The sequence below is a fragment of the Comamonas odontotermitis genome, from assembly GCF_014207855.1.
GTDB classification, from domain to species: Bacteria; Pseudomonadota; Gammaproteobacteria; order Burkholderiales; family Burkholderiaceae_C; genus Comamonas; species Comamonas odontotermitis_A.
Map to the genome: position 1 here is coordinate 56,919 of NZ_JACHKZ010000005.1, position 115,343 is coordinate 172,261.

Genomic DNA, 115,343 nt, shown 5'->3' on the forward strand with positions numbered 1-115,343 from the left:
CCGATGGCTGCTTTGACCATAGCCTCGCTCGCCGGGGCCGTGGCGCTATGGATTTGCACCATGTCTAAAAAAGTCTTCATCAAAACCTTTGGCTGCCAGATGAACGAGTACGACTCGGACAAGATGGCCGATGTGCTGGGCGCCGCCCAGGGGTACGAGCCCACCGACGACCCGGAGCAGGCCGACCTGATCCTGTTCAACACCTGCTCGGTGCGCGAGAAGGCGCAGGAGAAGGTGTTCAGCGACCTCGGCCGCGTCAAGCACCTCAAGGAAAAGGGCGTGCTCATTGGCGTGGGCGGCTGCGTGGCCAGCCAGGAAGGCAATGAGATCATCAAGCGCGCGCCCTATGTGGACGTGGTGTTCGGCCCGCAGACCCTGCACCGCCTGCCTGAGCTTTTGAACGCCCGCCAGGCCAAGGCCAAGCCGCAGGTCGACATCTCCTTCCCCGAGATCGAGAAGTTCGACCACCTGCCGCCCGCCCGGGTTGAAGGCGCCTCGGCCTTTGTCTCGATCATGGAAGGCTGCTCCAAGTACTGCAGCTATTGTGTCGTGCCCTACACGCGGGGCGAGGAAGTCAGCCGCCCCTTCGAGGACGTGCTGGTCGAGGTGGCTGGCCTGGCCGACCAGGGCGTCAAGGAAATCACGCTGCTGGGCCAGAACGTGAACGCCTACCTGGGCAAGATGGGCGACACGGCCGAGATCGCAGACTTTGCGCTGCTGCTCGAATACGTAGCCGAAATCCCCGGTATCGAGCGCATTCGCTACACCACGAGCCACCCCAATGAGTTCACGCCGCGCCTGATCGAAGCCTATGCCAAGCTGCCCAAGCTGGTCAGCCACCTGCATCTGCCCGTGCAGCACGGCTCGGACAAGATCCTGATGGCGATGAAGCGCGGCTATACCGCTATGGAATACAAGAGCACCATCCGCAAGCTGCGGGCCATCCGGCCCGATCTGGCCATGAGCAGCGACTTCATCGTGGGCTTCCCCGGCGAGACGGACGAAGACTTTCAGAAGATGATGAAGCTCATCCACGACGTGCGCTTTGACAACAGCTTCAGCTTCATCTTCAGCCCACGCCCGGGCACCCCTGCGGCCAACCTGCCCGACGAGACCCCGTACGACGTGAAGCTGCGCCGCCTGCAAGAGCTGCAGGCCGTCATCAACAACAACATCAAGGAAATCAGCGAAGAGCGCCTGGGTACGGTGCAGCGCCTCCTGGTGGAAGGCAAGTCCAAACGCGACAACGGCGAGCTGATGGGCCGCACCGAATGCAACCGCGTGGTCAACTTCCCCGGCCAGGAACGCCTGATCGGCCAGATGGTCGATGTGAAGATCACCGAAGCCATGGCCTACACCTTGCGCGGCGAAGTGGTGATTGCGCAGTAAGACACTTGCCACAATCCCGCCCAAGCCGCCTGCACAGGCGGCTTTTTCATTGCTGCGCTGCTTCGGATGGGCGCGTTTGCAGCGGGCTGGTGGCTCCGCGGCGCCACCGCCATATCCTCGCGCGCCGAAACATCAACAATTTATTACAAATAATGGAGGTAGAAGAACTCATCTTTTGATAGCTACAAGCACCCAACAGACAATCGCCATGACCGTCTTTCGCCTCAAATCCAGCAGGCGCCTGGCGGTTACCCTGCCGGAAGCCCGGCCAGGGTCGGTAGCATGTGGGCTTCGCACAGAGAGACACACCACAGAAAGCGAGCTTGCACCATGGCTTCCGTTGCCGATCCTTCCACCGCATTGCACGGCGATGCGCTCGATGCCTATCTCGACCATGTGGAAACCATTTTCGACAGCGACGACGAAGAAGCCCAGCCGCTCGACTGGCCCGCGCGCCAGTCGGCCGCGAGCGAACGCATGGACCAGCAGGCCATGCAGCCCGATGACCTCGACCAGCTGCGACGCATCTACCGCCTGTGGTCCATGAGCGGCCAGCCTGCACGCGCCCTGGCCGCCGTGCAGCAGCACCAGGAGCGCCTGCTCGGCGACCTGAGCCACACCGCCCAGCGTGACGCCGCCGTCACCATGGCCATGATGCAGGCCGATGCGGCCGAGGACATCCGCGAACTGCCACGCGAGCAATACCACAGCGTGGTGCACCATGCCATGCAAGCCGTGGACCAATGGGGCGCACAAGGCGATCCCGACCGCGCCTGGGGCTTCCTCGCCCGCCATGCGCAGCAGGCCCAGGCTTTCGATCTGCAAGAGCAAATCTTGCGCAAACAGCACCAATACAAAAGCCAGCAGGCCGAGCGCGCCAGCTACCGCGCCTGGGACGACGCAGTCCTTGCCACCCGCCTGGGCGCCATCGAAGCGGCCAAAGGCAACCCCACATCGGCGCGCGATTTTGGCCACTACGCCTTTGCCAAACTGCAACAACCCGGCGCAGGGCAGGACATTGACACCAACGACTGGCTGCGCCTGGCCGACGACATCGTCACCCTCGCGCCCGATACCGTGGCCTCCTACAGCGAATGGACCCTGGCAAGCCTGCCTGCCGACGCCTCGCCCGGCACCCGGCGCGACACCCTGGCCCAGCTGGCACGCTTGCATGCGCACAGCCTCCACCGCCAGGGCCAGCTCGATGCCGCCATCGCCAAGGGCCTCGAAGGCCGCTTTGCGCTGGTGCAGGATGCCGACGATGCCATGAGCGCCACCTTGATCGAATGGCTGCTGCAGGCCGGGCGCCTGCCCGAGGCCGCGCACATGGCCTTTGAAAGCGCCTTGCACAGCCGCGGCACATCGCGCGAGGCGGCCTGCCGCCATGCCCTGGCCCACCTGGGCGAATCGGCGGGCGCCCCCTACTGGGCACTGACCCTGATGGCCGCCAGCGGCGAGGCCGAGCTGGCAGAGTTCCTGCCCGAAGGCATGGAGCCCGAGCAGGCCTTTGCCCACTATGGCGCCATCGTGCAGCAGCAAACGCCCAACCATCCGCTGTGGCGCCTGCTGCAAGGCAACCACCTGTTCGAAGCCGATCGCCACGCCGAGGCACTGCCGCTGCTGGAGGCGCTGAGCGAGCTGCCCCAGTACGCCAATGGCGAGCTCACATACCGGCTGTTCGTCGCACGCGCGCGCAGCATGGGCCTGCAGGCGGCGCTGAAAACGCCCTACATCCGCACCGACGCAGGCAGCTGGAACTATGCGATGGGCGTGCGCATGGACGACGACTGGCCCCTGAAGGAAGCACTGAACATTGCTGGCGACGCACTACCGGATGACTGGCCCTATGACGAGCTGCTGCGCTGGACCAAGCACTACTACGAAGCCGGCCAGGCGCGCTTTGAGCACTGGTTTGCCACCGGCCAGGGCAGCTACAAGGATGGCGACATCCACGACTACTCGATGCTGTGCAACAACCTGGCCATCAAATACCGCTACAACGACGAGAACTACGACGCCGCGCTTGCCCTGCACGCCAAAGGCATCGCCACCAGCCCGTTTGCCGAGCATTACAACGGCATCCTCTCTACCTACATCGATACCGACAACTACCCCCAGATCATCGCAGCGGGTGAACAGCTGTGGCACTACAGCCGGGAGAACGGCTACAGCCGGCACAGCCCGTCTGACTACTTTCCCAAGGTCGCCTATGCGCTCTACCAGCAAGGCCGCAACGTGGAAAACAGCATCTGGCTGGAGCGCCTGGACGAATGGTGGAACGCGCTGGACGGTGACGACCAGCGCGAATCCCGCCACGACTACTTGAGCAGCCTGCTCAACCAGCTCGATTACTACTCGGACACCCATGGCGCCGAAGTGCTGCCGCGCCTGCAGGCCCTGCTGCCCGAGTTGCGCGAGCGCAAGAACGCCTACCTGCTGCGCCGGGCGGGCGATGCCATGCAGACATCTGGAACACGGCAGCAAGCCATGCAGCTCTACCAGGACGCGCAGCGTTTTTCCGCTGACAGCCACCCCGACGAGCGCAAGCGTCTGGAAGACAGCATTGCCGAGCTGGCGCCCAAGCTGGGTAAAGGCACGAGCAGCAACGCCGCAGACAGCAGCAAACCTTGGTGGAAGTTCTGGTAAAGCCATGAGCCATCAGGCAACGTACCTGGCGCGCAACGTCGTCAACGCGCCCGAGATCAAGACTCGCATTACCGAACGCAGCCAGCAACGGGGCGACAGCCAAGAGATCGCCACCTGGCTGCACAACCACTTCTACCGCTACGTGGTGGGCAACCTGCTGGCCCCGCCGCCTGCCGTGCAGCCCATCTACACCACCGACGACCTGCAGCAGCGCTACCGCAACGGCCCGCCCGCCTGGGCCATGGCCGTGGTGGCACGCGCTGCCTCCGCCCACCGGGATGGCGCCGAGCCCGCACTGTGGTGGATCAACCCCGAAAGCGATGCCGTCCTGGCGCTGGAGACGCGGCTGCTGGAATTTCTGCAGTCGCGCGTGGGCACATCGCTGGAAGGCAAGCTCATGCGCATCAACTGCCCCCAGGCCCTGGAGCGCTGGGAGCAGGAACACCGTGCGTTCGAAACCCGGCAACTGGCCGGCTGGCGCAGCCACAACCCGCAAGCGGTGGCGCCGCTATGGCAAGGCAGCAATGGAGAGTTTGTCGAACTGCTGCCAACCGCAGCCTTGCGCGAAGAAATGGCCTATGAGAGCCAGATGATGCGCCATTGCCTGGGCCAGTTTGCCAACCGCCGCCACCTGACAGGCGGCTATGGTGAACACTACGCCGAAAGCTGCGAGCAAGGTCGCATGCGCATCTTCAGCTACCGCACAGGGCAGCAGCAGCCGCGCATCACCATAAGCGCCTGGGTGCAGGACGATGGCCGCCTGCGCATCGACCAAATCAAGGGCAAGCAGAACCGCCCGCCCATCGACCGCTACCGCACCGATGTGCTCGGCTTTCTGAACCAACTGCCGACCAGCGAAGATACGCCCGATGACGCATTGGGCATGCGCCTGGTACGGGTGGCATCCCGCTGGCACGAGGTCGAAGCGCTGACGCAGGAATCCGACCAGCTGCACCTGTGGCAGCGCCAGCCCGGCCTGCTGCAGCATCTGCGCCAGCCCACGCCTTTGGTGCAATGGCTGGCCGCTGCGCGCGACAGCAGCGTTCTGGCAGGCCATGCCATCAGCCCCGCGCTGGCCTATGCCTTGCAGCAGGCGGGCAAACCGGTACCCGCAACGAAAGTGACAACACCATGATCCAGATCACCTTTCTGGTCGTGGCGCTGTGGCTGGTGTGGAAGTGCATCCAGGCCTTCAGCCGCCAGTTTGGCAGCAGCGCGCCACGCAGCAGCAGCCTGCAAAAAGCCTACCAGTTGGCGCCAGAGTACAACTGGGCTTTGGCGCTGGCGCACCCCATGGCCTTTCATGCCATCAAGGGCGGCTTTGCCGACAGCGACATGCCCGAGCCCACCGATGGCCTGGCCGCTTCGCTGCGCCCCATGGCGCTGCACGAATTTGGCCTGCGCACCGACCTGGACAACGCCAGCGTGCGCCAGCAACTGCCCGATCTGCTGCGCACGCGCTGGTGGTGCTTCGACCTTGACAAACTGCAGCCCGGCGACGACCCGCGCGCTGCCATGGCCTTTGCCTGCGCGCGCATCAGCTTTTTTGTGCGCACTGCCGCCATGCTGGGCTGGCTGCCTGCTGATCAGCAGTGGCAGCTTTTGCAATTGAACGCCGCACGCGCCCGCGACTGCTTTGCCAGCTGGCAGGACTTTGGCCAGGCCTATGTGCAAGGCCGGGCGCAATGGGTGGCCAAGGGCCGGGCCGATGCCATGGGCCGGGCCATCAGCAGCGACGAACTGCACCAGTGGCTGCTGGACCCGTCCCACCCATGGTGCGCCTATGCCTGGCGCTGAAGGTATCCAGGTGACCGCTCCACGCTTGCCGGATGCCGCGGCAGACCTGCAGGCAGCGCTCTTACGCTATTTCAGCGGCCCATGGCGCTTCACACGCACCATGCGGGGCGCCGACGAACTCGCCATTGGGGAGGCCGTGGGCGAGGCCCTGTTTCAGCCGGGCGATGCCAACCAGTTGCGCTACCAGGAGAGTGGACAGCTGCAGCTGGCAAATGGGGAGCGGCCGCTTTCCTTCTCGCGGCGCTTCAACTACCGCATGGAAGGCGACACCGTGCGCGTTGATTTTGCAGACGGCCTGCAGGCCGGACAGCCCTACCAGCATTACCGCTACAACCCGCAGCAAAAGGCGCTGCTGCCGGTGCAAACCCACCTGTGCAATCTGGATCGCTACGACAGCCGCTACGAGTTGTTGGACGATACGCATTTCGACCTGCACACCCGCATTGAAGGGCCGCACAAGCACTACCTGCTGCATACACGCTATTGCCGATTGCACAAGATGGCAATCCCCTCGCCCGGCGAAGGCGTATTAGGGATAGTTTGCGGCCCGCCCCATTTGCCCTGACGCAGCATTCAGTTCGTTATCGAATCGGCGGATTATCTGGGTGATCTACGCGGGTCCAAACATGGCCATCAAAATACGCCAAATCTTTAAAACCAAAGCTCCAAAGAATTCCGTCCTTCGCTTCCAGAATATGGGTATCCTGCAGTTCAGGCTGCAAGCTGGTAGGGCAAGGCTCTATTTTCTTGATCTGCGGATCGTAAACAAACAAACCCAGGTTTGACGCGAGATACAGCTTGCCTTCAAATACTTCGGCGCTGGTGAGATTCTGGTTGTCATCAATACTGGATAGATCGGTAAAGCCCGCCTGGGCATTGCCATAGAGCAGCGTTCCGTTGTGCCCTAACAGAAATACTTCGCTGGCACTGATGACTTTGATGGCGTTGATGAACTCATCTGTCGGCAACTGCAACTGCCTCCAGCGGCCATTGTGGTAATGCCAGCATTCATCGCCTACGGCATAAATGTCGTTTTCGCTACTGCCGTCGATATCCACAAAATCAATGGCATCGTTTGCATCCAGCCAGCGATCAAACTCTTCGCCATCGCCTTCCGGTGGATCGCTGATGGGGGCCTGCCGCATGGGACCAGCAAAGTCGAACCAGCTTCCGTCCAACACCTGCTGTGCCCCGGGCTCAAACCGATAGACTTGCCTGGATTGACCGCAGACATACAAGGCATTGCCAATGGCGCGAATGCGATTGACATAGCCCAGGCCAAGCGCATCTTCGCGTATTACTCCAGCGCCGGGGAGCTGGTAGATTTTATCGGGACTACCTCCTGGTGCATATAGACGAATTTGCCCTTCTCGGGAAAGTACACAGCGTAATTGGTGGATAGGCCAATAGGCCACACAAATAGTGACCCAATCGTAGTCCTTAACTAGCCATTTACGTGTCAGCGGATCTTTACCGCTATAAGCGCCGACAAAGGAAAAATCATAATCATTGATATTAATGGCATCAAGGGTTTCAGCAAGAAGACCAACGAATGCATTGATGAGCGCTCCAAACTGAAATGTTTTGGTCTTATCAATTGCCATAATTAAATATCTCCAGCAGAGCGATCAACAGCATTTTTAATATCTTCTGTTACGTTACGAGCATCTTTAACTGCCCGCAGAACCGCATCATTGTGAGCCTTGAACTGCTCATCCAGCTGATTTTTATAAATAGACTGATACAACACTCAGTTTGCTATCGAATCGGCGGATTATCTGGGTGATCTACGCGGGTCCAAACATGGCCATCAAAATACGCCAGATCTTTAAAACCAAAGCTCCAAAGAGTTCCGTCCTTCGCTTCCAGAATATGGGTATCCTGCAGTTCAGGCTGCAAGCTGGTAGGGCAAGGCTCTATTTTCTTGATCTGCGGATCGTAAACAAACAAACCCAGGTTTGACGCGAGATACAGCTTGCCTTCAAATACTTCGGCGCTGGTGAGATTCTGGTTGTCATCAATACTGGATAGATCGGTAAAGCCCGCCCGGGCATTGCCATAGAGCAGCGTTCCGTTGTGCCCTACCAGAAATACTTCGCTGGCACTGATGACCTTGATGGCGTTGATGAACTCATCTGTCGGCAGCTGCAACTGCCTCCAGCGGCCATTGTGGTAATGCCAACATTCATCGCCTACGGCATAGATATCGTTCTCGCTGCTGCCGTCGATATCCACAAAATCAATGGCATCATTTGCATCCAGCCATCGGTCAAACTCTTCGCCATCGCCTTCCGGTGGATCGCTGATGGGTGCCTGCCGCATGGGGCCTGCAAAGTCGAGCCAGTTTCCGTCCAATACCTCAGGCGTGCCAGGCTCAAACCGATAAACTTGCCTGGATTGACCGCAGACATACAAGGCATTGCCAATGGCGCGAATGCGATTGACATAGCCTAGACCCAGTGCATCTTCGCGCATTACTCCAGCGTCGGAAATTTGAAATAATTTATCTAGCTTCTGAGGACCGCCATATATATTGACTTTTCCCTCGCTATCTAATATGCAGCGAAAAATAATCCCGTGAGTCATCCATGTGCATACACTCACAATTACCCAATCTTCCACTAACTGTTTCCGCCATGGATCAGTAGGTCGCAGGTTGGGAGCATAAGTAGTTATTACCGAATTGCCTTCAAATTCATCTAGTGACTCACCGAATAAAGGCATTACTCCTTCAATCAAGCAGCCAGCCTGATAAGATCGAAATAAATCTTTGGATTTCATCAGTAGTCCTTTCCACCGTTTGTTGCATTCTTTATTTCATCAGTCACCCTGCGCGCATCTTTAACTGCCCGCAGAACCGCATCATTGTGCGCCTTGAATTGCTCATCGAGTTGCTTTTGAATATCTGCCCTGGAGCAGCCCCCTTTTTTTGGGCCTCCAGTTGATTTTTCAATGGCGCGCGCCGAGATTTTCTTGGCCTGGCCCAGCGTGATCGTGCCGGGTGTGCCCGTCGCCTTGCCTTCACGCCCTACGCGCGCTGCGGGCCGATCCGTATGCTTGTGGGCCGTGTCGTGTTCTTTGCCGCTGCCGTTTTCCAGGCAGATGGCAGGTCCTTCGTCGAGCGAGGGCATATCAGGAATGCGCTCCAGCCCGCCCCGCTTGCCCTGGCGCAGCATCCAATCGGGCACGACATGGTGCCGGTCATTGCCGGGAGGGCATTCAAGTTCGTTGTAAGGTACCAGTTCGCAACGACGACGAGGTCGGCGCTTTGTTTTGCCTTTTACATAAGCGCCGCCACTCCCCCCTGCTGCTTTTACCTCGGCGGCTGCTGGTGGGGGTGCAGGTGGAGGCGAGGACGGAGCCTTTGGAGCAGGAGCCGGAGCAGGTGTTTTAGTAGGAGGCGCAGGCTCTTCTGTCGGCTTTGCTGCTGGCTTTGCCCCGCGTCTTCTTCTACCTCGGCCTCCGCCCAAGACTGTGCCCACCACATCCAAAATGCCTGGGGCATGCTCAGCCGCAGTCTTGGTTCTTTCCATCTCCTTGGCTATTTCCAACTCCCGATCGTGGAAATCAGGCGGATAGTCCTTCTTTGGATTGCTTGGTGCGCTCTTGGGTGCTGGCTCGGTTTTGTTGACAACCTTACCGCGAGCATTTTCACCATGCGGTGGGTTGCCCTTTGGTGGATGTTTCTCTGCTTTACTCGGGGGCTTGGGCGCTGGTGTGAGCGGCTTGGTGACCATTGATCATCCTCAAGGCTTCCTGGTGTTCATGTGCATCTGGTCGCCAGTGCGCACCACGGGGTGCCCATTGACAAAAACGCCGGTGCTGTGCTGATTGCTGTGGCTGACCTTCATGTTCACCTCGGTGATCACTCCTCCGCCCATGCCGGGCTCATCTCCACGCACGTTGTCCACGTAGCTCATTTGGTGCAGGAACACCGGTTTCCCATTGGCAAAGACATCGGCAGAACACTGCTCGGACTGGCTCATTTCATGGGCAATCGGATATGGCACGGGGTGGCCGCTTTTGCCGGGAGTCAGGCAAACATCGGGCACCATTCCGATCACAAGAAAGCGCGCGTCTTTGGCGGTGAGTTGTTCGTCAGCCATGTTGTTTTCCTCTTTTTGATACCAGTCAACCCAGAGGGCCAAGCTCCACGGACGGAACCGAATCGTCCATGTGTCCTACTGGAGCCATACGTGTCTCAAGCACAAGGGTGGTGTTTTGGGGCAGTTGCTTGGGAACCGGCACAACCAATCGATAGGTGGCGTATAGCTGCAAAGTGGCAAGATCAACCACCAGGGTGTCTAGATCTACCAGGATGTCGCCCGGCCAACCCAGGGCTGGGGAGAGCCGCGCAAAGACAAACAGTTGGTGCAGTGGCAGCCGTGCACTAAAGCGCTCCGGCCAGGCGTGGCTCAAGTTCGGCGGATAGAGGGCGATCAGGCTCAGCTTCGCGCCAGGCGTGGGATAGTCGATTTGCTGATCGGCTGGGGCGCAGTTCCAGTACGCGTAATCAAAATCCATGGGTGGCAGTGGCCACTGCTTTTCACGCCATGCCTTGTCGTAGGTTCCTGCCAAAGCCCTGCGCGGCAACCAGGCGCGACCTAATGCTGTGAGACTGATCGGCGAATAGTTTTTCTGACCACGGTACGTCTGGGAGGCAGGCTCCAATTGGGGCGCCCGGGCCCCTCTTGCCTTGTTGAGACCATGCCCGATAGGATTACGTTCATCAACGTTATGGCCTGCACCACTTGAACGATCTTTGTGACCACCATAAGCGTTTTGCCAATGGATGCGTGTTTGCGTCGTTGGTTGAGGCGTTCCTGGTAAGCCCAGCATGTTATGGACTCGGGGGCCTGTAACTAGCAGCTCTTTATGCCAATGTTGGTCTTGTCCGTTTTCATCACACCAATCAATTGCAATGCCACATCGCCAGCGTGAGCCGAACTTGCCGTTTGGTGGACGGCTGACAGCATTGGCAACCAGCACGTCGCATTTGGGCTTATAGGGGGCGAAGTCACTTTCCCACAGCGGAGAACTCACATTGGGTTCCCCATCCCATACATCAGACATAGCCAGGGGGGATTGTTCTGCCGCATAGCTGAGATAACCGTTGCCCCACAGGCCTTGCATGTCATAAGTGATGCGCGTAGCAATCACATGGAACGCTCGCCCATACTGGTCTACCGTCTGGAAATACTGGCTAGGAAACGGTGTGTGGTTGATGTGCTTGACAGGTGCAACTTCTGGGATGCTGCGACCCGCGCTTGAGGGCTTTTCCATGCGGCAGCCCTTAATTCAAGTCAATGGTGACGTTCTCCATGACGCCGACGCTCTTGGTACGGTTTTTGCCGATCTTGACCTTTTCGTTTTTACCCAACATCTGTGGTGCGGTTGGCCTTGGGCTTTTCAAAGCCGTAGTCGTTGGCGGCAAAGCTGCCGCTGGCAACGTATTCGGCATAGACCCAGCCGTCGATGAGATCTTCACTGTGGATGAGCGATATTCCAGTTCGCCCAGCGAGCTGTAGGCGACAAGGATGCGGCTTGACATGTTTGCCCCTGGTTTTTGGGTGGATGTGCGCTGGTATGGGGCTCGATAATAGGGAGGGGCAGCCAAAAATCATTGCCCGATTGTCGGAAGACGCTGATTAGACACACCGCATTCAAGCGATTGAGATTTCTCAATATAAAGAAGTAAAAAGCATGCTGAACGCCTACCAGCATTGGCACAGAAGGGACACAAGTTCACCAAGCTGTACCGACCACAGATGAGGGCAAAGCAAAGCGCTTCCAATCGGCGCTTCGCGAGTGGACATAGGGCTGGACATTCCAAAGCCCAATCGAGTAAGCCGATGCCTTGGCCAGTTGGCGGCGTCACTACAACTGGCATCGCCCGCACAGTGCCATTGGTCATATCACACCAATGTGCCTACTCCAATTTAAAAACAACCTGTTGATAGTTCACAGCTAGACACTAAACACCGTCCGCGCCTCAGTAAAGCGCTTGGCAAAGTAGGGATTGGCCAAGCTGACGGTCCGGACTACGCCGCCGCTCGATGGTGCATGCACGAACTGGTTGTTGCCAGCATAAATGCCCATGTGCGAATAGCGCCCACCCAGGGTGTTGAAGAACACGAAATCGCCGCGTTGCAGATCACTGCGCTCAATAGGCGCACTCACCCCCGCCCACTGCGATGTGGTGCGGGGCAGCTTGCGGGTGGTGATTCCGGCCATCGCGTACTGGATCAGGCCGCTGCAGTCGAAACCGCCTTCCGGGGTGTTGCCGCCATAGGTATAGGGCGTGTTGACCACCATCATCACGCGCGCATACAGGGTATCGCGCAGCTCGCCGCTCAAACCCAGGTTGATGGGCACCACACCGCCATCCGCAGAACCCGCCGGCCTGCGCCGCGTTGGATCGGCCGATGCGTGCGAGCCATTGGATGTTGGCTTGGAGGCGCACCCTGCCAGCAGCGCTGCCGCAGGCACCCCAAGCAGCAGCATGCGCCTGCGCATGGCCGCAGGCTCACGGGAGGGTTCGTCCTTCGGTTTCAAACCGTGGTATGCAGTGACGAGGTGCATCTTGATCATGAAGCACATTATTCACTTTTTTTTGCAAGCTTGTGAATCATATTGATTTTTAACCAATTGACATGCCTCAATATGAATTTTTCGGGAGCCATCAAATGTCTGAAAATGTCCAAATTGCCGACTATTGAGGTTTTTTAAGAGTAGAGGTCTACAATTTGATCGGCAATCTCAGTAAAACAAGCATCCTTCATTGAAAGGACAACCCATGGTGCAATTCTCCAGGCGCCAGTTCATGAAAGTGACTGGCTCTACCCTGGCAGGATCAAGCTTGGCGGTGATGGGCTTCTCGCCCGCCACTGCCCTGGCCGAAGTCCGCCAGTACAAACTGGTCGGCAGCACGGTGACACGCCAGACGTGTACCTACTGTTCTGTCGGCTGCGGCATATTGATGTACTCCCTTGGCGATGGTGGCAAGAACGCCAAGCTGTCGATCATGCACGTCGAAGGTGATCCGGACCATCCGGTCAACCGCGGCACGCTGTGCCCCAAGGGCGCATCGCTGCTCGACATCGTCAAGAGCCCCAATCGCCTGCTCTACCCCGAATACCGTGCGCCCGGCTCCAACGAGTGGAAGCGCCTGTCGTGGGACGAGGCGCTGACCCGCATCACCAAGCTGATCAAGGAAGACCGCGACGCGAACTTCCTGGAGAAGACCGACGACGGTCTGACGGTGAACCGCTGGACAACGACCGGCATGCTGGCTGCATCGGCCGCCAGCAATGAAGCCGGATACATCACCTATAAAGTGGCCCGCTCATGGGGCCTGTTGGCGTTCGATAACCAAGCCCGTGTCTGACACGGCCCGACGGTGGCAGGTCTTGCCCCGACGTTTGGCCGTGGAGCGATGACGAACCATTGGGTCGACATCAAGAACGCGGACGTTATTTTGATCATGGGCGGCAATGCCGCTGAAGCCCACCCTTGCGGCTTCAAATGGGTGACCGAGGCGAAGGAGCACAACAAGGCTCACTTCATGGTGGTTGACCCGCGCTTCAACCGTTCGGCTTCGGTGGCAGATTTCTACGCCCCTATCCGTTCGGGTTCGGACATTGTTTTCCTCGGCGGCGTGATCAACTATCTGCTGACGAACGACAAGATCCACCACGAGTACGTGCGCAATTACACGGACTTCACCTTCATCGTGCGTGAGGATTTCGCGTTCGACGAAGGCATCTTCTCGGGCTACAACCCCGAAAAGCGCACCTACGACAAGGCCAGCTGGGATTACGAGCTGGGCGAGGACGGTTACGTCAAGACCGACCCGACCCTGCAGCATCCGCGCTGTGTCTACCAATGGCTCAAACGCCATTACGCCAGCTACACGCCAGAGAAGGTAGAGAGTGCCTGCGGCACGCCCAAGGACAAGTTCCTGCACGTGTGCGAAAAGCTTGCCTCCACCGCACAGGCCGGCCGCGCTGCGACCATCCTGTATGCCCTTGGCTGGACGCAGCACTCGATCGGCGCGCAGATTCTGCGCACCGGCGCCATGGTGCAGCTGCTGCTGGGCAATATTGGTGTTGCGGGCGGCGGCATGAACGCGCTGCGCGGCCACTCCAATATCCAGGGTCTGACCGACCTGGGTCTGCTGTCCAACGCACTGCCCGGCTACCTGACCTTGGCCAACCAGGGTGAGCAGGATTACCAGAAGTACATCGAGGCACGCACGCAAAAGCCTTTGCGCGCCAACCAGATGAGCTACTGGCAGAACTATCCCAAGTTCCATGTCAGCCTGATGAAGGCCTTGTGGGGCCCCGCGGCCACCAAGGACAACAACTGGGCCTACGACTACCTGCCCAAGCTCGACAAGCAGTACGACATGCTGCAGATCTTCGAGCTGATGAACGAAGGCAAGGTCAACGGCTACATCGCCCAGGGCTTCAACCCGCTGGCGGCGCTGTCCAACAAGAACCGCACCCGTGCGGGCCTGGCCAAGCTGAAGTTCCTGGTCATCATGGACCCGCTGGCCACCGAGACCTCCGAGTTCTGGAAGAACTACGGCGAGTACAACGACATCGACACGGCATCGGTGCAGACCGAAGTGTTCCGCCTGCCCACCACCTGCTTCGCAGAAGAGGATGGCGCGGTCGTGAGCTCGTCGCGTGTGCTGCAGTGGCACTGGAAGGCGTCGGAGCCTCCTGGAGAAGCGAAGACCGACGTTGCCATCATGTCGGCCCTGCACCTGCGCATGAAGGCGGCCTACCAGAAGGACGGCGGCAAGTTCCCCGACCCGATCGTCAACCTGTGGTGGCCCTACGCCCAACCAGCGCATCCGTCTTCGGAAGAGCTGGCCAAGGAGTACAACGGCCGTGCACTGGCCGACCTGACCGATGCCGATGGCAAGGTGCTGCGCCCCGCAGGCCAGCAGCTGTCTGGCTTTGGCGAGCTGCGTGACGATGGCACCACCATGAGCGGCTGCTGGATCTACACCGGCTGCTGGACGGAAGCGGGCAACCAGATGGGCCGCCGCGACAACAGCGACCCCACTGGCATCGGCAACACGCTGAACTGGGCCTGGGCCTGGCCGGCCAACCGCCGGGTGCTGTACAACCGTGCGTCTGCCGACCTGGAAGGCAAGCCTTTCAACCCCAACCGCATGCTGGTCAAGTGGAACGGCAAGGCCTGGGGCGGCGCGGATGTGCCCGACTACGGCGTGGCGATCAAGCCTGAAACGGGCACCGGCCCATTCATCATGAACCCCGAAGGGGTGGCGCGCTTCTTTGCGCGCAAGGGCATGAACGAAGGGCCGTTCCCAACGCACTACGAGGCGTTCGACAATCCGCTGGGCTACAACCCGATGTACCCGAAGAACGACAAGGCTGTCAGCAACCCTGCAGCCCGCGTCTTCCCTGCCATCTGGGAGACCTTCGGCAAGGCATCGGAGTTCCCGCACGTGGGCACCACGTACCGCCTGACCGAGCACTTCCACTACTGGACCAAGCATGCGCTGCTGAACTCCATCATCCAGCCAGAGCAATTCGTCGAGATCGGCGAGGCGCTGGCCAAGGAGATCGGCATCACCACCGGCTCCATGGTGAAGGTCAGCTCCAAGCGCGGCTACATCAAGGCAGCGGCGGTGGTTACCAAGCGCATCAAGCCCATGCAGATCGAAGGCAAGACGGTGCACCATGTGGGTATCCCTATCCACTGGGGCTTCAAGGGCCTGACCAAGCCGGGCTTCCTGGCCAATACCCTCACCCCGTTCGTGGGCGACGGTAACAGCAACACGCCCGAGTTCAAGACCTTCCTGGTGAAGGTCGAGAAGGTCTAAGGAGCAGCGATGTCATCTCTACAATCATTGGATATCAAGCGCCGCTCCGCCACCACCACCCCATCGCCAAGCGTGCGCGACGCGCATGGCGGCGAGGTGGCCAAGCTGATCGATGTCTCCAAATGCATCGGCTGCAAGGCCTGCCAGACCGCCTGCATGGAGTGGAATGATCTGCGCGACGACGTGGGCACCGCTGCGGCAGGGGTGTATGACAACCCGACCGACCTGAGTGCCAACTCGTGGACCGTGATGCGGTTCTCCGAATACGAGAACGAGGCTACCGGCAATCTGGAATGGCTGATCCGCAAGGACGGTTGCATGCACTGCGAAGACCCCGGTTGCCTCAAGGCCTGCCCCTCACCTGGTGCGATCGTGCAGTACGCCAACGGCATCGTGGATTTCCAGGAGGAAAACTGCGTCGGCTGCGGCTACTGCGTCACCGGCTGCCCGTTCAACATCCCACGCATCTCGCAAAAGGACCACAAGGCCTACAAGTGCACACTGTGCTCTGACCGGGTTGCAGTGGGCCAGGAGCCTGCCTGCGTCAAGACCTGCCCCACGGGTGCCATCATGTTTGGCACCAAGCAAGGCATGCAGGAGCGTGCCGACGAGCGGATCGCCGACCTCAAGGAACGCGGTTTTGCCAAGGCCGGCCTGTACGATCCGCAAGGCGTGGGCGGCACGCACGTGATGTATGTGCTGCACCATGCAGACCAGCCATCGCTCTACCACGGCCTGCCCGATGATCCCAAGATCAGCCCCATGGTCAGCCTGTGGAAAGGCGTGGCCAAGCCGCTGGCATTGGCGGCACTGGGAGCCGCCGCAGTCGGCAGCTTCTTCCACTACATCACCAAGGGTCCGCTCGAAGTGCCCGAGGAGCTGGAGGACGAAGAAGCCCGCAAGGCCGACGCCGACAACCACAAGGAGGCAGGACGATGAACCGCAGCAACCGAGACATCCAGCGCTACAGCGCTGCGGAGCGTGCCAACCACTGGGTTGTTGCCATCAGCTTTGTGCTGCTGGCACTGTCCGGCCTGGCGTTCTTCCACCCGTCGTTCTTCTTCATGACGAACCTGTTCGGTGGCGGGCCCTGGACGCGGATTCTGCATCCCTACATCGGCCTCGTCATGGCCTTTGGTTTCCTGCTGATGTTCTTCCGCTTCTGGCAGTTGAACATCATCAAAGACCGCGATGTGGAGTGGCTGAAAAACGTGCCAGCCCTCGTCAGCGGTGAGCATGACAAGATTCCGCCCGCTGAAAAGTACAACGGCGGCCAGAAAGTGCTGTTCTGGATGCTGGTGCTGTGCATGCTCGGCCTCGTCATCACCGGCGTGCTGATGTGGCGCGCCTGGTGGAATCTGCCTGTCAACGTGGTGCGCGCCGCCAGCCTGATCCATGCCATCTCGGCATTTGGCTTGATTGGCCTCATCATCGCGCACGTCTATGCTGCCATCTGGACCAAAGGCACCATCCGTGCCATGACCCGTGGCACCGTGACCCGTGCCTGGGCCCGGTTCCACCATCCGCTGTGGTATCGCCGCATGACGGGCGAAAAGGACTGAACCCTTGCTTGCCCGCGGGGGCTTGCACCCCGCTGCACCCATCAAAGACGCCGATAGCCCTATCAGGACTATCGGCGTTGATACTTGAGAAAATCCCCGTATGCAACGCATTCTTCAACCTGGCGAAATCGAGTCGCTGGACCACACCAGCTTTCCGCGCGTGCTGCTGCCCGATACCAGCAGCCTGTTCCTGGACCGCGCCAATCGCATCCGCCAGCTGGCCGAAGGCAACCCGATTGCCGACTACCTGAACTTCATCGCCAGTCTGGTGCAGGCCCAACACCGCGCCGTACAAGACTTGCGTGTGGCGGAGCCCGAGGCGGCCGCCATCGCGCAGGCGCAGGAATTTTCGTCGCCGCTGCTGCCCGCAGCCGACCATCTCGATCCCGTCTGGCACCAGGTGCTGGATGGCATGCTGGCCGATCTCTCCGGCACGGGCGGATTGCCCGCGCCGCTGCAGCCACTGATTGCAGAGCTGCAGGCAACAAGCACCGAAGAGCGCAACGCCCTGGCAAAGCGCCTGCTGACCAAGGAGCTGGCCGCACGCGACGTAGGTATGGCCCCCTTTGCCATGGCTGCACTGCAGGTCGTGTTTGCCCGCCGCGCAAGCCAGTTGCGGGCCGCCGATGTGCCCTATACCGATCCCGCCACCATCTGCCCCGTATGCGCTGCCGAGCCGGTAGCCAGTGTGGTGCGCATTGGCGGCAAGATGGCGGGCCACCGCTATCTGCATTGCGGCTGCTGTGCCACTGAATGGCATATGGTGCGCGTCAAGTGCTCACATTGCGAATCGACCAAAGGCATTCACTACCAGGGCCTGGAAGGCGGCAAGGACGTGGTGCTTGCGGAAACCTGCGACGCTTGCGGCAGCTACCGCAAGATCGTCAACCAGGAAAAAGACCCGTTGGCTGAGCCGCTGGCCGATGATCTGGCCAGCCTGATGCTCGATTTGCTGATGAGCGAGAACACCCGGCTCCAGCGCGCCAGCGGCAACCCCTTGCTGTTTGTTGCAGTGGCGGAGCCGCAGGCGGACGACAGCGCGGCTGTGCCTGATCTGCACTGACCGGTCGGCCACAGGCCGCAGGCAGCGGGGGTAAGGCCCGAACGCCGCGCTCCCTGCCGTGCCATACTAGAACGATGACTGCGCCCTGCAGCCATCGTTTTGTTTTTTTGATGTTTCACCCATGCGCACTGCCTCTCCCCTGCCCTCCGTCGACAAGTTGCTGCAGCATCCGCGCACTGCCGGACTGCTTGCGCACTATGGCAAAACGCAGTGCACCGATGCCATTCGCGCCGCACTTGCGGATGCACGCAACCAGTGGTTGGCAGCCAAGGACAGCCAGACCGCGCCGGGTGCCGATATCCTGCTGGATGCTGCCGAGCAATCGCTGCAACAACTGTTTGCCCCCCGCCTCAAGGCCGTCTACAACCTGACGGGGACTGTGCTGCACACCAACCTGGGCCGCGCATTGCTGCCACAAGAAGCCATCGATGCCGTGGTGCAGGCGCTGGCCGCACCCAGCAACCTGGAGTATGACCTGGCCGATGGGGGCCGTGGCGACCGGGACGATCTGGTTGAGGACCTGATCTGCCGCCTGACCGGCGCGGAAGCGGCCACCATCGTCAACAACAATGCGGCTGCCGTGCTGCTGGTGCTGTCCACCATGGCGCTGCACAAGGAAGTCATCGTCTCTCGCGGCGAGCTAGTGGAGATCGGCGGCGCCTTCCGCATTCCCGACGTGATGACGCGCGCCGGTGCCACTCTGGTCGAAGTCGGCACCACCAACCGCACGCATGAGCGGGACTATGCCGAAGCCATCTCCGCCCAGACGGCGGCACTGATGAAAGTGCATTGCAGCAACTACGCCATCTCGGGCTTTACCAAATCTGTACCGGATGCCGATGTGGCAAATATTGCCCACAGCCACCAGCTACCGATGATCGTGGACCTGGGCAGCGGCACCTTGATCGATATGCGGACCTGGGGCCTGCCATACGAGGTGACGGTGCGCGAAACCGTCGAAGCCGGTGCCGACATCGTCACCTTCAGCGGCGACAAATTGCTGGGCGGCCCGCAGGCGGGCATCATCGTCGGCAAGAAGTCACTGATCGCACAGATCAAGAAGAACCCTCTCAAACGCGCATTGCGCGTCGGCAAGCTGACACTGGCTGCGCTGGAACCAACCCTGCGCCTGTACCTGCACCCGGAGCAATTGGCCGATCGCCTGACCACTTTGCGCCTGTTCACCCGCAGCGCAGCCGATATGCAGCAGCAGGCCGAAGTTCTGCAAGCCCCTCTGCAAAACGCTCTAGGCACCGCATATGTGGTGGAGCCGACTGCCATGTCCAGCCAGATCGGCAGCGGCGCGCTGCCTGTGGAGAGCCTGCCCAGCCATGGCCTGGTGATCCGCTCTGCAGACCCCAGACGAGCCGGTCAACTGCTGCAGCGGCTTGAAGCCGCGCTTCGCCAATTGCCGCGCCCAGTCATCGGCCGCCTACGCCAGGACGCGCTGTGGCTGGATCTGCGCTGCCTTGAAGCCGCTAACCAGTCCGTATTCGTTGAAAATTGGGAAAAACTCGTTCTAGCATCAGATTGACGAGGGCATCAAGCTATAAAAAGCAGAGCATTTCGCATGATCATTGGAACCGCAGGCCATATCGACCATGGCAAAACCACCCTGGTACGCGCCCTGACTGGCGTGGAGACCGATCGCCTGAAAGAAGAAAAGGCGCGCGGCATCTCCATCGAACTGGGTTATGCCTACGCGCCCCTGGCCAACGGCGATGTGCTGGGCATCATCGATGTGCCTGGCCACGAAAAATTCATCCACACCATGGCCGCAGGTGCCGTGGGCATCGACCATGCACTCCTGGTGGTGGCGGCCGATGACGGAGTGATGCCGCAGACACGTGAGCATCTGGAAATTCTGCAATTGCTGGGTGTCCGCCAAGGCACTGTCGCGCTCACTAAGGTGGATCGCGTAGAGCCCGAACGCATGGCGGTCGTGGAAAATGAGATACGCGCGCTTCTCGCGGGCGGCCCTCTTGCCGATGCCCCTGTTTTCCAGACTGCAGCCGCGCTGCCTGACGACCGGGGCGTGCAAGCGCTGCGCCAGCACCTGCACACCGTTGCACAGGCGATGCCTTTGCGCGCACAGCAAGGCCTGTTCCGTCTTGCGATTGACCGCGTGTTCAGCCTGGCAGGACAGGGGACCGTGGTGACGGGTACGGTTTTCAATGGCAGCGTTGCCGTGGGCGACAGCCTGCTACATTCGGCCACTGGAAAACCGACACGGGTGCGCAGCATCCACGCGCAGAACCGGGCAAGCAGCCAGGGCGTGGCCGGACAGCGCTGCGCACTCAACCTTGCAGGTATTGCCAAAGAAGAAATTACGCGTGGCGACTGGTTGTTGGACGCACGCCTGCTGCACACCACGCAACGCATCGACGTACGGCTGCAACTGCTGGCCGGTGCTCCCGCGCTCAAGCCCTGGGCGCCTGTGCATGTGCACCTGGGCACCATGCACTGCACAGGCCATGTGGCCCTGCTGCAAGATGGCGAACTGCCATCTGGAGCCCAGAGCCTGGCCCAACTGGTGCTGGATGCGCCAGCCGTTGTGCAGCCAGGTGACCGCGTCATCATCCGCAATGCCCAGGCCAGCCGAACCATTGCCGGAGCGACGGTGCTGGATCCCTGTGCGCCTGCACGCAAACGCCGTAGTGAGGCGCGGCTGGCGTTCCTTGCAGCGCTGGAGCATTGGGTCTCCACCCATGACACTGCACCACTGCTGGCCGAAGCCCCACACGGCCTCGCACAATCACAGCTGGTACGGCTGACAGGCCTGGCGCAACCGCCGGTACCGCCCCATGCCATAGTGCTGCCCACCACCGATGGCGATGCGCTGTTGCTGAGCAATGAGGCCTGGCAGGCGTTGCAGGGCCAGGTACTTGAGGCCCTGGGGCGTTTTCACAGCGTGGCGCCCGATGAGCCCGGCATCAACGCTGCGCGCCTGCGGCGCATGGCATTGCCCAGCCTGCAGCATGGCGTGCACGATGCGCTCTACACCAGTCTCATCGAGGCTTTGCTGCAGGCACAGCACATCAGCACCACGGGTGCATGGCTGCATCTTCCGGGCCATAGCGTTCAACTGAGCGATGCAGAGCAGGCTTTGGCCCAGCGCCTGCTGCCCGCCATTGGCGCTGGCCGTTTCGATCCGCCATGGGTTCGTGATCTGGCGCGGGACCAAGGCAGTGGCGAAGAAATGGTGCGCCAACTGCTCAAGAAACTGGCTCGGCAAGGGCTGGTGTTTCAGGTCGTCAAGGATCTCTTTTATGCAGCCGGGCAAACCGATGCCCTGGCCGCACTGGTTGCCGATCTGGCCTTGCAGGCCGAGCGTGGCGCGGTAGAGGCGGCGGCCTTCCGAGATGCAACAGGCCTCGGGCGCAAGCGTGCCATCCAGATCCTGGAGTTCTTCGACCGCGTGGGCTACACCCGCCGAGTGCGCGATGCGCATATGCTGCGGCCCGGTGTGCGCTGGCAGGTCAGCCAGCAGTGACGAACTCGGGCACGCCCCAGCAGCACAACGGCGCTTGGCACGCACCCGCATCAGACTTCATTATTTATAGGGGCATGCGCCACTCCGCCTCGATACATGGCGGGAGTGGCTACAATCGGCTCACTTTCTGATGGAAGGCAATCGTGCCCGGTGGTGCGGCCGGGCTTCAAACCCGGTGAGGGGTGTCAGCCACTCCTGGGTTGGTTCGACTCCAGCTGCCCTCCGCCACTGCCCACCCACTCCTGTCGCCAAGCAGGCGGGGCGCAATGTCTTCTTGCCTTTGCAACCGATGTGAGCCGATACGCGTTGCTTATAACAATGGCACCACGATGGCTACACGGCGGTTTTCCGCGGCATTGCCCGACACCACTGGCAAAGCATTGCCAAGCCCTTTGACTTCGATGTTCTGCCGGGGCATGCCAGCTTCCACGAGAACATTGGTCACAGCCTGGGCTCTGCGCATTGACAGTTTCAGGTTGTAGGCTGCGCTGCCACGGTCATCCGTATAGCCTTCTACGCGCAGGCGGTCGATACCCTCTTTCATCAGTACCTGCGCCAACTGCACGACCTTGGCGCGCGCGGCCTCTCCCACTTCGGCGGAATCAAACTCGAAAAGCAGCTTGCCCGACATCTGCAGCTCCCACCCCTGGTCTCCCTGCATAAACCCCTGGTCACGCAGCACCTGCTGTTGCTGGGCCGTCAACCCCGCAGGGGGCGGTGGTGGCGTGGGTGCAGATGGTGTCTGGCATGCAGCCATCAGCAAGACCAAAGCCATGGCCATGGCCCAACGCGCTCCACGGGCAAAGCGCTGCGTACCGCTGAATCCTTGGCTCCATTCCATATTCACTCCTTGATCACGACACGCTCAGCATGGCGTGTCATTTTCGTTTCATACATGGCCTGATCTGCATGGTCCATCAATGTTTCCATGTCCTGCCCGTGCTGCGGAAAAACGGCAATGCCAACACTCACAGACGGGTTCAACACCACACCACTGCTGGTGACCACAGGGCACTGCATGGCTTCCTGAATCTTGGCCTCCACCAGTTGTGCATCTGCCATGCCTCCCACAGGATAGAGGAGGATAGCAAACTCGTCGCCGCCCAGCCTGGCGACCAGATCTGCCTCACGAACCACCGAGTGCAGTCTGAGGCCCACGGCTCTGAGCAAGGCGTCTCCCGCGGCATGTCCATGAATATCGTTGACCTGCTTGAAATGGTCATTATCGAGAAAAAGCACGGCGAGCTTGCGCCCCACGGATTCGGCATCCAGAAGTGCCTGCTGCAGGCGTTGCTCGAAGTGAGAGCGATTCGCCAAGCCCGTCAAGCCATCGCGCGACGCCTGGAGCTCCAGTTGCGAGTTCTGCTGCCGCAGTTTTTCCTGGCGCATCTGCAGCTCGGAGAGCAATGCATTGAAGTCATCGCCCAACTCGTGCAGTTCTGCAATCCGTGCCGGGGGCACGCGCTGGCCCATCGACCGGTCATGCCGCACCGCACGAGCCACCCGCGCCAGCTGCTGCAGCGGCTCGGCAATATCGGCCAGCATACGGCGCGATTGCCGCATGCCAAGATAACCGCTAACTCCCACACAGAGGATCAATACGGCCAGACCGGAGCTGAGAAATCGGACAATCCCCGCACCATCGCTATAGAGCACCACGCGCCCAATCTGCCTGCCATCCTGGTTCACCGGCGCGTCGGCAGGGCGCATTCCTATGGCTGCAGCGAGCAGTTCACCCGCACCGCCGGGGCCCGTTTTGGCCGATACCCAACGCACAAAGACCTCGCCTTGTGCGTCAAACACCTGGCCGCGGGCGACATCCTCGTTTCGCAGCAACTGGTCCAGCAACCGGGTGGCCTCGTCGTGGTCGTTGAAGACCAAAGAGGCCTCAACCGTGTAGGCCAGCGAACGGGCCATCAGTTGCAGGTTGTTGAGCAGATAGAAACGCAGCACCGCCACCCCGACAACAAGCAGCAGGACACCGGCCAACGATATGGCCATGGCAGCCATCCGCAAATGGGCGCGGCGGATGACTGCATGCAGCGACGCATGGCTGTCCATGAACAGACTCATGGCACCGCCTTGGACCGAGCCAGTTGCAGCACCTTGGGGCTGATGCGCAGGCCGCTGCGGGCAATCGAGTCCAGATTGACTTCAAAACCGGGGCCTTCGCCTTGGTGATTGAGGCAGAACATGGCGCCGATGCGGCACAGCGCACTGCGCTCACTGATCGTCAGCAAGGGCCGGCCGCTTTCCTGCTGCATCAGCTTGCGCCATTGCTGCTCACTCATGTCCCCCACATAAATGCCATCGCATTCGGAGGTCTTCAGCTGGTCGAGCTCCACCTGCTTGACACTGAGTCTTCGGCCTGCAATCACCTGCCCGGTGCTTTGCAGCAGGCCCGCTGCATATTCCGTGTGGCCTATCGTGCACAGGCGCAGCTCTTCGCTTTCAACAGGCCAGCGTGTATAGCCCAGAATCCCGAAGACGGTGCGTGTCACGGCCTGCGCATTGGCATCGGCGGAGGCTTCTGCATCGGTAGCTGCCATGGATGAGCAGCTCAAACAGGCCGCAAAAAGCCACGCCCAGCCGCTGAAGCGGCGGGACAATGCTCCATTGCCTCGACCTGGCCTCCAAAATGACACAACAGCTCCGTGACACCAGTGACAACTGTCTGGAGACACATTGCGCCATGCATCTCCCCCCGTCAATCCCTCGATATTCTTCCATATCTTTACAATCAGCAATGTAAATCTTGCTGTACTGCAGATACCGTACTCACGGCTGGTTGCACATGCATCCCATCCGGGGTGCAAGGAATGTGCAAACTACCAATAATAGGGTTTGCATCCTCTGCGCGCTTCCCCTGTCCGTCAGACACTCCCTTCCATGACTATCGATACCACTCAGGCTCCTCGACTTACCTCTCTGTCTCATGGCGGCGGCTGCGGCTGCAAGATCGCCCCCGGCGTGCTGGCCGACCTCATGAGCCGCAGTGCCCTGCCCAAGCAGTTTTACGCCCAGCTGCTGGTGGGCACCGAGACTGCGGACGATGCAGCCGTCTACCAGATCAACGACGAGCAGGCCATTGTCGCGACGACAGACTTCTTCATGCCCATCGTCGATGACCCATACGATTTCGGCCGGATTGCTGCCACCAATGCGCTGTCCGACATCTATGCGATGGGTGGCACGCCGGTGATGGCGCTGGCCATCGTCGGCATGCCCATCAATGTGTTGCCACATGATGTGATTGCCAAAATTCTGGAAGGCGGTGAATCGGTCTGCCGTGATGCTGGAATCCCGCTGGCTGGCGGCCACTCCATTGATTCGGTCGAGCCCATATACGGCCTCGTCGGCATTGGCGTGGTCCATCCCAAGAACCTCAAGCGCAACAGCGATGCACAATCGGGTGATGTATTGATTCTGGGTAAACCACTAGGGGTCGGCATCCAGTCGGCAGCGCTGAAAAAGGGCCTCCTGGACAACGCGGGTTATGCGGCCATGGTGCAAACCACCACCCAGCTCAACCGGCCCGGAACGGTGCTGGCGCAGATCGAGGGGGTGCATGCCCTCACCGATGTCACCGGATTTGGCCTGCTGGGCCACACGCTGGAGCTGGCGCGCGGAGCCGGGCTGACGGCCAGTATCGATAGCGATCTGGTGCCCCTGCTGCCAGGCGTGCGCGAACTGGCCGAACAAGGCATTGCGACGGGGGCCTCGGCCCGCAACTGGGCCTCGTACGGCACACAGGTAGATCTGGGTGAAAACGTGTCTGACGCGATGCGCAGCCTGCTGACGGACCCTCAAACCTCAGGCGGCCTGTTGGTGTCATGCCAGCCAAGTGCTATTCAGCAGGTGCTGGAAACCTTCAAGGGCCATGGATTTTCCGAGGCCAGCGTCATTGGACGCATGCAACCCGGTAATGCCAAGGTGGCGGTGAAATAGGCCCGCACTGACGCAAGTTCGCGCGGGCAAAAGGCATTGCGCCTGGCGGAAGATCCGTTACTCCCCGGCCCGTTGCTGCTTGCACACGCTCGGGCAGCATTGCTCCAGGCGACCTGTCTGGGGCATCGCACTTGTGCTTTATCCCAAAAAAACTTCAAAAATCAGAGCAATCTGCGTGTTGTATTGGAACACTCACGCAAAGGCCATCAATAACCAATGCCAGCAGGCGCATTCCGCACCTTGCCTTGATGATCGAAAAGAAAAACGCCTGCTCACGCAGGCGTTTTGCACAGGGGCAATTCGAACGTCAGAACGGCAGCTTGGGCATGCCTCCGCCCCCCATCAAGCCTTTCATACCCCCCATTTTCTTCATCATCTTCATCAGGCCGCCGCCCTTCATCTTCTTCATCATCTGCTGCATCTGGCCAAACTCGTTCAGCAGGCGGTTGACCTCTTGCACCTGCACACCAGCCCCAGCAGCAATGCGCTTCTTGCGTGTGGCCTTGATCTGCTCGGGCTTGGCCCGTTCATACGGTGTCATTGAGCAGATGATGCCTTCCTTGCGACGGATCTCGCGCTCCGCCTTGTCCATGTCAACCTGACCGGCTTTGCCCGCCAGTTCGGTCGGCAGCTTGTCCATCAGCGTGGAGAGGCCGCCCATCTGCTTCATCTGCTGCAACTGGCCCAGAAAATCGTTCAAATCAAAGCCGTCGCCGGATTTGATCTTTTCAGCCATCTTCTGCGCGGCCTCCATGTCCACGCCCTTGGTGACCTGTTCGACCAGGGCCACGATGTCGCCCATGCCCAGCACGCGCTGCGCATGGCGCTCGGCATCGAACACCTCCAGGCCATCGATCTTTTCAGAGACACCGGCAAACTTGATGGGCGCACCGGTAATCTGGCGCACCGACAGCGCGGCACCGCCGCGTGAATCGCCATCGAGCTTGGTGAGCACGATACCGGTCAGCGGCAGTGCTTCCTTGAACGCCTTGGCGGTATTGATGGCATCCTGCCCCTGCATCGCGTCGACGACGAACAAGGTCTCGACAGGCTTGAGCGCACCATGCAATTGCTGGATTTCCTGCATCAGCACTTCGTCGATCGCAAGGCGCCCGGCCGTATCCACCAGCAGCACATCAAAATAATGCTTCTTGGCGTAATCCAGCGCAGCATTGGCAATATCCAGCGGCTTCTGATCGGGGGTGCTGGGAAACCATTCCGCACCGGCCTGCTTGGTGACCGTTTTGAGCTGTTCGATGGCTGCTGGGCGGTATACGTCACCCGACACTGTCAGCACCTTTTTCTTGCGCTTTTCAATCAAGTGCTTGGCCAGCTTGGCGGTCGTGGTGGTCTTGCCCGCACCTTGCAGGCCGGCCATCAGGATGACTGCTGGCGGCTGGGCGTTGAGGTTGATGTCTGCCACACCCTCGCCCATGGTGGCGGCGAGTTCCTTGTTAACAATCGACACCAGCGTCTGGCCAGGCTTCAGACTGCCAAGCACCTCCTGGCCCAAGGCCTTTTCTTTGACGCGGGCAATGAAATCTCGCACCACGGGCAAGGCAACGTCAGCTTCCAGCAGGGCCATGCGCACTTCGCGCAGCATATCCTGCACGTTTGATTCGGTAATGCGGGCCTGGCCGCGCATCTCCTTGACGAGGCGCGACAGTTTATCGGTCAATGCGGAAGCCATGGGCAGTGATAGGTAGTTGGTGTGGCAGGCGGCGCTACAGCGCCAGGCCGCGTGGCGGCATGCTGCAGGCAAAAGGCCATTTTAACCCTTGCGCATCTCTGTGCCTGCCGTGCGTTATCTGGCAGGCGGCCGAGCCTTCCTCGCGTGGCCGTGCGGGCAGCGCCCCAAAGTAAAGCAGCACCAGGCTGGCGGCAGCTATCATAGGCACATGCCCTTTTCTTCTTCCTCAGCGGTCAGTTCCGGTCTTGTCAGCTGGATACTGGCCCTGGCCGCAGCGCTTGCCTATGCCCTGCCCGCGCTCGCCACCCAACGCCTGCAAGAGCGCGGTGCCAAGCGCTCGCTCCTCGTCGCCTGGGCTTTGCATGCCGCCAGCCTGGTCTGGGGCCTGGCAGGGCATACGCCTCAATTCGGATTCGCACCTGCGCTGTCCGTCACCGCTTGGCTGGTATTGACCGTATATGTGGTCGAGCAGCAGTTGTACCCGCAGTTGCGTTCGCGCTGGCCTCTGGCAGCACTGGGCAGCCTGGCGGTACTGCTGGCCGTGATTTTCCCCGGCACGCCATTGCATGTCGATGCATCCCCCTGGTTGCCCTTGCACCTGGCACTCGGCATTGCCTCCTACGGATTGTTCGCCGCCGCAGTGGTGCATGCGGCGTTGATGACGCGCGCCGAGCGCCAGATGCGCCAGCGCGGCGATCATGATGGTGGCCTGCCATTGCTGACACTCGAGCGGCTGACATTCCGCTTTGTTGGCGCAGGGTTCGCCCTGTTGACCGCCACCTTGGCAGCGGGCTGGTTTTTTGGCGAAGCGCTGTACGGCAAAGCCTGGATATGGAACCACAAGTCGGTCTTCAGTGTGCTTTCGTGGCTGACATTTGCCATATTGCTCTTTGGCCGCAGGCGCTTTGGCTGGCGAGGCAAGCAGGCGGTGAATATTCTCTACGCGGGCGCCCTGCTGCTGCTGCTGGCCTATGTGGGCTCGCGCTTTGTACTGGAAGTGATTTTGGGACGCTGAGTGACCATGAAGTATTTGCTGGTTCTTCTGCTGGTGGTGATCGCCTGGCACATCTGGCGCGGCAAGCGCGTGGAAAACGCGCGGCCTTCGGCTAAAAAGACATTGGCGCAGCCCGAACCCATGGTGCATTGCGCCCACTGCGGCGTGCATTTCCCACAATCGGACGCCATCAGCCACCGCGGCAAGCACTACTGCTCGCAAGCGCATCTGGCAGCAGCCAGCACTACCACGCCCTCGCCATGATCAACGCTGCCGCGCCGCTGGACACGCCATTCCGGCGCCTATGGCGGGTGTATCTGGCTGCCCGTGCGGTGGTAGCCCTGCTGCTGGCTGCCGGCGCTGTTCTGCTGGCCCCCGTCCATACGCAGAGATTGCTCCCCCAATTGGCCATATTGGCCGTTTATGGGGCGCTTGCTGTCTTGTACGCCGTCATCAGCCAGCACCCTCCCGCGCAACGCAAGGTGTATGCATGGCTGCCCACCATCGGGCTGGACCTGCTCCTGATATCACTGCTGGAGGTGACAAAAACCGGCAGCTACACGCTCACGCCGCTATTCGGGCTGACCGTGTTGTTTGCCGGCACATTGGGCGGCTGGCTGGTAGTGCTTGGCACCTGCGCCTACATCACGATTTTTCTTCTGATGGAGACCATCTCTACAACAGCATCGGTGATGGATCTCGATGTCACGCAAAACACCGTGCAGGCAGGCCTGGCAGGTGCTGCCTATTTCCTGGTGGGCATCTTGGTGCGTCTGCTGGCAGCACGGGTAGAGCGCGAAACACTCAAAGGCCTGCGTGCGGCCGCTGCAGCGAACCAGCAGGAACAGGTCAATGCGCTGATCCTGCAGAACCTGCCAGACGGCGTTCTGGTGGTCGACCAACAACTGCGGGTCCACAGTGCCAATCCGGCGGCCATGGCCCTGTTGCAGCAAATCATCGCCCCTGTGCAATTGCAGCAGCTGGGACAACTGCCCGCTTGGCAAGGCGTAGTGCAGCAGATCAACGGCACCTTCCGCAGCGGAGAAGCTGTCTCCAGCGATCAGGCTTTGATCGCCCCCGGTGCCGCTCCTGTGGGCCTGCATGTTCGTACCTGGCTGACGCATCCGCTGCCGGGGATGGGGCCCATTGGCAGCGCGGACAATGATCCGCTCTGCGTGGTGTTTCTGCATGACTTGCGCGAAATGGAAGCGCGCCTGCGCACTGAAAAGCTCGCCGCCATGGGGCGCATGTCCGCCGCCGTAGCACACGAAATCCGCAATCCGCTCGCTGCCATCACGCAGGCCAATGCGTTGCTGGACGAGGATCTCAGCGACCCTGGCCTCAAGCGCCTGACCTACATGGTCGAGCAGAACGCCCAGCGCCTTGGCAGAATCGCGGAAGATATTCTGGATATCGCACGCGTCCATAACCAGATACAGCCGGGCGAAGGCGAAGCCGTGTTGCTGGACGACACCGTTCGTGAAATCTGCAATGACTGGATAGCGCTTGCGCCAGCTGCGCACCAGGTGGCGCTGACCCTGAGCGCTGAAGGCAGCCTGATTGCGTTTGACACAGGCCATCTGCGCCAGCTTCTGTATAACCTGCTCAACAACGCGCAGCGCTATCGCAGCGACCATGCCGACGCGTTGCGGGTGATGACATCCAGCAATCTGGCCGGCACAGCCACCATGACGGTCTGGAGCGATGGACAGCCCATCGAGCCCACCATCGAGAAACACCTGTTCGAGCCCTTCTTCTCTTCGGAGAGCCGCTCAAGCGGGCTTGGCCTGTACATCTGCCGGGAGCTGTGCACTCGCCACGGCGCTATGATCCGCTATGAAAGACAAAGCGCTCGCCAGTCGGATACACGCGATGGAAATGCTTTCATCGTGCAGTTCCGCAGAGCGGCCCACCCTGTCGCATAACCATCTCTTGAGCGCCTGCTGCTGATATGAGTATCGAAAATACCTCCGTTCTGGTTGTGGATGACGAACCTGACCTGCGCACCCTGTATGAGCTGACGCTGCTGCGAGAGGGTTATCGCGTGCATACGGCAGGCTCGGTGCAGGATGCGCAGGCCCAGCTGCAACAACAGCAGTTCGATATCCTGATCACCGACATGCGCCTGCCCGACGGCATGGGCATGGAGTTGCTGCAGACTCTGCGCAGCCAAGGCCGCAGCGAGCGCGCCATTGTCATGACTGCTTATGGCTCGGCTGAAAACGCCATTGCCGCTCTGCGCGAAGGAGCCTTTGACTACCTGACCAAACCGGTCGATCTCAAGCAATTTCGCCAGGTCGTCGCATCCGCACGCCAAGGCCTGGCCAGCCCCTCGCCCTTGCAGCAGGCAACAACGGCCAACGACAGCCCCAGTGCCCCACCGGCAGCCACCACGCATTCACCTACAAAAGAGCTGGTCGGCCAATCACGCGCCATGCAGCAGGTCAGAGAGCGCATTGCCAAAGTGGCCAGCAGCATGGCACCCATTCTGGTACGCGGCGAATCCGGCACCGGCAAGGAGCTGGTTGCCCAAGCCCTGCATTCCCACAGCCAGCGTTCTGGGGGGCCAATGATTGCAGTCAACTGCGGCGCAATCCCCGAGGCCCTTTTGGAAGCTGAGTTTTTTGGCGCCAGAAAGGGATCCTATACCGGGGCCGCCCAGGACCGTGAAGGCTTTTTTCAGGCCGCGCATGGCGGCACCCTCTTCCTGGACGAAATCGGTGAGTTGCCCCTGGCCATGCAGGCCAAGCTGCTGCGTGCGATTCAGGAGCGAAAAATCCGCCCCCTGGGCAGCCAGCAGGAAGAAGCCGTCGATGTCCGCATCGTCAGTGCAACACACCGCGATCTGGCTGCGGACGTGGCCCAGGGCCGCTTTCGCCAGGACTTGTATTACCGGCTCAATGTCATTGAAATCGTCATACCGCCTTTGCGCGAGCGGCGCGAGGATCTGCCGCAGCTGTGCGCCGTATTGCTGCAACGCATTGCGCAAGACCATGGCCAGCCCGCATACCAGCTGACAGCAGAAGCCCTGGACACCATTGCCTCCTACCCCCTCGCAGGCAATGTGCGGGAGCTGGAAAACCTGCTGCTGCGATCGGTCGCCTTGAGCGATGGGACGCTGCTGAAAATTGAAAGCCCAGCAAAGACATCGCAGTCAGAAGCAGCCAACGCAACCCCAACGCCGCCTGTGCAGGCTGCCGCCCTTGCACCTCCCCCCTCTAGCACGACCCGCTCGCACCCAATGCCCTTGCCGGTAGCCGGTGGTTCTACCGTATCAACTCCTATCCAAGGGAACATCTACCCTTGTGATCAGGAGTTGCCGCACGATCTGCAGGCCTGGATGGACGAGCTGGAGAGAGACATTCTTATCCGGGCGCTTCGCGAATTTGGCTTCAACCGCACGGCTGCGGCAGCGCGCCTGGGCATCAGCCTGCGGCAAATCCGCTATCGGATGGAGCGGTTGCATATTGCCGATACACATGATGGAGCGACCCTTCAGTGACCGCCAAGCAGCACGGCTACCCATCGCAGGCGACCACCTGGGACGCAGGCTGGCTGCAAATAGCCACCCATTGCCCGTCGCCCAACTATGGGCCGCGGCCCGACAATACAGAAATCGATCTGTTAGTGCTGCATTCGATCAGCCTGCCGCCAGGGATCTACGGTACCGGAGACGTACAACGCCTGTTCGTCAATCAGTTGGACTGGGACGCTCATCCCTACTTTCAAGGCATTCGCGGATTGAAAGTGTCGTCGCACTTCTTTATCACCCGCTCCGGTGCCATCTGGCAGTTCGTCAGCTGCGATGATCGTGCGTGGCATGCGGGTGCTTCCAGCTGGCAGGGGCGCGAACGCTGCAACGACTACTCTATCGGAATCGAACTAGAAGGCCTGGAAGGCCTGCCTTTCGAGGCCGCGCAATACACCTCGCTCGCCCAGGTCTGTCAGTGCATCCGAAACCATTACCCGATCCGCCAGATGGCGGGACATGAGCACATTGCTCCCGGGCGCAAGCAGGATCCAGGCAGTGGCTTTGTTTGGCACCAACTGCAGCAGATGCTGAATTGGCCCCCTGCCATGTTCCCTCCCAGCACGATTCAGACGCCCTGATACCTCTCTTTGAGCAGATCTTAAAAAGACCAATGCACTGTTGAGAGAAGCAGAAGCGCCCCTTCTTACCGCATGTTCGTGCTGCGTGCGGCCCCCTTGCTACGGCTCGGCACCTCACGCCCATCGCAATCTACGCATTGCCGCACCATGGAAGCGCCTCTTGGTTCGCCCCCTGGCGCTCGCGCGCGCCCACGCGCCGTACCCATCCCAACAAGCATGACAAAACAGCCTGCCTGATGAGGATGTCAATCCTCGATCTCACAACATTTTTTTCAATTGCATGCAAGCCATGCGGGACTTACGCTGGCGCCCATTTTCCCTTGCAAGCGCGCGCCAGCATTGCCTTTTTTCGTGCAAAACATGCAACAGCGTGCGCTATCGCGAGTGATGCAATGCAGCGCAAGCAATCCACTCACAATTAGTAACATCCATTTTCCACCTATTGCGAAGTACACTATAGGTAGTGTCCAGCAGCATCCCAGACACTATATGTAGTGTTTTTCGTATTTCCTGCTCGTACCTCTGCGAGCTCTCTGCTGGCGTCTCTTTTTCCGATTTCTTTCCAGTTTTTCAAGAATCTCAGAGAGGACAACATGAACGCCGACTCGCTTTCCGCCGAACTGACACAACAGGGCTCCAGCAAGCGCACGATTGACGGTTTCACCGTTCTTCCCGACTACCAGATCATTCGCCGTAACGGCGCAGTCGTTCCATTCGAGCCGCCCAAGATCACCACCGCCATGATGAAAGCCTTTTTGGCGGTGCATGGCACCCAAGGCTCCGCATCTGCCAGCGTGCGCGAAGTGGTAGAGAGCCTGACCCACACCGTAGTTCGCGCCCTGATGCGCTCGCGCCCGGGCGGCGGCACATTCCACATTGAAGACGTGCAAGACCAGGTAGAACTGGGCTTGATGCGCAGTGGCAACCATGAAGTGGCACGCGCCTATGTGCTGTACCGTGAACGCCGTAACCAGGAGCGCGCGCAGCTGCACGCCGAGCATGCGCCTGCACAGCCCGAGCTGCATGTAATGGACAATGGCCAGCGCGTAGTGCTGGATGTGAAAAAGCTGCATGACCGCATCACCGCCGCCTGCCATGGCCTGGGCCAGGATGTGGACCCTGCACCGGTACTGAGCGAAACCCTGCGCAATCTGTACGACGGCATGAATATGGATGAGGTTTTCAAGGCCTCAATCCTGGCAGCCCGCACGCTGATCGAGAAAGAGCCGGACTACACCTTTGTGACCGCCCGGTTGTTGCTGCATACCATCACGCGCGAAATCCTCGGCCAGGACGTGGCCGCGGCCGACATGGGTGCAGCCTATGCCAGCTACTTCCCCGGCTACATCGCCAAGGGCGTGGAGCATGACCTGCTTAACCCCGACATGCTGAATTTCGACCTGCCTCGCCTCGCCTCGGCCCTGAACGCCGAGCGCGACCAGCAGTTCGACTACCTGGGCCTGCAGACGTTGTATGACCGTTATTTCCTGCACGTCAAAAAGCAGCGCATCGAATTGCCCCAGGCCTTCTTCATGCGCGTGGCCATGGGCTTGGCGCTGAACGAAAAAGACCGCAATGCGCGCGCCATCGAGTTCTATGAACTGCTGTCGTCGTTCGACTTCATGTCGTCCACGCCAACCCTGTTCAACAGCGGCACGCAACGCTCGCAGCTGTCTTCCTGCTACCTGACCACGGTACCTGATGACCTGGGCGGCATCTATGACGCCATCCGCGAGAACGCACTGCTGTCCAAGTTTGCCGGCGGCCTGGGCAACGACTGGACGCGCGTGCGCGCCTTGGGCGCTCGCATCAAGGGCACCAATGGTGAATCGCAGGGCGTGGTGCCTTTCCTCAAGGTGGTCAATGACACGGCTGTGGCCGTGAACCAGGGCGGCAAGCGCAAGGGTGCGGTCTGCACCTACCTGGAAACCTGGCACCTGGACATCGAAGAATTCCTGGAGCTGCGCAAGAACACCGGAGACGACCGCCGCCGCACCCATGACATGAACACGGCCAACTGGATTCCCGACCTGTTCATGAAGCGCGTGATGGAAAAGGGCAACTGGACCCTGTTCTCGCCCTCTGATGTGCCAGATCTGCATGACCTGTTCGGCGCAGCATTCGAAAAGGCCTACACCGCCTACGAAGCCAAGGCTGCGACGGGCGAAATTGCCCTTTCCAAGACACTGCCTGCTGTCGATCTGTGGCGCAAGATGCTGTCGATGCTGTTCGAAACCGGCCACCCCTGGATCACCTTCAAGGACGCCTGCAACGTGCGCTCTCCCCAGCAGCACGCCGGCGTGGTGCATTCCTCCAACCTGTGCACCGAGATCACGCTCAACACCAGCGACACCGAAACCGCGGTCTGCAACCTGGGCTCGGTCAACCTGGCCCGCCATATCAAGGATGATGGCAACGGAGGCAAGCAGCTGGACCAGGACAAGCTGAAAAAGACGGTCAATACCGCCATGCGCATGCTCGACAACGTCATCGACATCAACTACTACGCCGTGGACAAGGCGCGTGACTCGAACATGCGCCACCGTCCGGTTGGCCTTGGCATCATGGCTTTTCAGGACAGCCTGTACCAACTGCACATTCCCTATGCCAGTGACGCCGCCGTGCAATTTGCCGACGAATCGATGGAAGCCGTTTGCTACTACGCCTACTGGGCATCGACCGAGCTGGCCAAGGAACGCGGCGTGTATTCCAGCTACCAGGGCTCGCTCTGGAGCCAGGGCATTCTGCCGCCCGATACGCTGGACATGCTGGCCCAGACCCGTGGCAATGCAGACTATGTACAGGTGGATCGCAGCGCGCGCCTGGACTGGGAAGCTCTGCGTAAAAAGATTGCCAAGGACGGCATGCGCAACTCCAACTGCGTTGCCATCGCCCCCACCGCCACCATCTCCAACATCGTTGGTGTCGACGCGTCGATCGAACCATCCTTCGGCAACCTGTCCGTCAAGTCCAACCTGTCGGGCGAATTCACCGTCATCAACCAGTACCTCGTCCGCGACTTGAAGCGCCTGGGCCTCTGGGATGAGGTGATGGTGATGGATCTGAAACACTTCGACGGATCACTGCGCCCAATCGACCGCGTTCCGCACGAGCTCAAGGCCTTGTACGCCACGGCTTTCGAAGTCGAGCCTGTCTGGCTGGTGGAAGCCGCATCGCGCCGCCAGAAATGGATCGACCAGGCCCAAAGCCTCAATATCTATATTGCAGGCGCCTCCGGCAAGAAACTGGACGACACCTACAAGCTTGCCTGGGTACGGGGCCTCAAGACCACCTACTACCTGCGCACCACCAGCGCCACGCATGTCGAGAAGTCCACCGTGCAAAGCCGCGTACTCAATGCAGTGCCTAGCGCCGGTGCCGCACCTGCTGCCACGGTGAGCGCACTGGATGCCGCCGCCGCAGCGGCCCGTTCGCAGGCCCCGGCCACTGACGTCAAGTTCTGCGCGATTGACGACCCCGGCTGCGAAGCCTGCCAGTAAACCCTTTAGCCATCCACGCACGCGCCGCCCCCCAACAGTCCGCGGCCCGTGCGTCAGCCAGCAATGCAGATGGAGAGAACAAAATGCTGAGTTTTGAAGAAGAATCACAAGCCACCGCAGCCATGCCCCAGGCAGGCAACGGTACTGCCAGTACCCACAAGCGTGTCAATGCCGCCGACAAGCGCATCATCAACGCCAAGACGGACGTGAACCAGCTCGTTCCGTTCAAATACAAATGGGCTTGGGAAAAGTACCTGGCCACCTGCGCCAACCATTGGATGCCGCAGGAAGTGAACATGACGCGCGACATCGCGCTGTGGAAGTCACCCGACGGCCTGACCGAAGACGAGCGCCGCATCGTCAAGCGCAACCTCGGCTTCTTTGTTACCGCCGACTCGCTGGCGGCCAACAACATCGTGCTGGGCACCTACCGCCACATCACCGCTCCCGAATGCCGCCAGTTCCTGCTGCGCCAGGCCTTCGAAGAAGCGATCCACACGCACGCCTACCAGTACATCGTCGAATCCCTGGGTCTGGATGAAGGCGAGATCTTCAACGCCTACAACGAAGTCAAATCAATCCGCGACAAGGACGAGTTCCTGATCCCGTTCATCGAAGCGATCATGGACCCGGACTTCCATACCGGCACGCCCGAGACCGACCAGACCCTGCTCAAGAGCCTGATCGTCTTCGCCTGCCTGATGGAGGGCCTCTTCTTCTACGTGGGCTTCACGCAAATCCTGGCGCTGGGCCGTCAAAACAAGATGACCGGCGCGGCCGAGCAATACCAGTACATCCTGCGCGATGAATCGATGCACTGCAACTTCGGCATCGACCTTATCAACCAGCTCAAGCTCGAGAACCCGCACCTGTGGACGCCCGCATTCAAGGACGAGATCAAAGCACTGTTTCTCAAGGCTGTCGATCTTGAATATGCATACGCTGAAGACACCATGCCGCGCGGCGTGCTGGGCATGAACGCCTCGATGTTCAAAGGCTACTTGCGCTACATTGCCAACCGCCGAGCCACACAGATCGGACTGGAAGCATTGTTCCCCAACGAAGAGAATCCGTTCCCATGGATGAGCGAGATGATCGATCTGAAAAAGGAAAGAAATTTCTTCGAAACACGCGTCATCGAATACCAGTCTGGTGGTGCGTTGTCGTGGGATTGAAGAGCGTTGAAAGTGCGAACCCAAGAAAAATGTGGTTTTCCTGATAGAAAACTGTGAAATTTGGCGTCTTTATTGAGGTTTGCACTATGACAGTTGCTAGCAGCTGATGCACAATTCAGTTTGCTATCAAAACTTCGTGTCGAATTCAATCAGGCATGAAGTCTGCTTTCTAAATTGACCGAAGGAGAAGAGCATGGCAACGTCCAAAGCAAGCAAGAAGTCTGCAGACACCAAGGCAACTGCTAAGAAGGCTGCAACCACCAAGGCTGCTGCCCCCAAGGCTGCAGCTAAGCCCAAGGCCGTCAAGGCCGCCGCTGCCAAGCCAGCGGCCAAAAAGACTGCAACCAAGGCAGCCGCCAAACCTGCAGCCAAAGCAGCAAGCACCAAAAAAGCTGCTGCCAAGCCAGCAGCCAAGAAGGCAGCCGCAAAGCCTGTAGCCAAGAAGGCTGCAGCCCCTGCGAAGAAGGCTTCTGCAACCAAGGCCGCTGCCAAGCCAGCAGCCAAGAAGACAGCAACCAAGGCCGTAGCGAAGAAAGCTGCAGCTCCTGCCAAGAAGGCAGCGGCTCCTGCAAAGAAGGCCGCGCCAGTAGCCAAGAAAGCCGCAGCCAAGCCAGCAGCCAAGAAGACTGCCGCGAAAGCTGCAGTGAAGAAGGCCGCTCCTGCCAAGAAGGCTGCTGCCGCCAAGGCTCCTGCCAAGAAGGCAGCCGTCAAGGCTGTGGCGAAAAAGGCCGCCGTAAAGGCAGCCCCTGCCAAAAAGGCTGCTGCGCCAAAGCCTGCCGCCAAGGCAGCTGCAAAACCCGCCGCGAAGCCTGCTGCAAAGAAGGCCGCTCCTGCCAAGAAAGCAGTCGCCGCGAAGCCTGCCGCAAAAGCTCCAGCCAAGCCCGCTGCTGCCAAGAAGGCCGCTCCTGCCAAGAAGGCTGCTGCAAAACCTGCCCCTGCTGCAGCGCCTGCCGCCGCATCCGCAGAGCCAGTGAAGACCGTGCTGAGCACCAACGCAGCCTGGCCTTTCCCAACCAGCAACCGCCCTCAATAAGAGCCTGCGGCCTATCAAAAACAAAACCGGCTTCAAGCCGGTTTTGTTTTTTCAGGTATCGACCCGGGTGCCAGAGTCACTTGCCTGCAGCCATCGCCATCAGCATGGTGCAATGTGAAGCTGCCTCAGTAATACAAGGCCTGCGCCCCGGCTAAGCACTTCTGGCGCTGGGCTTTGCAACACAGCGCCCCCAATGTGGATGAGCCTCTTTTGAACGTATTTACGATCTCTACGCAGCCGTTTTGAAGTTCAATCGGGATGGATTCACTCCATCCCTTTGGGGCAACGGGTTTGTGGAGGCTCGGCCAAGGACATCCGCGCTGAATGTATTACACCTCTGCCGGATTGAAATCCAACGTGTAATTTTGCGGACCGCGCGATGCAATCTTGAGCGCTCCCATCCGATTGCCGAGGGCAACGCAAGCCTGCAGCGAGCGCCCGTTTTCCAGACCCCACAGCAAGCCGCCTCGCCAGGCATCACCACATCCAGTAGGATCGACCACCGCTTTGGCCTGGACGCCAGGCACATGGGTCTGCACGCCGTTCTCCCAGAGCGCACAACCCTCGGCAGCCAAGGTCACCATGAGGCCCTTCACCTGTTTCGAGATTTCTTCAAACGACAAGCCCGTCCGGTCGCTCAGCATCTTGCCCTCGTAATCATTCACCGTCACCCAAGTCGCCAGGTTGATGAAATGGCGCAGCTCTTCGCCATTGAACATGGGCAGGCCCTGGCCGGGATCGAATACAAAAGGAATGCCTGCGGCATGCAATTGCTCAGCATGCTGCAGCATGGCATCGCGCCCATCAGGTGCCACGATGCCAATTGCAGCACCGCAGTCCTTGGTAATCTGGTTCTGATGTGCCTGCATCATCGCGCCCGGATGAAAAGCGGTGATCTGGTTATTGTCCAGATCAGTGGTGATCATGCATTGGGCCGTATAGGTGTCGTCCAGCTTCTTTACAAAGCGGGTATCGATACCCAGGTGCTGCATATGCGCCAGATAGCCGTCACCGTCATCGCCCAGCATGGCCATGGGCAAGGGCTTTCCGCCCAACAGTTGCAGCGCGTAGGCGATATTGCCAGCACAGCCTCCAAAATCGCGCCGCAATGTCGGCACCAGGAACGACACATTCAGGATATGGATCTGCTCGGGCATGATCTGGTCGGCAAAGCGGCCATCGAAAGTCATGATGTTGTCGAACGCAAGTGAACCGCAAATCAGCGAAGCCATGGAAATCCAATCTTTTTCAATCAAACAAATAGATGCGCGGGCAGTACGTGCCTACGGCGTATTCAGGGATAGAAGGCCTGCACGCGGTAACCCACCACTTCCTGGCCACGGTCTGCCACCGTAAGTGCAATCACCCCCGTCCATTCCCCATGGGCAGGCAACTGTGCCGGAGCCTGCAGATCACTCGCACCAAGCACGCGGCGCAGCACCAACTTTTCCGCAGCATCATTCAGGCTCAGCTCCAGCGCAGGCATGGCAACGGCATAGTCTGCGGCGTTGCGCAGCACCACGGTCAGCTTGAACTGGCCAGGCCCCATAGGGTTGAAAGTGGTGCTGTCAATGGAGATGCTTTGCAACTGGCGCGGCAATGCGATCTGGCACCTCGCAACCTGACAGATTTTTTCCAGCGCAGGACGCCACTGCGGGTGCAGCACAGCCAATCGGTCACGCTGCACTACTGCGATCTGGATCAGCAGCGCCGCCAAAAGCAGTGCGGCACACAAGCCAGATATGACCAGCACCTTGGGTTGGTTCCAGAAAGCTTTTCGTTTGGCATCACGGACAAAGCCCGGCTCCTGCTGCGGAGCCAGTCCAGGTTCTGCTGGTACAGCAGACGCATCAATTTCGGCCACAAAATTGGGCGCCGCAGCCAAAGAAGACTCCACCTTCGCAGATTTTCCCGGGCGGTCTGCCACCTCTGGGGCCATGGGCGGCGGCGCTTCACCACCGCGCTCAACACCAGACGGAAGATCGGGCCTCTTCGCTTTGCTTTCAGGAGCAGTTGGCGCTTTATCTTCAATATGCGATGCCGAACCCTCTTGCGATAGGGCTGTTGGGGCTGGCACGTCCATCCTGGGCGCAGGGGCCGGGCGGGCGATGGCCTTGCCAGGGTCGATGCCCGCTTCTTCCAAAGCGAGCACCTTGGTTTCGGTCCGCGACTTCTGTTCGGCAATGGCCTCCATCAGCCGACTTTCCCGCGCCTGCAGCTCGGCCAGGTCGTCCTGCGCAGAAAAGCCCACAGCACCTTGACGCAGGGCATCGGGGCGGTGACCGGCAGGATTCCACTCACTCTCCAGCGCCGGTGCGAGCTCAACGACGGAGGATGCAATCACGGCCGCCTTGGCGGCACCTGCAGACGATGCGGCCATGGCTTTGGCAGCCTCCGCAGAACCGCCGTCTTCATATGCGGACATCCACGAGGAATCGACATAACCCGATTCGCCAAAATTACCGCGGCGCGGAAACACCAATACGGAAAGCTCAGGCGCGTTGGCATGCGGATCGATCGCCATCGAGTTGCCCGTTACCAGCACGGCCGCATCCTGGGCAGCTATGGAATCCGCAGGCTGGGATGGTACAGGTGAGTGCGCTTGTGAAACAGCCGATGCAGATAGCGCCTGAGCATCGGAATTGAACGCATCTGCCACAGGCTGTGCAACAGCGCCCGAAGCACCCGTTGCCTCAGCAGGCGAGGCAGTCGCCGCACCCTGCCGCTGCACCAGATGGGTAAGCGCATCGAACACCGATTTGCATTTGCCACAGCGCACCCATCCGTCAGAGATGCGCAATTGGTCATCCACGACCTTGAATCGTGTCTGGCATTGGGGGCAACGCGTAATCTGGCTCATCGCTGTCGATTGTAGAAGCAGAAGCTCAGGCGTTTGCCGCCGGTGTTGCACGTTCGCTATGCAGAGGCACCTTGCGGTGCGCTGTCATCAGCACCCATCCGTCTTCAGTGTCTGCCACCTCCAGTTGCAGATAAGGTGCGTAGGCGTCCTTCAATTCGTCCGTCTGGCGCTCCAGGATGCCAGCCAGCACCAGATCACCGCCTTCTGCCACATGGCCACACAGCAATGGCGCCAGCACCTTGAGGGGTGTGGCCAGGATGTTGGCGAGCACCGTGCGGTATTCTCCCTGCGCGGCATCGGGCAGGCCCGCACGCAGTTTGACGTTGTTCGCCTGGGCGTTGTATTCGGTCGACTCCACGGCGGCGGTATCGATGTCCACAGCGTCGATATCGGTTGCCCCGAACTTGGCAGCGCCAATGGCCAGGATGCCGGAGCCGCAACCGTAATCCAACACACGGCCAAAATCGTGGCCCGCATCGCCACGGCTGGCAATCCAGCGCAGGCACATGCGGGTGGTGGGGTGGGTGCCTGTTCCAAAAGCCAGGCCCGGATCGAGGCGGATGCTGCGCGTGGCCGCAGCGGGCAGTTCATGCCAGGTCGGCACAATCCAGAACTGGGGGGTGATATCGACCGGCGCAAATTGCGACTGGGTCAGCCGCACCCAGTCCTGCTGCGCGACTTCGCGGATACCCAGCACAGAGCAACCGTCAAAGAAATCCTGCAGCTGCAGCAGCTTTTGCGCTTCGTCTGCAGCCGCGCGTTCCTGGAACAGCGCCACGATGCGGCTGCGCTGCCAGCCCTCTTTGGGCGGCGGCATACCGGGCTCACCAAACAATGCCTGCTCGGCATCGGTCTGCGCATCGGCATCTTCCACCGATACGCTGAGTGCGTCGAGCGCGTCCAGCGCATCGCTCACGCTCTCCACCCGGTCTTCCGGGCACATCAGGCACAGTTCGTACATGGCAAGATTCCTTAAAGCAAAAAGCTGGCATTCCCTAGGAAATGCCAGCATGCATGACTATCGATTTCAGAGCTGCTTGCGCACACCTTATCAAGCATTCAAGTTGTTTTCAACTGTCAGTGCTTCAAGAGTGCACGCCAACAGCTACGCTTTTTAGCGCTTACGCGCCGCAAGCCACTCTTCCAGGTAATGGATATTGGTACCACCGGCGTTGAACTTGGCGTCCACCATCAGCTCCGAATGCAGTGGAATATTGGTGGAGATGCCCTCCACCGCCGTCTCCAGCAGTGCGGTGCGCATGCGGGCAATGGCTTGTTCGCGGGTATCGCCATAGACGATCAGCTTGCCGATCATCGAGTCGTAATTTGGCGGAACAAAGTAGTTGGCATACACATGCGAATCCACGCGCACACCCGGGCCACCGGGCATGTGCCAGGTGGTGACACGGCCGGGCGAAGGGATGAACTTGTAGGGGTCTTCCGCGTTGATGCGGCATTCGATCGCATGACCACGCAGCTGGCTGTTGATCTGGCGCTGCGTGAATGGCAGCTTCTCGCCAGCCGCCACCATGATCTGCGTCTTCACGATATCCACGCCCGTGATCCACTCGGTGACCGGGTGTTCCACCTGTACGCGGGTGTTCATCTCGATGAAGTAGAACTCGCCGTTCTCGTACAGGAACTCGAAGGTACCCGCACCGCGGTAGCCGATCTTTTTGCAAGCGGCAACGCAGCGCTCGCCGATCTTCTCGATCAGGCGGCGTGGAATACCCGGCGCAGGCGCTTCTTCGATCACCTTCTGGTGGCGGCGCTGCATGGAGCAGTCGCGCTCGCCCAGATACACGGCATTCTTGAACTTGTCAGCCAGGATCTGGATTTCGATGTGGCGCGGGTTCTGCAGGTACTTTTCCATGTACACGGCAGGATTGCCAAAGGCTGCACCGGCTTCGGCCTTGGTCATCTGCACGGCATTGACCAGCGCTGCCTCCGTGTGAACCACACGCATGCCACGGCCACCGCCGCCGCCTGCCGCCTTGATGATGACTGGATAGCCAATCGCCTTGGCAATGCGGCGGATCAACGCAGGGTCATCCGGCAGCTCGCCGTCCGATCCTGGCACGCAAGGCACACCGGCCTTGATCATGGCTTGCTTGGCCGACACCTTGTCGCCCATGATGCGGATCGACTCAGGCGTGGGGCCGATGAACTGGAAGCCGCTTTTTTCCACGCGCTCGGCAAAGTCGGCATTCTCGGAAAGAAAGCCATAGCCGGGATGGATCGCTTCAGCATCCGTCACTTCCGCCGCAGAGATGATGGCGGGCATGTTCAGATAGCTTTGAGGCGACGGCGCAGGGCCGATACAGACAGCCTCATCAGCCAGCTTCACGTATTTGGCATCACGGTCCGCTTCGGAGTAGACCATCACCGCCTTGATGCCCAGCTCGCGGCATGCACGCTGCACACGCAACGCAATCTCTCCGCGGTTGGCAACCAGGATCTTTTTAAACATGCGGGGCCTTATCCAATAATGAACAGGGGCTGACCAAACTCTACGGCCTGGCCGTTTTCACCCAGAATCTGCGTGACCGTGCCGGACTTGTCGGCCTCGATCTCATTGAGGATCTTCATGGCCTCGATGATGCACAGCGTATCGCCTTCCTTGACCTGGCTGCCGATCTCAACAAACGCCTTGGCGCCAGGGGCAGACGAGCGGTAGAACGTGCCAACCATCGGTGACTTGACCGTGTGGCCCTGTGCGACGGCAGGTGCCGCAGCCGCTTCAGCTGCGGGAGCTGCAGGCACGGCAGCGGCTGGCGCAGCGACAGCAGGCATCACAGGGGCAGCCATCACTTGCTGCACCACGGCACCACCACCCTTCACAATGCGGACCTTGCCTTCTGCTTCGGTGATTTCCAACTCCGACACATTCGACTCAGACACGAGATCGATCAGGGTTTTCAGTTTGCGTAAATCCATGGGAGCTCCAACGGCTAAAAATTCAAACAGGGCGCAAATTTACTCGAAATTCGCCCTATTCATTTCAAAATCTCTGATTTTCGAACTGTGATTGCACTGTGGCACACAGCAGGCATCACTTACAGACTTACCCAATTTTGTAAGTCAGATGCCAGAAGTTGCCCCATTTTACGATGTTGAACGCGACCGTGCTTGTCATATATCACTGAAAACGGCAGCCCCCCTGCAGAATTGCCCAGATCACGGCTGAGAGCGGTACCCTGCATCCCTGCAATGGCAATAGGGAAAGAAAGCGGCATACGCTGCAGAAAACGGGCAACGGCCTCTTCCTTGTCAACTGCCAAGCCCAGCACCGTCCAGCCCTGGGCGCGCTGCGCCTGGTAAAACTGGTTCAGCATGGGCAGCTCTTCCACACAGGGCGGACACCAAGTCGCCCAAAAATTCAGCAGAAGCGGTTTTCCCTTGAATGCCGCCATCTCGATGGCGGGCTGCCCTGGCATGCCAGGAAAAGTCTGGGTCCAGATGGCCTCGTTCGTCCCGGGGGCTGCATCGCCCACGCGATGGCGCCACCATGCCCAACCTGCGCCAGCGGCCACGGCACCGACTGCCACCGCACCTGTCAGCCAGCGGCGTCGCGCCAGGGATGGCGAAATCGAAGGAGGGGAATCTGTCTCTGTACGCATGGCACTCTTTCAGTCTTTTGCGGGCACAGGCTCGGTCAGCAGGCGGCGCACCGCGTCCACCGAGCCGCGAAGTATGCGGCCACTGGCATCGGGCTTCAAGGCACCCCGCAGATCGTCGGCATCGTAAATCAGATAATGCACGCCCACGGATTCACCCAGGGGCTTGCACAGGCTGTTGATGGAGAGCGCATCCACCTGCTCGCCATGAAAACCATTCACCGACGAGACGTCATAGCGCACATCACGATCAATCAACGCAATCTCCGCTGATTTAGGGTCGTCGCAGAACAGTTGTATATAAATGTCTGAAAGGCGCGTGGCGGTGCCGTTCCAGACCGCGCCAGTCAGATGGGGGCGAAATGTCTCCATGCGCTCCATCCACAGCAGCGCCCATTCGCGCAGCGCGCGCAGCTCGGCAGGCTGCGTATCTGCACAAAAAAGCGCGATGTATTCACGCACCGCCGCTTCCAGCACATCATTGTCGGGCAAGGCGGTGCGGGCAGGCAGGCCCAGTTGCTTGACGGCCCGCTTCTTGGCCGGGCCCCATTCCAGGCCCTCCTCCACCACCATGCGCGCGGCGGTGTTGGCGATTTCCCAGGTCACTTCACTATTCATAGCGCCCCATTGTGACGGATTTGCCGCGACGGGCGATTTTTGCTTGTTTTGCTTGCAATTGCAGGGCGGGGATTAGCCCGTTGGGTAGCCGCACAACCTTAGAATCGGTTTCCATGCACATTCATATCTTGGGTATTTGCGGCACCTTCATGGGTGGTGTGGCGGCTTTGGCGCGTGAAGCGGGCCACAAAGTCACGGGTTGCGACGCGGGCGTGTATCCGCCCATGAGCGATCAGCTACGCGCCCTGGGCATTGAACTGATCGAAGGCTACAGCCCCGACCAGATGGCGCTGAAGCCCGACATGTATGTGATCGGCAATGTGGTCAGCCGTGTGCGCCTGCCTGACGGCACGCCCAAGTATCCCCTGATGGAAGCGATTCTGGATGCAGGCGCGCCCTACATCAGCGGCCCGCAGTGGCTGGCCGAAAACGTATTGCAGGGCCGCCATGTGCTGGCGGTGGCGGGCACGCATGGCAAAACCACCACGACCTCGATGCTCACCTGGATTCTGGAGGCAGCCGGCCTGCAGCCCGGGTTTCTGGTGGGCGGCGTGCCACTGGATTTTGGCGTTTCCGCCCGTCTGGGCGCGGCAGAGCGTCCCGGCACAGGGGACAAGCGCCCGCTGTTCGTCATCGAAGCCGATGAGTACGACACCGCTTTTTTCGACAAGCGCAGCAAGTTCGTGCACTACCGCCCGCGCACGGCCGTGCTCAACAACCTGGAGTTCGACCACGCCGACATCTTTGACGACCTGGCGGCGATTGAGCGCCAGTTTCACCACCTGGTACGCACAGTGCCGGCATCCGGCCGCATCGTGGCCAATGGTGTTGAAGAGAGCCTGTCCCGCGTATTGCACCAGGGATGCTGGAGCGAGGTAGTACGTTTTGGCGCTGCCGTGGATGACTTTCGCGCCGAAGGTGATCCGTCGGCTTTTGATGTCCTCTGCAAAGATCAGCGCGTGGCTCGCGTGGAATGGGCATTGTCAGGCATCCATAACCAGATGAATGCGCTGGCCGCCATTGCTGCGGCCCAGCATGTGGGTGTGGTGCCAGCAGTGGCTGGGCAGGCCCTGTCCCGGTTTCAGAACGTCAAGCGCCGCATGGAGCTGCGCGGCACGGTACAGGATATCGCCGTCTACGACGATTTTGCCCACCACCCTACCGCCATTCGCACTACGCTCGATGGCTTGCGAAAGCAAGTGGGTGCTGGCAAACGCATCCTGGCGGTGTTCGAGCCGCGCAGCAACACCATGAAGCTCGGGGCCATGAAGGCTCAACTGCCCTGGTCGCTGGAATCGGCCGATCTGGCGTTCTGCCATACCGCGGGCCTGGATTGGGACGCCGCCCAGGCGCTGGCATCCATGGGCGCCCGCGCGCAAACTGCCAGCAATGTGGAAGACCTTGTCTCCCAGGTGGTGCGTGCAGCGCGCTCTGGTGACGTGGTGGTGTGCATGAGCAATGGAGGCTTTGGCGGCATCCATGACAAGCTGCTGAAGGCCTTGGCACAGCCACACTGAACTACAAAAAGCATAGTTACTAGCGCCCTCCTGCTGGGCGCTATCGGCAGTTTTCATGAAAAAACAAAAGCGAGACCGAAGTCTCGCTTTTGTTTTTGGGCGGCCGCTTGCCCGGTCAAAAGCTCACGGTCATGGCTTTCGTATTGACCAACACGGTGGGCCGTCCAACTGCACCGACACTGGCCTTGGCAAACTGGGCCAGCCAGTCTGGATCGCCCAGCAGCGCAGCACCGGCAGCTTGCGCTACGACAACGATCTTGTCCGCAATCAACACCTTGCCACTGGCTCGCAGCGGCTCGCAATCCATGCGGATGAACTCCTGATCCAGCCAGCGGCGTCCCTCCTCGTTGGACATGGCTTCAGCACTGTCAAAATCGTGCAAAAACTCCGCGCCGCCATCCAGCAGCACCCGTACTTCATTGCGCATGAAAAATCCCTGCTTGGTGATTGGAGAAGGCTGCGCGCCTGCGGCAGCACAGCCCTAAGAACATGTTTTGCGATCTCTATCTACGCAGCCACGCTGGAGATCGCAGACACGTTCTGAAGCCGCCAGCTTACACGGTTGCTGCGCTGGTTTCCTCGGTGTTTGCGCGCACGCGGCGCGCCTTGACGGCACTGGACAGTTCCGCCAGGCTGGCCAGCGAATCTTCCCAGCCCAGGCAGGCGTCGGTGATGCTCTTGCCGTATTCCAGGGCGGCTGGATCGTTCTTGCCGGGGGTGAACTTCTGCGCGCCAGCCTGCAGATGGCTCTCGATCATCACGCCAAACACGCTGCGCGAGCCGCTTTCGATCTGCTGGGCAATATCGTGTGCCACATCCTTTTGCTTTTCGTGCTGCTTGCTGCTGTTGGCATGGCTGCAGTCAATCATCAAGGTGGCGGGCAGGTGTGCGGCCTCCAGATCCTTACACGCTGCAGCAACGTGGGCTGCATCGTAGTTCGGCGTCTTGCCACCGCGCAGGATGACGTGGCAGTTGGCATTGCCCTTGGTGTGCACAATGGCCACCTGGCCGTTTTTGTGCACCGACAGGAAATGGTGCGGGCGGCTGGCCGACTGGATGGCGTCAGTCGCAATGCGGATATTTCCGTCGGTGCCGTTCTTGAAGCCTACTGGCGCCGAGATGCCCGAAGCCAGCTCGCGGTGCACCTGGCTCTCAGTGGTGCGCGCGCCAATCGCACCCCAGCTGATCAGGTCGCCAATGTACTGGGGCGAGATCATGTCGAGGAACTCGCTGCCCGCAGGCACCCCCTGGCGATTGATTTCAATGAGCAACTGGCGTGCGATGCGCAGGCCTTCGTCAATACGGTAGCTTTCGTCGAGGTAGGGATCGTTGATCAGGCCCTTCCAACCTACTGTGGTGCGCGGCTTTTCGAAGTAGACGCGCATCACGATCTCCAGCGTGTCTTCGTATTCCTTGCGCACGGCTTTGAGGCGGCGGGCGTATTCCAGCGCAGCCTGCGGATCATGAATGGAGCAAGGCCCGATGATGACCAGCAGGCGGTCATCGTCGCCAGACATGATGTTGTGGATGTTCTGGCGGGTATTGTTGATCAATGCTTCCACGGGCGTTCCGTGGATCGGGAAGAAGCGGATCAGATGCTCTGGAGGCGGCAGCACGGTGATGTCCTTGATACGTTGGTCGTCGGTTTGGCTGGTTTTCTCGACACCGCGATACCAAGCATCGCTTGCGGGGTGGGCTTGCTGAGTCATCTGACGTTCCTAAAGTTGTGGGTGGGTGTATGCAACAAAAAACCGCCGGGCTTTGCAGCTTCGGCGGTTGTCTGGGAGGTTTGGGTGCTCGCGCGCTTATGCCTCTCGTCCGCCTGGGACCGAGAACCAAAAGTAAAAATAAAAAGCGCTACGTGCTTGCATGTTTTTCAATGTACCACATTCGCTTGCTCACAGGGCAAGCGAATTGTTGCAAACGCACAAAAATTGCATAAACACGATAAATTATCTGCAATTTGCATTTTTATACCTTCAATTTATCGAATCACACAATAAAACATCAATTTCAAATGCTGCAGTGCCGCATTTTTGCTGCAAAAAACAAACGCCCGCATGACGGCTGCCATGCGGGCGTTGCGCGAAATTGCCTCTTTAGATTCGCTTGAGGTGGATCAGGCCGTGCCTCCAACGGTCAGGCCGTCAATCCGCATGGTGGGTTGCCCCACGCCCACCGGCACGCTCTGGCCTTCCTTGCCACAGGTGCCCACGCCACTGTCCAGGCGCATGTCATTGCCGATCATGCTGACGTGCTTGAGGCATTCCGGGCCGCTACCCACAATGGTGGCGCCCTTCACGGGGTACTGGATCTTGCCGTTTTCCACCCAGTAGGCTTCACTGGCTGAGAAGACGAACTTGCCGCTGGTGATATCAACCTGCCCACCACCGAAATTGGTGGCATACAAGCCCTTCTTGATCGACGCGATGATTTCCTGCGGATCCTTGTCGCCGCCGAGCATGTAGGTGTTGGTCATGCGCGGCATGGGGATGTGCGCATAGCTTTCGCGGCGGCCATTGCCTGTAGGCTTGACTTTCATCAAGCGCGCATTCATCGCATCCTGGATGTAGCCCTTGAGGATGCCATCCTCGATCAGCACATTGCGCTGGGTGGGCTGGCCTTCGTCATCCACATTCAGCGAACCGCGGCGGTCGGCAATGGTGCCGTCGTCCAGCACCGTCACGCCCTTGGCCGCTACGCGCTGGCCAATCATGCCGCTGAATGCACTGGAGCCCTTGCGGTTGAAATCGCCTTCCAGGCCATGGCCCACAGCCTCGTGCAGCAGCACGCCAGGCCAGCCTGGGCCCAAGACCACAGTCATCTCGCCAGCTGGCGCGGGGCGCGAATCCAGGTTGACCAGCGCAGCCTTCACTGCTTCATCCACATATTGCTGAATGAGCGTGTCGTCAAAATAGGCCAGACCAAATCGGCCACCGCCGCCGGCCGACCCGACTTCGCGGCGGTTCTTGCTCTCGGCAATCACCGTGACGGACAGGCGCACCAGCGGGCGTACATCGGCGGCCAGTGTGCCGTCGGCACGGGCAATCAGCACCACATCGTGCTCGGCGGCCAGACCGGCCATCACCTGCTTGACGCGCGGGTCCTTCGCTCGGGCCAGGGCTTCCACCTTTTCCAGCAGTTTCACCTTGGCGGTGCTGTCCAGTGTGGCGATTGGGTCCAGATCGGGGTAGAGCGAGCGGCTGGGCGCGATCTTCTTGGCAGGCACTCGCACTTGGCCGGACTGGTTGTGGGCGCCGATTGCGCGCACGGTATGGGCCGCGTCGAGCAGTGAATCCAGCGAAATGTCATCCGAATAGGCAAATGCGGTTTTCTCGCCCGCCACGGCACGCACGCCCACTCCCTGGTCGATGGCGAACGATCCGGTTTTGACAATGCCCTCTTCCAGGCTCCAACCTTCGGCACGGGTGTACTGAAAGTACAGGTCCGCATCGTCAACCTTGTGGGCACGGATATCGGCCAGCGCACGCGCCAGATGGCTGTCGTCCAGACCAAACGGCGCAAGCAGCAGGCTGCGCGCAATGTCCAAACGTTGTTCGGTAGAAGCCGTCAGCGGCTTGGCCATGGCAAGATCAAAAGGTGCATTCATGGGATTGATTTTAGAGGCAGCGCAATGGCCACCGCAGTCTGGTGTCATGCAGATGCGGCCGGATCGCCCGGATGCAAGCAATAAAAAACCGCAGTGCTCGTCAAAACACTGCGGTGCAGCCTGTCAGGCATGGCCTGAAGCAGCTCCTGATTGCTATCAAAAACAAAGTTCAGATTGAATCAGGAAGCACGCCTAAAGCTCATTTTGCCTTCAGATCGCCTGGTCATCAACCACGGCAACCGGGCCATTGGCCTTGACCGAGTCGATACCGCCATCACGCGCCTTCTCGCTGGAGTACATCTGGCTTTGCCCGATGACCTGCCCATTGCCCGCCTTGAGCGTGAAGTAAGGCGAGTTGTCCTTGCCCGCCAGGCGCTCATAGCGGCCATCGTCAGGGGCATTCTTTTTCACCGACTCGATGCCATTGATCGCGCTGGCTTTGGCTTCGTACATTTCGCTTGTCAGGATGATCTGCCCATTGGTGGCGAGCAGGTTGAAAAAGAACTTTCTGTTCTTGGACTTCTTCAGTTCAAACTTGGCGGCCATGCAAACTCCTTGTGAAGTGGAATACCGCCGTTGTACCAAGAAAAGACCCAGAAATCACAGCCTTGGCGGCTGATCTTGCACTAGTTGACGTTGTGAGCGCGCCACCGACATCAGGATGCCCAGCGCCAGCCCCAGCGTCACCATGGCGGTTCCGCCATAGCTGACAAATGGCAACGGCACCCCCACCACCGGCAGAATGCCGCTCACCATGCCCATGTTGACAAAGGCGTAGGTGAAAAAGATCATCGCCACCGCGCCAGCCATCAGGCGGCCAAACAAGGTGGGCGCTCGCATGGCGATCACCAACCCGCGCCACACCAGCATCAGGAAGAAGAAAATCAGAAGCAGATTGCCCGCAAGGCCAAACTCCTCGGAGAAGGCGGCGAAGATGAAGTCTGTGGTGCGCTCAGGAATGAACTCCAGGTGGGTCTGCGTGCCCGCCATGAATCCCTTGCCCATAAAACCGCCCGAGCCAATGGCAATCATGCCCTGGATGATGTGAAAGCCCTTGCCCAGCGGATCGCGCGTCGGATCCAGCAAGGTACAAATGCGCTGGCGCTGGTATTCGTGCAGCACCACCAGGTCCATGCCATCCTCGCACAGATGGTGACCGTATATTGCTATCAAAATAAGACCTACCGCCCCAATCAGCACCGGCGGTAGGATCAGTTTCCACGACAGACCTGCGAAATAGATCACAGCCAGGCCAGACGCCATCACCAGCAGCGAAGTCCCCAGATCAGGCTGCTTCATGATCAGCCCCACAGGCACCGCCAAAATGGCAAATGCCATCACAAAATCGGTCGCCCGCAATGCGCCTTCGCGGCGCTGGAACCACCAGGCCAGCATCAGTGGCATGGCGATCTTGAGCAACTCACTCGGCTGGATGACAATACCGATATTGACCCAGCGCTGGGCCCCTTTTTTGGTAACGCCAAACAGCGCCACCGCGACGAGCAGCGCCACCCCCAGCCCATACAGCGGCAACGCAAAACTGGCCAGCCGGTGCGGCGGAATCTGCGACACCACCAGCAAAATGCCCAATGCCAGCATCATGTTGCGGCCGTGGTCGACAAATCGCGTGCCATGGTCGAACCCGGCGGAGTACATCGCCGTCAAACCGATGGCAGCCAGCGCCCCGATGATGAAAATCAGCGGCCAATCGTAGCCGCGCACCATTGGCAGCAGACGCTGCAGCACATTCGGTTTGTCTAGAACTTCGGACATGGCCGCCATTATCGGCGTTGTCTGACATTTGCCGCCGCAGGCCATCGATCAGTTCACTATCATTTTCTGTATGACCACCCATTTGCTCTACCTGCACGGCTTTCGCTCTTCGCCCCAGTCTGCAAAATCCCGGCGCATGCAGCGCCATGTCGAAGGCTTGCGCCAGCACGTCGTCTGGGCTTCGCCACAACTGCCCCCCTCTCCCAGGGAAGCGGCAGATGTCATGCTGCAGGCCACGCGCAACTGGACTGGCCTGCCCGCGCAGAGTCTGGCAGTCATCGGCTCGTCGCTGGGCGGCTTCTACGCCAGCTGGATCGCCCAGCAACTGGGTTGCAAGAGCGTGATGATCAACCCGTCGACCACGCCCTGGGTCACCCTGGAAAAGCACCTGGGCGAGCAAACCGCTTGGCACAACCCGCAAGAGCACTTCTTCTTTCGCCCCGAATACCTGAATGAACTCAAGGCGCTGGATGTAACGAGCCAGCCACCTGCTGCCCCACAGCTGCTGATTGCCGCCAAGGGCGACGAGGTGCTGGATTGGCGCGACATGGTGGCACGCTACCCGGCCGCAGAAGTATTGCTGCAGGAAGGTGGCGACCACGCCCTTAGCAACTTTGACGACTATCTGCCCGAGATCGACCGCTTTTTGGGGTGGTAGCGCTTTTTTTCATTTTTCTGCGCCTGTGAACCAGGGTTTGCTCCCGGTCATTGCATCAAAACTACAAATTTCATAGCTGCTTGCGCTTACCAATCAAAAGCAAACAGCCAATTTGATACAAAAAATCCAAAAAACCCTGCAGTGGCGGCCCATGGGCGCATGCCATGGGAAAATGCTTGCCTATGTATGCACTCTTTGACGACGCTGGCAAATTTCTGGCCGGCCGTATCCTCTCCGAAGCTGAAAGTTCTGCCCAGATTGAATTGGACTCCGGGAAACGGGTCAAGGTCAAAGCCGCGAATGTGCTTCTCAAGTTCGACAAGCCCACGCCGGCCGAGCTGATTGCGCAGGCACAAACCCTGTCGGTGGACATTGACCCGCAACTGGCCTGGGAGTTTGCGCCCGAAGACGAGTTTGGCTTTGCCGATCTGGCGCGAGACTATTTTTCCGAGAGCGCATCGACCATCGAACAGGTTGCAGCGCTCTTCACACTGTTCGAGACGCCGCATTACTTCCGCCGCGCGGGCAAAGGCCGTTTCAAGAAAGCGCCAGCCGAGATCGTGCAGCAGGCGCTGGCCGCCATCGAGAAGAAAAAGCAGATCCAGGCCCAGATCGACGCCTGGGCCGATGAGCTGGTCGCCGGTGTAACGCCTGCGCCGGTGCAGCAGCAGCTCTACAAGATTCTGTTCAGGCCGGACAAGAACGCGCCAGAGTACAAGGCCGTGGTGGAAGCCAGCCGCAAGGCGCAATTGGCCCCGCTGGCGCTGCTGCAGAAAGCGGGAGCCATCAATTCCTCCTACCAGTTCCACTGGCAGCGCTTTCTGTTTGACAACTTCCCCAAGGGTACGGGTTTTCCGGCGGTCACGGCGCCCCAGCCTCCATCCGATCTGCCGCGGGCCGACGTACAAGCCTACTCCATCGACGATTCGCAGACCACTGAAATCGACGATGCGCTGTCGGTGCGTGGCCTGGGAACGGGGCAAGTGACGGTGGGCGTACACATTGCTGCGCCCGGCCTCGCAATCGAACCCGGCTCGGCGCTCGATCACCTGGGCCGCAACCGCTATTCCACGGTCTACATGCCTGGCTACAAGATCACCATGCTGCCCGACGAGGTGGTGCAGATCTACACGCTGGACGAAGGCCGCGCCAATCCGGCCGTGTCGCTGTATGTCACCTACAACGAAGAGACGCTCGAAGTCATCGCCAAGGAAACCAAGCTGGAGCGCGTGCCGGTGGTGGTCAACTTCCGCTACGACAAGCTCGACCACATTGCCACCGAAGAGTGGCTGATGGACAGCAGCCTGCAGGTTGAAAATACGCCCCAACCCTTACTGGACAAGCGCGAAGAGCTCACATTTTTATACCGCCTCTCGCGCCATCTGAAGGCAGGACGGGAAGTGGTGCGCGGCAAGCCCGAGAACTTCAACCGCCCCGACTACAACTTCCGCCTCGTCGGCAATGATGGTGCGGTGCCCAACGGCTCCGAGACGGTGGAGATCAGCGTGCGCAAGCGTGGCGCGCCACTCGACCTGATCGTGGCCGAGGCCGCCATCGTGGCCAACAGCAGCTGGGGCCAGTTGCTGGCCGACTACGGCGTGCCCGGCATCTACCGCAGCCAGGCAAGCCTGGCTCCCGGCGTCAAGGTACGCATGTCCACCAAGGCACTGCCGCATGCTGGCATCGGTGTCAAAAGCTATGTCTGGGCCACCTCGCCGCTGCGCCGTTATACCGATCTGGTCAACCAGTGGCAGATCATTGCCTGCGCGCGCAACGGCGCAACGGCAGCGCTGGTGGCACCGTTCAAGCCCAAGGATGCAGAGATGTTCTCCATCATCAGCGGGTTTGACGCGGCCTACAGTGCCTACAACAGCTACCAGGCAGGGATGGAGCGCTTCTGGACCCTGAAATACCTGGAACAGCACCAGATCAGTGAACTAACTGCAACAGTCATGAAGGAAGGCGCGGCCGGCAGCATGATGGTGCGCGCAGATACACTACCATTGGTGTTTCCGGTGCTGGGCGCGCAGAATTTGCCGCGTGGTGCCCAGGTCCGGGTCAAACTGGGGGAGATCGACGAGATCACGCTCGATGTGACTGGAACCGTGCTGGAGAGACTGGACGATACCGGGGCCGAGCAGGCCAGCGAGGACTCGCCAGAAGATGAGGAGGAGGCCGTGGCTGGGCCCATCGCGATTGCGGTGGACATGAGCGACGGCGAGGACGCGGCGACAACAAAAACCGATTAACCGGAACCGTGAAGTTTCTGCAATTTCTTCGTTCGCTTTCCACACTGCAGCTGGCGCTGCTGATCTCTGTTCTGGTGCATGCCGTAGTGCTGAGCATCCGCTTTGTCGACCCTGAAGCCTTCGACCGCGTGTTCGAGGACACGCCGCTGGAGGTGATCCTGGTCAATGCCAAGTCGGACGACACCAAGCCCGACAAAGCCCAGGCCGTGGCCCAAGCCAGCCTGGCGGGCGGCGGCGAGTCTGCCAATACCGCAGAGCGCGCCACCAGCCCCATGCCCTACTCGGCCATCACCAACATGGGCGATGACTTCGAGGAACGCCAGCGCCAGATCGACGCCATGCAGGCACAGCAGATGCAATTGCTCGCCGACCTGCGCAACCAGCTGGCGCAATACCGCCCGCCCGACACGCGCAAGGCCAGCGCCTCGCAGTCCGACATGGAGCAGGAAGAAAAGCACAAGCAGCTCCTGAAGATGCTGGCCGAGATTGAAAAGCGCATCCACGAGGAAAACGCCCGCCCCAAAAAGCGCTACATCAGCCCCGCCACCCGTGAAGAAGTGTTTGCGCTGTACTACGACGAACTGCGCCGCAAGGTGGAAGACCGCGGCACCGCCAACTTCCCCGAAGCCGGTGGCAAGAAGCTGTATGGCGAATTGATCATGATCATGACGGTGAACCACGACGGCCGCGTGCTGGGCACCGAGGTGTACAAGAGCTCGGGCAACCAGCAACTCGATCGCCGCGCCGAAGCCATCGCCGTCAGCAGCGGCCCGTTTGGCCACTTTGGCCCCGCGCTGCGCGCCAAGGCCGACCAGATTGCCGTGGTCTCCAAATTCCGTTTCACCCGCGAGCAAACGCTGGAAACCGCCAATTTGCAGTAAAGTGGTGCAGATTTTCATGCAGCGGGCACCTTGGTGCCCGTTTTTCCACGCGCACCTCCATGTCTACCGCCGACCGCTACTGCGTCATGGGCAACCCCATCGCCCACAGCCGCTCACCCCGCATCCACAGCCTGTTTGCCAAACTGACAGGCCAATCCCTGGTGTACGAGCGCGAGCTGGTGCCGCTGGATGCATTTGAAACACACCTGCGCCAGCTTGTACAAAGTGGCACCAGGGGCATGAACGTCACCGTCCCGTTCAAACTCGATGCAGCACGCCTGGCCGATACGCGCAGCGACCGCGTGGCGCTCTGTGGCGCTGCCAACACCTTGGTGGTGAACGTGGATGGCCGCATCCACGCCGACAACACCGATGGCCTGGGCCTTGTCGCCGACATCACCCGCAACGCCGGTGTGGCCCTGCGCGGCCAGCGTGTGCTGCTGCTGGGCGCTGGCGGTGCAGCGGCTGGCGCACTCGCGCCGCTGCTGGAACAATCCCCGGCCCAACTGGTGGTGTGCAACCGCACGCACAGCAAGGCGCAAGACCTGGCGGAGCAGCATGCACACATTGCAACGCTATACAAAACAGAGCTATTGGCGCTTGACAGCAGCACGCTGACCGGTGTTTTTGATGTCATCATCAACGCCACCGCCAGCAGCATGCAGGGCGCGGCCATCCCGGTGCCGCCCCATGTGCTGCGTGCCGGCACGCTGGTGTACGACATGATGTACGGCCCTGCTGCCGAGCCGTTTCTGCAATGGGCGGCACAGCACGGAGCAACCGGGCGAGACGGCCTGGGCATGCTGGTGGAGCAGGCTGCAGAAGCTTTCTGGCTGTGGCGGGGCGTGCGCCCGCCCTCGCAGCCCGTGCTGGCGCAGGTTCGGGCCGAGTTGGCGGCGCATTGAGGCGTAGTGGCCAGGCAATGTCATGAAAAGCATCGCACGCTGGTTAGGTTGGGCACTGCTGCTGGCACTGGGCCTGCAGCTATTCTTTGTGGGCCGCATTGCGTTGATGGCATCCATCGACCCCGCCTCCACCGCTTTCGAGCGTAGCGAGGCCTGGCGTCAGGTGCGCCACGAGGGCCATCTGCGGTGGAGCCAGCAGTGGATGCCCTACAGCCGCATTTCCGACCATTTGAAACGTGCCGTGATTGCCGCTGAAGACGATGATTTTGCGAACCACGACGGCGTACAGTGGGATGCGATTGAAAAGGCCCGTGCACGCAACGCCAGGGCCATGGAGCGCGCAGAGCAGCAGCAGGAGCAGGCCCTTGCCCGGGCGCAGGCCCAGGCCAAAAAGCGCGGCGAAACCTTTGACCCGAGCACGGTGCCCACGCGGCCCGTCAAGCTCATGGGCGGCTCCACCATCACCCAGCAGTTGGCCAAGAACCTGCTGCTCTCATCTGAGCGCAGCCTGCTGCGCAAAGGCCAGGAGCTGGCCCTCACCTACATGCTGGAGTACCTGCTGTCCAAGGAGCGCATCCTGGAGCTGTATCTGAACCACGCCGAATGGGGCAACGGCATCTTTGGCGCCGAGGCTGCTGCACAGCATTACTTTGGCAAACCAGCAGCGCAGCTGGCGCCACTCGAGGCAGCGCGCCTGGCCATCATGCTGCCCAATCCCAAGGGAGCCGAAAAAAATCCGCAAACTGCTTATCTGAACCGCCGCACCGCCACGATCGCGGCACGCATGCGCTATGCTGAGCTGCCATGAAGGCCCGTTGCCATTTTGAGCAGAACAGACCTCTGGCGCAGAACCGACAGGCACAAGTAGCTATCATTTCCATTGCATGAGAATTCTTGGTATTGACCCCGGCCTGCAGACCACCGGCTTTGGCGTGATCGACGTCAATGGCCAGCGTCTGTCCTATGTGGCCAGCGGCACCATCCGCACCACTACCCTGGATCTGGGAGATCTCCCCGGCCGGTTGAAAATGATTTTTGATGGCATCTCCGAAGTCTGTCAGCGCTACGAACCCCATATGGCCTCGGTCGAAATCGTCTTTGTCAACGTCAATCCGCAATCGACCTTGCTGCTGGGCCAGGCGCGTGGCTGTGCGCTGACGGCGTTGGTGTCGCAAAACCTGCCGGTTGCCGAGTACACCGCACTGCAAATGAAGAAGGCCGTGGTGGGCCATGGCCGCGCCGCCAAGAACCAGATCCAGGAAATGGTCAAGCGCCTGTTGCACCTTCCCGGCCTGCCCGGCACCGACGCCGCCGATGCCCTGGGCCTGGCGATCACCCATGCGCATGCGGGCCTCGCCATGGCGCGCATGTCCGAGGCAAGCCCGCTGCAACGCAAACAGCACGCCATGTACAAGGCTGGCCGCAGTTACTGAGAATCCAAGCCGAAGCAGGCTCTCGTAGCACCACGAGCCTCCATCCGGCTGCACGGGCTCCATCGATTCATTGGCTTGCCCTGCAAGCGATGGCGTGCATTACCAAGCTTGCGGACTGGCTGGACAAAAAAAAACCTGTGCACTTCGTAGGCGCACAGGTCTGGCCGGCTGCAGGACTCCTCATGCGTGGATCCGGGCACCCCGTGAAGCAGTGCTCGGCATCAGGTGCAGCCACCAAAGTAAGCTTTGGATGGGGTCAGCGCCCAAAGGTTCAACCCAGAGCGCGGACAAACCCCGAATTATGGCCGCATACAGACGGTATCAGTTCGCATTGAAGACAATATTGGCGATCAATCCGGTCCCAACGGCGATGAGCAGATAGTCACCTCCGTATTGGATCCACTGGTAGCCTCTTGGCGGCGGCGCCAGGCGGTGCATTCGCCAGTCTCCCACGACATAGCTGTATCCACGATATGGCGCAGGCACATAGCCGCCTCGGTACCAGTCGTTGCGTGGCCCGACGCCACGGCCCCGATCAGGCACGACCACGACGCGAGGGGGAGGACGGTGGTCATGCCGGTAATCACGGCGCCGCTCGTCATAGCGCCTGTCAGGGCCACGATCACGGTCCCAATGGCGCTGCTGGCCAGGGGGGCCATAGCCATCAGGGCCACGGCCATTGGGCTGGGCTTGTGCGGGCGTACTCACGGCCATGGCGCAAGCCAGGGCAAGGCCCAGGCCGCCCACAACGGTGGAGATCGTGCTGCTCAGTTTTTTCATGACCTGTTTCCTTTCGAAAAACGCGGCGGTACCGGGCTCAGCCGTTACTGCTATGCATGACCATTTAACGTGAGGCGAAGACCAGCGGTTTACCCCGCAGACCCGGTTTTACCCTGTGTATGCTTTTGGTAAAGCACTATACCGAAGACGCAATCGGTCGCAAACGCCCGGTGCACGCCATTTTTTCGTACAGGCCAGCGCCTGCAGCACAGTTCTGTTTACGGGATTTTTACCTTCAGACCATGCGGCCCACAAACAATACGGCAAAGAAGGCCAGCGCCGCAATCACTGTCCACTTGATCAGCAGCACAGCCCACTGGCGATAACGGCGCTGCCCGGTGCCCAGGTAGACACAAAAGCTGATGGCCGACATCAGCACCAGCAGCATGAAAATCCAGCGGAACATCAGCATGCAACAAGCCTACCAGGCAAGCGCAGCCTGCGCAAAGCCTTGAGGCGCCTCACGCACATGCTCGAAGGTGACGATGTCCCAGGCATCGCGCTGCTGCATCAACTCGCGCAGCAGCAAGTTGTTGAGCCCGTGACCGGATCGGAAGGCGCTGTAGGCCGCCAGCAATGGGTAACCCACGATGTACAGGTCACCCATGGCATCCAGAATCTTGTGCTTGACGAACTCATCGTCATAGCGCAGCCCATCGCTGTTGAGGACCTTGTAGTCGTCCATCACGATGGCGTTGTCCAGGCCACCGCCCAGTGCCAGTCCATTGGAGCGCAGCATTTCCACATCTTTGGTGAAGCCGAAAGTGCGCGCACGGGCGATGTCGCGTGTGTAGTTGCCAGCGCCCAGATCAAACTCGAACATCTGGCCGGTCGAATCCACGGCCGGATGCGCAAAATCGATCTCAAAGCGCAGCTTGTAGCCATGGTAGGGATCCAGCCGCGCCCATTTGAGATTGCTGCCCTCTCCCTGCCGGATCTCCACCGGCTTGAGCAGACGCAGAAAGCGCTTGGGCGCGTTCTGCAGCTCGATGCCAGCGCTTTGCAGCAGAAAAACGAACGAGGCGGACGAGCCATCAAGGATCGGGATTTCCTCAGCCGTCACATCGATGTACAGATTGTCGATGCCCAGACCAGCGCAGGCAGACATCACATGCTCCACCGTGTGGATGCGCACATCGCCCTTGCCCAGAGTGGATGCCATGCGGGTGTCCACCACCGCTTCCGCGTTCACCGGAATATCCACCGGCTCCGGAAGATCGACACGCCGAAACACAATGCCGGTATTGGCCTGCGCGGGACGCAAGGTCAACTCGACACGTTGGCCACTGTGCAATCCAACGCCTACGGCGCGGGTCAGAGATTTGATGGTACGTTGCTGAAGCATAACCCGTTGATTTTACGCCGTGCCAGTCTGTGAGACTGCACAAAATACCAATCGCCCGGATAGCGAAGGCCTGTTGCCTGATTGCTTGCAGATTTTGCCAATCTGTGTACAAGGCGGATGCGTGAAGATCGCAAACACGTTCTAATAACAACGCGCTGACAACCCGAAAGGTTGCAGCGCGTTGCAGTTTGATTCATCCATGTGCCCAGGGCAGTGGATGGGTCTTCACATCACTCAGTCAGCTTGTTTGCGCAGAAAGGCTGGGATCTCCAGATCTTCCATGCCGCTCGACGACATGGCGTCAACACGCGCCGAAGCCGCGTTGCGCCCGGTGCGCCAGACCGATGGAGTCTTCTTGTCGGCAAAATCATTCGCAAAACCGGTGCCCATGGGCATGGCAGTTTGCGCAGCCAGGCCAGTCACTGGTGCGTTCACCGACTGCGGCGTATAAGCGATGTCGTCCGTGCCGGTACGCAGGCCAGCGCTGCCCTGAATCACCGAGATAGGTTGGCGCTTGGCCACAGGGCGCGACAAGCCGGTGGCCAGCACGGTCACACGGATCTCGTCACCCAGCGTTTCGTCGTAGGCGGCACCGAAGATCACATGCGACTCAGGCGAAGCGTAGGCATTGATGGTGCTCATGGCCTGACGCGATTCGGCCAGCTTCAGGCTGCCCTTGGTTGCCGTCACCAGCACCAGAATGCCCTTGGCGCCCGACAGGTCGATACCTTCCAGCAGCGGACATGCCACCGCTTGCTCTGCAGCGATGCGCGCACGGTCTGGGCCGCTGGCCGTGGCCGTTCCCATCATGGCCTTGCCAGGCTCGCTCATCACGGTCTTCACGTCGGCAAAGTCGACGTTGATGTAGCCGTGGTCGTTGATGATTTCGGAGATGCCGCCAACAGCGTTCTTCAGCACGTCGTTAGCGTGCGCAAACGCCTGGTCCTGGGTGATGTCGTCGCCCAGCACGTCCAGCAGCTTCTCGTTGAGCACCACGATCAGCGAATCCACGTTGGCTTCCAGCTCAGTGAGGCCACCGTCGGCGTTGGACATGCGGCGCTTGCCTTCCCACTCGAACGGCTTGGTCACCACGCCCACGGTCAGGATACCCATCTCCTTGGCAACGCGTGCGATCACTGGTGCAGCGCCCGTGCCCGTGCCACCACCCATGCCGGCGGTGATGAAGAGCATGTGCGAGCCAGCGATAGCGGAGCGGATATCTTCGATGGCGGATTCAGCAGCCTCACGGCCGTTTTCAGGCTTGCTGCCAGCACCCAGGCCGGTTTCACCCAGCTGGATCACGCGGTGGGCATGGCAGCGCTCCAATGCCTGCGCATCGGTGTTGGCCGAAATGAACTCGACACCCTGAACACTGTTGGCGATCATGTGCTCGACAGCGTTGCCGCCGCCGCCGCCCACGCCGATCACCTTGATCTGGGTGCCCTGGTTGAATGTGTTGCCTTCATACATTTCGATGGTCATTGCCTGCTCCTCTCGCTCGCGCGTCAACATAAAAAAATTGGGTTACGGATAATTCACTCTTTAATGAACAAATAGTTGCTGGTGGCCCTATCGGTCGCCAAGGGTCGTGAACCTTGGGCACTGAAGGGCTGCTTTGCGCCAGCCAACAAGTGCTGTCATGCATGGTTAAAAGTTCCCCACAATAAAGTCCTTCAAACGCCCAAAAGCCGATTTCACCGAACCGGTTTTCTGGGCCACCTTGTAGCCACGCATGCGTGCCATGCGGGCTTCTTCCAGCAGGCCCATGACGGTCGCAGCGCGGGGCTGGGCCACCATTTCGGCCAGGGTGCCGGAATACTTGGGAATGCCGCGGCGCACCGGCTTGAGGAAGATGTCCTCCCCCAGCTCGACCATGCCCGGCATCACAGCGCTGCCGCCCGTCAGCACAATGCCCGACGACAGCACCTCCTCATAACCAGACTCGCGGATGACTTGCTGCACCAGCGAGAAAATCTCTTCCACACGCGGCTCAATCACGCCAGCCAGCGCCTGCTTGGACAACAGACGCGGGCCGCGATCGCCCAGACCCGGCACATCGACCTGGGTGTCCGGATCGGCCAGCAATTGCTTGGCGCAGCCGCTCTCGACCTTGATGTCTTCCGCATCCTTGGTGGGGGTGCGCAATGCCATGGCAATGTCGCTGGTGATCAGATCACCCGCAATCGGAATCACCGCCGTATGACGAATGGCGCCGCCAGTGAAGATCGATACATCGGTGGTGCCTGCGCCGATATCCACCACCGCAACGCCCAGTTCACGCTCGTCGTCGGTCAACACAGCCTGACTCGAAGCCAGTGGGTTCAGCAACAACTGCTCTACTTCCAGGCCGCAGCGGCGCACGCACTTGATGATGTTTTCGGCCGCACTTTGCGCGCCGGTCACGATATGAATCTTCGACTCCAGACGCAGGCCACTCATGCCGATGGGCTCACGCACATCCTGGCCGTCAATCGCAAACTCCTGCGGCTCCACCAGCAGCAGACGCTGGTCGGACGGGATATTGATGGCCTTGGCCGTATCGAGCACACGCGCCACATCGGCAGCCGATACTTCCTTGTCCTTGACTGCCACCATGCCGCTGGAATTGATGCCCCGGATGTGGCTGCCCGTGATGCCGGTGTAAACACGCTGGATATTCAGATCGGCCATCAGCTCGGCTTCCTTCAAAGCCTGCTGAATGCTCTGCACCGTGGCGTCGATATTCACCACCACACCGCGTTTCAAACCGTTGCTGGGCGCCACACCCAGTCCGGCCAGCTTCAGCTCACCATTGCCCAGCACTTCAGCCACGACCACCATGACTTTGGCCGTGCCGATATCCAGGCCTACCACTACATCTTTGCTGTCTCGTGCCATGGTCAGTTGCCCTCGCTGATTGGGTGATTGGTATGGTTCATGTTTTGCATCTCTGAATGTTCTACTTCTTGGGTGCAGGTTTGGTCGCAGAGGCAGAGCCCGTGCTCACGCCCTGCATGCGTACGGCATAGCCACCAGCGTGGCGCAGATCGGCAGATGTCAGCGAAGCAACGCTTCGCTTGTACATGCCCGTCACCTCCGGCAGAGACTCTGCGAACTTGCTCACACGCTGGCGAACTTCTGTTTCTGTGCCTTGGCCCATCTCTATCACCGCGCCAGATTGCAGGGTGGCCTTCCAACTGCCGCTGTTGCTTTCGTCCAGCGCCACCAGGGGGTTATCGAGCTTGGCGTAGATGGGGGCGAGCGCCCGGAACATGCCCAGCACCTCCATCGACCGTCCAGCACGGCCAGACAGGTGCGGCAGGCTGTGCAGATCCGGGTCTGCGGAATCTCCTTCAAACATCTGTCCATCACTATTGAGCAGGCGCGATTCGCCTTCTGCTCCCCAGACGGCCGCCGCATCCTGCTCGGTGATCGTGACCGACAGGGTGTGCGGGAATTCGCGCCGCACCTGTGCCTGGCGCACCCACGGCGCCTGCTCAAAAATCTTGCGCGTTTCGTCCAGATCCATGGTGAAGAAGTTGCCCTTGAGCGCTGGCATCACATTGGCCTGCAGCGAAACGGCGCTGTTGTGCTCCATCTCGCCTTGCACCACGATGCGGGCAATGCTGAGCGCCGGGTGGTGAATGGCCCAGCGCGCACCGGCTGCCAGCACCATGGCGCCGCAACCCACGAACAATGCCGTTGCCAGCATGTTCATGAGCCTGACGTCAAACGGGACTGGCATGGTCTGTTCCATGGTGTGTCGGTCCTTCGTTCAAACCTCGGCGCCTTGCGCCGCGTCGGTGGATGCCGATGCCAGCAGGTGCAGGCACAGGTCTTCATAGCTCATGCCGGTGGCACGTGCGGCCATGGGCACCAGCGAATGGCCGGTCATGCCGGGAGAGGTATTGATCTCCAGCAGGAATGGCTTGTTGTCAGAGGCCCGCACCATCACATCGGCACGCGACCAGCCGCGACACCCGAGGGTACGGAAGGCTTTTTCCGCCAGATCGCCAATGGCAGCTTCCATGTCGGCAGGCAGGCCGCTGGGGCAGAAGTACTGGGTGGTGTCGGTAAAGTACTTGTTCTGGTAGTCGTAATTGCCTTCGGGCGCCACGATCTTGATCACGGGCAGCGCCGTGGCATTGCGCCCCTGGCCCAACACCGCGCAGGTGGTCTCCACACCTTCGATGAACTGCTCGCACAGCACTTCCGGGTCATAGCGCGATGCCAGTTCGTAGGCCTTGGCGCACTCTTCGGGCGTGCTGATCTTGGACAGGCCGATGGTCGAGCCTTCGCGCGCCGGTTTCACGATCATTGGCGAGCCCAGCGCTGCCAGTGCATCGCGCGTATCCTGCTCGCTGGCGGCCATGCGCCACTCTGGGGTGGAAAGCCCTTCAAAGCGCCAGATGCGCTTGGTCATGATCTTGTCCATCGCAATGCTTGACGCCATGACGCCCGGGCCGGTGTAGGGAATGCCCAGCAACTCCAGCGCGCCCTGCACCGTGCCATCTTCCCCATGGCGGCCATGAAGCGCGATAAAGCAGCGTACGAAGCCTTGTTTGCGCAGCTCACCCAGGTCTTGCATGGAAGGGTCGAACGCATGCGCATCCACACCCTTGGACTGCAGCGCAGCCAGAACGCCCTTGCCAGACATCAGCGAGACCTCGCGCTCGGCAGAACTGCCACCCATCAGCACGGCGACCTTGCCCAACGCCTTCACATCGATATTCATCATCTTTTCGCTCATACCGCGCTCTCTTTCTGCGCAATACACTCATTATTTGATAGCAATTCCATCACCTTACCGGCCACAGATCCGATTGAGCCGGCGCCCATGCACAGCAGCACATCGCCATCCTTGGCATGGTCCACAATCGCTTGGGGCAGCTCGGCAATCTGTTCGACAAAGATGGGTTCTACCTTGCCAGCCACACGCACCGCACGCGCCAGCGCACGGCCATCGGCCGCCACTATCGGTGCTTCGCCAGCGGCATATACCTCGGCCAGCAACACAGCGTCGGCGCCACCGATCACCTTGACGAAATCCTCAAAGCAATCGCGTGTGCGGGTGTAGCGGTGGGGCTGGAAGGCCAGCACAAGACGACGCCCCGGGAACGCGCCGCGCGCGGCCGCAATGGTGGCAGCCATTTCGACGGGGTGATGGCCGTAATCGTCAATAACCGTGAACTTTCCGCCGTTGGCCAGGCTTGCTTCGCCATAGCGCTGAAAACGGCGCCCCACGCCCTTGAATCCGGCCAGCGCGCGCAACAAGGCTGCGTCATCCAACCCCAGTGCCATGGCCACGCCAATGGCTGACAGTGCATTGAGCACGTTGTGTTCGCCAGGCAGGTTGAGCACCACGTCCAGATCCGGCAGGCCTTCGGCCGTGCGGCGCTGCACGGTAAAGCGCATCTGGCCGTTGTCGGCGCGTACATCAACCGCGCGAATCTGCGCTGCTTCGTTCAAGCCGTAGGTCGTGACCGTGCAGGCCACGCGGTCCACAATCTCAGCCACAGCAGGGCTGTCGGTGCAGACGATGGCATTGCCATAGAACGGCATGCGGTTGAGGAAATCGACGAACGCCGACTTGAGACGGCCAAAATCGTGGCCGTAGGTGTCCATGTGATCGGCATCGATGTTGGTGACCACCGCCATCACGGGCAGCAGGTTCAGGAACGATGCATCCGACTCATCGGCCTCGACCACGATGTACTCGCCGCTGCCCAGTCGTGCATTGGCGCCCGCGCTGTTGAGCTTGCCACCGATCACAAAGGTCGGGTCCCAGCCCGCTTCGGCCAGCACGCTGGTGACAAGGCTGGTGGTAGTGGTTTTGCCGTGGGTGCCGGCAATGGCGATACCTTTGCGCAGGCGCATCAACTCGGCCAGCATCTGCGCGCGGGGCACCACAGGAATGTTGCGGGCGCGGGCGGCCAGTACTTCGGGGTTGTCGGCCTGCACCGCAGTCGAGGTAACCACGGCCTGCGCATTGGCGATATGCGCCGCATCGTGGCCAACAAAGGTGGTGATGCCAGCATCGCGCAGATGCTGCAAGGTGGCGCCGTCAGACAGATCCGAACCCGACACCACGTAACCCAGGTTGTGCAGCACTTCGGCAATGCCGCTCATGCCCGCACCGCCAATACCCACGAAATGAATGCGCTGGATGGCGTGTTTCATCGTGCCACCTCCTCGCAAGCTTGAGCCACACGTTGTGCGGCTTCCAATTTCTGCATTGTTTTTGCCTTTTGCGCTTTCTCCACCAATGTGGAGCGCTCCGTATTTTCTAGCATTTCAGCCAGATTCTGTGCGCTTAAAACGCTTTGTTGCACCAACCAGCCCGCGCCTGCATCCACCAGGAAACGCGCATTGGCCGTCTGGTGGTCGTCCACCGCAGCAGGGAAAGGAACGAACACGGCAGCAGCGCCCACTGCGGCCAGTTCCGTCACCGTGCTGGCACCTGCGCGGCAGACGATGATGTCCGCGTCGGCATAGGCCTTGGCTGCATCGTCGATGAAAGGAGTCAAGGTCGCCTGGACGCCTGCCGCCGCATAGTTGGCCTGCAGCGCGTCAATCTGCTTGGCACCGCTTTGGTGGGTGACCTGGGGACGCGACGCCTCAGGCATCAGTGCCAGCGCCTGAGGAACAACCTCATTCAGCGCCTTGGCACCCAGGCTGCCTCCCACCACCAGCAAGCGCAGAGGGCCCGTGCGGCCTGCAAAGCGTGCTGCAGGCTCGGGTTGCTGCGTGAACTCTGCACGCAAAGGGTTGCCTACCCATTCGGCACCTGCAATCGCCTCAGGGAAGGCACTGAACACGCGCTTGGCAAAACGCGCCAGCAACTTGTTGGCCATGCCTGCAACCGAGTTCTGTTCATGCAGCACCATGGGGATCCCGCTCAACACCGCAGCAAGCCCGCCAGGCACCGTGATGTATCCACCCATGCCAACCACAACATCAGGCTTGACACGGCGCAGCACCGCACGCGCCTGCGTCAGTGCCTTGGCCATGCGCAGGGGCAGGCCCAGCAGGGATGCAGCCCCCTTGCCGCGCACACCGGAGAACTCCACCGTCTCCAGCGCAAAACCTCGTGGTGGAACGAGACGCTCTTCCATGCTGCCGGGAGCGCCCAGCCAGTGCACCGTCCAGCCGCGTTCGCGCAACTCCTGCGCCACCGCCAGACCCGGGAAGATGTGCCCACCGGTACCACCGGCCATGATGAGTGCGGTCTTGCTCATGTGCGCGCACCTCCCGCACTCATCGCCTTGTTTTCGCAATCAATGCGCAACACGATGGCTATGGCCACCAGGTTCATCAAGATGGCTGAGCCGCCGAAGCTCATCAACGGCAGCGTCAAGCCCTTGGTGGGCAAGGCCCCCAGATTCACCCCCACGTTGATGAAGGTTTGAAACCCGAGCCAGATCGCTACGCCCTGGGCCACCAGGCCCGAGAAAACCCGATCCATGCGAATGGCCTGGCGACCGATCTCGACAATGCGGCGAATCATGAAGAAGAACAGGCCCAGCAGGATCACAATGCCCACAAGCCCCAGTTCCTCGCCAATCACAGCCAGCAGGAAGTCGGTATGCGCTTCTGGCAGCCAGTGGAGCTTTTCCACGCTGCCGCCCAGGCCCACACCAAAAATCTCACCCCGTCCGATTGCAATCAGCGAGTGCGACAACTGGTAGCCTTTACCCAGAGCATGCTTTTCGCTCCATGGATCCAGGTAGGCAAAGATACGCTCGCGGCGCCATTCAGATGTCATCACGATCATGGCAAAGGCGGCCACCAGAATGAGCGCGATGATGAAGAACATGCGTGCGTTGACGCCGCCCAGGAACAGGATGCCCATGGCGATCACGGCAATCACCATGAATGCGCCCATGTCGGGCTCGGCGAGCAGCAGCGCACCCACAATCCCTACGGCAAGCCCCATGGGCAGCACGGCGCGGAAGAAACGCTCCTTCACCTCCATCTTGCGGACCATGTAATCGGCCGCGTACATGATGACGGCGATCTTGGCCAGCTCGGACGGCTGGAAGTTCATGATACCCAGCGACAGCCAGCGGCGCGCGCCGTTCACCACCGTGCCCACATGTGGAATCAGCACCGCAATCAGCATGAGGATGGAGCCAATGAAGAGCCAGGGCGCCCATCGCTCCCAGACCTTCATGGGGATCTGGAATGCCAGCACCGCAGCCACAAAGCCCAGGCCCACACTCAGCAGGTGGCGCTGGAAGAAATAGTAATGCGCGATCTTGCCGAAACGGGGGTTGTCCGGCATGGCGATCGAGGCAGAGAACACCATGACGATGCCCCACGACAGGATCGCCACCACCAGCCAGATCAATACCTGATCGGCACCAAAGAAACTGGCCGTGTTGGTGGGTGTCTGACGGTATTCATTGCCGCCGACACGCACCGGCAGGATGTCGACGGGCTTTTCTCCCGCCGGCTTGAACCAGCCGCCGAACTTTTCACGCAGTGCTGTGGTTGCGCTCATGGCTGCACCTCCAGGCTGCTACCCTTTTCTTCGGCCAGCGCGGCAACCGCATGGCAGAAGACCTCGGCACGGTGGGCATAGTTTTTGAACATATCCAGACTGGCACAGGCGGGAGACATCAGCACGGCATCACCCGCATGCGCCTTCTGGCTGCACAGCTGCACCGCTTCTTCCATGGTCTGCGCACGTTGCATCGGCACATGCGTGTCGGCCAGTGCTTCTTCAATCAGCGGCGCATCGCGGCCGATCAATACCACCGCCCGTGCATAACGCAGCACGGGCGCTGCCAGTGGCGAGAAATCCTGGCCTTTACCGTCGCCACCCAGGATCAGAACGATCTTGCGATCGGCACCCAAGCCCATCAGGGCAGCAACCGTTGCTCCGACATTGGTGCCCTTGCTGTCGTCAAAGTACTCGACGTCATCCACCACGCCAATGGGCTCGACGCGATGGCGCTCACCCCGGTACTCGCGCAGGCCGAACAACATCGGGCCAAAAGCCGCTCCGGCAGCATGGCCGAGCGCCAGCGCGGCCAGCGCATTCATGGCGTTGTGACGGCCGCGAATGCGCAATGCGTCGGCGGGCATCAGGCGCTGCACAAAAATTTCGTCACCCGCGGTCTGGTTGCGCTTGTTGCTCGCACTGTTGCCATCGTCCTGCGCCCGCACCAGCCACGCCATGCCATTGACCACTTCCAGCCCAAAATCACCAGGCTGGCTGGGCATGTCCAGCCCAAAGCTGATGTGCGCGCGCAGTTGGGGACGCTGCAGCTTGATGCGCACAGGTGGTGGCAGCATTTCCATCACCATCGAATCATCTCGGTTGAGCACCATCAATGCACTCTTGCCAAAGATGCGGGCCTTGGCGGCGGCATACGCCTGCATGCTGCCATGCCAATCCAGATGATCCTGCGTGATGTTGAGCACCGTGGCAGCCGTGGGCTCGAAGGCATGCGCGTCTTCCAGCTGAAAACTGGACAGCTCCAGCACCCAGGCCTGCGGCAGGTCTTCTGCGTCGATGCGCGAAGACAAGGTGTCGAGCAAGGTCGGGCCAATGTTGCCTGCGACCGCAGTGCGGATACCGGCATGCTCGAGCAACTGCCCCGTGAGCGAGGTGACGGTGGTCTTGCCATTGGTGCCGGTAATGGCCAGCACCTTGGGTTGGTAGCCATGCGCCTGCGCGAGTCCGCCCAGCGCCATCGAGAAAAGATCCAGCTCGCCGCTGACCGGCAAGCCGATGGCTCGTGCAGCGTCCACGACCGGAGCCACGGCAGCGGGGCTCAGGCCTGGAGAGCGGTATACCGCGCCAATGCCCTGTCCATCGATCAAGGCTGCGGAAAACTCGCCCGCCACAAAGCGCACCGCAGGCAACTCAGCCTGCAGCTGGGCAAGCTGGGGCGGTTCTTCGCGCGTGTCTGCCACGGTCACTTCCGCGCCTGCTCGTGCGCACCAGCGTGCCATGGCGAGGCCAGACGCGCCCAGGCCCAGCACCAACACCCGCTGCCCTTGCAGGTGCTGCGCCTGCCCTTGCGGCCACAGCGCTGGCACCGGTGCATAGTCCACCACCTGCTCGGCGGGCTGCGCAGCCACCGCAGTCACTTCGCCACTGGCGGCATCAGAAATACTGGGGTCTGCAAAAATCTGCGCCACAAAGGCAGCAGCATCCTTGGCTGCTGTCAGTGTGGAAACGTCAGGAATGGGCTCTGCAACAGGTGCCGCAGGCTCAGCAGCGGGTGCATCAACTGCTACAGGCGCGGTGGCGTCTCCGTCATTGGCACTGTTTTCTGCAACTGCATCCTCTTGCGCCACATCCTCTTGCGCCACATCACCTTGTTGAGTAGACAGCGCATGCGTCACGGCCTCTTCTTCAGCAGCAATAACCGCTACAGATTCAGAAGCGGCTGGTGCCTGCAAATCCTGCGCAAGGGCCGCATTTTCTTCCGTTACGGGCGGCACAGCGTCCATTGCCGCCGCCGGCACGGCGCTGTCCTGCGCCATCGCGGGGTCGTCGGTGAGGGGCTTGAAGGATTCGGTAGACATGGTGTTTACCTCAGCTTCAGGGTGGACAGGCCAATCAGGCACAGCAGCATGGTGATGATCCAGAAGCGCACCACGACCTGCGTCTCTTTCCAGCCGCTCTTTTCAAAATGGTGGTGGAGCGGCGCCATCTTCAGCAACCGGCGGCCTTCGCCGTAGCGCTTTTTGGTGTACTTGAACCACATCACCTGCATCATCACCGACACGGCCTCGGCCACGAACACCCCACCCATGATCGCCAGCACAATTTCCTGGCGCACGATGACGGCAATGGTGCCCAGCGCTCCGCCCAGCGCCAATGCGCCTACGTCGCCCATGAAGACCTGCGCCGGATGGGTGTTGAACCACAGGAAGGCCAGGCCCGCGCCAAGCATTGCACAGCAGAAAATGAGCAACTCACCCGCACCGCCGATATGCGGAAAGAGCAGGTAGCGCGAAAAATTGACAGAACCGGTGACGTAGGCAAACACACCCAGGGCCGAACCCACCATCACCACGGGCATGATGGCCAGGCCATCGAGGCCATCAGTCAGATTGACTGCATTGCTGGAGCCGACAATCACCAGATACGTCAGGATCACAAAGCCAAGCACACCCAGCGGATAGCTCACCTCCTTGAAGAAAGGCACCATCAGACCTGCTTTGGGTGGAAGGTCGAGCGAGAATCCGGATTTGATCCAGCTGACGAACAGGCTCCACACCTCCGTATTGGTGTTCTCGGAGATGCAGAACACCAGATACAAGGCAGCGCCCAGGCCGATGATCGACTGCCACATGTACTTCTCGCGCGAGCGCATGCCTTCGGGGTCTTTGTTGACCACCTTGCGCCAATCATCCACCCAGCCAATCGCGCCAAAGCCAAAAGTCACCGCAAGAACGACCCAGACGAAGCGGTTGGAGAGATCGAACCACAGCAGAGTCGAGATCAGGATCGACAACAGGATCAGCACGCCACCCATGGTGGGTGTACCGCTCTTGCTCAAATGGGTCTGCATGGCATAGCCCCGGATCGGCTGGCCGATCTTCAGGGCGCTCAAGGTGCGAATCACCTTGGGGCCAGCCGCAAGGCCGATGATCAACGCGGTCAGCGCCGCCATCACCGCACGGAACGTGAGGTACTGAAAAATCCGCAGAAAGCCGAATTCCGGCGACAGGCTTTGCAACCAGCTGGCGAGCAGTATCAGCATGCTGCCTCCTTGCAGGCGCCCTGCTCATTGTCTGCCTTGCCTGCACAGGCCTGCATGGCCTGCACCACTTGCTCCATCTTCATGAACCGCGAACCCTTGACCAACACACTGCCTACCTGAGGCATCACTGCGCATACCGCCTCTTGCAAGGCTTGCATGCTCTCAAAATGCCGAGCGCCTGCACCAAAGGCCTTGGCGGCAAATGCACTCTGCTCACCCAGCACAAACAACTGCGAAATGCCTTTTTGCTGCGCCAGTGCGCCCGCTTCCGCATGGAACTGCGGTCCGTTGTCACCCACCTCACCCATATCGCCCAACACCAGCAATTGCGGTGCAGGCAGCTCGCGCAGCACCTCAATGGCGGCTTCAACCGAATCGGGATTGGCGTTGTACGTGTCGTCCACCACGGTGACCTTGCCCGCAGGCGTTACCACAGACAGCGCACGCGACCGGCCCTTGACAGGCTCGAACGCCGTCAATCCTTGCGCAATGGCAGCGACCGGTACACCCGCGGCATGCGCACAGGCGGCAGCAGCCAGTGCATTGCGTACGTTGTGCCTGCCTGCTATTTGCAGCGCTACGGCTGCGCGGCCTGAAGGTGTGAACAGCTCCAGCGTCCAGGCTCCGTCACCCCAGGCCACATTGCGGGCAAACACCTGGGCACCTTCTGCCTCTTCGCCAAACAGCAAGCTTGTGCGCGCGCCAGCCAAGCCTTGCCACAGCGACGTATACAGATCGCCTGCCGGGAAGACCGCCACGCCGTTGGCTGGCAATGCAGACAGCACACTTCCGTTTTCACACGCCACCGCCTCAACGGTGTGCATGAATTCCTGGTGTTCACGCTGTGCGTTGTTGACCAGGGCTACCGTTGGCTGCGCCATGGCTGCCAACAGGGCAATTTCACCAGGGTGGTTCATGCCCAACTCCACCACACCGATGCGGTGGTCGGCGGCGAGGCCCAGCAAGGTCAGCGGTACGCCGATTTCATTGTTCAAATTGCCGCGCGTGGCAAACGCGGCGTCACCTGCATGCGCCCGCATGATGGATGCGATCATTTGCGTGACCGTGGTCTTGCCGTTGCTGCCCGTGACCGCCACCATGGGCAAGGCAAACTGCGCGCGCCATGCGGCGGCCAGCGCCCCCAGAGCCTTGAGCGTATCCGGTACCACGATGCCGGGCAGGCCTGCGCTGCCGGGATCGGCGCTGCACAATGCAGCAACCGCACCCGCCGACTTGGCTTGCGACAGAAACGCATTTCCGTCAAAGCGCTCACCCTTGAGCGCCACAAACAAATCACCAACCTGCAGGCTGCGCGAATCGGAGTGCACACGCAACAGCGGCACTGCACCATCACCCACAAGCTTTGCCTGTGGGATGTGCTGCTGGATGAACCCCAGCGCCTGGTGCAGGGTCATCATCGTCATAGTTGTTCTTTCCGCTTGGCCAGCGCCGCCTTCGCCTGCGCCGTGTCGAGAAACGGGTGCTTCACACCCGCAATCTCTTGATAGTCTTCATGTCCCTTGCCAGCCAGCAGGATCACGTCCTCGCTGGCGGCGCGGCATACCGCCTCGTCAATCGCTGCGGCACGATCGGCCTGCACATGCCAGTGCGCACTGTTGAACATGCCTTGCACGATGTCGTCAATAATGGCCAATGGCGCTTCACCGCGGGGGTTGTCGCTGGTCACGATCACTTCGTCAGCCTGGGTTTGCGCAATGCGGCCCATTTGCGGGCGCTTGGTGGCATCGCGGTTGCCGCCACAGCCGAACACGCACCACAGCCGTCCCGCGCGCTGCGCCGCGAGCGGGCGCAAGGCCTGCAAGGCCTTCTCCAATGCGTCAGGCGTGTGCGAATAATCAATGGCGACCAGGGGCGCACCGGCCTCGGTCACCTGTTCCATGCGGCCGGGCACGGCAGCCATTCCGGCGCATGCGTCCACGGCCTGCTGAAGGCCAACGCCCAGCGCCCGCACACAGGCGATCACTTCCAGCAGGTTGAGCACGTTGTACTGGCCGATCACCTGGCTGTGGAGCGTGACGGCCTCGTCGCCTTCCACCACTTCAAACACCAGGCCGCGATCACCGGCGCGGATATCTCGCGCCGACAGACGTGCTGCCGTGTTGTTGGCGATCGAGACAGTCCACAAGTCCAGAGGCTGAGCCGCTAACTCGCTGGCCAGCTGCGCTCCCTTGGGATCATCGACATTCACCACCGCCGTCTGCAAGCCAGGCCAAGCGAAAAGCGCACGCTTGGCAGCCCAGTAGGACTCCATGCTGCCGTGGTAGTCCAGGTGATCCTGGGTGAAGTTGGTGAAGATCGCAGTCTTGATGCGCGTACCAGCGAGCCGATGCTCCTCTATGCCGATGGACGAGGCTTCGATAGCGCATGCGCCGTACCCTGCATCCACAAAAGTGCGGAATGCACGTTGCAGCAGCACGGGGTCAGGGGTAGTCATCCCCGTCACATCCAGCTGATGCGGCGGAATGCCGACGCCCAGGGTACCCACCAGCGCACTGCCGCGATGCGGCAACACGCCTGCTTTGGCCAGATGCGCCACTACTTGGGCCAGCCACCAGCTGATGCTGGTCTTGCCGTTGGTGCCAGTGATTGCCAGCACATCCAGCGCCCGGCTGGGTTCGCCAAACCATGCGTTGGCAATTTCTCCTGTGGCAGCCTTGAGCTCTGGCATGGCGGCCACAGGCATGCCCGCGAAATCGAATGGCTCCATGCCGGCCTGCTCTACCAGACACGCAACTCCGCCACGCTGCACGGCTTGCGCCACATAGGCGCGGCCATCGGTGACACCGCCGGGCCAGGCGATAAATGCATCGCCGGGTTGCACCTTGCGGCTGTCGGTCTGCAAGGTGCCGTCCGTGACACGTGCCTTGAGCCAATCCATGGCTTCGCCGACACTGTGAAGCAGTTGGGGAGTAGCGTTCATAGCGACTCCTCCACTTCGTTGGCAACGATTTGTGGCTTGACCGTCATGTCAGGCTGCACGCCCATCAGGCGCAAGGTTTGCTGCACGACCTCGCTGAACACCGGGCCTGCCACCGTGCCACCATAGAAGCTGCCTTGCGACGGCTCATCGATCATCACCGCAACAATGATGCGCGGGTTCTCGATCGGTGCGATGCCGGTGAACCAGGAGCGGTATTTGCCCGCGGCATAGCCCTTGCCCTGCTGCTTGCGCGCCGTACCGGATTTGCCGCCGATCGAGTAGCCCACGGTCTGTGCCTTCTGGCCGGTACCCCCAGGCCCCGCAGCCAGCCATAGCATGTGCCGCACCAGTTCTGCCGTTTTCTTGGAGAACACGGGCGTGCCTGCTGGGCGGCCAGGGCTTTTGAGCATGGTGGCCGGAATCACATTGCCGTCATTCGAAAAAACCGTGTACGAACGCGCCATCTGGAACAGCGAAGCCGACAGGCCGTAGCCATAGGCGATGGTGGCCTGCTCCACAGGCTTCCAGCTTTTCCAGGGGCGCAGACGACCACTGGCTGCACCAGGGAAGGAAATCTGCGGCTTCTGTCCGTACCCCAGGGCAGAGTGCACATTCCACATTTCCTGCGCCGACATTTTTTGCGCCACCTTGAGCGCGCCCACGTTGCTCGACTTCTGGATCACGCCGTCCACGGTCAGCGCGCCATAGTTGTGCGTGTCGGTGATCGTGAAGCCGCCAATGGCATAGCGGCCCGGCGTGGTGTCAATGACGGTCGTGTTCTTGACACGGCCCAGCTCCAACGCCGTGCCGATGGTGATCGGCTTCATGGTCGAGCCGGGCTCAAAGGTGTCGGTGATGGCGCGATTGCGCAACTGCTCCCCCGTCAGGCGAGAGCGGTTGTTCGGGTCATAGCTGGGGTAGTTGGCCAGCGCCAGCACTTCACCAGTGTGCGCATCCATCACCACCACGCTGCCGGCCTTGGCCTTGAAGGCGGCCACCTGATCACGCAGCTTCTGGTAGGCAAAGAATTGCACCTTGCTGTCGATCGACAGTTGTATGTCCTGCCCTTCCTGGGGTGGGGTTTCAACGCCCACGCCCTCCACCACGCGGCCCAGGCGATCCTTGATGACGCGGCGCGAACCTGCCTTGCCGCCCAGCTCCTTGTCGAAGGCCAGCTCCATGCCTTCCTGGCCATGGTCTTCCACATTGGTGAAGCCCACGACGTGGGCTGCGGATTCACCTTCCGGATATTGGCGCTTGTATTCCTTGCGCAGATAGATGCCCTTGACATCCAGCGCCTTGATCTTCTGGCCGATATCCCAGTCCAGCTGTCGCTTGATCCATACAAAGCTCTTGTCTTCATCGGCCAGCTTGGCATTGAGCTGGGCGTAAGGCATCCCCATCAGCTTGGCGATTTCGCGCAGCTTGGATTGGGTGGCCGTATCGTCCTGGTCCACATCCTCGGGAATCGCCCAAATACTGGCAGCCGGTACGCTGGAAGCCAGGATCAGGCCATTGCGATCCAGCAACCTGCCCCGGTTGGCCGGCAATTCAATGGTGCGTGCAAAGCGCACCTCGCCCTGGCGCAGGAAGAAATCATTGCCGATCACCTGCACATAGGCTGCGCGCCCGATCAGGCAGAAAAAGCCCAGCGCGAGCGCCAGCATGACAAAGCGGCTGCGCCACATGGGCGTGCGCTCGGCAAGCAAGGGGCTGGTGGAGTAGCGCATGTCCCGGCTCATGGCGCAGCTCCCGCGCCAGGCTCTTGCACATAGACCGTCACGGCAGGTGTTGCCGTCTGCATTCCTATCTTGTCGCGCGCCAGTTGCTCCAGGCGCAGGGGCGTGGCCTGGGCACGTTTTTCCACCTGCAGCCGCTGGTGATCGGTTTCCAGCTGACGCGATTGAGCCACTGTGCGATCCAGTTCAGTAAACAGTTTGCGCGCTTCATACTGCGATTGCACCAGCGCCATGGCGCTGAGGATCGACAGAATCAGCAAAAGGATATTCAGGCGCAGCAGCACAGATATCCTTTCTTGCTGAATGTGGGCGGGTACAGCGCGCTCATGCGGGCACCTCCGTGCGTTCTGCCACACGCATCACGGCACTGCGGGCACGCGCGTTGGCGGCGACCTCCGCTTCGCTGGGTTTGATGCGATCCAAGGCCTTGAGGCGCATGGGCTGGGGCACCGCAAAGGGCGCGCGGCGGTCATATACCTCTTTGGAGTGCTTGGCAATGAACTGCTTGACGATGCGATCTTCCAACGAATGGAAGCTGATCACCACCAGCCGCCCACCCGGCGCCAGCACCCGCAGGCTGGCTTCTAGCGCCTGCTCGAGCTCCTCAAGCTCGGCATTGATGAAAATCCGAAGAGCCTGGAATGTGCGCGTGGCAGGGTTTTGCCCAGCCTCGCGGGTCTTGACTGCGCCAGCCACGAGCTCGGCCAGATCGGCAGTGGTGGCGACTGGCGAGCCAGCCTCCCGCCGCGCAACAATCGCCTTTGCAATGGGGCCAGCAAACCGTTCTTCACCGAAGTCACGTATCACCTCCGCAATCTGCTGTGTTTCCGCCTCTTGCAACCACTCAGCCACACTTTGGCCGCGGGTGGTATCCATGCGCATGTCGAGCGGGCCGTCGAAGCGGAAACTGAACCCGCGCTCAGGACTGTCGATCTGGGGCGAACTCACCCCCAGATCCAACAACACCCCGGCAACCGAAGCTGCGGGGAGTTCCGCCATATGGCTGAAGCCTTCATGGCGAATGGAAAACCGGGCGTCACTGATGCGCGCCGCCTCGGCAATGGCCTCCACATCCTTGTCAAAAGCAATCAACCGCCCGTTGGGCGGCAATTGGGACAGCACCAGGCGCGAATGTCCGCCGCGCCCGAAGGTGCCATCGACAAAAATGGGGTCTTGATCCACAGAGGCCTGCAGCAAGGCGTCAACCGCCTCGGTCAGCAGGACGGTGGTGTGTTGATAGTTCTTGTTTTCCACACGCACCTCAGAATGCAAAATCTTTCAACGCCTCAGGCGTCATCTTCTCCAGGGCTTCAGCCTCCTTCTCTTCGTAGGTGGCCTTGTCCCATAGCTCGAAATGGCTACCCATCCCCATCAGGATCGCTTCCTTAGTGATGCCGACAGCCGCCCGCAATTCGGGCGACACCAGCACACGTCCGGTCGCGTCCATTTCCACTTCCATCGCATTGCCCAGAAACATGCGCTTGTACCACTGGGCATCAAGTGGCAGTTTGGCAATCTTGGAGCTGAAGGCTTCCCATTCATCGCGTGGAAACACCATCAAGCAGCCATGCGGATGGCGCGTGATGGTGATCGAGGCCCCAGCCTGCACCAGCGCGTCGCGGTGCCGGGTCGGTATGGACAACCGACCCTTGGCATCGAGGCTGAGTGAAGAGGCTCCCTGAAACACGGTGTGGTCTTTGTTGATGGGTTCCGATGAATCGAAAGTGCACTTTTTCCCACAAAATTGCACTTTTCCCCACTGTATCAGGATTTACCCAGCACACCAAAACTTCACACAATCATTTGCAATGAAAACACAAATAAATCAATAACTTATATCCGCATTATCGCCAAAACGCCGAAAAAAATTTCGTTAATTCATAAGTACTTAGGATCGCCTCTAGATCCAGACTCTGAGCACTTTTCGACGAAAATAGGCACCGTCTCAGATTCTTTTAGTTACAAATAAACAATCTGCATGACAGACTGCAAAGCGATGCACACCACAAAAGCAAGCGCCCGCCAACTTGTGGCGAGCGCGCAGTGCATCATACGGGGTTTAAGAAGCAGTCCGGCTTACAGGATATAGCGCGACAGGTCTTCGTTCTGGCTCAGTGAGCCCAGCTTGCCATCCACGTAGGCGGCGTCGATGGTGACGGTCTGCCCTCCCAGGCGGGTGGCATCAAAGCTGATTTCCTCCAGCAGGCGCTCCATCACCGTGGCCAGGCGGCGGGCACCAATGTTTTCGGTGCGCTCGTTCACATCGAAGGCAATGTAGGCAAGGCGGGTGATGCCATCGGGGCGAAAATCAAGCGTCACCCCTTCTGTTGCGAGCAATGCCTGGTACTGCTTGACCAGCGAGGCGTGGGTCTGCGTCAGGATGGCTTCGAAATCCTGCACCGAGAGAGATTCCAGCTCCACACGGATTGGAAAGCGGCCCTGTAGCTCGGGAATCAGATCGCTGGGCTTGGCCAGATGGAAAGCGCCCGAGGCAATGAACAGGATATGGTCGGTCTTGACCATGCCGTACTTGGTGGAGACCGTAGTGCCCTCGACCAGCGGCAGCAGGTCGCGCTGCACGCCCTGGCGCGATACGTCGGCGCCGCTGCTCTCCTGGCGCGCGGCAACCTTGTCGATTTCATCGATGAAGACGATGCCGTTTTGCTCCAGGTTGTCGATCGCCCGGGTCTTCACGTCGTCCTCGTTGACCAGCTTGGCGGCCTCTTCGTCGGCAATCAGCTGCAGTGCCTCACCAATCTTGAGCTTGCGGGTCTTGCGCTTTTCCTGCCCCATCTGGCTGAACATGCCGCGCAATTGCTCGGCCATTTCTTCCATGCCCTGCGGGCCCATGATCTCGATCTGCGGCTTAGCCTCGGCCAGATCGATTTCGATTTCCTTGTCGTTCAACTCCCCCTGGCGCAGCTTTTTGCGGAACACCTGGCGCGTACCCGTATCAGGTACGGCTTCGCCCGTGCGCGCCGGTGGCAGCAACACATCCAGAATCCGCTCTTCGGCCGCATCTTCAGCACGCACTCGCACCTTCTTCATGTCCGTGGCGCGCGTCTGCTTGATGGCCACTTCCGCCAGGTCACGGATGATGGCATCCACGTCCTTGCCCACATAACCCACTTCGGTGAACTTGGTCGCCTCCACCTTGATGAACGGCGCGTCGGCCAGCTTGGCCAGCCGGCGGGCAATTTCGGTCTTGCCCACGCCGGTGGGGCCGATCATCAGAATGTTCTTGGGCGTGATCTCCTGGCGCAACCCATCTGCCACCTGCTGGCGGCGCCAGCGGTTGCGCAGCGCAATTGCCACGGCACGCTTGGCCTTGGCCTGGCCGACGATGTGGTTGTCGAGTTCGGAAACGATTTCCTGGGGCGTCATCGATGACATATAGCAAAAATCCCGTTTTGCACTCAAATTTCAAGCGCTGATAGCTATCAATTCAGTAGTTTTGGCGTGCATCCGCTTCTTGCATCCGGCCCACGCGCTCCGAAAGCGGCCGGGCAGAGCAATTGCCGGATAAAGAGGCTGTCACAGCGTCTCAATGGTGTGGTGCATATTGGTATAGATGCACAGCTCACCCGCAATGCCAAGCGACTTCCGCACCACATCTTCTGCCGACAAATCGGTATTGTTCAGCAAGGCCTTCGCAGCGGAGTGTGCGTACGCTCCACCAGAGCCGATGGCCACGAGGCCTTGCTCGGGCTCCAGCACATCCCCGTTGCCGGTGATGATAAGAGAGGCGGTATGGTCGGCCACCGCCAGCATGGCCTCCAGGCGGCGCAGCACACGGTCGGTACGCCAGTCCTTGGTCAGCTCGATGGCGGCACGGGTCAACTGGCCCTGGTGTTTGTCCAGCTTGGCCTCGAAGCGCTCAAACAGCGTAAATGCATCAGCGGTTGCACCGGCAAACCCTGCCAGAACCTTGCCGCCGTAGAGCTTGCGCACCTTGCGTGCCGTGCCCTTGACAACGATGTTGCCCAGGGTGACCTGGCCATCGCCGCCGATAGCGACCTGAATACCTTGCGGCGTTTCGCGCCGCACGCTGAGAATGGTTGTGCCGTGATACTGTTCCATAGTTCCCGGTATATGGAGCCCTCGCTCTGCATTCCAAGCCCCCCAGGGTTGAATTTCAGGCTTGCCAGCCCCCCCCCGAAAAAAGATTGCACGCACAAAAAAAGAGAGCTTGCTGCACATAGTCTGTTTGAATTTCAGCTTATTTCACCCCTGAAATTCAACAAAGACAAGCGCAGACCGCTCTCCTTTTGATATCGATAGCCGCCAGCCCGATCAGTTTTCACGCTGGTTGACGATGGAATGTTCGTTGATCCCAATCAAGTTGAAAAACACCGCATTGAGCCGATGCAGATTGCCAAAGCGAATCAGCGCATTCTTTTGCTGGCATTCGGCCACCCAGTTCAGGACCGAGCCAGCAGCCACAAAGTCAATGCGCATCAGACGATCGCAACGCACAGTGAAGGGCTGGCCGGGCTCAACCATCGGAGTGAATGCATCCAGCATCTGCGACGCATCGCCCTCGATAATTCCCTCCAACACAGCCTGCGGGCCATCCGTGGCAGCCTGCTTCTTGCCATCGTTCTGCAGTTCCGAAATCAGCAGCGAATCTACTACCGGCTTGGCGCTGCTGCGACTGCTGTCGCTCGCAAAATCCAGCTTGGGCGCCACCCAGGATGGTGGTGAGACCTCATAGGTGACGCAGTAATCCAGCGCCGCCGCTTCAAAATCCTGCTCCAGACCCATCAGCCGCAACAAGGCCATGCGCAGCAACCAGCGGTCTTCTGTCACCGCCTTGTCGCCCACTGGCGTTTCCTGCTCCAGCACCGCCAACAGTTTGTCGGCACCGGCAAACACCACACGCGCATCGCGCTGATCGGCCCAGAAGCGGAACAGTGTCAGCAGCGGAGTGATCACCTCGTCACGCACCTCACCTACACGCGACCAATTAAGAGTCCACGGTGGTGGAAAACGCTTGAGATTGCCCTGCAAGCCCGACAGCGCCGCCGCACTGAGCGACGGAGGCGCCTGCCAATTGAGCAAGCGCACTTGTTCTTCGTCAGCATCGGCAGATTGGGCCTTGGCACCCAACTCATCGGGCATGGAGAACCACACTGGTGCCGAGCGGCCATATTTGCTGGCGAACTCAATGGCATGAAAATCGAACTTGGTCTGGTCGCCAGTCGCCCGGTACAGGTCAAACAGCGTGAGCCACACCACCAACTGGCCCATCAAGTCACCATTGCGCTGCTGCACGAGCGCAAGCAGAGACGACTCTGCACCAGCACTGTCGCCATTGGCATACAGCACTGCGGCTTCTTCCAGATCCACATCGTGGATGAAACGGCCTGACTCCACCTGCTCGTCAAATGCACCCGGGGCCAGCGGTGTAGCCACCACGGGTTGGGCCTGTGGCGCAAGGGGCGAAGGCGCAGATATCGCGGATTCAGGGGGCACGGGGGCTGTGCCAGGCTCAGGCGCAGGCATGGCGCCAGTGATGCTGGCCGGAGCGGAAGCTGCGGGAGCACCGTCGCCCGACCACCACTGCTTGGACATCTGCTGCTCGATTTCGTTGATCTTTTCGAGCGTATTGGCAGGCCGGGTCAGCTTGGTGCCCTTAGATGCTGCGCCTTCGGCCATGGCCGCTTCCAGCATGGCTGCGGAATTGCGCGGCCCCATGCTGTCTGCAGCAGGTGCGGTGGATTTGTTCGCTTCACGCCGGATCTTGCGCAACTGGTCAAACTCGAGCTTGCGCACGAAATCGTTGCGGCGCTTGCGCTCCATGATTTCTTTGAGCGCCTGCTTGGAGTACTGCTCTTCCGGATTTTCAGGTTCAGGCACCTTGTCCAGCTCCGACCACTGGGTGGTCGGCTTGGTTACAAAGCGCACAACCTTGGACAACAAACCCTTGGACGGCTTATTGGCCTCACTCATGGCTACTCCCTCTCTTTGGCATGTCCGGCTTCGGCCCTCCAGCCTCAATCGCCAAACATTTTTTGTTTCAGCTCACGGCGCTGCTGCGCTTCCAGCGACAGCGTGGCTGTCGGGCGCGCCAGCAGACGACCCACACCGATCGGCTCGCCGGTTTCGTCGCAATAGCCATAATCGCCCGCATCAATGCGTGCAATCGACTGGTCGATCTTTTTGAGAAGCTTACGCTCCCGATCACGAGTGCGCAAGACCAAAGCGTGCTCTTCTTCGATGGTGGCACGGTCGGCCGGGTCAGGCACCACGACGGTATCTTCGCGCAGATTCTCGGTGGTTGCATCCGCATTGAGGTGGATGCCCTTCTTCAGCTCCACCAGCTTGTTGCGGAAGAACGCGAGCTGCACATCATTCATGTACTCGCTCTCTGGCATGGCCAGCACCTCATCGTCCGTGAGCGCATCTGCCGGCTTCGACTTCCAGGCGTTGGCCAGCTTGGTGTCGCGTTTGGGGGTGGTTTGCGTTGTGGTTGGCATAGTTCTCTCGACTGGCTAGTGCAGTTTATCCATGCCGGCGGACGTCCGCCGGGGTTACAAAAGGCGCCGCATGACACAGGTTCAGCGCCCTACTCTCTCTGGCCGATCCGGGAACCGGGCCGCTTTGCTTTGAAGACGCGCCGCGAGGCCACGACTTCGCCTTGTGCAAGTTCTCGCCCCCGGGCTCTCTCCGGCAGCGCAGGCCTTGCATGCACAAGCCTCCTTCTCTGTCGTCACTACGGCTGCAGCCCCTCTTCAGACCACCGCCATGTCACCGATCCAGTCCCGCCCTTGCAAGCCGCGGATTCCGCGTCTTCCGCTTTGCTGCATTTCGGGCCGCGATTGTATATGCCATTAGCGCCTGCCAACAAGGGATTGCGGCCCTCGTACAACGCCGGGTTTGCCCTGAGGCGCGCCCGTTCACAGACGTTTACGAACTCAGGCCGCCACCACGCACTGATCCAGGCCTTGCTTGAAGATATCCTGCGGCAGATCAATGCCGATGAACACCATCTTGCTCTGGCGCGCCTCATCCGCAGCCCACTCCGGCCCCAGGTCACTGCCCATCAGCTGGTGCACACCCTGAAAGATCACTTTGCGGTTGGTACCCTTCATCGCCAATACGCCTTTATAGCGCAGCATGCGAGGGCCATAAATGTTCACAATGGCCCCCAGAAAATCTTCGAGCTTGGCCGGGTCAAAGGCCTTGTCGGTTCTGTAGACAAAGCTCTTCACATCATCGTCGTGGTGATGGTGGTGCGGGTGACTGCAGTGCTCGCCATGTTCATGGTCGTGATCGTGATCGCAATCTTTGCCGTGCGCATGGTGGTCATGGTCATGTTCGCACTTGCCATGGTCATGGTCGCAGTGGCTGTGGTCATGACTGTCTTCCTTGAGGAAATCGGGATCAATGTCCAGTTTCGCGTTCAGATTGAAGCCAAACAGGTCAAACACTTCCTTGAGCGGCACATCACCAAAGTGCACGGCACGAATGGGCGCGCGCGGGTTCATGTGTTTCAGGCGATGGACCAGCGCATCTTTCTCGGCCTCGGTCACGAGGTCGGTCTTGGACAGAAAAATCTGGTCGGCAAAACCCACCTGGCGGCGCGCTTCCTGGCGCGTGTCCAACTGCTGGTTCGCATGCTTGGCGTCCACCAGCGTGATGATGGAATCGATCAGGCAGGTTTCTGCGATCTCTTCGTCCATGAAGAAAGTCTGCGCCACAGGCCCTGGATCTGCAAGGCCCGTGGTTTCGATCACGATGCGATCAAAGTCGAGCAAACCCTTGCGGCGCTTGGCAGCCAGCAATTGCAAGGCTTCACGCAGATCTTCACGAATGGTGCAGCAGATGCATCCATTGCTCATCTGCAGGATCTGCTCTTTCGACTCCGTCTTGAGAATGTCAGTGTCGATGTTTTCTTCGCCGAACTCGTTCTCGATCACGGCAATCTTCATGCCGTGTGATTCATGCAGCACGCGCTTGAGCAGCGTAGTTTTGCCCGAGCCGAGAAAGCCCGTGAGGATGGTGACTGGAATGAGAGGCATAAAACACCCGAAAGTTACACACTGGGCGGCGGTGGGGGTACCGCGTCTGCCCGCCGTCCCGGACGGACAATCGCGGACCGGCCGATAGAGCCGTCGCTCTAAACACATCTATATGGAATCACTTCGCGCCATATCAAGCCGGGCGACGAAGGGAGCGGGCTATTGTGGCATGGTTTGCACCAAGGGGTGATAAGGGGAGCTTCAGGCTGCCTGTGTCTATCGACAGAGAGGGCAACGACCCAGTGAGGGTTGCACGTCACCCCATCGGAGATCCTTATGTCTGCATCTGCTCACCAGGCACCCACCGGAGACCGGTCCGCAGCCTGCCTGCGCCGGTGAAACGAACCACCCAAACCTCAAAACGCTATCAAATAAATAGCTACCAATCCTTAATTGATGAACGCCAGCGGCCGAAAAATCAAAAATTCAATCCTTTTTGCGCGCCCGGGGGTGTGCCTTATCGTAAACCTGCGCCAGATGCTGAAAATCCAGCCGGGTATAAACCTGCGTCGTGGTGATGCTCGCGTGGCCCAGCAGTTCCTGCACGGCTCGCAGATCCTGGCTGGACTGCAGGACATGGCTGGCAAAGGAATGGCGAAGCATGTGCGGATGCACGGGCGTGGTCATGCCCGCCGTCACGCTGCGCTCCCGCAGGCGCTGCCAGACGCTGGCAGCCGACAGGCGGGCGCCACGCACACCAATGAAGAGCGCGGGATCGCACTGCCCAGCCGCGGGCAAGCTCTGGGCTCGCACCTGCAACCATGCGTGCAAGGCGGCCAGCGCCTCCTTGCCCACCGGCACAGTGCGCCGCTTGCTGCCTTTGCCCAACACATGGGCTTCGGCGGCCTGCAAATCCACCCAGCCACGCGCATGTTCACTGGCCAAGACATCCAGCCCGACCAACTCACCCACACGCAGGCCACTGCCGTACATCAGCTCCACCATGGCCGTATCGCGCGCCTGCACCCACGGGTCGCCCTGGGCATGGGCGCTTTCGGCAAAACGCACCGCATCGTCCACCGACAGCGCCTTGGGCAACGGCTTGGGCGACTTGGGGGCGCGCACATCCTGAACGGGGTTGTGAGCGATCAGCCCCTCGCGCCCAGCCCAGGTGTAAAAACCGCGCCAACCCGAGAGAATCAACGCGATGCCGCGTCCACTGCGGCCCGCGCCGTGCATCTGCGCCACAAAACGGCGTATGTGGTTGGGGGTGAGTTGCAGCGCAGGCATGGCGGCATCGGCTGCCATGGCCTGCAGGCGTTGCAGATCGAGCAGGTACAAAGTCTGCGTGCGTGCAGCCAGGCGCTTTTGCACGCGCACATGTTCCAGATAGCGCAGCATCTCAGGCGACAGCGTCTGCTGTGCCTGCTCTGACTCGTCGCTACCGGATGCCATGCAAGCCTTCAGCGCAGGCGCGAGAGCACGCTCGCAGCCACCTCGCCAATGCGTTCGAGCAGATCGGTGCTCATGTCGGCATCAAAGCGCATCGGATCGGGTGAGCCCAGCACCAGCAGACCCCATGCTGGCTCATCGCCATTGATGGCGCCATCGCGCAGGGGCAGCAGCACCACCGACTGCACCTGGGCGCTGTCTGGCAGCCAGCCAGCGGGCTCCACACCCACATTAGGGCCGCAATACGGGGTCGAGAGCGAACCCGCAAAGCTGCGCGCATCGGCGCTGATGCCCTGCGCAAAGGGCTCGTTCAGGTAGGTCTCGGCCACATCCCACAGCCGGATGGCCACCTGGGGGACATCAAAATGGCGCGCAAGGCCCTCGGCAATGGCCTCGGGCAGTTGCACAGGATTGCGGGTCTTGACCACGTCGCAGGTCCAATGGTGAATGCGATCGATGGTGTGGTGGTTCTGGCTGCCATTGCGCATCATGTCCATGATGCGGTGCTCCAGGCCCTTGATCTTGTCGCGCAGCATCTCGGCCTGGCGCTCCTGCAGGCTCACAGTGCGGTTGCCATACGGGCTGATGATCTGCACGCCCGCCAGCACCTGGGCCTGGCGCTCAAAGAAATCAGGCGTCTGGATCAGAAATTCCGCAATGTCTTCTTCGGTGATCGGGGGAACCTGGTTATCCGTCGTCATGGTGTCTCTCGTCTCTCTTGGAACGTGTTTGCTGCATCTGCAGGCGCCGCCGTACCGCCTATGGCTTGCGGGTTCAGCGGCGGCCACTCAATCCGGAATGGTGATGCGGCCTTCAAATACCGTCGTGGCCGGGCCGGTCATCATGACCGGGTCGTTGGCATCGCCCGTCCAGGCAATTGTCAGCAAGCCGCCACGGGTCTGTACATCGACCGGGCTTTGCAGCAGGCCCTGCTCAATGCCAGCCACCACGGCAGCGCAGGCACCAGTGCCGCATGCCAGGGTCTCGCCCACGCCGCGCTCGTATACACGCAGGCGCACATGCTGCGCGTCCTGCACCTGCAAAAATCCCACGTTCACCCGCTCCGGAAAACGCGGGTGCAACTCCAACAGTGGCCCCAGCGCCAGCACAGGTGCCGTGTCCACATCATCCACCAGCAGTACGCCATGCGGATTGCCCATGGATACAGGGACTACTAAAACTGTAGCAGTCTGCGCCTGATCATCTACCGCCACGGGCCATTTCTTCGCATGGTGCTGCACCACCGGTGTCAGACCGCTGGTGTCGAAAGGTACTTCGGCGGGATCGAGGCGCGGCTGCCCCATGTTGACGGTGACACGGCCGTCGGGCATCAGCTCGGGAGCGATCACGCCTTTTTTCGTCTTTACGCGAATCGCCTTTTTGCCGGTGAGCCCCTTGTCATAGACAAAACGAGCAAAACAGCGCGCGCCATTGCCGCACTGCTCCACCTCACCCCCATCGGCGTTGTGGATGATGTATTCAAAATCGATCCCTGCTGCAGGCGCCGGGCGCACGGTCAGGATCTGGTCTGCCCCCACGCCGAAGTGACGATCGGCCAGGAAACGGTACTGGTCAGCGCGCAGGCCCAGCGGGCCCGCAGTCTCGTCCAGCACGACAAAGTCGTTGCCGGCGCCTTGCATCTTGGTGAAGCGGATTTCCATGCAGTCATTATCGCTGTCTGGCGCACTTCGGTACCGAAGCGGCGCATTTGCGCAATGCGTGTGACACCCAGGGAGCCAGCCAGGTTTGATAATGCCCCTATGACCCGCACCAGCCAGCTTCTCCACGCACAGCGCGAACCCGTGCCTGCGCGTGCCGCCGCAACCGTCCTGTTTTTGCGCGATGCGCCAGACCCACAAGGCGCGCCGGGCACCACGCGGCTGGAAGTGCTGATGTCGCGCCGATCCGACAAAGCCCGCTTTGCGGCCAACCACTATGTCTTTCCCGGTGGCTCGCTGGACGCCGAAGACCGGCTCCACCACGAGCAACTCGCCCGCCGCTCCACGCAGACTGCCGATGCGCTCACCTACGCCCAGGCTGCCATCCGCGAAAGCATGGAGGAGATGGGGGTGCTGCTGGCCCGCAACACGGATGGCCGCTGGGCAACGCAGGCGGAGGTAGCGCAGATCGACCGCAACCAGCCGCTCTTGCCGCAATGCGCCCGGCTGGGGCTGACCCTGGCGGCTGACGCGCTGTGGCCGCTGGCACGCTGGACGGCGGCACTGGAAATTCCCATCCGCTTTGACGTCCCCTTTCTCGTCGCCCGCATGCCCGAAGGCCAGACGCCTGTCACCGACGACGCCGAGCAGTTTGAACCACTGTGGTGCCACCCGGCAGACGCCCTGCTGCGCGCAGCCCAGGGCGAGATGACCTTGATGTTCCCCACCCAGACCACGCTGGAGCATCTGACCCGATACCCCAAGGTGCAGGCGCTGCTGGACGTGCTGCAGGCCTTGCCGGCCGGGCAGATGTTGTGGGAGACGCTGCCGCGCGGGGGGCTGGTGAATGGCAAGGTACAACGCTTCATGGAGCACCAGACCGTATACGGTGAGCTGGCCCTGGTCTGCCCCGATGGCCAATTGCACCATGCCGTAGGCTGGCAAAGCGAGCGGCCCGTGCCGCTTTTGAAGAATGTGATGCGCCTCACCGCCGACAACGGCGGCACCATGACCGGCCCCGGCACCAATACCTACCTCATCGGAGATCCGGCCACCGGTTACATCGTCGTCGACCCCGGCCCCAAACCCCAGGGCCAGGGCGACCCGCATCTGGCGCGCATCATGGCTGCCACGGGCGGCGACATTCGCGCCATCGTCTGCACCCATTCACACCCGGACCATTCCCCCGGCGCTGCCCCGCTGCAGGCGCTGGTGGCCCAGGCGGGTTTCGCCACCCCAGTGATCTGGGGCCTGCCGTCGGCCCCCACGGCGCGCGCTGGCAGCCAGTTCACGCCAGATCGGGAGCTGCCCGACGGCGCTACGCTGGCGCTGCGCCATCCCGATGGTGCCGCCCACAGCCACACTCTACGCGCCATCCACACCCCAGGCCATGCGGCCAACCACGTGTGCCTGGTGCTGGAAGAAGACGGCCTGCTGCTGAGCGGCGACCACATCCTCAACGGCAGCACCACCGTGGTCGATCCACCCGACGGCAACATGCGCCTGTACCTGGCGTCCCTGCAAAAACTGGCGAACGCCTGCGAGACGAGCCAGGTGGGCTTTATCCTGCCCGCCCATGGCTATGCGCTAGCGCGCCCGCTGCAGGTGATTCAAAAGCTGCACGCCCACCGCATGGCACGCGAAGCGAAAGTGAAGGCGGCCATGGCGCACAGCCCCGATGGCACACCGGAAGACTGGGTGGCCATCGCCTATGCCGATACACCGCAGGCACTGTGGCCCGTGGCCAAGCGTTCGCTGCTGGCGCACGTGGAGCATATCCGAGGGCTGTAACTGCCATCGCTAAAAAGCAAGGCTGCCAACGCCTTTCTGCATTGGATTCTGGATAGAAAACAGCTCAGTATCCAATACAGGCAAGCGCCGACAGCGCTCTTTTGACAGCCCACGACGCAAAGGCCATGCCTGCAGAAGCTACAGCTTCGGAATCCTGATCCGGCTGATCATCAGCGAGCCCGACAGCGCAAACAACAGCACCAGCGGGTGCAGCGTAAAGCCAGCAATCTTGACCGCCCCCAGCCAAAGATCGGCGCGCACGGCGCTCGTGGCGGCCGCCACTGCCAGCATCGCCACCAGCACGATCGAGGTCGGAATGGGCGTGCCCTCGAAATACTTCACCTTGCCCGACGGCCCCTCGGCCAGCTCCTCGGCAGTCACGTTGTAACGCGCAAGGCGTGAGACACCGCAGGCCACAAAAAAGCCCAGCACCACGCGGTCCCACAGGCCCTGCATGCCGCAGGCGTAGGCAATGATGGCTGGCGCTACGCCGAATGAGATCACATCAGCCAGCGAATCGAGCTCGCGCCCCATGGCCGATGATTTCTGGCGCCAGCGGGCGATCCGCCCATCCAGCACATCAAAGATCAATGCCGCCAGTACCAGCGCCGCAGCAAAGTAGATGTGACGCCGGTCTCCGGTCTCCAGATAGCTCATGGCCGAAAACAGCGCGCCCACGCCGCAGACCGCATTGCCCAGGGTGAACCAGTCCGCCAGATGGAACTCGCGGATCATCGAAAAACGTTTTACAGGACTCGTCATCACTGCATTATGAAAGCACTGCGGTGCGCTGCGACCACAATCAGGCTTCGTCGCCGTCGGTCATCTCTGCCACCGCCGTGATTGCATAGCCCTTCTCCTTGAGTTGGCGACCCGGCTCCTCGATACCGTACTGCGGCCAGCTGGCGACCGATTCATCAAGCTCCACATCACGGGCTTCGTCGTGCCAGTCGTAATTGGTGACTTCGCCAGGCAGCACGCGGCCGTGCGGCACGGCGAGATGAGAGAACTTGCCATCGGCTTCGCTGCGGCGAAAAACATCCATGCGCATAAACATTTCCTTGCTAAGGTTGAACTCCAGTTTTGAATCTAAAGCCCTGCGAAGACGCAGCTCGTAGGAAAAACCCCCACAAGGCCAGCATGCATCATCCGCCAATGCCCGAGCCCGTTCCTTTCGCATTGCATAGCCCTTAAAATAACCGGTTGTGCTTATCCGTCAAGCACAGATAGCTCCTTTTTGTATAGCAACCGGCTTTCATATGCCGTCTTGCTCACCCGCTGCACCATGCCCCTCCACGACCAGGACCCCGATCCGCACTCCATCCGCCTGTCCAAACGCCTGGCGACCGAGACCGGCTGCTCACGCGCTGAGGCCGAGCACTACATCGACGCCGGTTTTGTCACCGTGGATGGACAGGTGCAGGACACGCCGGGCGCCCGCGTGCGGCCCGACCAAGCAGTGGCTCTGCAGCCAGGCGCCAACCTCAAGCCCATCCAGCCGGTCACGCTGCTGCTACACAAGCCAGCAGGCTACAGCCTGCGCCTGCCGCAACCCGGGCGCGATACGCCCAGCGCCGCCAGTCTGCTCACTCCGGGTAACCTGGCAGATGTGGATACGCCGCAGCCCGTGCACCCACTACCGCGCCACTTTCGCCACCAGCAGTTTCTGCTGCCGCTGCCGCGCGCAGCCAGCGGCTTGGTCGTGTACAGCCAGGATCCGCGCATCATCCGCCGCCTGACGGAAGACGCCGATCTGGTGGAACAGGAATGCCTGGCCGAAGTGCGCGGCCAGATGGTGGAAGACGGAATCGCTTTGCTGGCCAAAGGCCTGTATGTAGAAGACGACCGGCTGCCACCCATCAAGGCCAGTTGGCAAAACGAAACCCATCTGCGCTTTGCCTTGAAGCGCGTGGCGCCAGAGTGGATTGCACCAGCCTGCACCGCACTGGGGCTGGAGCTGGTAGCCCTCAAGCGCTTGCGCATCGGTCGGATATCGCTGGGTAAGCTCCCGGAAGGACAGTGGCGGTATCTGCAGGGATTTGAACGGTTTTAGTGCGGTTTCATGCACCAGTCTGCTCAAGGCTGCTGCTTAGAATTGCGGGCATCTTCTTCCATAACCACCGGCCTCTTCATGTCTTCTGCCCTACCTCCCTGCCCCCAGTGCCAGTCCGAGTTCGTCTACGCCGACGGTCCCTTGCTGATCTGCCCGGAATGTGCCCACGAATGGCCAGCCAACGCCAGCCCGGAACCTGAAGAGGAAACCCAGGTCGTCATCAAGGATTCGGTAGGCAATGTGCTGCAGGACGGCGACAGCGTCACCGTCATCAAGGACCTCAAGCTCAAGGGATCGTCGCTGGTAGTGAAGGTGGGGACCAAGGTGCGCAACATCAAACTGGTAGATGGCGACCACGATATCGACTGCCGCATTGACGGTATCGGCAACATGCAGCTCAAATCGGCTTACGTGAAAAAGGCGTGACCGGCTTTTGGGCAAGCGCTGCACCCCGCGCGACAGCTCTGCCTGACTCATGACGCCTCTTGCACTTGCTGCGCAGGAGCGAAGATGCAAAGGCTCCCAGCCCTGACGCATGATGGATTGCGAAGCAAATCGCGCATCTCCATTCAGCGCCATCTGCCGTTTTCATCGCAAGAAAAGAAAAGCGGCCCTGGTACACACCAGGGCCGCTCTCTTTTGCAAGAAGTGTGAAGTCTGCCGATAAGCCGGATTCTGTGCACCCGGGTTACCCCAGGCGTGACCGCCATTACTCTGGGCCGGGTGTCACCACCACGGCTCGACGCTACCTACCCGCCAACTCTGCGGAACCACATCAACGCTGGCCTACTTGGTATTGCTGCGCGTAGAGATTGCCCGTTTCACCCCGGGTGGTTTACCTTGCGGTACGCCCCCCGGACTCGTCTCTGTTGCTCTGATCCTCACCTCACGGTGGGCAGCCGTTAGCTGCTACGCTGTCCTGTGCAGTCCGGACGTTCCTCCAGTGCGGCCTTTCGGCACTTGCACCAGCGGCGGTCTGGCAGGCTTCACAGGGTGCATTATCCCACGCGCGGGCACTGTTTCAGATGCATTGCATGTTCGTTATTGAAGCACGGCAGCCTGCAAGCCAGCCTTCATGCAAACTGCCTGGGCGCTATAGAGCCATAGAAATAGCCAGCAAAACCGCCCTTCCGGAAGACGATGTGCCAGGTTTGCACCTTGCCTTCGCACCCGCTCATCGCCCGTCTTCCATCGCAGCACAAGCTTGGTCGGTGTCTGGCGATGAGGCATCACTGTTTTTAACGCTGGCAGGCAGATCCAGAGTGAAGACGAGGCCGCCGCCTTCGGACAGAGAGGCATTCAGATTGCCACCGTGCAGCCGGGCGATCGCACGGGCCAGGTACAGGCCCAGGCCCGAGCCTTCGCTGGCGCCGCTGCGAGCGCTGCGGTAGAAGCGTTCAAACAGCAACGGTAGCTCTTCTGCGGCGACACCTGCGCCGTAATCACGCACGGAGCAATGCAACTGGTCTCCATCGCGCGCCAGCAGCAGATCAAGAGGGCTACCTGCGGGAGTGTATTTGCAGGCGTTGGCCAGCAAGTTGTGCAGCAGATGGATCAAAAGCTGTTCATCACCCGCACAGACAAAATCCGCAGACGGTCCGCTGCATTCAATATTGATCTCGCGCCCATCCAGCATGGGCTTGTTGCTATCCACAACATAGTGAACAAGCGCTGCCAGGTTGAGCGGCCGGGCCTGCAGCTGGATACCGCCCCCTTCCAGCTTGACGCTGGTGAGCACACTGTCGAGCAGCCGTGTCAGCCCTTCGACCGTATGCCGGGTCTGGCCCATGCGCTCCAGCACCTGTTCAGCCTGCTCCCCGCCGCTGCGGCGAGCCTGGCGCATCAGCCGCTGTGCGGTGGAATCGATCACCGCCAAAGGCGTTCGGAACTGGTGCGACACCAGCGAGACGAAGTTGCGGTAGGTTTCGGTTGCGCTCTGGGCTCGGTGCAGATCATGGATGGTCTGCTGCAGAGCATCGCGCTGGGCTGCAATGGTGCGGGCATTGGTACGCTGGCGCTGCAGAGCCGCCACCACTTGCCACATCAGCCAGCTGCCACACAAAGCCACCATGCCGATGGCGGCAAAGGCCGCCTTGATCCAGTGCTCCAGTTGGTCCAGGCGCCGGCTTTTCTCTTCCCTCTCGCGCAGCATGACCTGGTTTCCCGCCGTCGTGAGCACCGCAATCAGCGTGCGCAGCTCTTGCTGGGCAACAGGATTGTCCGTGCCAATCAATAGCTGCAGCAAATCCACCTGCTCGAACGCCGCCATGGCAGGCAACAGTGCATCCAGCTGCCCATAGTGCCGCAGAATGCGGCGCTGCGGGCCGTCGGTCAGCAGCGACAGGCGACTGTGCAGCAAGTCAGCCTGCAAATGGATGTCTTCCGCATCGGTCTGCTGCAGACGCAAACGCGCCAGATCGCGCTCCAGCACCGTTGCCTGGTGCTGAGCCTGCGCCAGCGCCCAGACCATGTTTTCACCTTCGCGCTGGCTCAACTCCCGGTGCAACACCAGCAGTTGCCAGACCACCACCAGGCTGCCCGCGAAAAACAGCACCGTTGCAGCCAAAGTCAACCGGTACTGAAGGCCACGGCGCATGGACAGATCAGGCATGGCAGGCTCCGTCTCAGTTCAACGCCGGCGGGGATGCACCCAGCGCAGCCGTCAGCAATACGGCCACCAGCTCTGCCTGGCGACCCGTCTGGGTTTTGGCAAACATGTTGCGCAGATGAAAGGCCATGGTGCTGGCACTGACTTGCAGCTGCGCACACATCTGCTGCTTGCTCATGCCGTCCACCAACAGACGGGCCACCTGCGTTTCAGCAGGGGTCAGCGCAAAACGGCGCGCCAGTGCCTCGGCACTGGGCTTGACGGATTGCTGCAGGCCGTTGATGAAGAGCGCAAAGCGTTGGTCGCGCGAGTCCGGAGCTCCTTCGCTGCACTCCCCTTCACCGCTATCTTCCCTGGCCGAGAGGGATTGGATGGACAGGCACCAGTAGGGAGGGCCGCCAGGAATGGCAGGCACATCGAAGCTGGCCGATTCCTGCCGACCGCGCAGAAACTGGCGCAACCCAGGGTGCTGCGCCAGCACCTGGCGCAGCACTACCTGCCCTGCTGCATCGATCACCAGTGGACTGCTGTGTTGTGCATCGCCATGGCACAGCGCATAGGCCTGCCGGTTGGCAAACTGAATCGCCAGATGGCCATCGCAGACCACGGCGCAATGGCCCAGGCTGTCAAGCACACCGTGCCAGTGCCTGTGCGCCTCGTCCAGGCTGCGCTGCAAGGCATCACGTTGCAGGCGCTGGAGGCGTTGCACCTTGGCGAGCCGGGCTGCCACGGTGGCAAGCAGCAGGTCGTAATCCACTGGTTTGACGAGGTAGTCATCCGCGCCCGCACGCGCGCCACGCAGCACATGCTCACGATCGCTGAGCGCCGTCAGCAGCAGAAATGGAACGCTGGAATGCGCGTCCGTCTCGCGCAGCTCGGCCAGCAGGTCCAGGCCACTCTGGCCGGGAAGGCCGACATCGCACAGGATGAGCGAAGGCTTCATCCGCGAGAGAACAAGCAGCGCGGCAGGCACATCGGGAACGCCGATGGCCTGGTAGCCCGCTTCTTCCAGTTCATCGCACAGATCGCGCAGCAGCAACGGCTCATCCTCCACACACAGGATCAGCGGACGGCGAATGGCTTTGAGCATGCTGGGCTCTTGCGGGTAACGCTTACGGGGCATCACTGACGATCAGTTGGCTCAGCTGCCAGGCCCAGCGATGGTCATATCTGGCATCCTGCAGCACGGTGTCGCTGTCTCGTGGATAGATGATCCACAGCGGCCCTTTGTCTCGTCGCGTCAATGCCTTGCCGTCCATGCTGAAAGCCAGCACCACGGGCCAGCGCTGAAAATCCTGGGCAGGAATACGCACGGTATAGCCATTGAGCGCCTGGGCTTGCACCACCATTGCCGGAGTGATGCGCACCCCGGCAGCTTCCAGCACATCGCGCGCCAATGGCCCGGTAAAGCGCGACACGCCATCGGTCCAGGGGGTTGCAGTGGCGGTGGTTCGCTGGGGTAGCGCAGCGAGCTGCTCCGCACTCAGGCGCATGACAGCGCCACGGAATTGCACACTGAGCGCGCCTTGCGGCTGCAAGCCACCAGAACCCGCAGCCATATCGGCACCCACAGTGCCTTGTGCCCATACCGGCTGCACGCATACCAGCAAAAAACCGCGAAGCAGACAGCTGCGCAGCGCGGGCCGGAACGTGGGAAAGCGGGGGATTTCTGCAGGGGCTGGCATGCTCTGTCTCTCCTTGCCAGCGCCGGAGTGCTTGGCGCATGGTCTGAGGCTCAGATACTGCCGTGTCAGAAACATTTGGTAAATAGTCCAAATGTACTAACGGGCCCCACTCGAAACGAGCGTTTTCACCAAAAAGTCTTTATTTGATCTTGGTATTTAAAAATGTAAGCGCATACAAACAAATCAAGAAAATTCAGACATCCGAGACCAGTTCGCGCCGGAACTGCTCGGGAGTCATACCGGTTTCCCGGTGGAACATGGCGATGAAAGCGGAAGCCGTGCTGTAGCCCAGATCAAAAGCGATTTCCTGCACCGTACGCCCCTGGCCCAATGCCTCCACCGCGCACAGATGACGCAGGCGCTGGCGCCATTCGCCCAAAGCCATGCCCAGTTCGCGCTGGCAGTGGCGCGCCAGGGTGCGCTCGGTCATGTGAGCCTGCCGCGCCCATTCGGCCACCGAACGGCGGCTTCCCGGATCCGCGCGCAGGGCATCCAGCACGCCCGCCAGCGCCGCGCTGCTGGGCGAGGGCAGAAAGCTGCCTTCAAAGCGCGCCTGGCACAGCTGATCGACCAGCGCCTGTGCGAGCCGCAGGTCTTGCGGTGAGCCAGGCACCTGCACCTGGCGCTCGGCAAAATCCGCCAGAATGCTGCGCCCTATGGGGCTGATGCGCAGAATGCAGGCCTGTTGGGGCAACACATCGCACAGCGCAGGCTGCACGTAGAAGGAGCGGTACACCGCAGCGTGCTGTACATAGCAGCAATGCTCCTGGGCAGGCGGAATCCACACCCCATACTGCGGCGGCGCCACCAGATGCTGACCAGCGGTGTCGATGGACATGGTGCCGCAAGCGGTGTAGTTGAGATGGCCCAGGCGGTGGCTGTGCGGCGCTGCAAAACTGCCTGCTGCAAATTCGTCATAGCGCACCAGATAGGGGCTGGTGACGCTTTCCACATCAAAAATCGGCAAGGAGTGTGCGGCGTTGGCAGAGGGCATGGTCAAAAAAAGAGAGCGACACGATAGCTTGTCCGAAGCATGGCATGGTTTGTCCGAATTCAGCTATACCTCTCAAATCAGCCACAGCGATGATAGGGGCAGTGGAAAGCAAACAATGAACTATCTCTACCCTCTTTTTGCCGTGCTGATCTGGTCAGCCAATACCGTCGTCAGCAAACAATCGGCCGGCGCGATTGCGCCTACGGAAATCGGCTTCCTGCGCTGGGTGCTGGCGGTGCTGATCGTCACCCCGTTACTGCTTCCGGCTGTGTGGCGCAACCGCGCCGCCGTTCGCCAGCACGCCTGGCAGATTCTGGTGCTGGGCCTTTTGGGCATGGTCGTCTACCAAAGCTGCGCCTACTTTGCCGCGGGCTACACGACAGCCACGCACATGGGCATCATCCTCACCCTCTCCCCCATGCTGGTACTGGCCATCTGCGTGGGCCTGCTCGGCCAGCCGCTGACCATGGGCGGTGCGCTGGGCGCCGTGCTGGCCTTCGGCGGTGTGCTGCTGGTCGTGAGCGAAGGACACCCCGGGCAGCTGCTGGAGCAAGGCCTCAACCGTGGCGACCTGCTGATGCTGCTGGCCTGCGCAGCGTACGCGGTCTACAACGTACTACTCAAGCGCTGGCACATGCCTGCCATCAGCAGCTGGCAACTGCTGTACCTGCAGATGGTGGTGGCCATGGTTGCGCAGTTGCCAATCTACCTTGCATCGCCCAAGATCGGCATCAACGCGCACAACTGGTACATGGTGGCCTATGCGGGCACCATGGCGTCCATCGTGGCGTCGTGGATGTGGATGACGGCTGTGGTGCGCCTGGGGCCCAGCCGGTCGATCATGTTCTTCAACCTGACGCCACTGTTCACCGCCTTGATTGCAGCCGCCTGGGCCAAGGAACAGCTGCAGACCTATCTTTGGATTGGCGGCGCGCTCACCATCCTGGGCGTGGTGCTGGCAGAGCGCTGGAAAACACCCGTGCGGCTGGCCCGATCCGCCGCTGCAAGCACTACATCAGGTTGAGGATGCTGTAGCTCATCAACATGAGCAGGCAGACCACCGCCACCAGCATCAGCCACGGCGCCCAGCGCCGGGACCGCCACGAAAACCCCACCAGCAGCGCCACACAGCAGACAAAAAGCGCCACCATGGTTTGTTGAAATGTGAGCATGTCGTCCCCCCTCTTTCAGCGTTCAGATCGTTGCATGGTAATCGGCAGCGCGCCAGCTGGCCCCGGTACAGCCCAACAGCGCATCTCGGAATATTGATATTCCATCCAGGAACATGAACTCGTTCACAATGGTCTTCGGTTTTTCGTCTCATCGACTTGCGCAGGAGGTTCCATGAAGTTCGACAACATTTTGCAAACCATCGGCAATACGCCTTCGATTCACATCAACCGCCTGTTTGGCGCCAATGCGAATGTCTGGATCAAATCCGAGCGCAGCAACCCCGGCGGCTCGATCAAGGACCGCATTGCGCTGGCCATGGTGGAGGATGCGGAGAAATCCGGAGCGCTCAAGCCCGGCGGCACCATCATCGAGCCCACTAGCGGCAATACAGGCGTGGGCCTGGCCCTGGTAGCCGCTGTCAAAGGCTACAAGCTGATCCTGGTGATGCCGGAGAGCATGTCGATCGAGCGCCGCCGCCTGATGCTGGCCTACGGCGCGACCTTTGACCTGACACCCAAGGAAAAAGGCATGAAAGGGGCCATCGCCCGCGCCGAAGAGCTGGCCGCCAGCACCCCCGGCGCATGGATTCCCCAGCAGTTCGAGAACCCTGCCAACGTCGCCGTGCACGAGCGCACCACCGCGCAGGAGATTCTGGCGGACTTTCCCGATGGCCTCGACGCCATCATCACCGGCGTGGGCACCGGCGGCCATCTGTCGGGCGTCGCTCACGTGCTCAAGGCCAAGTTTCCCCAGCTGAAAGTATTTGCCGTAGAGCCGACTGCCTCACCCGTCATCTCGGGCGGCGCGCCGGCCCCACACCCGATCCAGGGCATCGGCGCCGGCTTCATTCCGCGCAACCTCGATACCAGCGTGCTGGATGGCGTGATCCAGGTCGATGCCGAACCCGCACGTGAATACGCCCGCCGCGCCGCGCGCGAAGAAGGCCTGTTCGTGGGCATCTCGTCCGGAGCCACGCTGGCGGCCATTGCGCAAAAGCTGCCAGAGTTGCCACCCGGAGCCAAGGTGCTGGGCTTTGCCTACGACACCGGCGAGCGCTACCTGTCCGTCGAAGGCTTTTTGCCCGCCTGACAGGGCGCCCTGGCCGCGCATGAAAAAAGCCGCTCTTGTGAGCGGCTTTTGGTTTTATGGAGCAGGACAAGGCTTACTTCGCAATTGCAACACCGCCAGCGGCCGTTTCTTCCTCTACCGCCGCCTCTACCTGGCGTACACGCGACTTCTTGCGCCACGCAGACCAGGTCACGGCCAACAACAGCAATGCGCTGATACAGACGAAGGTGGCGCTGATGGGGCGCTGTATGAAAATCATCATATCGCCCCGCGACAGCAAAAGCGCGCGGCGGAAGTTCTCTTCCATCATCGGCCCCAGCACGAAGCCCAGCATGATGGGTGCCACCGAGAAATCGAGCACCATCAAAATAGCGCCGATGATGCCGAACGCCAGCACTTCCCAGATATGGAACAAGCTGTTCTGCGTGGTGAACACCCCCACCGCGATGAAGAACATGGCCGACGGGAACAGGTACTTGTACGGAACAGCCAGCATCTTCACCCACACGCCGATCAACGGCACATTCAGGATCATCAGAATCACATTGCCAATCCAGAAGCTGGCAATCAGACCCCAGAAGATATCCGGATGCTCGGTGATCAGTTGCGGGCCGGGCTGGATACCCTGGATCAGCAGCGCACCCAGCAGCAGTGCCATCACAGCGTCGCCCGGAATGCCCAGGCTCATGGTGGGGATGAAATCAACCTGCGTCTTGGAATGCGCAGACGCCTCGGGAGCCGCCACGCCCGCAATCATGCCGGTGCCGAACTTGCTCGGGTCCTTGGCCACTTTCTGCTCCAGCGCATAGGCGATGAAGGTGGTGATCGTAGGGCCCGTACCAGGCATCGCGCCAAACAACGTGCCCACTGCCGTGCCGCGCACCATGGGCCAGAAAGCCTCCTTCAGCTCTGCCATTGAAGGCCGCATGTCGCGGATGCGCATCTTGGTGTTGCTGGTGATCGCCTTCATCTTGTTCACGTTCAGCAGGAAGTCTGCAATGCCGAACAGGCCCATGGCCACGGCCACCATCTCCAGACCATCACTGAGATCCGGAATATCGAACGCAAAGCGGAAGGTGCCGCTATTCACGTCCGTACCGACCACACCGCACAACAGACCGAACAAGGTCATCGCCACGCCCTTGAGCGGAGAGCCGCGCGACATGGTCGAGCCCGCCAGCAGGCCCAGCAGCATGATCGAGAACAGCTCTGCGGGGCCAAACTTGAAGGCAATCGTCGTCAGCAGCGGTGAGGCGAAGATCATCACGATGATGCCGACCGATGCCGCAAAGAACGAACAGATCATCGTGATGCCCAGCGCCGTTCCACCCCTGCCCTTCTTGGTCATCGGGTAGCCGTCCAGGCAGGTCACCGCATGCGGCGGATGCGAGGGCAGGTTCAGCAAAATGGCGCCAATGGCTCCACCGTACTGCGAACCATAGAAAATCCCCGCCAGCATCAGAATGGCAGGCACGGGATGCATGGTGTAGGTGAGTGGCAACAGGATCGAGATGGCCGACAGCGCGCCCATGCCCGGCAACACGCCGATCAGGTTGCCCACCAGCACACCAAAGAACGACCACATCAGGTTGTGGCCCTGAAAGGCAATGCCAAAGCCGTACCAGAGGTCTTGCAGTGATTGTCCCATGGCTCACATCCCCCACTTGAAGAGCGGCATCTGCACCTGCAGCGCCCACCAGAAGATCACCACCGCCACGATCATCATCGACATCGCCAGCACAAAGCTCGCAATCACACTGTTGTTGCGGTCGCCCAGTGCACTGATGAAGACAATGGCGAAGGTCGCGGGCAACAGGCCCAGGTACTCGCCACAGAAGTAGAACGCCACCGTCCCCAAAATGATGCAGACCGCGCCGCGAAAATCCGGAATGTCGTGGTTATGGCCTACCAGGGCGGCCTCGCCTCCGCTCGGCTTCTTCTTGGCAGTGAGTGCGATCAGCACGCCCGTCAGCGCCAGCAGTACACCGACCGCAAAGGGGAAGTAACCGGGCCCCATATGGTCCAGCGAGCCGATGTTGTAATTGCGCGCAGCGTAGGCAGCGCTGCCCCCGACCAGCACCATCAAGGCGCCGCCGTAGTAATCCTTGTTGTAGCTTTTTTTGCCGGAGCTCATGACAGCTCCCTGGCGGGTAACCCCCGCAATTGCGCCGCGTGCGGCGCCGACCATGCATGCAGCATCTTCGTCTCCTTTTTGTTGCAGTTTCGTTGGAAAGTCTAGAAAACGAAGCTTCCAAACTGCTGCCAAAAACGGAGCCGATCCTCAAAATACGTGTATCTACGTAGAAATTGTCAGTTTCATGAAAGCTTTTCTGGCACTGACTGGGCCAGTGGCAAACGTATGTAGACGCTCAACCCGCGGCCGCCTTCGCCATCTGCCAACAGCACCTCACCATGCATGCGTCGCGCATAGGCGCGCGCAATGGCCAGCCCAAGACCAGAGCCGGTAGTCTGCATATCTGCAGCGCCGGATGGCAATCGCTCAAACCTCGCAAACGCGCGCTCACGGTCTGCAACAGCGATTCCCGGGCCGTTGTCCTGCACCAGTATTTGCACCTGCTCGGCCTGCACCTGCACCAGAACACTGATTCGGCCGTCTGCCGGGGTATAGAGAATGGCGTTATGCACGATATTGGCCAGCAACTCGTACAAGGCATTGCCGCTGGCTGTGACAGGAGCAACGGGTTCAGGCGCACCTGGTAGCGCATCGTCCGGGTCAAAATCTTCGCCACGCGCATCGACAAAACCCAGGTCCTGCTGCTTTTCCAGCGCCAGCGGCAAATGTGCCAGCACCACCTCACGCGCGACTGCGTTGGCATCACAGTACGGGGGCTGCGGTGCCTCCTGAACAGGCTGGCTGGCATTGGCCAGGGCGAGCAATTGCTCCGCAACCCGGCGGCTGCGCTGCAGTTGCTGCCGCATGCTCAGCAGACTGGCGCGAATAGCTGCGGGGTCACTCTCGCGCAACGCATAGCCAGCCTGCGTGGTCATGATGGCAAGCGGTGTGCGCAGCTGGTGTGAGGCATCTGCCAGAAACTGCCGCTGCGCCTGTAAGGCATCGCGCTGCTGTGCCAGGTGTTCGTTCATCGCATCGACCAGAGGCCGCACTTCGGCAGGAACATGGCTCGTATCCAGCGGCTGCAGGTCATCGCTGCCACGCTCACGAACGGTACGGCGCAAGGCCTGCAAAGGCCGCAATCCCCAGCCAATGCCAAACCACACCACCAGAATCAGCACCACCAGGGTGCGTGCATCACGCCACAGCGTCTCCCACACCAGGTCTTGCAGCACGCCGCTCACGCGTCTGGTGTCTTGGGCCGTCTGGATCAGCACACGCCACTCCTGACCATCACGGTCATGCACGACCCGCAACAGGGCAGCGATGCGCACCGGCTGGCCCTTCACATTGGCGTTGTAGAAACGGCGGTCACCATCGGCACCATGCATGAAACCGCTCGAAAGCTGGCCAGCAGCATCGGGAGGCGACGGAAACGAGGCAGCCCCCATCAGTACGCGCTGGCGGCTGCCATCGGGCGCCTGCATTGCAACGCGCAAATACTTGTGCTGGCCGTTGACGGCTTCAAACATTGAAATGATGTGAAATGGCGCCGTGAGCGTGACTGCCCCGTCTTCGTCCCAGCCCAGGCTGTCGGCCAGCGCCTGGGCGGGCTCCAGCAGGCTTTGGTCATAAGCCCTGTCAAGCTCACGCCTGAGGCTGGCCGAATCGCGCCAGCTGTCGAATACAAACAGACCGACCAACACCGGCACCAGCACCCACAGCAGCCGCCAACGCAGCCCGCGCCAGTTCATGGCGCAACCGGGCCACTCAGCAGATTCTGGGTAGGCTCCAGCATATAGCCCAGCCCACGCACCGTGACGATGTGCACATCGCTGCCCGCCAGTTTACGGCGCAGTCGGTGCAGCACCTGCTCAATGGCATCGGGGCCAACCGCGCTCTCCTGCGGAAATACCTTGGCCGCCAGCCGTGCCTTGCCCACGGGCGCGCCGATGCGCGCCACCAGGCCTTCCAGCGCCGCATGCTCGCGCGGTGTCAGGCTGAGCACAACATCGGCCAGCCAGAAAGTGCCATGGTTGCCGTCATACCGCAGCGATCCACATTCCACCTGCGGTTGCGCCCTGCCCTGGCTGCGCCGGTGCAACGCAGCAAGCCGCGCTTCCAGCTCCGCCAGCTCAAAGGGTTTGGTCAGGTAATCATCCGCGCCACGGTGCAGGCCTTCCACGCGGTCTTGCACCGCTCCCTGGGCGGTCAATACCAGCACCGGCACGCGATTGCCTCGGGCGCGCACGGCAGACAGCCAGTCAAAGCCATGCTGGTCAGGTAGTTGCAGATCCAGCACCACCACATCAAAGCTGCCATCCTGCAGCAATGTGGTGGCCAGCGCTGCGTTGTGTGCGTGCTCGACGCTGATGTTGGACTGCTTGAGCGCCCGCGCCAGCCAGTTCGCCATTTCCAGCTCGTCTTCAATCAGCAGTATGCGCATGTTGGTCTCTTAGACTTCCGGAGGAGATCGCAATCCCCCCCGCATTAACCCCCGCATCATACGGCGGCGCACACACTGGCGCCGATTCTCATCATTCCGCAATGGGCTCCGGCACCCCGGGAGAAGGAACCGGCGGCGGTACAGGCTGCGGTGGCGGGTCTTGTATGGGCGGCTGGCCCGGGTGCTTCGGGTCTATGGTCATCATGTGTACCTCGGCTGCATCGCAAAACGGGCTCTCCATTGTGCCCACAATGCAGCGCTGCGCCCTGTCAGCCAGCAGCGCAGCCTGAGAAGCCACCAGACCCTACCCTGCGCACTTTAGGTGCGCGCCAGCACGGGAGCCAGCGCCTTGCCGGTGTGCGTGCCAATCTGAACCAGATCTTCCGGCGTGCCCGTGGCCACAATGCGGCCACCGTCTTTGCCGCCTTCCGGACCCAGGTCGATCACCCAGTCCGCTTCAGCAATCACATCCAGATCGTGCTCGATCACCACCACACTATGGCCACCATCGACCAGGCGGTGCAGCACCTTGATGAGCTTGTCCACATCTGCCATGTGCAGGCCGACGGTGGGCTCATCCAGCACGTACAGCGTATGCGGCACCTTGTTGCCACGGCGGGTGATGTCGTCACGCACCTTGGTGAGCTCGGTCACCAGCTTGATACGCTGGGCCTCGCCACCGCTCAAGGTGGGCGAAGGCTGGCCCAGCGTCAGGTAACCCAGGCCTACGTCCTTGAGCAGTTGCAGCGGGTGCGCAATGCTGGGCATGCTGGCGAAGAATTCGACCGCCTCGTCCACCTCCATCTGCAGCACCTCGCCAATGCTCTTGCCACGCCAGGTAACCGCCAGTGTCTCGGGATTGAACCGCGCGCCATGGCAAATTTCGCAAGGCACCTTCACATCGGGCAGAAAGCTCATCTCGATGGTGCGCATGCCCTGGCCTTCGCAGCCAGGGCAGCGTCCTTCGCCGGTATTGAAGCTGAAGCGCCCGGCAGCGTAGCCACGGGCCTTGGCCTCCAGGGTTTCGGCAAAGAGCTTGCGGATGGTGTCCCAAAAGCCGATGTAGGTGGCCGGGCAACTGCGCGGCGTCTTGCCGATGGGGGTCTGGTCCACTTCCAGAACGCGGTCAATGCCTTCAAAGCCTTGCAGGCCCGTGCAGCCCACCAACGGCGGCGCCTTGCCTGCATCCATTTCATCACGCCCAGCCTTGGTGGAGCGCTGGCCTACCCAGGCCGCCACATTGGTGAGCAGCACATCGCGCGCCAGCGTGGATTTGCCCGAACCCGACACGCCCGTGACCGCCACCAGCCGCTTGAGCGGCACACGCACATCCACACTCTGCAGATTGTGCAGCTTCGCGCCCAGCACCGTCAGCCAGTGCAGCGGCGCAGAGTCATCCGCGCGCGCTGGTGCCGCCAGAGCTGCATTGGCCTGTGCGCTGTCAGCAGCCAAAGCGGCGGCGGCATCTGCAGCCATCTGCTTTTTCGTGCGCTTTTTCGGCTTTGCGCCTTCTTCATCTGCGCCTGCAGCGATCAGCGCAGAAGTCGCCTCCACTGCTCCCGCCACCAGCCTGCGCGGCTGGAACGGATGCCGCATTGCGTGCAACAGGTAACGGCCGGTTTGTGAATCGGCAGCAGCCATCACATCAGCGGCAGAGCCTTGTGCCACCAGGTGGCCACCACGCTTGCCCGCACTGGGCCCAATGTCGATGATGTGGTCGGCGCGCCGGATGGTGTCTTCGTCGTGCTCCACAACGACCAGCGTGTTGCCCTTGTCTCCCAGCTTGTGCAGGGCATTGAGCAGGATATGGTTATCACGGGCATGCAAGCCAATGGTGGGCTCATCGAGCACATAGCACACGCCTTGCAGGTTGCTGCCCAGTTGCGCGGCCAGGCGAATGCGCTGCGCTTCGCCGCCCGAGAGCGTGGGCGCGCCACGGTCAAGCGTCAGGTAGCCCAGGCCGACTTCTTCAAGGAAAGCCAGGCGGCTGTGGATTTCGGGCACCAGATCGCGCGCGATGTCGCTTTCACGCTGGCTCATGCGCCCCGCCAACTGCAGGCTCTCCACCCACAGGCGCACATCGGTCACCGACAGCTGCGCAATGTCTGCAATCGATTTGCCGTGAAACAGCACCGCACGTGCCGTGGCATTGAGGCGCGTTCCCTGGCAGGCGGGGCAGGCGGTTTCACCCACATCTTCGGCCTCGGGCTCTTCAAAGCTCTGCTCGCGGCCCCGGTTGTCTTCGGCCATCACCGAATCGTCGTACACCTTGCGCTGCTCTTTGGTGAGCTTGACTCCGGTGCCCACGCAATCGGGGCACCAGCCGTGCTTGCTGTTGTACGAGAACAGGCGCGGATCCAGCTCGGCGTAGCTTGTGGCACACACCGGGCAGGCCCGCTTGGTGGAAAACACCTGCAGCTGGCCGATGGCGGCCGTATCCGCCCCCGTTTGCATGGCGGATTCGAGCGTATCGATGGCCGAGAGCACATGCAGCACGCCCTTGCCCAGCTCCAGCGCAGTGGTCAGCTTTTCGCGCAGCAGGGCTTCGTTGTCCGGGGTGATCTCGATGCTGGCCACCGGAAGCTCCACCGTGTGCTCCTTGAAGCGGTCCAGTCGTGGAAAGCCCGTGGTCGGCAGGAATTGGCCGTCCACGCGCAAATGCGTATAGCCACGCGGGCGCGCCCAATCGGCGAGCTCGGTATACACGCCCTTGCGCGCCACCACCAGCGGCGCCAGCAGGCCGATCAGTTGGCCGCGATACTGTGACATCAGCTGCGCGGCGATGCTTTCCGGCGTTTGCGGCTGCACGGCTGCACCGTCCTTGGTGCAATGCTGGATGCCAAGCTTGACGTACAGAAGCCGCAGAAAATGCCAGACTTCGGTCGTTGTGCCCACCGTGGATTTGCGCCCCCCACGCGAGAGCCGCTGCTCGATGGCCACGGTCGGCGGAATGCCGTAGACCGCATCCACCTCGGGCCGTCCCGCAGGCTGCACGATGGAACGTGCATAGGCGTTCAGCGACTCCAGATAGCGGCGCTGACCTTCGTTGAACAGAATGTCGAAAGCCAGGGTAGATTTGCCTGAGCCGGAGACACCGGTCACCACATTGAACTTGCCTCGCGGAATATCGACAGAGAGGTGCTTGAGGTTGTGCTCTTTGGCGTTGACGATTTCAATGGCATTTTTTGCCGTCTGCGCGCCGCTGGCATGCGTTTCCTGCTCCACTTTGTAGATCGCCTTGGCTTCCTGCACGCTGTGCGATTTCTCCAGCGCAGCGGCGGCGGTTCCTCCCGCCATGGCAACCTCGTAATCCCGCAGGGCCTGCGCGGTATGCGAGGTGCCGGATTTGCGTACCTCTTCGGGCGTGCCCTCGGCCACCACCAGGCCGCCTTTGTCGCCCGCGTCCGGGCCCAGGTCGATCAGCCAGTCGCTGGCACGAATCACATCCAGATTGTGCTCGATCACGATCAGCGAGTGGCCCGCCTCCAGCAGTTTGCGCAGCGCGCGCATCAGCTTGGCGATGTCTTCAAAGTGCAGGCCCGTGGTGGGCTCATCGAACAGGAACAGCGTGCCCTTCTTGGCCACCGGCTGCCTGGATTTGGATGCGCTCTTCGCAGCTTCGGCCAGAAAACCGGCGAGCTTGAGGCGCTGCGCCTCGCCGCCGCTGAGCGTAGGCACCGGCTGGCCCAGCTTCACATACTCCAGCCCCACATCCACAATGGGCTGCAGCGCACGGATCACATCGCGGTCCTTGGCAAACAGGGTGGCGGCTTCGCTCACCGTCAGCTCCAGCACATCGGCCACGGTCATCAAGCGGCCATCGCGCTCGATGCGCACCTCCAGAATCTCGGGCCGATAGCGCTGGCCATTGCAATCGGGGCAGCGCAGGTACACGTCCGACAGGAACTGCATCTCCACATGCTCGAAACCCGAGCCGCCACACGTTGGGCAGCGCCCATCGCCACTGTTGAAGCTGAACTTGGATGCGGTGTAGCCGCGCTGCTGTGACAACGGAGCCGTGGCAAACAGCTCGCGCACGGCGTCCCACGCCCCTACGTAGCTGACCGGGTTGGAGCGCGCGGTTTTGCCGATGGGTGATTGGTCTACAAACACCACATCGGCCAGATGATCAGCACCAAGCAGGCGCTCATGCGCGCCAGCCGATTCGGTCGGCTTGCCAAAATGGCGCATCAGCGCAGGCGCCAATACATCCTGGATCAGGGTGGACTTGCCCGAGCCCGATACACCTGTCACCACGACCATGCGCTGCAGAGGGAAATCTACCGAGACGTTCTGCAGATTGTGCTCGGTCGCGCCTTCCAGAATCAGACGCGGCGTGCTCTCGGTCACCATCCGCTTGGCACCCATGCCGACCTGCTTGCGCCCGCCCAGGTAGGCGCCGGTCAAGGTATCGGCCCTGCGCAGCTCGGCGGTGGTGCCGTCAAAAACAATCTGGCCACCCTTCTCGCCAGGGCCCGGGCCCATGTCGATCATGCGGTCGGCAGCAAACATCACGGCAGGGTCATGTTCCACCACCACCAGGGTGTTGCCCGCGTCGCGCAGACGCCGCATGGCCACAGTGATGCGTTCCATGTCGCGCGGGTGCAGCCCGATGGAAGGCTCATCAAGCACGAACAAGGTGTTGACCAGCGATGTACCGAGCGCCGTGGTCAGGTTGATGCGCTGCACCTCGCCACCGCTGAGGGTGCGGCTCTGGCGATCCAGCGTCAGATAACCGATACCTACATCGCACAGGTATTTGAGGCGGTTGGTGATTTCTTCATGCAGCAGTTTCAGCGCTTGCGCATCGCCATCGTTGCTGCGGCGGATGTCCATGCTTGCAAAGAAGTCGCGCAGGCGCTCGATGGGCAACAGCATCAGGTCGTGCAGGCTCAGGCCCGGCAAATTCTCCAGCTGCGCACGCGTCCAGCCAACGCCGTGCGGCATGAAGCGCTTGGCGGGCGGCAGGGCGACATCGGCATCCTGCTTGCTGCCCACGCGCCACAGCAGGCTCTCGGTTTTGAGGCGGGCGCCACCGCAGGTGGGGCACGGCGTATAGCTACGGTATTTGGACAGCAAGACGCGGATATGCATCTTGTAAGCCTTGGTCTCCAGGTATTCAAAGTAGCGACGAATTCCGTACCACTGGCGACTCCAGTTGCCTTCCTTGTAGCTCGCTTCGCCGTTGATGACCCAGTCCTTTTGCTCGGCCGTCATCTTGGCCCAGGCGGTGTCGCGCGGGATTCCGTGGGATTCGGCATGACGCATCAGATCGTCCTGAATCTCCTTCCAGGCGGGGGTCTGGATCGGTTTGATGGCGCCGGTGCGCAAGGTCAGCTTTTCGTTCGGGATAACCAAACCCCAATCCACACCGATTACCCGGCCAAAGCCCCGGCAGGCCTCGCAGGCACCCACGGCAGAATTGAACGAGAACATCGACGGTATCGGCTCGCGGTAGCGCAGGCCGCTTTCGGGGCAATGCAGCCCGGAGGAAAACCTCCACAGCACGGGCTCCCTGGCCTCGGCTGCCTCTTCGGCATCGGGCATGGTGTACACCGTCATCACGCCGCTGCCGCGCTTGAGCGCCACTTCAATGGCCTCGATCACGCGCGCTTTCTCTGCCTTGCTGATGCGGAAACGGTCGGCCACCACATCCAGCACCTTGACGCGCTCGGGCGCTGCATCGCCCTTGCCTGCCTTGGCGGCTTTGGTCTTGGCGGCATTTGCTTTCTTTTTGATAGCATCCTGCGCCTGGCTATTGTGCGCTGGAGCATCTATTTCACGTTCGGCCTGCACCTTGGTAAAGCCGCTGGCAGACAGCCACTGCTCCACCTGCTCGGCGCTGGTATTGGCAGGCAGCTCGACCGGGAAGGTGATCACGATACGTGGATCATCAGCCTGTGTGCGCGCCACCAGTTGTTCGTATATGGTCTCCGGCGTGTCGTGCTGCACCGGCAGTGCCGTCTGCAGATCAAACAGGTGGCCTGCACGCGCCACGAGCAATTTCAAATGGTCGTTCAGCTCCGTCATCGTGCCTACGGTGGAGCGGGAGCTGCGCACGGGGTTGGTCTGGTCGATGGCAATGGCTGGCGGAACGCCTTCGACCTTGTCTACGGCGGGCTTGTCCATGCGGTCGAGAAACTGGCGCGCATAGGCACTGAAGGTTTCGACATAGCGGCGCTGGCCTTCGGCATACAAGGTGTCGAACACCAGGCTCGATTTGCCCGAGCCGCTCGGGCCCGTCACCACCGTCAACTCACCCGTGCGAATGTCCAGATCCAGATTCTTGAGGTTGTGCTGACGCGCCCCACGGATGCGAATATTTTCCTGTGCCATACCGATGATTTACCCAGTAATACAGCGCACAGCCTGTCGCACACCCTCCAACACGCCAACTGACAACCCGCCTGACAAGCAGCGCGCAGCAACGCGAAGGCAGATCGGAATGCACAGCTGTACGAAACCTAAAACGCCAAGAGCAACCATTCTAGGGAGTTCGCTGGCATACGCCGAAGGCCCGCGCCATAGCCCTAAAAACCACTGTACATATTTACAGATTTATTGGCAGATGGCATCGTACGCTCCGGCGTCTGGGCATAAAAAAACCCGCATTCCTGCGAATGCGGGTTCTTGAGAATCGGCCTTCAGCCGCCCAGGCAAATTAGAAGTTGTGGCGCACGCCGACAGCGAAGGAGCTGAAATCAGCACCAGCAGTGCCAGTCATGTAGGAAGCACCAGCCTTGTTGTTGACCTTGGTGTAGTAGCCATACACCTTGGTACGCTTGCTCAGGTTGTAGTTGTAGCCCAGGGTGTATTGCAGCGCAGAGCTGTCTTCCACATTCTTCATCTTGCCGGCCTTGCCCACGTTCAGGTGGAACTCGTTGTTGCCGAGCAGGTAAGCGCCCGACAGGCGGTACGCAGTGCGGGTGCCGGTGTCAGAACCAAAGACTTGGTCAAAGCCCATGTTCTTGCTGCGCTGCACGTAGCCGCCCAGCAGGATGTTGGAGCCGATCTTGTAGAAGCCGCGAATTGCGAACTGCTGCGAGTTGTCGAGCTTGGTGTAGCCAGCGCCCAGAGCCAGAGGACCGTTTTCATAGTTGGCGGCCACATCGTACAGGTTCTTCTTGCCGAACTGCGCATTCTTTTCGTACAGGCCGGTCGCCACTTCCACGTTGAAGCCACCGAAGGTAGGCGTCTTGTAGGCAACACCGTTGGAGATGTAGGAAGGCGACTTGCCGTCGTTCGACACATAGGCGTAGAAAGCATCAGCCGACGAACCCGTGTCGTGGTTGTGCATGCTGATGTAGTCGGCCGTGGCGAAGTACGAGGAAGGAGTCCAGTGGCCCAGACGGATCTGGCCGAAGTTGCCCGACAGATTCACTTCGCTCTGGCGGTTAAAGCTCATGCCGCCGCCCGAATTGCCAGCACCGGTATCCGAAGCGAAGCCCGACTCCAGCACAAAGCCAGCCTTCAGGCCGCCGCCCAGGTCTTCGGTGCCCATAAAGCCGATACGCGACGAGTTGTTGAACAGACCCGTGGTGGTTTCGTCACCTGCCTTTTGGCGTTCTACCGTGGTATTGACACGGCCATACACTTGTACGCTGCTTTGGGCCAGAGCGGCAGTAGAGCCAGCAATTGCCAAGCCTGCAATCATCAGACGGTTCAGGGTGCGCATAGAGTCCTCGGGAGATGGGTTATTGAATTTTTCAGCATTGCATCAGCGGCAACTGCAGATACAGATTGACGCATTGCTTTGCATAGCTTGCAAATTTTAGAGGGAGGGTCTTCTGAAGACAGTGATTTGCCACAGTGTTTTTCGAAGAGTGACGCATTGCTACCACAGTTTGATGACATTCTCAGTGTTAACCATTAGAAACCTCCTCAACAACCTGTCGCAATAAAAACAGCGCTCGAAAGCGCTGTTCTTGCATGCCTCGGGAAGACGAGCCCGGGCCGTCATTGGAAAGCAGATCAGTCGTCTGCGTAAATGTCCACATCCTTGGTTTCGCGGATGAAGAGCGTGCCGATCACAAAGGTGATACCGGCAATGATGATGGGGTACCACAGCCCGTTATACATATTGCCGGTCTGCGCCACGATCGCGAATGCCGTGGTGGGCAACAGGCCACCAAACCAGCCATTGCCGATGTGATAGGGCAGCGACATCGATGTGTAGCGGATGCGGGTTGGGAACATTTCCACCAGCATGGCAGCAATGGGCCCGTACACCATGGTCACCAGAATCACCAGGTAAGTCAGCAGCGCCACCATCAGCACCTTGTTCATCTTGGCAGGGTCTGCCTTGGTGGGGTAGCCGTCCTTGGCCAGGGTTTCCGCCACGGCTTTCTTGAAAGCAGCGTCCTTGGCCTTCAGCTCATCGCCAGGTAGGCCCGCTGCGCTGTAGCTCGGAATCACGTTGTTGCCAATCTTGATGACCGCAGCCGTGCCAGCAGGTGCCGCTTCGGTTTCATAGCTCACCGAGTTGGCGGCCAGCAACTGCTTGGCCACATCGCAGGAGCTGGTGAACTTGGAGGTGCCGGTGGGGTTGAACTGGAAGGAGCATTCAGCCGGATTGGCCACCACGACCACCTTGTTCCTCGCCTGCGCCGCTGCCAGATCTGGATTGGCCGCTTCGGTCAGCATCTTGAACACGGGGAAATAAGTCAGCACCGCCAGCAGACAGCCAGCCATGATGATGGGCTTGCGGCCGATCCTGTCGGACAGCGAACCAAAAATCACGAAGAATGGCGTAGCGATCAGCAGAGCCACGGCAATCATCAGATTGGCGGTCACTGCATCCACCTTCAATTGCTGCGTCAGGAAGAACAGCGAGTAGAACTGGCCCGAGTACCAGACCACCGCCTGGCCAGCCGTCAGACCTACCAACGCCAGGATCACGATCTTCAGATTCTTCCACTGGCCAAAGGATTCCTTCAGCGGCGCCTTGGAGGTCTTGCCTTCTGCCTTCATCCGCTGGAAAGCGGGCGACTCCGACAAAGTCATGCGGATCCACACCGACACACCCAGCAGAACGATCGATACCAGGAACGGAATGCGCCAGCCCCAGTCGTTGAACGCAGGCTCGCCCATCGCGGTACGTGTACCCAGAATCACCAGAAGCGACATGAACAGACCCAGCGTCGCCGTGGTCTGAATCCATGAGGTGTAGGCGCCCCGCTTGCCGTGCGGCGCATGCTCGGCCACATAGGTTGCAGCGCCGCCATATTCACCACCCAATGCCAGGCCTTGCAGCATGCGCAGCACGATCAGAATGATGGGTGCGGCCACGCCGATGCTGGCGTAATTGGGCAGGATACCGACGATGAAGGTCGATGCGCCCATCAGCAGGATGGTGACCAGAAAGGTGTACTTGCGCCCGATCATGTCACCGAGGCGGCCAAACACCAGCGCGCCGAATGGCCGCACGATGAAGCCAGCCGCAAAGGCCAGCAACGCGAAGATGAAAGCAGAGGTGGGATCCAGCCCCGAGAAGAACTGCTTGGCGATGATGGCCGCCAGCGAACCGTAGAGATAGAAGTCGTACCACTCAAAAACGGTACCGAGTGACGACGCGAAGATGACCTTGCGCTCTTCCTTCGTCATCGGCCGTGCAGCTGCACTGGTTGCCATAGATGTCTCCTGAATTTTTTCTGTCGGAAGGGTGGACAACGCAACGGGGCATCGCCCGAGATGCACTATCCAAACGATTGCTGACTAACTCCTTACAAAAACATCTCACACCCAGTTACAAACATCTTTTTTTCATCAGGACTTACCCGCAGCCCCCTGCTGCAGATGCCAACAAGGGCTCGTTCGTAAGCGGTTCGTCAGTTGTAGTTTTCAGAATTCAATGCACGCAGCGATTCGATTGCTGCGATCTATGCGGCCTATTCATTGGAGACACAACATGAACGACCCTGTCGTTGCCAAAATCCAAGCCAATCCCAGATACCAGGAACTCAAACGCAAACGCAATGCCTTTGGCTGGACGCTCACCATCCTGATGCTGATCGTCTACTACGGCTACATCGGGCTCATTGCCTTTGACAAGGAGTTCCTCGCCAAGCCCCTGGGCACGGGCGTCACCACTCTGGGCATCCCCATCGCCCTTGGCGTGATCATCTTCACCATCGTCATCACCGGCATCTATGTGCGGCGCGCCAATACCGAGTTCGACGCCATGACACAGCAAATCCTGAAGGACGTGGGCCAATGAATATCCGCCATCTCACCCTCCCGCTCGCACTGGCTCTGGCGGGCGCAGCACACGCCGCAGGCGGCGATGTTGGCGAAACCGCCAAGCAGGCCACCAACTGGACGGCCATCGTCCTGTTCGTCGCATTCGTGGCCGGGACACTGTGGATCACCAAGTGGGCGGCGTCCAAGACGCGGTCGGCTTCCGACTTCTACACCGCAGGCGGCGGTATCACCGGCTTCCAGAATGGCCTGGCCATCGCAGGTGACTACATGTCTGCCGCCTCCTTTCTGGGCATCTCGGCCTCGGTCATGGCCAGCGGCTACGACGGACTGATCTACTCCATCGGCTTCCTCGTGGGCTGGCCGATCCTGACCTTCCTGCTGGCCGAGCGCCTGCGCAACCTGGGCAAGTTCACCTTTGCCGACGTGGCGGGCTACCGCTTTGCGCAAGGGCCGTTCCGCGCCTTTGCAGCCAGCGGCACGCTGGTGGTGGTGGCTTTCTACCTGATTGCGCAGATGGTCGGCGCCGGCCAGCTCATCAAGCTGCTGTTCGGCCTGGATTACTGGATCGCCGTGGTGCTGGTCGGGGCACTGATGATGATCTACGTGCTGTTTGGCGGCATGACGGCCACAACATGGGTGCAGATCATCAAGGCTTGCCTGCTGCTGGCGGGCGTCACCTTCATGGCACTCATGATCATGGCCCACTATGGTTTCAGCCTCGAAAAGCTGTTTGCTGACGGTGTGCGCGTCAAGACCGAGATCGCCACCAATGGCGGTGCGGCACCCGATCTTGCGGCCAAGCTGGGCCTGTCGATCATGGGGCCAGGCGGCTTCATCAAGGATCCGATCTCTGCCATCAGCTTTGGCATGGCATTGATGTTCGGCACATTGGGCCTGCCCCACATCCTGATGCGCTTCTTCACCGTGCCCGATGCCAAGCAAGCGCGCAAGAGCGTGTTCTGGGCCACCACCTGGATCGGCTATTTCTACATCGTTATCTTCATCATCGGTTTCGGCGCCATCACCATGGTGCTGACCAACCCTGAACTGGCCGATACGGCCAAGGGCGTGATCAAGGGTGGCGCCGGTACTGCCAACATGGCAGCCGTACTGGTGGCCAAGAGCGTGGGCGGCGATGTGTTCTACGGCTTCATCTCGGCCGTCGCCTTCGCCACCATCCTCGCGGTGGTCGCTGGCCTGACGCTGTCGGGCGCCTCTGCGGTCTCGCACGATCTGTATGCCACCGTGTTCAAGCACGGCAAGGCCGACAGTGCTTCAGAGCTGCGC

Annotated in this window: 99 protein-coding genes, 1 tRNA gene, 1 other RNA gene and 2 pseudogenes (1 of these 103 only partly in view); 37 read left to right on the forward strand and 66 right to left on the reverse strand. The window is 60.6% G+C overall.

Translation table 11 applies throughout. The features are described 5' to 3' along the window. Positions 1-60 precede the first annotated feature (60 nt). The 5 genes from miaB to HNP33_RS05705 all read left to right on the forward strand — a co-directional run bounded on the left by miaB (position 61) and on the right by HNP33_RS05705 (position 6,397). Positions 61-1,389 (forward strand): tRNA (N6-isopentenyl adenosine(37)-C2)-methylthiotransferase MiaB, encoded by a 1,329-nt coding sequence (gene miaB / locus HNP33_RS05685; RefSeq protein ID WP_184706202.1) that lies wholly within the window; start codon positions 61-63, stop codon positions 1,387-1,389. A 330-nt stretch (positions 1,390-1,719) separates the two neighbouring features. Next, on the forward strand, positions 1,720-4,035 hold the full coding sequence (locus HNP33_RS05690; protein WP_184706204.1) for a hypothetical protein: 2,316 nt from the start codon (positions 1,720-1,722) through the stop codon (positions 4,033-4,035). A gap of 4 nt (positions 4,036-4,039) precedes the next feature. Next, complete coding sequence (locus HNP33_RS05695; RefSeq protein ID WP_184706206.1) at positions 4,040-5,170, forward strand: hypothetical protein; 1,131 nt, start codon at positions 4,040-4,042, stop codon at positions 5,168-5,170. Further along, positions 5,167-5,832 (forward strand): DUF1266 domain-containing protein, encoded by a 666-nt coding sequence (locus tag HNP33_RS05700; protein WP_184706208.1) that lies wholly within the window; start codon positions 5,167-5,169, stop codon positions 5,830-5,832. The genes HNP33_RS05695 and HNP33_RS05700 overlap by 4 nt, the downstream gene beginning before the upstream one ends. Further along, the gene (locus tag HNP33_RS05705) at positions 5,819-6,397 is read left to right on the forward strand and encodes a DUF6314 family protein (RefSeq protein WP_184706210.1); all 579 of its coding nucleotides are present in this window, start codon (positions 5,819-5,821) and stop codon (positions 6,395-6,397) included. Before HNP33_RS05700 ends, HNP33_RS05705 begins: the two co-directional genes overlap by 14 nt. A gap of 16 nt (positions 6,398-6,413) precedes the next feature. Here the strand turns inward: HNP33_RS05705 and HNP33_RS05710 are convergent, their stop codons facing one another. The 7 genes from HNP33_RS05710 to HNP33_RS05740 are packed head-to-tail and all read right to left on the reverse strand — an operon-like array spanning position 6,414 to position 11,383. Continuing rightward, positions 6,414-7,436, reverse strand: coding sequence for a hypothetical protein (locus HNP33_RS05710; RefSeq protein ID WP_184706212.1), 1,023 nt, complete (start codon positions 7,434-7,436; stop codon positions 6,414-6,416). Between the two features lie 2 nt (positions 7,437-7,438). Further along, a complete protein-coding gene (locus HNP33_RS05715) occupies positions 7,439-7,579 on the reverse strand; it encodes a hypothetical protein (protein ID WP_184706214.1) in 141 nt (46 codons plus the stop codon). An 11-nt stretch (positions 7,580-7,590) separates the two neighbouring features. Beyond that, on the reverse strand, positions 7,591-8,613 hold the full coding sequence (locus tag HNP33_RS05720) for a hypothetical protein (protein ID WP_184706217.1): 1,023 nt from the start codon (positions 8,611-8,613) through the stop codon (positions 7,591-7,593). Beyond that, complete coding sequence (locus tag HNP33_RS05725) at positions 8,613-9,569, reverse strand: hypothetical protein (protein ID WP_184706480.1); 957 nt, start codon at positions 9,567-9,569, stop codon at positions 8,613-8,615. Before HNP33_RS05725 ends, HNP33_RS05720 begins: the two co-directional genes overlap by 1 nt. 9 nt (positions 9,570-9,578) lie before the next feature. Then, positions 9,579-9,938, reverse strand: a complete 360-nt coding sequence (locus HNP33_RS05730; RefSeq protein WP_184706219.1) for a DUF4150 domain-containing protein — start codon at positions 9,936-9,938, stop codon at positions 9,579-9,581. 25 nt (positions 9,939-9,963) lie between these two features. Continuing rightward, positions 9,964-11,115, reverse strand: coding sequence for a DUF2169 family type VI secretion system accessory protein (locus HNP33_RS05735; RefSeq protein ID WP_184706221.1), 1,152 nt, complete (start codon positions 11,113-11,115; stop codon positions 9,964-9,966). Positions 11,116-11,125: 10 nt separating this feature from the next. Beyond that, the gene (locus HNP33_RS05740; RefSeq protein WP_184706223.1) at positions 11,126-11,383 is read right to left on the reverse strand and encodes a hypothetical protein; all 258 of its coding nucleotides are present in this window, start codon (positions 11,381-11,383) and stop codon (positions 11,126-11,128) included. Between the two features lie 187 nt (positions 11,384-11,570). Here HNP33_RS05740 and HNP33_RS20990 point away from each other — a divergent pair. Continuing rightward, a pseudogene (locus HNP33_RS20990) lies at positions 11,571-11,803 on the forward strand (integrase core domain-containing protein); the annotation flags it as partial. Here the strand turns inward: HNP33_RS20990 and HNP33_RS05750 are convergent. Continuing rightward, the gene (locus tag HNP33_RS05750; protein ID WP_184706470.1) at positions 11,800-12,348 is read right to left on the reverse strand and encodes a C40 family peptidase; all 549 of its coding nucleotides are present in this window, start codon (positions 12,346-12,348) and stop codon (positions 11,800-11,802) included. The pseudogene HNP33_RS20990 and the gene HNP33_RS05750 sit on opposite strands and share 4 nt — an antisense overlap. A gap of 280 nt (positions 12,349-12,628) precedes the next feature. Here HNP33_RS05750 and fdnG point away from each other — a divergent pair, with 280 nt between their 5' ends. The 7 genes from fdnG (at position 12,629) to HNP33_RS05785 (ending at position 22,037) form a co-directional block, all read left to right on the forward strand. After that, positions 12,629-15,691, forward strand: coding sequence for a formate dehydrogenase-N subunit alpha (fdnG, locus tag HNP33_RS05755; RefSeq protein ID WP_184706227.1), 3,063 nt, complete (start codon positions 12,629-12,631; stop codon positions 15,689-15,691). Between the two features lie 9 nt (positions 15,692-15,700). Then, complete coding sequence (fdxH, locus tag HNP33_RS05760; protein WP_184706229.1) at positions 15,701-16,630, forward strand: formate dehydrogenase subunit beta; 930 nt, start codon at positions 15,701-15,703, stop codon at positions 16,628-16,630. Then, positions 16,627-17,253 (forward strand): formate dehydrogenase subunit gamma, encoded by a 627-nt coding sequence (locus HNP33_RS05765; protein ID WP_184706231.1) that lies wholly within the window; start codon positions 16,627-16,629, stop codon positions 17,251-17,253. Before fdxH ends, HNP33_RS05765 begins: the two co-directional genes overlap by 4 nt. A 100-nt stretch (positions 17,254-17,353) precedes the next feature. Then, the gene (fdhE, locus tag HNP33_RS05770) at positions 17,354-18,316 is read left to right on the forward strand and encodes a formate dehydrogenase accessory protein FdhE (RefSeq protein WP_184706233.1); all 963 of its coding nucleotides are present in this window, start codon (positions 17,354-17,356) and stop codon (positions 18,314-18,316) included. 121 nt (positions 18,317-18,437) lie between these two features. Further along, entirely contained in the window at positions 18,438-19,850 is a 1,413-nt protein-coding gene (gene selA, locus HNP33_RS05775; RefSeq protein WP_184706235.1) for an L-seryl-tRNA(Sec) selenium transferase, read from the forward strand. A gap of 36 nt (positions 19,851-19,886) precedes the next feature. Next, entirely contained in the window at positions 19,887-21,809 is a 1,923-nt protein-coding gene (gene selB, locus HNP33_RS05780; protein WP_184706237.1) for a selenocysteine-specific translation elongation factor, read from the forward strand. Between the two features lie 132 nt (positions 21,810-21,941). Then, positions 21,942-22,037, forward strand: a tRNA-Sec gene (locus tag HNP33_RS05785). A gap of 82 nt (positions 22,038-22,119) precedes the next feature. On the opposite strand, the gene HNP33_RS05790 is transcribed toward HNP33_RS05785, so the two are convergent. The 3 genes from HNP33_RS05790 to HNP33_RS05800 are packed head-to-tail and all read right to left on the reverse strand — an operon-like array spanning position 22,120 to position 24,358. Continuing rightward, positions 22,120-22,650, reverse strand: coding sequence for an OmpA family protein (locus tag HNP33_RS05790; RefSeq protein WP_233464407.1), 531 nt, complete (start codon positions 22,648-22,650; stop codon positions 22,120-22,122). 2 nt (positions 22,651-22,652) lie between these two features. Further along, positions 22,653-23,882, reverse strand: coding sequence for a diguanylate cyclase domain-containing protein (locus HNP33_RS05795; RefSeq protein WP_184706239.1), 1,230 nt, complete (start codon positions 23,880-23,882; stop codon positions 22,653-22,655). Then, positions 23,879-24,358 carry a YfiR family protein gene (locus HNP33_RS05800; RefSeq protein WP_184706241.1) on the reverse strand — a complete coding sequence of 160 codons (480 nt, stop codon included), beginning with the start codon at positions 24,356-24,358 and terminating at the stop codon, positions 23,879-23,881. Before HNP33_RS05800 ends, HNP33_RS05795 begins: the two co-directional genes overlap by 4 nt. 340 nt (positions 24,359-24,698) lie before the next feature. Between HNP33_RS05800 and selD the strand changes: the two genes are divergently transcribed. Further along, positions 24,699-25,757: a selenide, water dikinase SelD gene (selD, locus tag HNP33_RS05805; protein WP_184706243.1), complete on the forward strand. Its 1,059-nt coding sequence runs from the start codon at positions 24,699-24,701 to the stop codon at positions 25,755-25,757. A gap of 307 nt (positions 25,758-26,064) precedes the next feature. On the opposite strand, the gene ffh is transcribed toward selD, so the two are convergent. After that, on the reverse strand, positions 26,065-27,447 hold the full coding sequence (gene ffh / locus HNP33_RS05810; protein ID WP_184706245.1) for a signal recognition particle protein: 1,383 nt from the start codon (positions 27,445-27,447) through the stop codon (positions 26,065-26,067). A 208-nt stretch (positions 27,448-27,655) separates the two neighbouring features. On the opposite strand from ffh, the gene HNP33_RS05815 reads away from it, so the two are divergent. The 8 genes from HNP33_RS05815 to HNP33_RS05850 all read left to right on the forward strand — a co-directional run bounded on the left by HNP33_RS05815 (position 27,656) and on the right by HNP33_RS05850 (position 38,259). Continuing rightward, positions 27,656-28,462 carry a cytochrome C assembly family protein gene (locus HNP33_RS05815; protein ID WP_184706247.1) on the forward strand — a complete coding sequence of 269 codons (807 nt, stop codon included), beginning with the start codon at positions 27,656-27,658 and terminating at the stop codon, positions 28,460-28,462. A gap of 6 nt (positions 28,463-28,468) precedes the next feature. Then, positions 28,469-28,705, forward strand: coding sequence for a PP0621 family protein (locus tag HNP33_RS05820; protein ID WP_184706249.1), 237 nt, complete (start codon positions 28,469-28,471; stop codon positions 28,703-28,705). Next, complete coding sequence (locus tag HNP33_RS05825; protein ID WP_184706251.1) at positions 28,702-30,366, forward strand: ATP-binding protein; 1,665 nt, start codon at positions 28,702-28,704, stop codon at positions 30,364-30,366. Before HNP33_RS05820 ends, HNP33_RS05825 begins: the two co-directional genes overlap by 4 nt. 26 nt (positions 30,367-30,392) lie before the next feature. After that, entirely contained in the window at positions 30,393-31,943 is a 1,551-nt protein-coding gene (locus HNP33_RS05830; protein ID WP_184706253.1) for a sigma-54-dependent transcriptional regulator, read from the forward strand. Then, the gene (gene ampD, locus HNP33_RS05835) at positions 31,940-32,551 is read left to right on the forward strand and encodes a 1,6-anhydro-N-acetylmuramyl-L-alanine amidase AmpD (protein WP_184706255.1); all 612 of its coding nucleotides are present in this window, start codon (positions 31,940-31,942) and stop codon (positions 32,549-32,551) included. Before HNP33_RS05830 ends, ampD begins: the two co-directional genes overlap by 4 nt. A 593-nt stretch (positions 32,552-33,144) precedes the next feature. Then, positions 33,145-36,051 carry a ribonucleoside-diphosphate reductase subunit alpha gene (locus HNP33_RS05840; protein ID WP_184706257.1) on the forward strand — a complete coding sequence of 969 codons (2,907 nt, stop codon included), beginning with the start codon at positions 33,145-33,147 and terminating at the stop codon, positions 36,049-36,051. After that, positions 36,042-37,226 (forward strand): ribonucleotide-diphosphate reductase subunit beta, encoded by a 1,185-nt coding sequence (locus HNP33_RS05845; protein WP_418903821.1) that lies wholly within the window; start codon positions 36,042-36,044, stop codon positions 37,224-37,226. Before HNP33_RS05840 ends, HNP33_RS05845 begins: the two co-directional genes overlap by 10 nt. A gap of 193 nt (positions 37,227-37,419) precedes the next feature. Continuing rightward, positions 37,420-38,259 (forward strand): hypothetical protein, encoded by an 840-nt coding sequence (locus tag HNP33_RS05850; RefSeq protein WP_184706261.1) that lies wholly within the window; start codon positions 37,420-37,422, stop codon positions 38,257-38,259. Positions 38,260-38,588: 329 nt separating this feature from the next. On the opposite strand, the gene HNP33_RS05855 is transcribed toward HNP33_RS05850, so the two are convergent. The 8 genes from HNP33_RS05855 to HNP33_RS21170 all read right to left on the reverse strand — a co-directional run bounded on the left by HNP33_RS05855 (position 38,589) and on the right by HNP33_RS21170 (position 45,469). Beyond that, positions 38,589-39,491 (reverse strand): carbohydrate kinase family protein, encoded by a 903-nt coding sequence (locus HNP33_RS05855; RefSeq protein WP_184706262.1) that lies wholly within the window; start codon positions 39,489-39,491, stop codon positions 38,589-38,591. Between the two features lie 62 nt (positions 39,492-39,553). Beyond that, complete coding sequence (locus tag HNP33_RS05860; RefSeq protein ID WP_184706264.1) at positions 39,554-41,119, reverse strand: DUF3426 domain-containing protein; 1,566 nt, start codon at positions 41,117-41,119, stop codon at positions 39,554-39,556. A 25-nt stretch (positions 41,120-41,144) separates the two neighbouring features. Next, positions 41,145-42,080, reverse strand: a complete 936-nt coding sequence (gene prmA / locus HNP33_RS05865) for a 50S ribosomal protein L11 methyltransferase (RefSeq protein ID WP_184706266.1) — start codon at positions 42,078-42,080, stop codon at positions 41,145-41,147. Between the two features lie 153 nt (positions 42,081-42,233). Then, positions 42,234-43,589 carry an acetyl-CoA carboxylase biotin carboxylase subunit gene (accC, locus tag HNP33_RS05870; protein WP_184706268.1) on the reverse strand — a complete coding sequence of 452 codons (1,356 nt, stop codon included), beginning with the start codon at positions 43,587-43,589 and terminating at the stop codon, positions 42,234-42,236. 8 nt (positions 43,590-43,597) lie between these two features. Further along, a complete protein-coding gene (accB, locus tag HNP33_RS05875) occupies positions 43,598-44,056 on the reverse strand; it encodes an acetyl-CoA carboxylase biotin carboxyl carrier protein (protein ID WP_184706270.1) in 459 nt (152 codons plus the stop codon). Positions 44,057-44,175: 119 nt separating this feature from the next. Beyond that, positions 44,176-44,739: a TlpA disulfide reductase family protein gene (locus tag HNP33_RS05880; RefSeq protein WP_184706272.1), complete on the reverse strand. Its 564-nt coding sequence runs from the start codon at positions 44,737-44,739 to the stop codon at positions 44,176-44,178. A gap of 9 nt (positions 44,740-44,748) precedes the next feature. After that, positions 44,749-45,354, reverse strand: coding sequence for a hypothetical protein (locus tag HNP33_RS05885; protein WP_184706275.1), 606 nt, complete (start codon positions 45,352-45,354; stop codon positions 44,749-44,751). Next, the gene (locus HNP33_RS21170; protein ID WP_267906707.1) at positions 45,347-45,469 is read right to left on the reverse strand and encodes a hypothetical protein; all 123 of its coding nucleotides are present in this window, start codon (positions 45,467-45,469) and stop codon (positions 45,347-45,349) included. The genes HNP33_RS05885 and HNP33_RS21170 overlap by 8 nt, the downstream gene beginning before the upstream one ends. Here HNP33_RS21170 and mpl point away from each other — a divergent pair. Further along, positions 45,468-46,871, forward strand: coding sequence for a UDP-N-acetylmuramate:L-alanyl-gamma-D-glutamyl-meso-diaminopimelate ligase (gene mpl, locus HNP33_RS05890; protein ID WP_184706277.1), 1,404 nt, complete (start codon positions 45,468-45,470; stop codon positions 46,869-46,871). The genes HNP33_RS21170 and mpl overlap by 2 nt on opposite strands. 115 nt (positions 46,872-46,986) lie before the next feature. Here the strand turns inward: mpl and HNP33_RS05895 are convergent, their stop codons facing one another. The 3 genes from HNP33_RS05895 to tldD all read right to left on the reverse strand — a co-directional run bounded on the left by HNP33_RS05895 (position 46,987) and on the right by tldD (position 50,457). Continuing rightward, entirely contained in the window at positions 46,987-47,298 is a 312-nt protein-coding gene (locus tag HNP33_RS05895) for a hypothetical protein (RefSeq protein WP_184706279.1), read from the reverse strand. A 127-nt stretch (positions 47,299-47,425) separates the two neighbouring features. Then, positions 47,426-48,580 carry a 3-deoxy-7-phosphoheptulonate synthase gene (locus HNP33_RS05900; protein ID WP_184706281.1) on the reverse strand — a complete coding sequence of 385 codons (1,155 nt, stop codon included), beginning with the start codon at positions 48,578-48,580 and terminating at the stop codon, positions 47,426-47,428. A gap of 410 nt (positions 48,581-48,990) precedes the next feature. Next, entirely contained in the window at positions 48,991-50,457 is a 1,467-nt protein-coding gene (gene tldD, locus HNP33_RS05905; RefSeq protein ID WP_184706472.1) for a metalloprotease TldD, read from the reverse strand. Positions 50,458-50,479: 22 nt separating this feature from the next. Here tldD and HNP33_RS05910 point away from each other — a divergent pair, with 22 nt between their 5' ends. After that, on the forward strand, positions 50,480-50,659 hold the full coding sequence (locus HNP33_RS05910; RefSeq protein WP_184706283.1) for a hypothetical protein: 180 nt from the start codon (positions 50,480-50,482) through the stop codon (positions 50,657-50,659). 32 nt (positions 50,660-50,691) lie between these two features. Here the strand turns inward: HNP33_RS05910 and HNP33_RS05915 are convergent, their stop codons facing one another. Together HNP33_RS05915 and rodA are read right to left on the reverse strand one after the other, a co-directional pair. Then, complete coding sequence (locus HNP33_RS05915) at positions 50,692-51,027, reverse strand: YegP family protein (RefSeq protein WP_184706285.1); 336 nt, start codon at positions 51,025-51,027, stop codon at positions 50,692-50,694. 54 nt (positions 51,028-51,081) lie between these two features. Continuing rightward, complete coding sequence (gene rodA / locus HNP33_RS05920) at positions 51,082-52,254, reverse strand: rod shape-determining protein RodA (protein WP_184706287.1); 1,173 nt, start codon at positions 52,252-52,254, stop codon at positions 51,082-51,084. 70 nt (positions 52,255-52,324) lie between these two features. Between rodA and HNP33_RS05925 the strand changes: the two genes are divergently transcribed. From HNP33_RS05925 to ruvC, 6 genes are all read left to right on the forward strand, one after another. Next, positions 52,325-52,912 carry a YqiA/YcfP family alpha/beta fold hydrolase gene (locus tag HNP33_RS05925; protein WP_184706289.1) on the forward strand — a complete coding sequence of 196 codons (588 nt, stop codon included), beginning with the start codon at positions 52,325-52,327 and terminating at the stop codon, positions 52,910-52,912. A 182-nt stretch (positions 52,913-53,094) separates the two neighbouring features. Further along, positions 53,095-55,161, forward strand: coding sequence for a ribonuclease catalytic domain-containing protein (locus tag HNP33_RS05930; protein WP_184706291.1), 2,067 nt, complete (start codon positions 53,095-53,097; stop codon positions 55,159-55,161). A gap of 8 nt (positions 55,162-55,169) precedes the next feature. Continuing rightward, positions 55,170-56,042, forward strand: a complete 873-nt coding sequence (locus tag HNP33_RS05935; protein WP_184706293.1) for an energy transducer TonB — start codon at positions 55,170-55,172, stop codon at positions 56,040-56,042. A gap of 59 nt (positions 56,043-56,101) precedes the next feature. Then, the gene (aroE, locus tag HNP33_RS05940; protein ID WP_184706295.1) at positions 56,102-56,947 is read left to right on the forward strand and encodes a shikimate dehydrogenase; all 846 of its coding nucleotides are present in this window, start codon (positions 56,102-56,104) and stop codon (positions 56,945-56,947) included. Between the two features lie 22 nt (positions 56,948-56,969). Beyond that, positions 56,970-57,755, forward strand: a complete 786-nt coding sequence (locus HNP33_RS05945; protein WP_184706297.1) for a transglycosylase domain-containing protein — start codon at positions 56,970-56,972, stop codon at positions 57,753-57,755. Between the two features lie 76 nt (positions 57,756-57,831). Beyond that, entirely contained in the window at positions 57,832-58,380 is a 549-nt protein-coding gene (gene ruvC / locus HNP33_RS05950; RefSeq protein ID WP_184706299.1) for a crossover junction endodeoxyribonuclease RuvC, read from the forward strand. Positions 58,381-58,701: 321 nt separating this feature from the next. Here the strand turns inward: ruvC and HNP33_RS05955 are convergent, their stop codons facing one another. The 26 genes and pseudogenes from HNP33_RS05955 to dapF form a co-directional block, all read right to left on the reverse strand. After that, positions 58,702-59,160 carry an RcnB family protein gene (locus tag HNP33_RS05955; RefSeq protein ID WP_184706301.1) on the reverse strand — a complete coding sequence of 153 codons (459 nt, stop codon included), beginning with the start codon at positions 59,158-59,160 and terminating at the stop codon, positions 58,702-58,704. 235 nt (positions 59,161-59,395) lie between these two features. Continuing rightward, on the reverse strand, positions 59,396-59,572 hold the full coding sequence (locus HNP33_RS05960) for a hypothetical protein (protein ID WP_184706303.1): 177 nt from the start codon (positions 59,570-59,572) through the stop codon (positions 59,396-59,398). A 9-nt stretch (positions 59,573-59,581) separates the two neighbouring features. Then, positions 59,582-60,505 (reverse strand): UDP-3-O-acyl-N-acetylglucosamine deacetylase, encoded by a 924-nt coding sequence (lpxC, locus tag HNP33_RS05965; protein WP_184706305.1) that lies wholly within the window; start codon positions 60,503-60,505, stop codon positions 59,582-59,584. A gap of 234 nt (positions 60,506-60,739) precedes the next feature. Then, positions 60,740-61,987: a cell division protein FtsZ gene (gene ftsZ, locus HNP33_RS05970; RefSeq protein ID WP_184706307.1), complete on the reverse strand. Its 1,248-nt coding sequence runs from the start codon at positions 61,985-61,987 to the stop codon at positions 60,740-60,742. Positions 61,988-62,152: 165 nt separating this feature from the next. Then, positions 62,153-63,382 (reverse strand): cell division protein FtsA, encoded by a 1,230-nt coding sequence (gene ftsA / locus HNP33_RS05975; RefSeq protein WP_184706309.1) that lies wholly within the window; start codon positions 63,380-63,382, stop codon positions 62,153-62,155. 61 nt (positions 63,383-63,443) lie between these two features. Beyond that, positions 63,444-64,241 (reverse strand): cell division protein FtsQ/DivIB, encoded by a 798-nt coding sequence (locus tag HNP33_RS05980; protein WP_184706311.1) that lies wholly within the window; start codon positions 64,239-64,241, stop codon positions 63,444-63,446. Between the two features lie 18 nt (positions 64,242-64,259). Further along, entirely contained in the window at positions 64,260-65,234 is a 975-nt protein-coding gene (locus HNP33_RS05985) for a D-alanine--D-alanine ligase (protein WP_184706313.1), read from the reverse strand. Next, a complete protein-coding gene (murC, locus tag HNP33_RS05990) occupies positions 65,231-66,664 on the reverse strand; it encodes a UDP-N-acetylmuramate--L-alanine ligase (protein WP_184706315.1) in 1,434 nt (477 codons plus the stop codon). Before murC ends, HNP33_RS05985 begins: the two co-directional genes overlap by 4 nt. Then, a complete protein-coding gene (murG, locus tag HNP33_RS05995; RefSeq protein ID WP_184706320.1) occupies positions 66,661-67,722 on the reverse strand; it encodes an undecaprenyldiphospho-muramoylpentapeptide beta-N-acetylglucosaminyltransferase in 1,062 nt (353 codons plus the stop codon). Before murG ends, murC begins: the two co-directional genes overlap by 4 nt. Further along, the gene (gene ftsW, locus HNP33_RS06000) at positions 67,719-68,987 is read right to left on the reverse strand and encodes a putative lipid II flippase FtsW (protein WP_184706321.1); all 1,269 of its coding nucleotides are present in this window, start codon (positions 68,985-68,987) and stop codon (positions 67,719-67,721) included. Before ftsW ends, murG begins: the two co-directional genes overlap by 4 nt. Further along, positions 68,984-71,026 carry a UDP-N-acetylmuramoyl-L-alanine--D-glutamate ligase gene (murD, locus tag HNP33_RS06005; protein WP_233464408.1) on the reverse strand — a complete coding sequence of 681 codons (2,043 nt, stop codon included), beginning with the start codon at positions 71,024-71,026 and terminating at the stop codon, positions 68,984-68,986. Before murD ends, ftsW begins: the two co-directional genes overlap by 4 nt. Positions 71,027-71,031: 5 nt before the next feature. After that, on the reverse strand, positions 71,032-72,210 hold the full coding sequence (gene mraY / locus HNP33_RS06010; RefSeq protein ID WP_184706323.1) for a phospho-N-acetylmuramoyl-pentapeptide-transferase: 1,179 nt from the start codon (positions 72,208-72,210) through the stop codon (positions 71,032-71,034). After that, positions 72,204-73,628, reverse strand: a complete 1,425-nt coding sequence (locus HNP33_RS06015) for a UDP-N-acetylmuramoyl-tripeptide--D-alanyl-D-alanine ligase (protein WP_184706474.1) — start codon at positions 73,626-73,628, stop codon at positions 72,204-72,206. The genes mraY and HNP33_RS06015 overlap by 7 nt, the downstream gene beginning before the upstream one ends. Positions 73,629-73,630: 2 nt before the next feature. Further along, the gene (locus HNP33_RS06020; RefSeq protein ID WP_184706325.1) at positions 73,631-75,151 is read right to left on the reverse strand and encodes a UDP-N-acetylmuramoyl-L-alanyl-D-glutamate--2,6-diaminopimelate ligase; all 1,521 of its coding nucleotides are present in this window, start codon (positions 75,149-75,151) and stop codon (positions 73,631-73,633) included. Beyond that, positions 75,148-76,893 carry a peptidoglycan D,D-transpeptidase FtsI family protein gene (locus HNP33_RS06025; protein WP_184706328.1) on the reverse strand — a complete coding sequence of 582 codons (1,746 nt, stop codon included), beginning with the start codon at positions 76,891-76,893 and terminating at the stop codon, positions 75,148-75,150. The genes HNP33_RS06020 and HNP33_RS06025 overlap by 4 nt, the downstream gene beginning before the upstream one ends. Further along, a complete protein-coding gene (ftsL, locus tag HNP33_RS06030) occupies positions 76,890-77,171 on the reverse strand; it encodes a cell division protein FtsL (protein ID WP_184706475.1) in 282 nt (93 codons plus the stop codon). The genes HNP33_RS06025 and ftsL overlap by 4 nt, the downstream gene beginning before the upstream one ends. Positions 77,172-77,214: 43 nt before the next feature. After that, positions 77,215-78,144: a 16S rRNA (cytosine(1402)-N(4))-methyltransferase RsmH gene (gene rsmH, locus HNP33_RS06035; RefSeq protein ID WP_184706330.1), complete on the reverse strand. Its 930-nt coding sequence runs from the start codon at positions 78,142-78,144 to the stop codon at positions 77,215-77,217. Between the two features lie 7 nt (positions 78,145-78,151). After that, positions 78,152-78,577, reverse strand: coding sequence for a division/cell wall cluster transcriptional repressor MraZ (mraZ, locus tag HNP33_RS06040; RefSeq protein WP_184706332.1), 426 nt, complete (start codon positions 78,575-78,577; stop codon positions 78,152-78,154). 389 nt (positions 78,578-78,966) lie between these two features. After that, entirely contained in the window at positions 78,967-80,283 is a 1,317-nt protein-coding gene (gene hslU, locus HNP33_RS06045) for an ATP-dependent protease ATPase subunit HslU (protein WP_184706334.1), read from the reverse strand. Between the two features lie 141 nt (positions 80,284-80,424). Next, positions 80,425-80,970, reverse strand: coding sequence for an ATP-dependent protease subunit HslV (hslV, locus tag HNP33_RS06050; RefSeq protein ID WP_184706336.1), 546 nt, complete (start codon positions 80,968-80,970; stop codon positions 80,425-80,427). 213 nt (positions 80,971-81,183) lie between these two features. Then, positions 81,184-82,842, reverse strand: a complete 1,659-nt coding sequence (locus HNP33_RS06055; protein WP_184706338.1) for a hypothetical protein — start codon at positions 82,840-82,842, stop codon at positions 81,184-81,186. 44 nt (positions 82,843-82,886) lie between these two features. Continuing rightward, positions 82,887-83,354 (reverse strand): annotated as a pseudogene (gene dksA / locus HNP33_RS06060) (RNA polymerase-binding protein DksA); the annotation flags it as partial. Positions 83,355-83,807: 453 nt separating this feature from the next. After that, positions 83,808-84,914, reverse strand: a complete 1,107-nt coding sequence (locus HNP33_RS06065) for a CobW family GTP-binding protein (RefSeq protein ID WP_184706342.1) — start codon at positions 84,912-84,914, stop codon at positions 83,808-83,810. A gap of 426 nt (positions 84,915-85,340) precedes the next feature. Beyond that, positions 85,341-86,309, reverse strand: a complete 969-nt coding sequence (locus HNP33_RS06070; protein WP_184706344.1) for a tyrosine-type recombinase/integrase — start codon at positions 86,307-86,309, stop codon at positions 85,341-85,343. Positions 86,310-86,317: 8 nt separating this feature from the next. Continuing rightward, the gene (locus tag HNP33_RS06075; RefSeq protein WP_184706346.1) at positions 86,318-87,007 is read right to left on the reverse strand and encodes a DUF484 family protein; all 690 of its coding nucleotides are present in this window, start codon (positions 87,005-87,007) and stop codon (positions 86,318-86,320) included. Positions 87,008-87,094: 87 nt separating this feature from the next. Then, positions 87,095-87,967 carry a diaminopimelate epimerase gene (gene dapF, locus HNP33_RS06080; protein WP_184706349.1) on the reverse strand — a complete coding sequence of 291 codons (873 nt, stop codon included), beginning with the start codon at positions 87,965-87,967 and terminating at the stop codon, positions 87,095-87,097. Positions 87,968-88,066: 99 nt separating this feature from the next. Between dapF and HNP33_RS06085 the strand changes: the two genes are divergently transcribed. After that, positions 88,067-89,755: an MBL fold metallo-hydrolase gene (locus HNP33_RS06085; protein ID WP_184706351.1), complete on the forward strand. Its 1,689-nt coding sequence runs from the start codon at positions 88,067-88,069 to the stop codon at positions 89,753-89,755. Between the two features lie 138 nt (positions 89,756-89,893). On the opposite strand, the gene pssA is transcribed toward HNP33_RS06085, so the two are convergent. Together pssA and HNP33_RS06095 are read right to left on the reverse strand one after the other, a co-directional pair. After that, the gene (gene pssA / locus HNP33_RS06090) at positions 89,894-90,517 is read right to left on the reverse strand and encodes a CDP-diacylglycerol--serine O-phosphatidyltransferase (RefSeq protein WP_184706353.1); all 624 of its coding nucleotides are present in this window, start codon (positions 90,515-90,517) and stop codon (positions 89,894-89,896) included. A 40-nt stretch (positions 90,518-90,557) separates the two neighbouring features. After that, the gene (locus HNP33_RS06095; RefSeq protein ID WP_325064913.1) at positions 90,558-90,800 is read right to left on the reverse strand and encodes a DUF6139 family protein; all 243 of its coding nucleotides are present in this window, start codon (positions 90,798-90,800) and stop codon (positions 90,558-90,560) included. A 240-nt stretch (positions 90,801-91,040) separates the two neighbouring features. Between HNP33_RS06095 and HNP33_RS06100 the strand changes: the two genes are divergently transcribed. Both HNP33_RS06100 and HNP33_RS06105 read left to right on the forward strand, forming a co-directional pair. Beyond that, positions 91,041-91,808, forward strand: a complete 768-nt coding sequence (locus tag HNP33_RS06100; RefSeq protein WP_184706357.1) for an RNA pseudouridine synthase — start codon at positions 91,041-91,043, stop codon at positions 91,806-91,808. 78 nt (positions 91,809-91,886) lie between these two features. Beyond that, positions 91,887-92,234, forward strand: a complete 348-nt coding sequence (locus HNP33_RS06105; protein ID WP_184706359.1) for a zinc ribbon domain-containing protein YjdM — start codon at positions 91,887-91,889, stop codon at positions 92,232-92,234. A 222-nt stretch (positions 92,235-92,456) separates the two neighbouring features. Here HNP33_RS06105 and rnpB read toward each other — a convergent pair. From rnpB to HNP33_RS06130, 5 genes are all read right to left on the reverse strand, one after another. Next, an RNA gene (gene rnpB, locus HNP33_RS06110) (RNase P RNA component class A) lies at positions 92,457-92,796 on the reverse strand. A gap of 186 nt (positions 92,797-92,982) precedes the next feature. After that, entirely contained in the window at positions 92,983-94,419 is a 1,437-nt protein-coding gene (locus tag HNP33_RS06115; protein ID WP_184706361.1) for a sensor histidine kinase, read from the reverse strand. Between the two features lie 13 nt (positions 94,420-94,432). Further along, positions 94,433-95,506 (reverse strand): response regulator, encoded by a 1,074-nt coding sequence (locus HNP33_RS06120; protein WP_184706363.1) that lies wholly within the window; start codon positions 95,504-95,506, stop codon positions 94,433-94,435. A 22-nt stretch (positions 95,507-95,528) separates the two neighbouring features. After that, on the reverse strand, positions 95,529-96,101 hold the full coding sequence (locus HNP33_RS06125) for a molybdopterin-dependent oxidoreductase (RefSeq protein ID WP_184706365.1): 573 nt from the start codon (positions 96,099-96,101) through the stop codon (positions 95,529-95,531). A gap of 193 nt (positions 96,102-96,294) precedes the next feature. After that, a complete protein-coding gene (locus tag HNP33_RS06130) occupies positions 96,295-97,095 on the reverse strand; it encodes an AraC family transcriptional regulator (protein ID WP_184706367.1) in 801 nt (266 codons plus the stop codon). Between the two features lie 115 nt (positions 97,096-97,210). On the opposite strand from HNP33_RS06130, the gene HNP33_RS06135 reads away from it, so the two are divergent. After that, positions 97,211-98,119, forward strand: coding sequence for a DMT family transporter (locus tag HNP33_RS06135; RefSeq protein WP_184706369.1), 909 nt, complete (start codon positions 97,211-97,213; stop codon positions 98,117-98,119). Here HNP33_RS06135 and HNP33_RS06140 read toward each other — a convergent pair. Then, positions 98,106-98,267 carry a hypothetical protein gene (locus tag HNP33_RS06140; protein WP_184706371.1) on the reverse strand — a complete coding sequence of 54 codons (162 nt, stop codon included), beginning with the start codon at positions 98,265-98,267 and terminating at the stop codon, positions 98,106-98,108. The two genes, HNP33_RS06135 and HNP33_RS06140, sit on opposite strands and share 14 nt — an antisense overlap. A gap of 172 nt (positions 98,268-98,439) precedes the next feature. On the opposite strand from HNP33_RS06140, the gene cysK reads away from it, so the two are divergent. Then, positions 98,440-99,357 carry a cysteine synthase A gene (gene cysK / locus HNP33_RS06145; RefSeq protein WP_184706373.1) on the forward strand — a complete coding sequence of 306 codons (918 nt, stop codon included), beginning with the start codon at positions 98,440-98,442 and terminating at the stop codon, positions 99,355-99,357. A gap of 73 nt (positions 99,358-99,430) precedes the next feature. Here the strand turns inward: cysK and HNP33_RS06150 are convergent, their stop codons facing one another. From HNP33_RS06150 to HNP33_RS06180, 7 genes are all read right to left on the reverse strand, one after another. Beyond that, positions 99,431-100,984 (reverse strand): tripartite tricarboxylate transporter permease, encoded by a 1,554-nt coding sequence (locus HNP33_RS06150; RefSeq protein WP_184706375.1) that lies wholly within the window; start codon positions 100,982-100,984, stop codon positions 99,431-99,433. 3 nt (positions 100,985-100,987) lie between these two features. Continuing rightward, positions 100,988-101,470 (reverse strand): tripartite tricarboxylate transporter TctB family protein, encoded by a 483-nt coding sequence (locus HNP33_RS06155; RefSeq protein ID WP_233464409.1) that lies wholly within the window; start codon positions 101,468-101,470, stop codon positions 100,988-100,990. A gap of 182 nt (positions 101,471-101,652) precedes the next feature. Then, positions 101,653-103,164 (reverse strand): sensor histidine kinase, encoded by a 1,512-nt coding sequence (locus HNP33_RS06160; RefSeq protein ID WP_184706377.1) that lies wholly within the window; start codon positions 103,162-103,164, stop codon positions 101,653-101,655. Continuing rightward, a complete protein-coding gene (locus tag HNP33_RS06165) occupies positions 103,161-103,856 on the reverse strand; it encodes a response regulator (RefSeq protein WP_184706379.1) in 696 nt (231 codons plus the stop codon). The genes HNP33_RS06160 and HNP33_RS06165 overlap by 4 nt, the downstream gene beginning before the upstream one ends. A gap of 318 nt (positions 103,857-104,174) precedes the next feature. Next, a complete protein-coding gene (gene uvrA, locus HNP33_RS06170) occupies positions 104,175-110,192 on the reverse strand; it encodes an excinuclease ABC subunit UvrA (RefSeq protein ID WP_184706381.1) in 6,018 nt (2,005 codons plus the stop codon). A 325-nt stretch (positions 110,193-110,517) separates the two neighbouring features. Continuing rightward, positions 110,518-111,531: a porin gene (locus tag HNP33_RS06175; protein ID WP_184706383.1), complete on the reverse strand. Its 1,014-nt coding sequence runs from the start codon at positions 111,529-111,531 to the stop codon at positions 110,518-110,520. A gap of 296 nt (positions 111,532-111,827) precedes the next feature. Beyond that, on the reverse strand, positions 111,828-113,486 hold the full coding sequence (locus HNP33_RS06180) for an MFS transporter (protein WP_184706385.1): 1,659 nt from the start codon (positions 113,484-113,486) through the stop codon (positions 111,828-111,830). 277 nt (positions 113,487-113,763) lie between these two features. On the opposite strand from HNP33_RS06180, the gene HNP33_RS06185 reads away from it, so the two are divergent. Further along, on the forward strand, positions 113,764-114,072 hold the full coding sequence (locus HNP33_RS06185; protein ID WP_184706387.1) for a DUF485 domain-containing protein: 309 nt from the start codon (positions 113,764-113,766) through the stop codon (positions 114,070-114,072). Then, positions 114,069-115,343, forward strand: the 5' portion of a protein-coding gene (locus tag HNP33_RS06190; RefSeq protein ID WP_184706389.1) for a cation acetate symporter. It continues 447 nt past the right edge of the window; only the first 1,275 of its 1,722 coding nucleotides appear in the window; its start codon is at positions 114,069-114,071; its stop codon lies off the right edge, out of view. Before HNP33_RS06185 ends, HNP33_RS06190 begins: the two co-directional genes overlap by 4 nt.

Coding starts and splice junctions, on each gene's coding strand:
- HNP33_RS06020 (WP_184706325.1), bottom strand. CDS start 75,151: ATGAACGCTACTCCCCAACTGCTTCACAGTGTCGGCGAAGCCATGGAT.
- HNP33_RS06085 (WP_184706351.1), top strand. CDS start 88,067: ATGACCCGCACCAGCCAGCTTCTCCACGCACAGCGCGAACCCGTGCCT.
- HNP33_RS05915 (WP_184706285.1), bottom strand. CDS start 51,027: ATGGCCGCCAAGTTTGAACTGAAGAAGTCCAAGAACAGAAAGTTCTTT.
- HNP33_RS05735 (WP_184706221.1), bottom strand. CDS start 11,115: ATGGAAAAGCCCTCAAGCGCGGGTCGCAGCATCCCAGAAGTTGCACCT.
- HNP33_RS06015 (WP_184706474.1), bottom strand. CDS start 73,628: ATGATGACCCTGCACCAGGCGCTGGGGTTCATCCAGCAGCACATCCCA.
- fdhE (WP_184706233.1), top strand. CDS start 17,354: ATGCAACGCATTCTTCAACCTGGCGAAATCGAGTCGCTGGACCACACC.
- HNP33_RS06150 (WP_184706375.1), bottom strand. CDS start 100,984: ATGGGACAATCACTGCAAGACCTCTGGTACGGCTTTGGCATTGCCTTT.
- HNP33_RS05985 (WP_184706313.1), bottom strand. CDS start 65,234: ATGAGCGAAAAGATGATGAATATCGATGTGAAGGCGTTGGGCAAGGTC.
- HNP33_RS06075 (WP_184706346.1), bottom strand. CDS start 87,007: ATGACGACGGATAACCAGGTTCCCCCGATCACCGAAGAAGACATTGCG.
- murG (WP_184706320.1), bottom strand. CDS start 67,722: ATGAGCAAGACCGCACTCATCATGGCCGGTGGTACCGGTGGGCACATC.
- lpxC (WP_184706305.1), bottom strand. CDS start 60,505: ATGCTTCAGCAACGTACCATCAAATCTCTGACCCGCGCCGTAGGCGTT.
- fdxH (WP_184706229.1), top strand. CDS start 15,701: ATGTCATCTCTACAATCATTGGATATCAAGCGCCGCTCCGCCACCACC.
- HNP33_RS06070 (WP_184706344.1), bottom strand. CDS start 86,309: ATGGCATCCGGTAGCGACGAGTCAGAGCAGGCACAGCAGACGCTGTCG.
- HNP33_RS05850 (WP_184706261.1), top strand. CDS start 37,420: ATGGCAACGTCCAAAGCAAGCAAGAAGTCTGCAGACACCAAGGCAACT.
- HNP33_RS06140 (WP_184706371.1), bottom strand. CDS start 98,267: ATGCTCACATTTCAACAAACCATGGTGGCGCTTTTTGTCTGCTGTGTG.
- ftsZ (WP_184706307.1), bottom strand. CDS start 61,987: ATGACCATCGAAATGTATGAAGGCAACACATTCAACCAGGGCACCCAG.
- prmA (WP_184706266.1), bottom strand. CDS start 42,080: ATGTACGAACTGTGCCTGATGTGCCCGGAAGACCGGGTGGAGAGCGTG.
- HNP33_RS05860 (WP_184706264.1), bottom strand. CDS start 41,119: ATGAGCCAGATTACGCGTTGCCCCCAATGCCAGACACGATTCAAGGTC.
- HNP33_RS05900 (WP_184706281.1), bottom strand. CDS start 48,580: ATGACTCAGCAAGCCCACCCCGCAAGCGATGCTTGGTATCGCGGTGTC.
- HNP33_RS06065 (WP_184706342.1), bottom strand. CDS start 84,914: ATGCCTCTCATTCCAGTCACCATCCTCACGGGCTTTCTCGGCTCGGGC.
- tldD (WP_184706472.1), bottom strand. CDS start 50,457: ATGGCCAAGCCGCTGACGGCTTCTACCGAACAACGTTTGGACATTGCG.
- HNP33_RS05840 (WP_184706257.1), top strand. CDS start 33,145: ATGAACGCCGACTCGCTTTCCGCCGAACTGACACAACAGGGCTCCAGC.
- HNP33_RS06025 (WP_184706328.1), bottom strand. CDS start 76,893: ATGAGCCGGGACATGCGCTACTCCACCAGCCCCTTGCTTGCCGAGCGC.
- mpl (WP_184706277.1), top strand. CDS start 45,468: ATGCACATTCATATCTTGGGTATTTGCGGCACCTTCATGGGTGGTGTG.
- hslU (WP_184706334.1), bottom strand. CDS start 80,283: ATGTCATCGATGACGCCCCAGGAAATCGTTTCCGAACTCGACAACCAC.
- selB (WP_184706237.1), top strand. CDS start 19,887: ATGATCATTGGAACCGCAGGCCATATCGACCATGGCAAAACCACCCTG.
- HNP33_RS05800 (WP_184706241.1), bottom strand. CDS start 24,358: ATGGCAGCTACCGATGCAGAAGCCTCCGCCGATGCCAATGCGCAGGCC.
- ruvC (WP_184706299.1), top strand. CDS start 57,832: ATGAGAATTCTTGGTATTGACCCCGGCCTGCAGACCACCGGCTTTGGC.
- HNP33_RS06155 (WP_233464409.1), bottom strand. CDS start 101,470: ATGAGCTCCGGCAAAAAAAGCTACAACAAGGATTACTACGGCGGCGCC.
- HNP33_RS05910 (WP_184706283.1), top strand. CDS start 50,480: ATGGGATTGATTTTAGAGGCAGCGCAATGGCCACCGCAGTCTGGTGTC.
- mraY (WP_184706323.1), bottom strand. CDS start 72,210: ATGCTGATACTGCTCGCCAGCTGGTTGCAAAGCCTGTCGCCGGAATTC.
- ffh (WP_184706245.1), bottom strand. CDS start 27,447: ATGGCTTCCGCATTGACCGATAAACTGTCGCGCCTCGTCAAGGAGATG.
- HNP33_RS06115 (WP_184706361.1), bottom strand. CDS start 94,419: ATGCCTGATCTGTCCATGCGCCGTGGCCTTCAGTACCGGTTGACTTTG.
- HNP33_RS05830 (WP_184706253.1), top strand. CDS start 30,393: ATGAGTATCGAAAATACCTCCGTTCTGGTTGTGGATGACGAACCTGAC.
- HNP33_RS06055 (WP_184706338.1), bottom strand. CDS start 82,842: ATGAGTGAGGCCAATAAGCCGTCCAAGGGTTTGTTGTCCAAGGTTGTG.
- HNP33_RS05765 (WP_184706231.1), top strand. CDS start 16,627: ATGAACCGCAGCAACCGAGACATCCAGCGCTACAGCGCTGCGGAGCGT.
- HNP33_RS06105 (WP_184706359.1), top strand. CDS start 91,887: ATGTCTTCTGCCCTACCTCCCTGCCCCCAGTGCCAGTCCGAGTTCGTC.
- ftsA (WP_184706309.1), bottom strand. CDS start 63,382: ATGGCACGAGACAGCAAAGATGTAGTGGTAGGCCTGGATATCGGCACG.
- HNP33_RS06185 (WP_184706387.1), top strand. CDS start 113,764: ATGAACGACCCTGTCGTTGCCAAAATCCAAGCCAATCCCAGATACCAG.
- HNP33_RS05820 (WP_184706249.1), top strand. CDS start 28,469: ATGAAGTATTTGCTGGTTCTTCTGCTGGTGGTGATCGCCTGGCACATC.
- HNP33_RS05895 (WP_184706279.1), bottom strand. CDS start 47,298: ATGCGCAATGAAGTACGGGTGCTGCTGGATGGCGGCGCGGAGTTTTTG.
- HNP33_RS05740 (WP_184706223.1), bottom strand. CDS start 11,383: ATGTCAAGCCGCATCCTTGTCGCCTACAGCTCGCTGGGCGAACTGGAA.
- accB (WP_184706270.1), bottom strand. CDS start 44,056: ATGGATTTACGCAAACTGAAAACCCTGATCGATCTCGTGTCTGAGTCG.
- murD (WP_233464408.1), bottom strand. CDS start 71,026: ATGTCTACCGAATCCTTCAAGCCCCTCACCGACGACCCCGCGATGGCG.
- HNP33_RS05945 (WP_184706297.1), top strand. CDS start 56,970: ATGAAAAGCATCGCACGCTGGTTAGGTTGGGCACTGCTGCTGGCACTG.
- HNP33_RS05750 (WP_184706470.1), bottom strand. CDS start 12,348: ATGCGCAGGCGCATGCTGCTGCTTGGGGTGCCTGCGGCAGCGCTGCTG.
- ftsW (WP_184706321.1), bottom strand. CDS start 68,987: ATGAGCGCAACCACAGCACTGCGTGAAAAGTTCGGCGGCTGGTTCAAG.
- HNP33_RS06125 (WP_184706365.1), bottom strand. CDS start 96,101: ATGCCAGCCCCTGCAGAAATCCCCCGCTTTCCCACGTTCCGGCCCGCG.
- HNP33_RS05795 (WP_184706239.1), bottom strand. CDS start 23,882: ATGAGTCTGTTCATGGACAGCCATGCGTCGCTGCATGCAGTCATCCGC.
- HNP33_RS05980 (WP_184706311.1), bottom strand. CDS start 64,241: ATGGAACAGACCATGCCAGTCCCGTTTGACGTCAGGCTCATGAACATG.
- selA (WP_184706235.1), top strand. CDS start 18,438: ATGCGCACTGCCTCTCCCCTGCCCTCCGTCGACAAGTTGCTGCAGCAT.
- uvrA (WP_184706381.1), bottom strand. CDS start 110,192: ATGGCACAGGAAAATATTCGCATCCGTGGGGCGCGTCAGCACAACCTC.
- HNP33_RS05720 (WP_184706217.1), bottom strand. CDS start 8,613: ATGAAATCCAAAGATTTATTTCGATCTTATCAGGCTGGCTGCTTGATT.
- selD (WP_184706243.1), top strand. CDS start 24,699: ATGACTATCGATACCACTCAGGCTCCTCGACTTACCTCTCTGTCTCAT.
- HNP33_RS05825 (WP_184706251.1), top strand. CDS start 28,702: ATGATCAACGCTGCCGCGCCGCTGGACACGCCATTCCGGCGCCTATGG.
- HNP33_RS06160 (WP_184706377.1), bottom strand. CDS start 103,164: ATGAACTGGCGCGGGCTGCGTTGGCGGCTGCTGTGGGTGCTGGTGCCG.
- HNP33_RS06100 (WP_184706357.1), top strand. CDS start 91,041: ATGCCCCTCCACGACCAGGACCCCGATCCGCACTCCATCCGCCTGTCC.
- HNP33_RS05815 (WP_184706247.1), top strand. CDS start 27,656: ATGCCCTTTTCTTCTTCCTCAGCGGTCAGTTCCGGTCTTGTCAGCTGG.
- HNP33_RS06135 (WP_184706369.1), top strand. CDS start 97,211: ATGAACTATCTCTACCCTCTTTTTGCCGTGCTGATCTGGTCAGCCAAT.
- HNP33_RS06120 (WP_184706363.1), bottom strand. CDS start 95,506: ATGCTCAAAGCCATTCGCCGTCCGCTGATCCTGTGTGTGGAGGATGAG.
- HNP33_RS05960 (WP_184706303.1), bottom strand. CDS start 59,572: ATGCTGATGTTCCGCTGGATTTTCATGCTGCTGGTGCTGATGTCGGCC.
- rodA (WP_184706287.1), bottom strand. CDS start 52,254: ATGTCCGAAGTTCTAGACAAACCGAATGTGCTGCAGCGTCTGCTGCCA.
- accC (WP_184706268.1), bottom strand. CDS start 43,589: ATGTTTAAAAAGATCCTGGTTGCCAACCGCGGAGAGATTGCGTTGCGT.
- miaB (WP_184706202.1), top strand. CDS start 61: ATGTCTAAAAAAGTCTTCATCAAAACCTTTGGCTGCCAGATGAACGAG.
- HNP33_RS05790 (WP_233464407.1), bottom strand. CDS start 22,650: ATGGAATGGAGCCAAGGATTCAGCGGTACGCAGCGCTTTGCCCGTGGA.
- HNP33_RS06180 (WP_184706385.1), bottom strand. CDS start 113,486: ATGGCAACCAGTGCAGCTGCACGGCCGATGACGAAGGAAGAGCGCAAG.
- dapF (WP_184706349.1), bottom strand. CDS start 87,967: ATGGAAATCCGCTTCACCAAGATGCAAGGCGCCGGCAACGACTTTGTC.
- HNP33_RS06175 (WP_184706383.1), bottom strand. CDS start 111,531: ATGCGCACCCTGAACCGTCTGATGATTGCAGGCTTGGCAATTGCTGGC.
- HNP33_RS05730 (WP_184706219.1), bottom strand. CDS start 9,938: ATGGCTGACGAACAACTCACCGCCAAAGACGCGCGCTTTCTTGTGATC.
- HNP33_RS05700 (WP_184706208.1), top strand. CDS start 5,167: ATGATCCAGATCACCTTTCTGGTCGTGGCGCTGTGGCTGGTGTGGAAG.
- HNP33_RS05710 (WP_184706212.1), bottom strand. CDS start 7,436: ATGGCAATTGATAAGACCAAAACATTTCAGTTTGGAGCGCTCATCAAT.
- HNP33_RS05855 (WP_184706262.1), bottom strand. CDS start 39,491: ATGGCTTCGCTGATTTGCGGTTCACTTGCGTTCGACAACATCATGACT.
- aroE (WP_184706295.1), top strand. CDS start 56,102: ATGTCTACCGCCGACCGCTACTGCGTCATGGGCAACCCCATCGCCCAC.
- HNP33_RS06095 (WP_325064913.1), bottom strand. CDS start 90,800: ATGGATGTTTTTCGCCGCAGCGAAGCCGATGGCAAGTTCTCTCATCTC.
- HNP33_RS06165 (WP_184706379.1), bottom strand. CDS start 103,856: ATGCGCATACTGCTGATTGAAGACGAGCTGGAAATGGCGAACTGGCTG.
- HNP33_RS05930 (WP_184706291.1), top strand. CDS start 53,095: ATGTATGCACTCTTTGACGACGCTGGCAAATTTCTGGCCGGCCGTATC.
- hslV (WP_184706336.1), bottom strand. CDS start 80,970: ATGGAACAGTATCACGGCACAACCATTCTCAGCGTGCGGCGCGAAACG.
- HNP33_RS05955 (WP_184706301.1), bottom strand. CDS start 59,160: ATGAAAAAACTGAGCAGCACGATCTCCACCGTTGTGGGCGGCCTGGGC.
- cysK (WP_184706373.1), top strand. CDS start 98,440: ATGAAGTTCGACAACATTTTGCAAACCATCGGCAATACGCCTTCGATT.
- HNP33_RS05725 (WP_184706480.1), bottom strand. CDS start 9,569: ATGGTCACCAAGCCGCTCACACCAGCGCCCAAGCCCCCGAGTAAAGCA.
- HNP33_RS06130 (WP_184706367.1), bottom strand. CDS start 97,095: ATGCCCTCTGCCAACGCCGCACACTCCTTGCCGATTTTTGATGTGGAA.
- pssA (WP_184706353.1), bottom strand. CDS start 90,517: ATGACGAGTCCTGTAAAACGTTTTTCGATGATCCGCGAGTTCCATCTG.
- HNP33_RS05690 (WP_184706204.1), top strand. CDS start 1,720: ATGGCTTCCGTTGCCGATCCTTCCACCGCATTGCACGGCGATGCGCTC.
- HNP33_RS05925 (WP_184706289.1), top strand. CDS start 52,325: ATGACCACCCATTTGCTCTACCTGCACGGCTTTCGCTCTTCGCCCCAG.
- HNP33_RS05885 (WP_184706275.1), bottom strand. CDS start 45,354: ATGAATAGTGAAGTGACCTGGGAAATCGCCAACACCGCCGCGCGCATG.
- HNP33_RS05880 (WP_184706272.1), bottom strand. CDS start 44,739: ATGCGTACAGAGACAGATTCCCCTCCTTCGATTTCGCCATCCCTGGCG.
- HNP33_RS05705 (WP_184706210.1), top strand. CDS start 5,819: ATGCCTGGCGCTGAAGGTATCCAGGTGACCGCTCCACGCTTGCCGGAT.
- murC (WP_184706315.1), bottom strand. CDS start 66,664: ATGAAACACGCCATCCAGCGCATTCATTTCGTGGGTATTGGCGGTGCG.
- HNP33_RS21170 (WP_267906707.1), bottom strand. CDS start 45,469: ATGGAAACCGATTCTAAGGTTGTGCGGCTACCCAACGGGCTAATCCCC.
- HNP33_RS05695 (WP_184706206.1), top strand. CDS start 4,040: ATGAGCCATCAGGCAACGTACCTGGCGCGCAACGTCGTCAACGCGCCC.